Raw genomic sequence first — 115,343 nt, 5'->3', positions numbered from 1 at the left:
GCGGCGGCAGTTGGTGATGGACATCTACGGCTCGACCTACGAACAGATCACAACCGAGGAATTGCGCCGCCGCATTCCTGCGTTGACTGGCGGCGGCCAAGATGCACGGCTGCCTGTGATTTGCGGCATGGTTCATACGGATGCAGGTGTGAACCGGCATGATGCGGTGGCCTGGGGCTATGCCCGCGCGGCTGACGCGCGCGGGGTTGAGATTCATCAGCAAACAGCGGTGCAATCCCTGCTACGCGGGGCGGATGGGGCCATCGAAGGGGTCGAGACCAACCGGGGCACAGTTCGCGCAAAGAAAGTGGTCGTGGCAGTCTCAGGCCATACAACGACGCTGACCGAAACTGCGGACCTCAGACTTCCGCTGCGGACGATGAACCTGACGGCCTTTGTGTCCGAGCCGGTCAAGCCGCTGGTTGATGTGATCGTGAACTGTCCGGACAGCGGGTTCTATTTCAGCCAGTCCGACAAAGGTGAGATGGTCATCGGCGGCGCGCCCGATATGGGGCAGAGCTTCCGTCGAGACATAAAGCAACATGTATTCGAGGATACCGTGACTGCGATGCTGTCGCTTTTCCCCAGTTTCAAGAAGCTCAAACTGATGCGGCAGTGGGGCGGGCATCTGGATATTGCTCATGATGCCTCACCCATCATGGATCAGACGGATGTGCCGGGCCTGTTTGTCACCGCCGGATGGTGGGGCGGGTATAAGGCTATCCCTGCGGGCGGGCTGACACTGGCGCATCTGGTGGCCAAAGGTGAACCGCACCCGCTGATGGCACCCTTCACACTGGGCAGGTTTCGGCATCTGGACTTCGTAATGGAAGCCGGAACCACCACAGCGCGATAGGAAAGGACAGGATCATGATGCTTATAACCTGCCCGTTCTGTGGCAAGCGCAATGAAAGCGAATTTATCCATGGTGGCCCGGTAGGGGCGGTCCGCCCCGATCCCAATGCCGTCAGCGATGAGGAATGGGTCGAGTATCTGACGGTGACGCCGAATCCACTGGGTCCGGTTCAGGAGAAATGGTGGCACGCACGGGGATGCGGTGAATGGTTCACGATCTGGCGTGATACACGGACCCATGACATTGTGGAGGCACCCGATGGCACAACGTAACCGCCGCGCCTCAGGCGGGCGCATTGACCGAAACCGCCCATTGCATTTCACCTTCAATGGCAAGCCATACGAAGGGTTCAAGGGCGATACGTTGGCCTCGGCCCTGCTGGCCAACGGTATTCGTGTCACCGCCCGCAGTTTTAAATATCACCGCCCGCGCGGTATTATGGGCCACGGGGTCGAAGAACCTGCGACGCTGGTGGAACTGGACGGCGAGGATGCCTCGGGCAACCGTCCCGCGACCACGGTGCCGCTTCGGGACGGGCTCAGCGCACGCTCGGTCAATTGCTGGCCATCGCCCGAGTTCGATCTGGGCGGGATCAATCAGTTACTCTCGCGGTTTATCCCCGCAGGGTTTTACTACAAGACGTTCAAATGGCCGAACTGGCATCTGTTCGAACCTTCAATCCGTCGGGCTGCAGGGTTGGCGGCAGCACCTGAAAGCCCCCCGGCTTCAGGCCATTTTGAAGCCCGAAACGCCCATGCCGATGTGCTGATCGCGGGGGCGGGCCCAGCCGGGCTGCAAGCGGCGCTTGAGGCTGGTCGCGCCGGAAAACGCGTGTTTCTGGCCGATGAGGGCACCGAGGCGGGCGGTAGTTTGTTGAACCGCAACCTGTCTATCGGTGGACGTTCGGCCTTGGACTGGGTCGCGGATGCGGTGGCTGAGCTGCGTGGGATGGAGAAAGTCACCCATCTGCAGAATGCAACCGTCTGGGCCTACCGCGAGCATAATCTGATGATCGTGAACGAACGCGAACCCGAACTGGACGGAGTTTTGGAACGCAGCTGGCGCGTGCGAGCGAGGGAAGTTGTAATCGCAAGCGGGGCCACCGAACGTGCCATGGTCTTTGGTGACAATGATCGACCCGGTGTTATGTTGGCCTCTTCGGTACAGGCCTATGTCAACCGCTGGGGCGTTAAGCCCGGGCAGCGTGTGGTGCTGTTTACAAACAACAACAGTGTTTATGCCGTGGCGGCCGATCTGGCAGCAGCCGGTATGCAAGTTGAGGCCATCCTCGACTGTCGCAAAACCGTTCCACCTGAAGCTTTGGAGCTGGTGCCGGATATTCCGGTTCATGCCGCAACCGTTGCTGGTGACGTGCGCGGGCGCAAAAGTGTGCGCGCAGTCAAAGCCGTTCCCGTGACCGGAGGGGCGGGTCGCTGGATCGACTGTGATGTGCTGGGTTGTTCCGGCGGTTGGAACCCGACCGTTCATCTTTGGTCGCAATCCCGCAGCACGTTGCGATTTGATGAGGATCTGGCAGCCTTCGTTCCTGACGAGGCGGTTCAGACTTGTCGCGCTGTGGGCGCAGCGGCTGGTGATCTGACGCTGGATAGGATTGTTGGTGGTGGCGAAGACCTGGCCTACGCGATCGAACCTCTCTGGCGCGTCAACGTGCCGGGACAGCGCGGGAAGGCGTTTTTGGACGTGCAGAACGATGTCTCGGTCAGCGATGTGCATCTGGCCCTGCGCGAAGGCTATGACAATGTGGAACATGTCAAGCGCTACACGACCGGCGGCATGGGGATCGATCAGGGTAAAACCGGCAATATCAACATCATCGGCACTGTTGCGATGCAAAAGAGCGTGCCGCTGCAAGAGGTTGGAACAACCACATTTAGATCCCCCTACACGCCTGTTTCGTTCGGTGCGATTGGCGGGTTACGGGAAGGCTGGCGGCTATTTCCCTATCGCCATACCCCTGTAACCCAATGGAATAAGGACAACGGCGCTGTGATGTATGAAGCCGGCGCGCGCTGGCGGCGTCCGGGCTATTTTCCGAAGCCGGGTGAAGGCCTGCAAGAGGCGGTAAACCGCGAATGCCGCGCTGTTCGTGAAGGCGTCGGCGTCTATGACGGCTCACCTCTTGGCACGTTTGAACTGAAGGGAAGGGACGTTCCGAAATTCCTAGATTTCATCTACTCCAACATTATGTCCACGCTGAAACCGGGTGACGGGCGCTATGGGTTGATGTTGTCTGAAGATGGTTTGATCCTGGACGATGGCGTTGCCTTCCGACTGGATGAGCACCGCTGGATGATTTCAACCTCGACCGGTCACGCGGATGCGGTGAACCAGCATATGGAAAAGCTGCTGCAAACCGAATTCCCCGACTGGCAGGTGCTGATCACTACTGTCACCAGTCAGTGGAATAATGCCACTATCTGTGGTCCCAAGGCGCGTGAAGTTTTGCAGGCGTTGGGCTCGGATATCGACCTGTCGCCCGAGGCGTTCCCTTTCATGTCCTTCCGCGAAGGCACCGTCGCTGGTTTCCCGGCGCGGGTGGTGCGGGTGAGTTTCACCGGTGAACTGTCCTATGAGGTCAACGTAGCCCCGCGCCACATGGCGGCCCTTTGGGACAAGGTGATGGAGGTTGGTGCGCCCTTTGGCATCCTGCCTGTGGGTTCGGAATCCAGCCATGTGCTGCGGGTCGAAAAAGGGTTCCTGTCGTTGGGGCATGAGGTCGACGGTACGGTGGATGCCTATGATCTGGGAATGGGATGGGCGATGTCCAAGAAAAAGCCTGACTATCTGGGCAAACGCTCGGTCCAGCTGCGCAGGTCAGGCGGCGGTACCCGGCGCGAGCTGGTCGGAATTCTGGCGGATGATCCGAACCGGCAAATCCCCGAAGGTGCGCCACTGACGCCCGGAGGTCGGAAAGAAGCCACCGACGGGTTGGTCACTGCCTGTGTATGGAGCGTGATAAACAACCGCTGGGTTGGGCTGGCGTTGCTGGAAGATGGCCACGCGCGGCAGGGCGAAACTGCGCACGTCCGGCTGAAGGATGACGTGATCCCGGTCACGGTCACGAAACCGGTCTTTCACGACCCCGAAGGTAAATTGCTGAGGTCCTGAGATGAGTTATGACGTCACAATTGAACGGTGCGGCCTGAAGGCTCTGTTCGACCTCAAAGGCGCGCCAGAGGCGGTATCGCAATGGGCCGGGGACGCTTTGCCGAGTTTGCCGCTCCGCCCCAACTGCCGAACAGAAAAGGACGGCATCGAACTGTTTCACATCGGTCGTGACCACTGGATCACCCGCGCCTCACTGGCACAGGAAGACGCGATGGAAGCCCGGCTGAAGCCCACGGACTGCCCGCCAGATATCAGTATTGTTAGGGTCTCGGACACGATGACCTTCTTTCGCATAGTCGGCCCAGATGCAGGTCAGGTGATGTCAATTGCTTGCCCGATGGACCTGCATGACAGCGTGTTCCGGACGGATGCGGTTTCCTATACCGAAGTGTTTGGCCTCAAGGCTTTGGTGATGCGGTGTCAGGATGGTATTGAGTTCGCAGTCGAACAGAGTTTTGCGGATATGGTCGAAGACTATCTGATCCGCGCCACGGCTTGAGGGGAAGATCGGCATGGCTCGAACGCACATCCACAAGTACCAGACGCGCTATCACGCGAAAGCAACCTATTCCAAGGCGATCCGCGCCCGGGGTGACTTTGTCTTCATGCAGGGTCAGGTCGGCACGCTGATGGATGGCACACTGGTTGGCGAAAGCGACCCGGGCGCGCAGGCAGATCAGGCCTGCCGCAACATCCAGCGCTGGATGGAAGAGGCCGGGGGAAGCTTGACTGATGTTTGCAAGTTGACAGTCTACGTCACCGATATTTCGTACCGTCCGGCCGTTTACGAGGCGATCAATCGCTGGTTCGAAGGTGTTCATCACTGTTCGACAGGCGTGGTTGTGCAGGGGTTGGCCGATCCGTCGCTTTTGGTCGAGATCGACGCGATGGCTGTAATCGACGATGATGCTGATACCCCGGGCTGAGGAACTCGGGTCTATCTGACATCGTATTGCGTAGAAACGCCGGTCATGACAGTGTCCGGTCGAGCCGGCCCAGTTTTGTCTGCGAATTGTAATGCTTTCGACACTCACCTCGATACTGCCGATCTTTTTGATCATTGCGCTAGGCTTGGCCCTGCGCAAGGGCGGCATTCCCAGTACGGATTTCTGGAACCTGAATGACAAGCTTGTCTATTGGGTTCTGATGCCATGCCTTCTGTTCAGCAAAATTTCTCTGTCGCCGTTGGACAAGTCGGCGCTGGGTCTTTATTCGGTTGCTATTCTGGGCGGGTTCGTTGTGGCGCTTCTGTTTGCGCTTCTTAGTGCCCGTTTGATGGGTTTTGCGCCGCCGCAGGCCACCTCGATCCTGCAAGGCAGCGCGCGACATAACTCATTCATCGGACTTGCGCTGGCTGCGAACTTGTTTGGGCCAGCGGGGTTGGATATCGCGATTCTGGCGACCGCAATTCTCGTGCCCACCACCAATATTGTTATGGTGGTTCTGATGGTTGGTGCGCTCAAAGGCGATCGAACCAACAGCCTGGCCGTTGCAATCCTGCGGGAACTCGCACGCAATCCATACGTGATTTCGATCTTTCTGGCGGTCTGTGCCAACCAGTTGATCGGTGACAGGATAGCGGTCGTGCATGATGTGACGGATGTTCTGGGTGCAGGCGCTTTGCCGATCACATTGCTGGCTGTCGGTGCCAATCTGAGAGTCCGGGCCATGGCCGCAAGTGCGCTGCCCTTAATTCTGGCCTTCACGGGCAAGATGATTGTCTTCCCTCTGGCAGTATTGGTGATCGGATTACTGGTGGGGTTGCCGCGGGAGGTTCTGCAGATCGCCGTCGTCTATTCGGTGGTGCCGACCGGTGCATCTTCGTACACGCTGGCCAAGCACTTGGGTGGAGACGCGCCGCTGATGGCGGCCATTGTCACGTTGCAGACGTTGATAGCAGCCGTCAGCATTCCCGTATCACTTGCTTTGCTGCTGCCCCTAATTCCTTAAGCGGTCATTGCGACAAGTGTTCATGGGCCCAGACCGCGATGTCCAACAGGCGGGCGTCATCACCCTTTCGTCCGATCAATTGAATGCCAAGCGGCAGGCCATTCTGGTCGGTCCCGAATGGCAAAGCGACCGAAGGCACCTGCAACAGGTTCCACATCCGGGAAAACAGCGGATCTCCAGTAGCGTCCAAACCGGCAGGGGCTGGTCCGGGGGCCGACGGGACCAACAGAGCGTCCACATCCCGGAACATCTGATCCAGCATCGCGCCCGCCCGGTCGCGTAGGTCCAGCGCGGCTTGGTATTCTGCGTCGGTAACGGCCAGCCCCGCTGTGACAAGGTCGTGAAATTGCGGGCTGATGGCGGGCATGCCTACAGCGTATTCTGCAGCGCGCTGCCGCGCGACCTCATAGCTCATGACGGTAATCTGAGCCTGCGTAAGTTCGGCAAAAACGGGTGGAAAAGCAATTTCGCCGGTCTCGGCTCTCGTTGCGGCAAGGGCGGCTAACGCACGCGTGCACGTGTCCCGCATCTCGACCGAACCGTCCCGCCAGTGCGGGCCGCGCATTAGGCTGATCCGAGGCAAAGCCTCGTCGAACTCAACTGGCGGTGCCGGGTCAGTTCGGCACATTACCGCATCGGTCAGCACAAAGTCGCGGGGATCACGAGCCAGAAGGCCGAGTGTATCCAGGCTTTGGGACAAGCCCATGACACCCGTCAGAACATACCGTCCGGTGGTTGGCTTGAACCCGCAGACCCCGCAATACGCTGCTGGTCGGATCAGCGAGGCTGCGGTTTGCGAACCAAATGCGAGCGGAGCCATGAAATCGGCCACAGCTGCGGCAGAGCCGGATGACGAGCCACCCGGCGTATGCACGGGATTCGCCGGATTGGCAGTTTTACCGGGTTTGAAGTAGGCGAATTCGGTGGAGATGGTTTTTCCGATTGGGATCGCGCCCGCGTCCAAAAAAGCCTGAACGCACACTGCATTGCGGTCGGGGCTGCGCCCGGCATACAGGTCGCTACCCCATCCAGTCGGCATGTCTTCGGTGTCGATGATATCCTTGATCACAAACGGCACGCCATGTAGCGGCCTACCAACGGGGAGAGTATCGGCGGCCTTTGCACGCTCCATGGCGCGGACCGCATCGAGGGTTTGAAAAGCCCCGATGACGGGTTCACGGTTTGTGATCCGGTCCAAATGGGCCGCCATCACCTCGGAAGGCTTCACCTCACCTGCCCGGATCAATGTGGCAAGTTCATGGGCAGAATGATGGTTCAGCCCAGTCATGCCTCCAGCACTTTCAACGCGTCGGCAAAGGCGGCGACTGGCATGTCGTAGATGCCACCGCCCAAGCGACCGGCCTCGCCCAATCGGTCAAGAATGCCCAGCCCGATCACAGGCCCCAAACCCTGTTCCACGGCACCCCGCGCCGTGCTGCCCAGCCGAACATCCAAGGCCCGGAAATACGGATGCGTTCCGACTGACAGACCTGACATTCGCGCTTGAGCGTCGTCGGGCAGATAGGCACCCAGACCCTTCTTTTGTTCAGGGCTCAGATCTATGGCCATTGCCCCCAGCCCGAATGCCTCGACCACGGCACTGTCGCCGATCGCGCCAAGGGCGCGGACCTGCGGCAAATCCACGTCAAACGCCCCCTTGGGAGGGCTGGCCGGAATTGTGAACCAACGGCCCGGTAGGCCCGAGATCTGGATGCCAACTTCGCGCCCATTGCCGCCTGCAGCGGTGACGAAGCTTGATCCTTCAATGCCCTCCGCCAGTTTCATCATGCATTTGGTCGCCGCCATCCAGAGGTTGAGAAACAGTGAGGGCGAGCTGTCCATAAAGGCCAACACGTCGTCATCCGTGATCCCGCCGGTGGTGCGATCCTTGAGTTCAGCAATCAACGCCTGTGCGGCCACGGGTGTACGGCCATGGCAATCATCCCCGCCCATCAGGCCGATCACGGCCAGCGGGACCAGCGCGATCCCTTCGGCAATCCCTTTCTCCAGAACATCAAGAAACCGGGTGTTGAGCCAGCGAATGTGGTTGAGCACCGCCTCGGACCTCAGCCCTAAACGCATCGCTGGGCGGCTGCCTGCATTGATCGGCGCGTAAACACGTTGTTGGCCACGCCACGCGTCATAGACTGTGTGCAGGGGCATATCCGCCGAGACCACGGCGGCCAGAGGTGTCACGACATCGTGGTCTTGCGCGGGTTTCAGCACGATCTCGCCTGCGTTAATCATCGCCTCGGCCTGATCGAAATTCTGTGCTAGCCCTTGCCAGACTGCAGCGACACAGGCCGAGTTCAGGATCGGCGCGGTGATCTGATCCGGGCTGGCGAAGGCGGGACCGGCATGTAGCAGTACATTTTCGTCCAACCTCAGCGCCTCGGATGCTGTATTGAACCGGTTCCAGACCGGTTGTGTCACCATGGCCTTGTCGAACGCCAGCTGATCAGCCGGATGCAGCATCAAGTATCCTCCGGCGGTATGATCCATGTTTCCGAGAAGTAGAGGAAGGCAGTCGTTGTTTCATACCCAGCCTGCACCCGTGTGCCCAACTTGCCCGGCAATGCGTGACCATTAACGATGATCTGAGCCGAATGTGCTGGCACCAGTAGCGAGAACATGTTCTGCTCCCCCGAAGCTACCTCATGCGGAGACAGCTCCAGCGCGCGAGGCGGCTCGAGCCCTTCCCAGACCAGTTCAACTGTCAGGTTTTCTCCGGCGATGGTTTCGGTATAGCGGTGGTTCATCGGATCGCCCGAGGATCGGACGACCTGCGCGCCTATCTCGGGGAGAGAAGCAAAAGCGGGAGCATTTGCGAAAGCGGCCAGTTTGCTGATGAAATTGGTCTTCAGAAAGGCAGTCAGATCGAGATTATCGCTCAGGATTACGTTCGGTGCCTCCGGGGGGCCGTCCACTTGATCTGGCGTTCCATACAGCAGCAGCACCTGACCCTGACCGACCGGAGACCATGCCACGCGAAAGAACAGCGCCATAGCGGTGAAATTGTTGTTGTCGTCTTTCAGCAGGATGCCGGGGTTCTCGCCTGTCCAGTCGACTGTCCCGGGGGTGATCGGTTCGTTCAACGGCATTACAGATCCTCCTGCGGGGTCACCCAGGTTTCGGAAAAGGCCAGAAAGGCGGTAGACATGGTGCGGCCAAAGAACTGGCGGCTTGCGACCTGACCGGGGAGCGGGGTGCCGTTGATGACGACCTGCGCCGCCTTGGCCTCGAGGAACACTGAATACATCTCATGCTCTTTGGTTGCCGAGTTTTCCTTAGTGACCTCAACCGGCAAGGGTGGACCCATTTCCTGCCAGATCATCTCGACCGTAACGCCCGAGCCTCGCAGGGTCTCGGAATAGCGCGACCTCAAATCGCCGGGGCGTTTTTCGACGCTGTCACAGTCCAGCCAGCTCATCGCATCAAGGCCTGCCTTTCCGATGAAGGTGGGCATCTTGGTGACCCAACCATCCACGATCCAGCGCATCATGCGTTGGTTGTCCGTCATGATCAGATTGGGTGCGTGCGGCCAACCCTGCGCTTGATCCGGCGCGCCCAGGATCAATGCGGCATGGCCCCGACCATAGGGCGACAAAACCACCCGGAAGAACAGCGCCAGAGTGTCATAGTAGTCCTGCGTCGGGTTCTGTTTCAGATAAATGCCGGGGTTTTCGCCGGACCAGTCGACCCGACCCGGATTATGTGGAACACGATTGGTCATGACCAGCTTGCCTCATACTTTTTCAGCGCATCGACGATGAATGTCTTACGGGCCTCGCCCTGCAATTGGTCGCCGGATTTGTAGATCTCAGCTACCTGATGCGAGATTTCCTTGAGCACTGCACCATCGTCGCGGCCGTCCTGAAGCGGGATGCGTAGCATTGTGTCCCCGGCATATGTCGGTATCGCCTGACCGGCAAAGCCACCGGTCGGTTGCGGGGGGGACTGACCGTCTTTCAACGCGCGAATGGCGTTGCGCAGCAAGCGGCGTGCCTTGGCCACGCCCCGATCCGTAAAGCTGAGGTTTTCACGGGCATGGACGTTCCGCGGCCCCTGACTGACCCAGGCGTCATAGTCGCCGGGGTCCCGCTGGCGCATCTCATAGGGTCGATCGGGATCCTGGCCATAGAAATCCGTCATCCCAAAGCCCACTTTGCTTTTGTCCGTTAGGCCCTTTGGATCGTCATTCGCCGCCGCATCCCGGAAGTGGCGCCATGCGATGACCATCGTGTTGGTGTCGTCAATTGGGGTTATCCAACGCGACAGCCCGCAGCGCCCAAAATAGCGCGACCCGTCTGGCACCGGGAAGTGGCCGCCATTTTGCGTAAACGACGGCAGCATATGGTCATGTATGCGCACCCAGACGATATCTTCGACACGTCGGACATTGGTGTAAAAGTCGCCCGTTTGACTATCGTGAAACTCGATCATCGGCATCTCGGCAAAGGCGTCGATGAACTGGCTGCGTACTGCCAGTGTATGTAGGTAGACAACATGGAACGGGTCCCATGCATTTTCCATCACCTGAAGCCAGTTGCACGGGGATTTGATGAGGTAAGGCACCAACTCGTCGCCATCTTCGTCAAATGTGTCCATTACTGGGAACGGGGGTTGCTCGTCAGGGGGGCCCATAAATGCAAAGGCCAAACCCTTGTACTCGATCACCGGATAAGCCCCCAGGCAGGCCTTTTTTTTGACCTGTGAGGCGGGCGGCTCACACGGGGTTTCCAGAATGGTGCCGTCCAAACCGTACTTCCAACCGTGGTATGAGCATCTAATTCCGCCTTCCTCAACGATGCCAAACTCAAGGCTCATGTTGCGGTGGCAGCAATGCAGATGGGTCAGGCCCAGCTTGCCTTCTTTCTTTTCGCGGAACAGAACCAGATCTTCGCCCAGAATACGCAGGCGATAGGGCAGGTCGCCAATCTGATCGGTCATAGCCACCGGCATCCAGAACCGGCGCAGGTATTCGCCGCACGGAGTGCCGGGGCCAACCTCGGTCAGTTCCGGGTCAGGTTGCTGTTGCCAGACTTTTTGTTGGTCGTGACCGCGGAAATTGCCCTTGGGGGCTGAGAAATGATCGTTCATGCCGTCCTCCGTGCGTATCGGTGGTCAGGGAAACGGATCGGACACCGGCGTGGTGCCGGTCCAGATCGATTTGACCTGACAGAAATCCCTTATGGCGTCCGGGCCCAATTCACGCCCGTAGCCCGACAGTTTGACCCCACCAATGGGGCAGGCAGGGTCAACGCTGCGATAATGGTTGATGTAAACAGTGCCCGCCTCGATTGCCTCGGCTACCCGCGCGCCCTTGTCGGCATCGGTGGTCCAGACACCGGCGGCCAGCCCGTAGTCGCTGTCATTGGCCAGCGCGATGGCTTCGTCTTCGGTGGTGAAAGAGGTGATGGCCAGAACCGGTCCGAACACTTCTTCACGCCAGAGCTGCATGCCGGGGGTTACATCGTCGAATACCGTTGGTCCGATATAGAACCCATTTCGGCCTGCCGTTGTGGCGGTGCCGTCCAGTAAGCAAACCGCGCCGTCGGCTTTGGTGCGGTCGATCATTGCCGTAACCTTTCGCAGATGCGGTTCATTGGCCAGCGGTGCGATCTGAGTATCCGGGTCCATCGGATCCCCCATCTGCAATGTGCGGGCGCGGTCGATCAGGCGGGATAACAGCCTGTCCTTCAGCACGGCCTCAACGATCAGCCGCGATCCGGCGACGCAAGTCTGGCCATTTGACAGGAAGATGCCGGACAGAATTCCGTTGACCGCATTGTCCATGTCACAATCGGCAAACACCACCTGCGGAGATTTCCCGCCCAGTTCCAGCACCGCCGGGATTACACCGGCTGAGGCAGCCTCAGCCACTTTTCGTCCTCCAAAGTCCGAACCGGTAAAGGTGACCTTGCGTGTTAGAGGGTGGCGGACCAGTGCTTCGCCGACCTCATGACCGAGTCCGGTGACGACGTTCAGCACCCCGGGCGGTAGTCCCGCCTCATGTGCCAGGCGTGCAAATTCCAAGGTTGATGCCGAAGCCATTTCTGAGGGCTTCACTACAACCGTATTGCCAGCTGCCAGTGCCGGGGCCAGCTTCCATGCAAGGATCATCAGCGGAGAATTCCAGGGCGTGATGGCGACCACGGCGCCATAGGGCTTAAAGTGGCCCACGCTATGCACACCGGGGATGGAATTGGCCTGAGGTTCGGGCCGCAGCTTGCGTGCCTCTGTCGCAAAAAATCGAAACCAGCTGTGCAACCCGGCAAACTGCCCGCGCACCTCAGTAATACGCTTGCCGTTGTCGCGAATTTCGGGTGTGACAAGGTCTTCCCACCGAGTTTCCAGCATGTCAGCTAAACGGTCCAGCATATCCGCCCGTTCTGTCGGCCCGGCTTTGGCCCATGGCCCGCTGCGGAAGGCCTGGTCGGCGTCCCGGATGGCTATGTCGGCGGTCTGTGTGTCGCCACGGGCGATCATGCTCCATACCTGACCGGTGGCGGGGTCGATACTGGGCAGGGTTTCACCGTCCCAATCGACAAAGGCACCGGAAATGAACGGGGAATAGGTTTTCATTCAACGTTCCTCGGACAGCGGTTGAGCCACCAATGCCAACAGATCGCCACGGCGCACCATGCCACGATTGCCATGAGCCAGAACGTGCCCGGCTGTGGGAAATTTAAGTTCGACTACCGAGCGTTCCGGTTCGGCGGGGAAATGCAGCGTGCCTGCCAGATCGCCTCGTTTGACTTGTTGTCCTGCGGTGCAGCGTCGGTCGAACAGCCCATCTGCGGGTGCATGGACTGAATGCAATGGATCGGCGATTTCCACACATTGCGTTGAAACAGGGTCCGGAGCACCGCCGGGCAGGATACCTAAATGCTTCAGACAGCGTTTGAGTCCGGTTTCAGCAAGGTCCGCGGCATGCGGATCGACACCACCCCCGCCGCTGAGTTCAGCTGCGATCATCGGGACCCCAACCCGCGCGGCGGCGGCATTCACACTTCGGTTATCGTTATGTGCGCCCAGCACCCAGATCAGAGGCAACCCGAAAACGCAGGCTAGTTCCATGTTGGAAGCGGTCAGATCCGCGTCATCCCCCCGCGCTGCCAAGGCGCAGGGCTCGAATACAGATGCCTTGCCACCCGAGTGCAGGTCAATGGCGGCATCTACGCGCGGCAGTAGTACAGTTTCAACAAAATGCGCCAGCATCGCTGTCGGGCCGCCATTCGCGGTGCCAGGAAAAGCCCGGTTGAGGTTTTGCCCATCCAATGGCGACACCCGCGATGAGGCGAGAAACGCAGGGGCGTTCAAGGCCGGGATCAGGATCACCTGTCCGGTCAGGTCAGATGGGTTCAGCTGTGCCGCAAGCCGCAGGATCGCGGCAGGTCCTTCGAATTCGTCTCCATGAGTGCCGCCCAAAATTAGAACAGAAGGTCCGGGTTTGCCACGTAAGCTGATGACCGGGATCGGGTGGTATCCCAACGGTACGGCATTGTCGGACCATTTCAGCATCAGATCACCGGACTGTCGACCTGGCGCGTCCAGATCGATGGTCAGGTGAAGCCTGCTGTGTTGGGGCGAAAACGTATCGGTCATCCGGGTTCTTTTGCTGAGTCCCAGTCTTCATAACATAATTTTTTTGAAAGTGAATTGCTTAAAACGCGGCTCTATGTGATATATGGTGAAAATTGCCATTGCCGCCATCTGGTGGTGCCGGAGGAATTGGATGGGCATAACCCTCGCAAAAACAGGAATAGGCAGGATTAAACCTCATATGATTGGAGGGGCGTCTGCTGACGTTCCACCGCCTGCGATTCTTTTGAACTCGAATGAAAGCGTGTTTGGTCCTAGCCCGTCTGCCCGCGCTGCCGCTTGTGCGGCAATCAGCAATGTCGAGCGCTATTTGGAAAACCCTGACGATATTCTGGCCCCGGCGATTGCCGCGCAGTACGGGTTGGATGCGGCCCGGATCACCACAGGACAGGGATCGGACGATCTGCTGGCCCGTCTGGCCCGGGCCTACCTAGGGCAAGGTACCGAGCTGATCCGCAGCGCCAATGGCTATCTCAAGGTGCCCAACTATGCTTTTGCCAACGATGCCGAGGTGGTGTCGGTCGCGGATGACGCATTCAAACCTTCAGTCGACCGGATGATCGATGCGTTGACCGAACGAACCCGGATCGTCTACCTCGCCAATCCGGAGAACCCGGCAGGCACCTATCTGAACAGCGCAGAGCTGCGCTGCCTGCATGCCGCGCTACCGGAAAACGTCCTGCTGATCGTGGACGCTGCCTATGAGGAATATGTCGATGCGGCAGATTATGAGCCCGCGCATAAGCTGGTAGAGGCTGCCAACAACGTGGTCATGTGCCGGACATTTTCCAAGATATTCGGGCTGGCTGGTGCGCGTGTTGGTTGGATGTACGGGTCCAACGATGTGGTGGATAGTGTGCGTCGGATCGGCCTGACTTTCCCGGTGGCGTCCTCTTCGGTCGCAGCGGCTGTCGCGGCGCTGGAAGACACGGCACATACCCGTTTCGTGCGAGAGACTAATTTGAACAACCGAGGCTGGCTTAGCGCCGCGCTAACGGAAATGGGTCTGCATGTTGTCCCAAGTCAGGCCAATTTCGTGCTGGTTCATTTTCCGGACCCTGTGAAATCTGCCGAAGCGGCCGATCTTTTCCTGCGCGGACAGGGGATTTCTGTGCGCCGGTTCGCCTCACCCGCCTATCGTGACCATATTCGCATCACTATCGGCCATAGGCATGAACTGAAGGCGGCACGGGATGGGCTCGCCGCATTTCTGAACGGAGGTGCCTGATGGTTGCGTCCCCCCTACCGACCGAATGTACGCCGCAGGTCAAGCATCCTTCAGGTGCGGCTATCATCGCTGCTATCAAAGCGGCGGGTGTTGGCGAAATCGTGGCATTGCCGGACATCGTTACCAGTGACGGGCTGCTCTGGCCGATCTCGCGAGATCCCGAATTTCGCCTGACCCGGATCTGCAAGGAGGATGAGGGCGTCAGCATCTGCGGGGCGATGTCCTTTAACGGCACGCGCGCGATCCTGATGATGCAGCAAACGGGGCTGATGGATTCATTGAATGCGATCCGGGCCATTGGCGTCGATTATGAACTGCCGGTGGTCATGATGGTTGGCCTGCAGGGTAAAGAGCCACATATTCATCCGGACCAATCTGCCTCTTACGGGGTGCGGATTGTTCGGCCGGTGTTGGATGCGATGGAACTGTCACATTCCCTGATCGAATGGCCGGGGGACGAGGCGCATATCCCGCAGGCGATTGAAGCGGCTTATGCAACTTCGAGACCCCATATATTCCTGATCGGCCGAGCACCGGAGGCATCATGACCATGCACCGCGACGCAGCGCTTAAGGCCCTGATCCCTCATGTCCGTGATGACGATATTGTTGTTGCTGTTTATCAGAGCTGTTTCGACTGGCTTGCCCTGAATCCGCGCGACCTAAATTACGTGGCCGTCGGGGCGATGGGGCAGGCGTCGTCACATGGTCTGGGTCTGGCGCTGGCCAATTCTGACAGGCGGGTCATCGTTCTGGATGGCGATGGCAGCCTGTTGATGAATCTTGGGACATTGGTGACGATTGCCAATGCGGGAGTAACGAACCTCTATCATTTTCTGTCGGCTAACCGGGTCTATGAGGTGAACGGGTCGCATCCCCTGCCTGGTGCGGATAGGGTTGATTTTGCGGCCATGGCCTGGGCTGCCGGGTATGCCAGTGTGCAGCGCTTTACCGAGCTGGATCAGTTTTCAGCTGCGGTGCCTCAGGTTCTGTCATCCACCGGCCCGCAATTCGTCTCGATGGAACTGACGGCAGGTGCCCCTTACCCTCGGGACTACGCCTATATCCACAGCGCGCAGGCGCGAGCCAGTTTTCGCGAGGCGCTTAATCGTCGCTGATCTGCGATTGCACGATCTTCAAAAAGGACTGTCCCACGGCGGACAAGGGCTTGTTCTTGGACCAGAACAGGACTGCTCGAAACGTCAGAGGCGCCGCAAAAGGCAGCGCGACACAATCGGGAATGGTTTTGAGATAATCCAGGCTTGCTCCGACAACAGAAACTCCTAGACCGCGCGCGACCAGACGGCACACTGCGTCGGTAGTGCGGGTCTCATACTGCATCTGACGTGAGATCCCTTTGGCCTCAAAAAACTGGTCAATCTCAAACCGGAAGCGTGAGGACGGCATATATGAGATAAAGCTCTTACCCGCCAGGTCCTGCGCCTGAACTATGGTTTTCTCTGCCAGAGGATGGCCGGTTGGAACGACGCAACAGACGTCGCTGTTCCGGATAACCAGGCTGTCAAAGGACGGGTTGGCGGGTTGGGTTGTCGTGATCCCGAAATCGTAATTCTGCGAAACCATCCATTCGACGGCGTCATCGCTGGGCGCGATTTCCATTCGGGCCATGGCTTTTGGCCAAGTAGCTGAAAACTCCTGAAGCAGATCCGGAGCAAGCTGAGAGGACACCCCCGGCGTGATCACCAGGTTAAGCCGCGCGTGACCGAACTTCCCAATGGCTGTGGCGGAATCCTTTATGTGCTCCATGCCGCTAACGGCCTGCCGAACCTCTTCCACCAGCAAGCGTGCTTCATCCGTGGGTACCAGGACCCGGCCCGAGCGCTGAAACAGCTGAAAACCGACTTCGGCCTCGAAATCCGAGATCAGGCGGCTGACCGCGGGTTGTGAGATGCCCAGCATCGCTGCCGCTTCGGTTACAGTTCCGGTGGAGACGACGGTTCGAAATGCATCAACCTGTTTGAACGTAATTTTCATGGGGGCTCAGTGCCTGATTGGGATATGCGGTTGGATTATTCATAGTTTCACATAATACAAGAATATGAAACGGTCCGGGTAGGTTATACGGCTCGAGGGTGTCAAATCGCGGTCTGAATTTACTGCGGGCGAGTTGATACAGTGATGAATTCGATCTCATCCGACACGATCTTGCAAAACCCGTGACGCAGCTTGGCATCGAAGCTTAGGGTATCGCCAGTTGCCATAACAAAATCCTCGGTGCCACACCTGTATATTGCGTCGCCCATTATCATGTAGAGAAAAACACAGCCTTCGTGCTGGTAACTGGGCAATGTCCCAGATTGGTCCTTTGAAATGGTAATACGGGCAGATTGAAACAGACCTCCCGGTCCGCCATGTTTACCAAGCAACAGGTAGTTATGCACGTGGCCCTGCGTAATACGCCGGGACATGAGACCTTCGCCTGCTTTGACGTGATGTACGTCGGCCGAAACTTCGGTGTCGGCAAACAAGGCCATCAGAGGAACATCCATCGCGTCCGCCAATGCCTGTAGCGTGCCAAGAGACGGAGAGACGCTACCGTTTTCAATACGGCTGATCATCGAGGTCGAAACCTGCGATGTTGTCGCCAGCTCAGAGAGGATCAGATTGCGTTCCTGCCGTAGCCTTTGCAAAGTTTGCCCGACTTCACGCTCGATATCTCTTTGTTTGATCACAGTTTTCAGTGCCGATATTGCTGTAGTTGCATAGAAGATTGTTAGTCTTAGTTGTGTCAGTTTTTAGCATTCAGTCAATTGGTCTTTGTCAGGTTATTGAAGACCGTTCAGCAGAATAGCGATACACCATTCTGAAGTTACCCGACTTGTCCCGCAGAGTTGATCCTCCGTTTCCTAACTATATTGGGCGGACCACTTCATTTGGGGAAGGATCAGACGGCATTGCCAAGTTGATCACATTGTTCATCTCGGATCGCGCGGACCCATGACCATACCGGCCTAGGCGGCTTGATTTTTTGCTGCAAAGTACGGGGCAAAAGGCCGGGCAGCCTTGATTGTCAATAAATTGGTCCATATATTGTGGCATCAGGAGTGATCGATATGGAATTACGTGATCTTGTAGAAGACCGATTGATCTCACCGGATCGTCTGGCCCGGCATCTTAAAACCACCAAGCGCGAGATTGGTGAGACCTTAGGCATTGCTCCGGAATCCTTGTCTCGGCGGCAGCGTGTAGCTTCCGTATCGGTCCAGACATCATTGCGTCATCTAGTTGAGATTTTGAACGCCGTTGCACCGGCTGTTGGAAGCTCGCTTATGGCCTATGCTTGGTATCGATCCGAGCCCATTGTGGGGTTTGGCGGGCGTACGCCTGAGGAAATCGTCAAGGATGGAGAGAACACGGCGTTGAAGTCCCATATTCTGCGGCGTCTAGAAGGTGGTTACGCTTGAAGCATGCCATCCGGGTGCAGCGTACTGTCATCCGTGCCGCCAAACCGCGCTGGTCGTACCTGCCGACATCAGGGGAGGGGGCTGCGCGACGCGGTGGGCGGTTTAACCCGATCGGTGAGCCCGCGCTATATACGTCGCTTTCCCATGAAACAGCCGCGCGCGAGGTGCGTTTTAGCCTGAATCAAGAACCCTATACCTTTTATTTTCTCGCGGTTGATTGCCTTCATATCGCTGATCTGACCAGCCGGGATACCAGACATACATTGGGTATTTCCTGGGAGGATCTCGCCAATGATAACTGGGAGTCCGAGATGCACAGGGAACTGATCCCTTCAACTCATGATGTTGCGGAAAGCCTGAAAGGCGAAGGCTACGCAGGTGTTCTGGTGAACAGTTTCGCATCGGGGGCCACGCCTGATGACATCAATCTGGTTCTTTGGGATTGGGACGCGGTTGATCATTTGCCGTCAAGCAGACCAAATGTGGTGATGGTCCTACACCGGGATGATCTACCGAACAGTGATGTATCCTGGCAGTAGCCCCCTGATCTCGAAAATTCTTCATCGCAAAGCGGATGTTGGCTTTCGAAAAAGGGGCTTTGTCTCTACATCAATTTCGAGCGTCGCTAAGCCTCATAGAATGAATTTGCCGGGAAAAAGTCCGGCTAAGAATCTTCGAATAAGTTCAGCAGAACGTCGTCGCGAAAAAACTTGCATATCGGTAAGATAGTTTACCCACATACCTTCCAATAGGGCCAGCGTTCCGCTGGTGGCATCATTCACCAAGTTCGGATCATGCCGGTTTTGCTGGGCTATCTCCATGAACGCATGCCGCAATGTCTCGACAAGTTTGGGGTCCTGAGTGCTGCTGTAACGGGCAATGCCTGGGTGTGAGCTCGCGATGCCGCGGAATGCATGCCAGATTTTTGTACTTCGTGGATTGAGTAAAGCTTCAGACAGATCGGCCTCAATCACAGCCATCACTCGGTCTTCGGGCGATGCATCCGAGCCGAGATCGGTCAATCTGTCCATCTCGGCATAATATTCGGTACTGAAATGCTGGGCCGCTGCGGTCAGCAAATTGTCCTTACCCCCGAAATGCAAATGGATCATTCCGCGCGACAGACCTGAGCGCTCGCAGATGCGACTGACCGAGGTGTCGGTAACTCCGATATCAGCAATCGTGTCCAAAGTCGCCTTGATCAAAAGCTGCCTATTGGCCTCTGGATCGCGCTTCGAGCTACGCTTTCTTCCTTTTTGATCTTTCACTCTATTCAATGATTCCATCAGCTTAGGGTCTTCTCATATGGGTGGCTCACAGGAAGATTGACACGAAAGGTCTTTCTGGCGCAACATTAAATGGACGATCGTCCATTAGAGACTCGTAAGTACCGAGATGGGAGATAGGGTGATTTTTCGTAGCGAAGCGTCCCGGGGTTATACCCTCAGCGCACCAGCCACGGCATACGTGGGCTTTCTGGTGGCGGCGCCTTTGGTGATCCTGATCGCCTATTCGTTCTGGACCCAAACCTACGTAACGCTCGACAAGACACCGACGTTGAAAAACTATAGCGACGCGCTTGCTGATCCGCTGGTTCGACACTTAATGCTAAGGTCGATCTGGATTGCCGGAGCAGTTACGGTAGTCACTGTCGCATTGGCATATCCAATTGCGTACTTCATCGCGATGAAGGCCCGGAAAAAGACTATCTGGCTTCTGCTCATCACTATTCCGTTTTGGTCCAGCTATCTGCTGCGCGTATTTGCCTGGAAGCTCATCCTTGGGTTCAACGGGGTGATGAATTCTGCACTGCTGATGCTTGGTCTGATCGACGAACCGCTCGACTTCCTGCTGTACAACGAATTTGCTGTCGTGCTGACGCTTGCTCATGCCTGGGCACCTTTTGCGATCCTGCCGATCTATGTCTCGTTGCAGAAGATCGATCCAAGTCTGTTGGAGGCCGCCACAGACCTCGGCAACAGTCCTTTGCAACGCTTCATGCGGGTGACGCTGCCGCTGACGATCCCGGGGATCATTGCGGCTTGCCTGATCATCTTCATTCCGACTGTCGGCGACTACGTGACCCCAGCACTGGTCGGCGGATCGGACGGGAAGATGATTGCCAATCTTATTCAGGTTCAGTTCGGGGCCGCCAACAACTGGCCTCTCGGCGCCACACTTTCGCTGATCGCGATGCTGTCGGTCGGCTTCGTCGCCATCGTGTTTGTCATTACCGCCACGCAGCTTGGGAGGAGGATCAGATGAAGCGCCCCTCGACCCTGACAGCCTATGCTTTTCTGTATTTGGTTTTTCTGTACCTGCCGGTTCTTTTCCTACCTTTGTTCTCGTTCAACAGCGGTACAATTGTTGCCTTTCCGATCAAGGGCTGGACGCTGGACTGGTATCGGAAGTTGGGCGAACAGGATACGTTGATCCAGGCCCTTTGGAATTCGCTTGGTGTTGGCACGGTCGTCGCACTTCTATCCACCGCCATGGGGCTGTTCGCTGCGCGCGCCTTTGTTCGATACCGTTTTCGAGGTCAGCGTGCAGCTGAAGGACTGGTGATGCTGCCTTTGGTTATTCCTGGCATTATCGTGGCCTCTTCAATGCTGGTCCTGTTTCTGTTTCTCGGCCTCAAGCCATCTCTGCTGACCGTTGTTCTGGGCCATACGTTCCTCGCCTTGCCGTTTTCCGTTTCGATCCTGAAGTCTGCCTTTGATGACTTCGACGCGTCGCTGGAAGAGGCATCTTACGATCTGGGCGTCGGCGTGTTCGAAACCTTCCGCCGCGTGACACTGCCGGTCGTTTCCCCCGGTATCATAGCCAGTATGCTGGTCACTTTTACGGTTAGCTTCGATGAGTTCGTCCTGGCCTTTTTCCTGTCCGGCAACCAGCCAACACTGCCGGTCTATATCTGGAGCCAGATCCGTTTCCCCGCCAAGCTTCCAAACGTTTTGGCCTTGGGCTCTATCCTGCTGCTTACCTCGGTTCTGCTTTTGGTACTGGCCGAGTATTTCCGGCGCCGCTCATCCGCATCAGAGGTCCAATGACAGACGGTAACATCATAGAACTCAGGGGCGTCGAAAAGCGCTATGGCACGTTCCTAGCGGCCAGCGGGATTGATCTCGATCTCAAAGAGGGCGAGTTTTTCTCACTCCTCGGCCCCTCGGGATGCGGCAAGACTACGGTATTGCGGATGATCGCGGGCTTCCAGGAACCGACCGCGGGTACCGTGCTGATCGACGGTCAGGATATGGAAGGTGTGCCTGCCAACAACCGTCCAACGAACATGGTCTTTCAGAGCTACGCCATCTTCCCGCACCTGAACGTCGGGAACAACGTGGCCTATGGATTACGGGGCAAGGCGCCCAAGGGTGAGATCGACCAGCGCGTAGCCGAGGCCCTGGAAATGGTCGAGCTGGGCGGTCTTCAGGATCGCGGCGCAAGTGAATTGTCGGGTGGGCAGCGGCAAAGGGTGGCGCTCGCCCGTGCGCTGATCATGCGACCCAAAGTGTTGTTGTTGGACGAGCCCTTGTCAGCACTCGACAAGAAGCTGCGCGAACAGATGCAGTTTGAAATGCGCAACCTGCAGCAATCGCTTGGCATCACCTTTGTGATGGTCACCCATGACCAATATGAGGCGATGACCATGTCCGATCGTATTGGCGTGATGTTCAATGGACGGCTCAAGCAGGTGGACACACCAACCACGCTTTATGCCCGTCCTTGTGATCAGCAAGTGGCCAGTTTCATCGGTGAGATGAACATACTGCCTGCCCAGATGTTGGGAGAAACCGGCGATATATTGTCGATTGATGCGGCTGCTTTCGGGCGGATTGAGATTGAGAGAAACCCCAACGTTGCGACCAGCTCTAAAGACATGAACATCGGTATTCGCCCGGAACAATTGGAAATCGCTGCTGAAAAACCAGAAGACTATCCGTCAACGGTTCAAGGCACTGTCAGCAACGTCGCCTTCTATGGCGAGAACATTCACTACCACATTCAGGTGGCGGGAGCTGAAAAACCAATCTCGGTCTCAGTTCCAAATTATTTTCACACGGTCGATTTCAAACGCGGCGACGCAGTTTGGCTGGGGCTACAGGGGGCAAGCGTGATCGATCTAGGTACAGACACAAAGTAAAATAGTGGGAGGATAAAATGAGACTTCAGGGAATTGCGGCCTTCGCATGTGCGACGGCGATAAGTACGGGAACTGCCATAGCAGGTGGCGCTGATCTGACGGTTTTTGACTGGTCGGGATATGAAGATCCCGGGTTCTTTGCCAGCTACATGGAAAAATACGGGAATGAGGCACCAAGCTATTCCTATTTCGGAAGTCAGGAAGAAGCCTTTACGAAACTAAGTTCGGGTTTCACGGCTGATCTGGCGCATCCTTGTTCTGACGCGGTCCGGAAATGGGTCGCAGCCGACCTGATCCAGCCGCTGGATGAAAGCAAACTGACCAACTGGGCCGATGTTCTGCCCGAGATCAAGGAAGTCGACGCCATCGTCCTAGACGGCAAGCTTTACATGTTGCCGTTCGAGTGGGGGAACACGGGCCTTATCTACCGCACCGACAAAATCTCAGGCGATGATATTTCGCTGCAAATGCTGGCGGACCCGGCCTATGCAGGCAAGATCGCCGTCCCGGATGCCGCGTCATCTGCGTACGCCCTGGCTGCGCTGGCCACTGGAAACGCCGACGATTATACCAATCTGAGCGACGAGCAGTTCAAGGAAGCATCTGATTTCCTGCGCTCGATCCACCCGAACATGCGCTTTTACTGGTCCGATGCGGGTCAATTTGATCAGGCCATGACCAGCGGTGAGATCGAATTGGGTTGGGCCTGGAACCAGTCAGAACTGAACCTGATCTGGAACGAAGTGCCTGCCGCGATGATGCGTGATGTCGATAAGGGCATCGCGACTTGGGCGTGCGGTTACGTGCATCTGAAGTCTTCCACGACTCCGGTCGATCAGGTCTATGATCTGTTGAACGCGCTCACTGACCCTGCCAGCGGTCAGTACATCATCGACAACTGGGGCTACCCACATTCCAACGCAAAAGCGTTCGAAGTTGCCGATCAGGCCAACATCGAAGCCTATGGTTTTGCTGACCCTAAAAGCTTCTTCGAAGGCAGTTTGTTCTTTGATGCGGTGAATCCCGAGCTTGAGGCGAAAATGCTGGCAGAATTTGAACGGATCAAAGCCGGCTTCTAACACAACCACTTTTCCGGGGCCTTACGGCTCCGGATCCCAGATACAGGAAAACGCGTGAACATGTCGAACGCGAACCCATATGCTCTGCTTTTTGAACCGGTTCAGATTGGACCAGTCACAGCCAGAAATCGCTTTTATCAGGTGCCACATTGCACCGGGCTGGGGCATGTCCGACCGCGGGCGGATGCCGCCGTTCGTGGGATGAAAGCCGAAGGTGGGTGGGCGGTGGTTTCCAATCAGGAGACCGAGATTCACCCAACCTCAGACCTGTCTCCTTACGCCGAGGGGCGGCTATGGGACGGGCGCGATGTTCCCGCGTTGCGGCTGATGACGGATGCGGTACATGCGCATGGTGCGCTGGCAGCTATCCAGCTGGTGCACAATGGCAACCATGCGCAGAACCTGCTGACCCGGGCTCCGGTTCTTGCACCTTCCGAGATGTCTGTCGATACGACGCATCCCAAGCAGGCGCAGGCCATGGATAAAGCTGATATTCGCGAGTTCCGCCGCTGGCACCGCGAGGCCGCCCTGCGAGCGAAAGATGCCGGATTTGACATCATTTACGTCTATGCCGGACACAACATGACTTTGGCGCAACATTTCATGCTGCCGCATATGAACCAGCGTAGTGATGAATATGGCGGGTCGCTTGAAAATCGTGTGCGCCTGACACGCGAACTGCTGGAAGACACCCACGAAGCTGTAGGTGACAGCTGCGCTGTGGCGCTCCGTTTTGCCATTGATGAGATGGTGGGCGCTGACGGCATGCAGGCTTCAGAAGAAGGCCGTGCCGTGGTCGAGCTTTTGGCCGATCTTCCTGACCTATGGGATGTGAACGTAGCCGACTGGTCCAATGACAGTGCCACAACTCGCTTTCAACCAGAAGATGGCTATCAGAACGCGTTTCTGTCGCACGTCAAACAGGTAACACGGAAACCCGTGGTTGGTGTTGGTCGCCTGACGTCTCCCGATATGATGCTGTCGATGGTCAAAAAGGGAATTGTCGACCTTATCGGAGCGGCGCGACCTTCCATCGCGGACCCATTCATTCCCAAAAAGATTGAAGAGGGTCGCATTGACGAAATCCGCGAATGCATCGGCTGTAATATCTGCGTCTCATCTGACAATCTGGGCATCCCGATCCGCTGCACTCAAAACCCGACCATGGGTGAGGAATGGCGCCGCGGTTGGCACCCCGAGATCATTGCGCCGAAAAAGAGCAACGCGGATACTTTGGTTATTGGCGGTGGCCCCGCCGGTCTTGAATGCGCCACGCAATTGGCAAGGCGAGGATATCAGGTGACCTTGGCCGAAGCCTCAGCTGATTTTGGTGGACGTGTTGCAATGGAAAGCAAACTTCCCGGCCTCGCGGCTTGGTCCCGCGTCGTCGATTATCGCCTGAATGACCTAAAGCAGCGCGGCAACGTTCAGTTGTTCACTGACAGCAGACTTGATGGCGATCAGGTAGCAGAGCTTGGCGTCGAACACGTCTTTGTGGCCACCGGCAGCCATTGGCGCACCGACGGCATCGGCCGTAGCACGCAGCGCCATATGCCTCAGATCGAGCAGAGCGCCAAAGTGTTGACGCCTGATGACATCATGAACGGCCTTCTGCCCCCGGATGGCCCGGTGATGATCTATGATGATGACCACATCTATCTGGCAGGGGTGATCGCTGATAAACTGGCGACCGCCGGATACCAGGTGGTCTTCGTCACGCCAGAGAGTTTAGTTTCAACTTACGCTGTCAATACTTTGGAGCAGCCTCGCATTCAGGCCCGCCTGATCGAACTTGGTATCGACATTCGCTGCAATCAGGTGCTGACGGCGGTTGAAGGTGACACCGCGCGCATTGGGTGTGCCTTTACCGGTCGCGAAACAGATATTCCTTGTGCCTCGACAATTCTGGTTACCGAACGCCATCGAGAAACAGCGCTTTATGACAGCTTGCGCGGGCTCGGTTTGAAAACCCTCGAACTTATTGGCGATGCCGCGTCTCCGGGGTTGATCGTGGACGCAGTCTTCGCAGGCCACCGCGCGGCACGCGATTTTGAACGCCCAAAGGCAGAAGCGGACAAGGATTGGTTTCGCCGCGAGATAATCGATTTGGAGGAGACGTGATGAACAGCCGACCGTTTGAGTTAGATGCTTTGATGGCCTCGCACCAGTACGGCCACGCGCTGCCGCGTGAATTCTATACCTCGCAAGACATCTATAGCTATGACATTGCCCAGGTCTGGAACCGTAACTGGCTTTGGGCAGGGCATGTCAGCCAAATCCCAAACTCCGGAGACTATTTTCTGTTCGACTATGGCTCGGAGAGCATCATTATTGTTCGCGATCGCGAAGGCGAAGTTCGCGCTCATTTGAACGTCTGTCGCCATCGGGGATCTCGCGTCTGCACTGAACAGTCCGGCAACTCCCGTGTTCTAGTTTGCCCGTATCACGCCTGGACATATGAGCTATCGGGAAAACTTCGTGCAGGCCATAACATGGGGGAACACTTTGACCCCTCCAAATTCGGGCTCTTTCCCGTTCAGGTGAGTGTCTTCAAAGGCTTGATCTTTGTCTGTGCCGATGCAAACACGCCATCGCTAGATCCTGTCCTCAGCCAGCTTTCGCCACTCGTCGAACCCTATGGCTTTGACGATCTGAAAGTGGCGCATACGGCGTCATTTCCGGTTCCAGCGAATTGGAAACTGGCGGTTGAGAACTATCTTGAATGCTACCACTGCGGACCAGCACACAAAGAATACTCTCGCTCTCATAGCCTGAAATCGCCACAAGACATGGCTGGCTTGGTCGAGCCGCTGAATGCAAAGGCTGTAGAAGTCGGGCTGACGCCTGATGAATTGGCGCTTGTTGGCGAGGCTGCGCCCACCCCATTCACCAGCGGGTACTATCGGCGCTACCCGCTTTACCAAGGTTACAAAACCGGCAGCAAATCGGGCGAGGCGCTTGCGCCATTGCTTGGAACGCTGAAAGGCTTCGACGGTGGCGCAACCGACTTTGATATTGGTCCATTGAATTGGTTCCTGATCTATTCGGATCACATGGTGGGTTACCGCTTTGTTCCACGTGGCCTACAGGAAACCGACATTCAGGTGGTCTGGCTGGTTCGCGCTGACGCCGAAGAAGGCCAGGATTACGACAAGGAAGACCTGACCTGGCTTTGGCATGTCACATCTTTGGATGACGAACGCATCATTCGACACAACCAGTCCGGCGTGAATTCTCAATACTTCCAACCGGGCCCCTTGGGCGAAATGGAAACCGCGATCCAGGATTTTTACGATTTCTATTTCGCTATGATCAGCCCGGAACCAGAACAAAGGATGGCCGGTAATGGCTGAGGCAAAATCACGCCGACGCGGTGGTGGTGGGCGCGCCGCGCGCATAAAGGTGCAAGAGGCGACCACGGGCAATGAGGCCGTTCGTGGGGGCTTAAGTGGCGGACGCTACAAACCGCTGACTCAAACTGATATGGAGAACATCCACCAAGCGGCCCTGACCGTTCTGGAAAACACCGGCGTCACCGACCATTTCCCGGAACTGCTTGATCTGGTGCTGCCCAAGGGTGCGGTGATGAATGACCTCAATCGGCTATGCTTCCCGCGCGCCCTGATGGACGACATCCTGGCTGGTGCTGCCAAGGAATTTTACGTCTATGCCCGCGGAGAGCGTGAAGGCAAAGACGACATGCATTGTTCGGCAGAGAGTGTCTATTTCGCCAACTCTGGCACCGCCGTCACAACCTTCGATTCCGAGACCAAAACTTATCGCCCTTCGGTCCTGCGCGATGTTTATGATTTCACTCGTCTGGTGGACTGTTTGGATAACATTCATATGCTGGGCGACACGGTTTTGGCCACCGACGTGACCGATGATTTCGCTCACGACATGAACACCATATATGCGATGCTCGCAGGTAGCCAAAAACCTGCCTGTCTGACCTTTCGCGACCGTAGCCACATCCCACATGCCATTCGCATGTTCGATATGGCGCAAGGTGGCGATGGGGCTTTCATGAAAAAGCCAAGCGTCATATTTGGTGGCTGCCCTATGGTTTCCCCCTTGCGGATCGGCAAGGAGAACATGGAAATCCTGATTGATACTGCCAAACTTGGGCTAACTGTCGATCTGGCAGTGCCTCCTCAGGCAGGGGCCACAGCCCCCGCGACGCTTGCGGGAACACTGGTTCAAACCGTAGCCGAAACACTGGCCTGTGTTGCCATTGTAAACCTCATCACACCGGGCTGTCCGGTCTGCTTTGCTGCCTGGCCCTTCATCACAGACCTGCGCAGCGGATCGTTTACCGGCGGCAGCGGCGAACAGGCACTGATCGGGGCGGCAGCCATTCAGATGGGCAACTTCTATGGCCTTCCCACATCCGTTGGCGCAGGCATGACAGATGCCAAAATACCCGACGCGCAATACGGGTTGGAAAAGGCGCTAACCTTCACGCTTGCCGCCCATGCTGGTGCCAATCGGCTGTGCGAGTTCGGCGGGATGATCGGCAGCCTGATGGGATGCAGTTTTGAAAGCATGGTCATCGATGACGAAGCAGGTGGTATGATCCTGCGATCGTTGCGCGGGATAGAGGTCACAGATGAAACCATGGCGGTGGATGTGATCCACCAGTGTGCCATTGATCCTGGTCACTTCCTCGGAAACCCGCACACGCTGAACTATATGAACACCGAATTTGTCTACCCGCGGCTCATGGATCGTGAGCGTACAGATACATGGGAAAACGAAGGCAAAACTGATCTGCTGGACCGCGCCCGTGACAAGGCCAATTCCATACTCGACAGCCATTTCCCCAACTACTTCGGCGCTTCAGACGCTCAGGTGCGCGAAGAGTTCCCAATTGTGATGAGCGCAGAAAGTATGGCCCGCCGTGGATAACTCTAACGCCAAGCATTGGGACAACGACCATTTCCTGCACCCGTGGGAAGGGATGGCAACCTTGGGCGAAAACGCCCGGACATTTATTGAAGGTGCCAGCGGCATCCATGTGGTGAACGAAAAAGGCGAACGCTTGATCGACGGACCGGGAGGCATGTGGTGCACCCAGATCGGTTATGGGCGAGAGGAGATGGCAGAGGCCATGGCTGAGCAGGCTCGGAACCTTGCTTATTTCTCGCCCTTTAACAACTCCAACTCGACTGCCGCGCGGTTCGCACGCGAAATCGCCAAACGTGCGCCGGGCGACTTGAACAATGTCTTTTTTACCACCGGCGGTTCCACTGCGGTTGATACTGCCATCCGGTTTGTCCATTTCCGCAACAACCTCTTGGGACGCCCCAAGAAAAAGAAAATCATTTCACGGCAAAAAGCTTATCATGGAAGCACTTACCTGGCAGCCAGCGTCAGTGGAAAAGAGCGTGACAGACTTTGGCTCGACAAGGCGGATGACCTCGCACATTTCCTGCCGGACGTGAATCCGCTTTACCGTGCACCTGGTCAAAGCGAAGAGAGCTTTCTGAAAGAGAAAGTTTCGGACTTGGAAAACGCCATTGTGACGCTGGGCCCAGAAAATGTTGCCGCGTTTATCGCCGAACCGGTTCTGGCATCTGGTGGCGTGATCGTGCCGCCAAAAGGATATCACGAAAGCTGCCTAAACATCTGCAGGAAGTATGATATTCTATACATTTCCGACGAAGTAGTGACGGCTTTCGGGCGATTGGGCCATTGGTTTGCTTCGGAGGCAGTTTTTGGCATTCAGCCAGACATAATCACCTGTGCCAAAGGAATGACATCTGGGTATGCACCGATGGGCGCTGCGATTATCTCGGATAGATTGATCGCAGATGTTTCAGGAAAAGACGCAACCTTTTCTAATGGTTATACCTATTCTGGTCACCCAGTCAGCGCAGCCGCTGGTCTGAAAAGTATGGAAATTATTGAACGGGAAAAGCTTCTCGAACACGTTCGAAGGGTCACTCCGATTTTTCAGGATCAGCTACAGCAGTTGGGTCAGATTGACATCGTTACCGATGTGCGCGGCATGGGGTTGATGGGATGCGTTCAATGCTCAGTCGATGGTGATCCCCAGAGCGATCTGGGGTGCGACTACGAGATTGGTAGCCAGATCGATATCGAATGCCAGAAACGTGGGCTATTGGTTCGACCTGTGATCAACATGTGTGTTCTTTCACCGCCCCTTGTCATTAGCGAGAGCGAAGTTGAGCAAATGTTCGATGTCTTGCGAGAAGGGCTTGAAGCGACAAGTAGGTGGCTCGGAGGGGATCGGTGACCAATGAAGAGCGTGCGCTCTTGTTGTGAATACTCGCTGTTCGAGATACCGCTGCAACCTTTGAATTCAGTGTTCAATGTCCGTTTTGGGCCGGGGACGTCGATGGTTCGGGAGCACTTAATCAGCAACCGTCAGAATCTCTTCGAGTGGCTTTTTGATCTTCGCCACAGCAGGTACTTTTGCGTCCTTCGCGGCATGACCAACTGCCACGATCATGATTGGTTTTTCGCTATCCGGTCGATCAAACATCCTATTGAGGAACTTCATCGGGTTCGGGGTATGCGTCAGAGTGACCAAGCCTGCATGATGTAGTGCGGCCAACAGGAAACCACAGGCAATGCCCGTGCTTTCGGGTACGTAGTAGTTCTTGAAACGCGTTCCGTCCTCGAAATGGCCCCAGCGCTGCGCAAAAACGACGATTAACCATGCGGCTTCCTCGAGATGCGGTTTGTTGTCGTTGGTGCCAATTGGTTCCAACGCTTTCAGCCATTCGTCACCCGCTCCACCTTCATAGAACTGGCGCTCTTCCTCCTCGGCGGCTTCGCGGATCTTCTTCTTTAAGGTGGGGGCCGAGATAGCCACAAAATGCCAAGGTTGATGGTTTGCTCCTGAGGGCGCTGTGCCCGCCGTGCGTATGCACTCTTCAATCACCTCGCGAGAAACCGGCTTGCTTGAATAGTCCCTAACCGTATGCCGCCGTTTCATTTGGGCATAGAATGCGCGGGCTTCTTCAAGGCTTTGAACCGCCGAATAATCCAGGTGGTCAGGAAGATCGATGGGTTCGTATTTTATATTGTCGCGTGAAAACATTGATGATCTCTTCTGGATATGCAGTTTGTCTGTTTATGCACCTCGCCCGGGGTTTTGGAAACAGGGCCAACAAGGCGACGTCTGGCACCTTGACGAAGTTGTCGTGAGCATCTCTGGCCGCACAAGGTTCTCAATAACCGCGCTGAAAACAGCCATTTCCCATTCCGAAAACGGGAACGGTCGAAGCAAGGCCATCGATCTCCAGGTGGTTATAAGAGGTTCGCGGCAACCCATTCAGCCGTTCGGAATTGCTTTTGTGTCCCAGCACGTCGTTGCTCAGCCTTAACAATCCGAGTATCAGTATTCCTTGGTGCGCCGCAAATTAACGCGACAACACGCGTTCAGGTTTGCAGCGCGAAGTCTTTTATCTTGATCAATTCCAGTGAATATGTGCGAACGAATGCCGCTAACGTTCACCGCGCCGGTAGGGTGCCATCAACGCCGCGGGTATTTCGGCTCTGCGGGCGACAAGGACGAGCGCGGCGATAGAAAGTACGTAAGGCGCCATCAGGAAGAGCTGGTAGGGTACGCCTTCAATCGCAGTCTGCAGCCGCAGCTGGTATGCATCGAAGAATGCGAACAATACCGCGCCAATTAGCGCCTTGCCGGGTCGCCAGCTGGCGAAGACGACCAGCGCAATGCAAATCCAGCCACGCCCCTGAACCATACCCGGGAAGAAGCTGTTAAACGCCGTTGTCGTCAGGAAAGCCCCGCCCACCGCCATCAAAGCCGATCCGACAACGACTGCGCCGATGCGGATGCGGATGGGATTCAACCCCTGTGCCTCAACCGCATGCGGGTTTTCACCGGTCATACGAATGGCCAGCCCTAGTGGTGTTCGGGCTAGGACATACGCCATTGCAGCCACAGCAAATAGCGCCAGATAAGTCGGCAGGGCCTGGGAAAACAGGATCGGACCGAGAACAGGTATATCGGAAAGCCCCGGAACATTGAGCGGTTGGAAAGGCTCTATCGTTGGGGGCAAGTCACCCACTTCGACAAGTAGCCTGTAGAGGTAGTAGGCCAAAGCGGATGCAAACAGCGTAATACCAAGCCCCGATACATGTTGCGACAGCCCAAGCGGAACCGTCAGCATGGCGTGCAGCAAGCCCATCACAGCGCCGCAAAGGGCGGCAATCATCAGGCCCGCGAGCAAAGGTGCACCCATGTAGACGGCAAGCCAACCGCTCATCGCGCCCATGGTCATAATCCCCTCGATCCCCAGATTGAGCACGCCCGAACGTTCGCAGAGCAATGCGCCAAGGACGCCGAATATGAGTGGCGTAGCAATACGCAACACGGAAGCCCACAGGCTGGTATTCAGCAGCAGATCAATAGCATCACTCATCGGCGCACCCGGTAGGTTGTGAAAAGAAGGGCCACGATCATGGTAAGCAAACAGAGCGCAACAATCACATCAGCGATGAAACTGGGAACACCGGTCGCGCGGCTCATGGCGTCGGCCCCAACGAAGACTGTAGCAACGAAAACAGCGGCAGCAACGACGCCGGCCGGATGCAAAGCGGCGAGCATGGCGACAACGATGCCTGCATAGCCAAAACCGGGGCTCATGGTAGTGGTGACCCCTGCTGTAACACCCATGACTTCGACAGACCCGGCGAGCCCCGCCAGGGCGCCCGAAAGCAGGGCTACGCCCATGATCGTTCGGGGTAGGGATATACCGGCAAAGGCAGCGGCACTGGCGTTCAAACCTGCGGCGCGCGTTTCAGCGCCAAAAACGGTGCGCGCCAGGATCAGCCAAACTGCACCTGCCGCTGCGATGGCAAAAAGCAGCCCGATATGCAGACGTGTGCGCGGGATCAGATCCGGCAGACGAAAATCTCCGTCTACGGGCACTGAAGAGGGCCACCCAAAGGCCAACGGATCGCGCATCGGGCCTTCAATCATGAGGCCCACAAAAAGGATTACGATGAAGTTGAGCAGAAGGGTCGTCACCACCTCATCTACCCCGAAACGCAGGCGTAAATAGGCAGGTCCCGCCAAAAGAGCCGCGCCCGCAGTCATGCCTGCCAGCATCAAAAGTGGAATACCAATCCATCCCGGAACCCCGAGCGAATGCCCGATCCAAGCGGTGACCAGCGCACCAACAAAGAACTGTCCCTCACCTCCGATGTTCCAAAGTCGCGCGCGGAAGGCGACTGCCGCAGCAAGCCCTGTGAAAATGAGCGGTGTGGCGCGGGTCAGCATCTCGGTGATCGAAAGGCGTGAGCCAAGCGCACCGGTCAGCATTTCGCCATACGCCGTGAGCGGGTTTACCCCCGCAGCTGCGATGAGACCCGCAGCGAGAAGTAACGCAGTAAAGATCGCGGCCAGCGGCGCAATGATCACAAGGTGCAGCGGCACATGTGTGCGTCGTTCAAGCCGCATCATCATTTTCCTTCCAGACACCCGCCATCATCAGGCCAAGGCGTTGCGGGTCAGCCTCGTTGGCGGATATGGGCTCCGACAAGCGCCCTTTAACGATGGCCTGTATACGGTCTGACAGGGCCACGGCTTCTTCCAGTTCTTCAGAGATGAGCAAAATTGCTGCGCCTTCGGCCCGTGCTGCCAAAAGCTCGGCATGAACGGCGGCAATTGCCCCTTCATCAAGGCCGCGCGTCGGCTGGTTGGCGACGACAAAGCGCGGTCCGTTGGTCAGGACCCGACCGAGGATAAGCTTTTGCATATTGCCGCCAGACAGCAACCTTGTTCGCGTGTCGGGATTGGCACCACGGATATCAAAACGTTCAATCAGCCCTGACGTGTAATCGCGGGCGGCACGTTGCCGGACAAAGCCGCGGCGCGAAAACTCTGGTGCGCGCAGCCGTTCGAGCACTGCATTTTCCCACAGGCTCAACTCGCCTACTACGCCTTCCGCGTGTCGGTCTTCTGGTACTCTACCAGCCCCCGCACGGATCATGCCGCGCGGCCCCAGATGGCCGATATCTTCGTCCAGAAGTGTCAGCTGCCCCGCGCTTGGGTGAACCAGCCCAGAAAGCAACCCGCCGAGTGAAGCCTGACCATTGCCTGAAACGCCAACGATACCAAGGATTTCACCAGTATGGACGGTGAATGACACGTCATCCAGACGCAACTCACCGTCCTCTTCCACGCGCACATTGTTTGCAATCAGAACTGGCGCGCCAATCTTATGGTCATGGCGTACGGGCCGTTCCACTTTGCGGCCAACCATCAGTTCCGCCAGCTCTCCGGGGTTGGTTTCAGAGGTTTTGCGTTCTGCAACCATCTTGCCGCCGCGTAGCACTGCCACACGGTCAGAGGCAGCCATGACCTCATGCAGTTTGTGGCTGATGAAGATAAGCGAAAGACCCTCCTTCGTCATGTCGCGCAGGGTCTCGAACAGGCGCATCGCCTCGGGCCGGGCCAGAACGGCAGTAGGTTCATCCAGAATTAATATGCGCGCGTCACGGTAGAGCGCTTTAAGAATTTCAACACGCTGGCGTTCTCCTACGGAAAGCGACCGAACCTTGGCCTCGGGGTTCACGGGCAGGCCAAACCGCTCTGCGATCTGCAACAGCTTTTCGCGCGCCTCACCACGAGCGGATCGCGCGCGCGTCAAGGGTTCGGAGCCAAGCATGACGTTTTCAAGAACGGTGAGGTTGCCCGCAAGCGTGAAGTGCTGGTGAACCATTCCCACACCCACCTCGATCGCTGCACGTGGAAGGCCTGGAGGCAGCTCTTTCCCGAACACCCTGACAGTGCCTGCGTCGGCTGCGTAGTGGCCAAACAGGATATTCATCAGCGTCGTCTTGCCTGCGCCGTTTTCACCCAGAAGCGCAAGGATTTCCCCCTCCGCCAGTGTCAGGGTCACATCATCATTTGCGGTAAGCGTTCCAAAACGCTTGGTGATGCCGTGAAGCTCCAGAACCTTGGTCATGCGGGTAGGCCTGCGATTGGGGACGGAAAGGAAAGTGCGGGCGCGCGGGTCTCGATAAGTGCACCGAGTTTTAGCAGTGCGAAATCGGCGCCGGCGGGACCAATCAGTTGCACACCGAGAGGAAGGTCATTTGCCATGCCAAAAGGCAGCGCCAGGGCTGGCAAGCCCGCAACATTGGCAAGTGCCGCGTTTGGGGCAAAAGCTTCCAGCCGCGCCATGTGTTCATCGGGGGAAGTGCCAGACAGATCCAAAGTGCCGACAACGGGCGGAGCAGAGGAGAGGACCGGCATCAGGATGGCATCGGCGGATTTGAAAAGCTTGCGGGAGCGATTTGTCAGGCGTGCCAGCTGTCGCGAGGCCGCAAAAAGCGCGGTGGCAGGTGTCGCACGACCCTCAGTAGCCATGGCGGCTGCGAGCGGTGGAACCTGGTCGTCAGATATCTTGAGTGCGGTCAGCCACTCAGCCAACGAAACAGCCAGTATGGTTCGGGCGATTTCATGAGCCTCAGCCCCAATCCGGTCGGGGGCACGAACATCATGCACTTCACAGCCTGCGTCGCGCAGCGCGTCGGCAGCACCTTCCGCAGCTTTGCGCTGATTAGGTCCACAACGTTCCGGCAATGCCACCGCGACACGGGGACGTTTTGGGAAGTGCACTGGGGCCATAGGTTGGACAACAGCATCAAGGGCGGTCTTCACGTCACGGACCGATCGCGCCAGGATCAACTCAGACGCTATGCCCATCAGGTGATTGGCAAAATCTGGGCCTCCGGGCACCGCACCACGAGACGGCTTGAGCCCGGTCAAACCACAACACGCAGCAGGTACTCTGATGGATCCGGCTGCATCCGTTGCATGAGCAATTGCAACGATACCGGCTGCAACCGCAGCCGCAGCGCCGCCAGATGAACCACCGGGTGTCAACGCGGGATTCCATGGATTTCGGGTCGCAGCCATGCCATCTGGTTCGCATGTCAGGGAAAGGCCGAATGGGGGTGTTGTAGTCAAGCCAAAAGGGATCAAGCCAGTTTGGCGCAAATCCTGTAACAGGCGACTGTCACTTTCAGGTTTACGCGCTTGTGCGCGGATTGCTGCGGATCCTGCCGCAGCAGGTAGCCTTTTTGCGAAACCACCGAGGTCTTTCACCAAAAACGGAACCCCATGAAACGGACCGCGCTGGTCAGATGGCAATGCGTCTGCTGCCCTTGCCCCGGCGCGCGCCATGTCTTCGTCCAGAAATGCCACGGCCCCCAAATCCGCCTGCGCGTGGCTGGCAGAAAGGCTTGCCTCCATCACGTCGAAGGCAGTGATCTGCCCTGACGTAATGGCGGCCGCAAGAGCCGTGGCATCGGTCACGTCAAAGCCCGCGGGATCAGGAGGGCTCGCTTTCGTCGATTGGAACATCCCATTCGCCGGATTGGATCGCGGCCTGTTTAGCCTCCATTGCCGGGATGGCGTCAGCAGGCACTTCATCGGCGACATAGATCAACTCATTGCCACCATGGGCCATGAAGGAATATTCTGTGTAGTTGCGCCCCGTTGGGTTACCGGCCTGAACGTCGGCTACGATGGCCTCGATAGTAGGACCGTAATTCCAGATCGCGTTGGCAAAGACTGTGCCTGGATAGCGAGGCGTATAGTCGATAAGCGAACCGATGGCCTTCACACCCCGCGCTTGGGCGGCATCCGCAGTGCCAATGCGCTCACCAAACAGGACATCTGCGCCCGCGTCGATCTGGGCAATCGCAGCTTCTTGTGCGCGGGCCGGATCAAACCATGCTCCGATAAAGCCGTTGACGAAGGTGGCATCTGGGTTCACTTCGGTCACCCCCATTCGGAAGGCATTGATCAACAGGTTCACTTCAGGGATCGGATAACCGCCGACCGAACCAAAGACATTGCTTTCTGACATTTGGCCCGCAAGCATCCCGGCCAAATAGGCCGCTTCGTGGTTGCGGGTGCCGAAGACGCCGAAATTGTCCCCTTCCGGCCCACCGGAAGAGCCCATGAGGAAAGCGGTATCCGGGTAATCGCCCGCCACTTCGCGTGCTTCGCGTTCCACGGCGTAGGATTCGCCCCAAATGATTTGCGCACCACCTTCGGCATATTCGCGCATCGCGCGGGGATAGTCAGTCGGAGCTACACCTTCCGAGAACTCATACTCGATCAGACCAGCATCGGCGGCTTCCTGCATCGCTACATGGATACGACTGTTCCACGCGTTTTCGACCGGAGACATATGCACGCCAGCGACTCGGGTCGCAGATTGTGCGTTCACGCGACGAACATAAGCCGGCACGGCCAACGCGGCCGCAGCGCCGACCATCAGTTGACGGCGGGTTGTGGTGAGTTTCATTGGTAGATCCTCTTCTGTTGGTGGCAATTGTTCTTGTTCTTAAGCTTCCTGAGTATTGGGCCTGGGCGCGTAATCTGCGGGATCCAGGGTCGTGGGGCGGCCGGGCAACGAAAGCGCCGCCATTCGGGGTTCTGTACGGGCCAACACCTTGCCGTTTTTGATTACGGCAAGGCGGGTGGGTTTCATGCGAACAGCTTCAATCGGATCACGCGCCTGCAGTACAACCATACTGGCAGGGCCGCCTTCGCGGATTGTCGGGTCGGGCAGGCCCATGGCTTTGGCGCCATTTTGGGTTACCGATGTGAATGCCCATTCCATCGCTTCCCGAGATGTCATCGGTACCGCGTGCACACCCATATGAGCCACTTCCAGCATGTCAGCGGACCCGAGCGAATACCACGGGTCCATTGTGCAATCCTGCCCGAAGGCAACGTTTACACCGGCCGCGCGCAGCTCTGGCACTCGGGTCAGACCTCGGCGGCGCGGATAGGTGTCCGAACGCCCTTGCAGCGTGATATTGATCAGAGGGTTGGGTACCACGTTCATAGCGCTTTCTGCGATGAGCGGGATTAGCTTCGATGCATAGTAATTGTCATAAGAATGCATCGCAGTGACGTGGCTTGCAGTTACACGGCCCCCAAGCCCAAGGCGCGTAGTCTCAAAGGCCAACGTTTCTACGTGGCGTGACATAGGATCGTCGCTTTCATCGCAGTGCAGGTCCAGCATCAGGCCGCGGTCCGCCGCTATCTCGGCCAGTCTTGTGACAGATCGAGCCCCTTCCGACATCGTGCGTTCAAAATGCGGGATCCCGCCCACCACGTCGACACCCATATCGAGCGCCTGGATCAGGTTTCTCTCTGCGTTTTCTGATCGGTAAAGGCCATCTTGCGGGAATGCCACCAGTTGCAGGTCGATATAGGGGGCAACCTGTTTACGTACCTCCAAGAGCGCTTCAACGCCCACCAACGGGGCGGATGAAACATCCACATGCGAACGGATAGCCAGCAGCCCCTGCGACACAGCAAGGTCGCAATAGCGCATGGCCCGCTCAATCACCGCTTCTGGTGTCAGCAGGGGCTTCAATTCCCCCCAAAGCGCGATACCCTCCAAAAGCGTGCCCGAGACATTCATGCGCGGCAACCCTAGGCTCAGGGTCGCATCCATATGGAAGTGCGGGTCCGTAAAAGGAGGGGAAACCAAACGCCCAACCGCCTGTATCTCCTCATGCGCCTCAGCCTTGATATCAGGCGCAATTTCCGCAACGCGGTCTGCCTTGATCGCGATATCTACCGGCCCGCTGCCATCTGGCAGGCTGGCCTGTCTGATGATTAAATCGAGCATCCAATTCCCCCAAATTTGACCGCATGGTAAAAAGTATTCTGCAAGAATGCTAATAGTTTTTGTTGCACTTCCGGGTCCAGTGTTTCCGCTAGTCTCAGTGTGTGCCTATATCCAAGGCTTGTGTTGACCTTTCTTGGCAGCTGAAGCTGACACAACGGTCAACTTTCGCTTTTGGGATTTTGCGTTGCAGAACTGCTAAATTTTGCAAAGGTCGGTTCACGCTGGGAATCTGTCCGTTTCAGCAGATTGCCGATCTGGAACCTTGATCCAGCGGATCCGCAGTTTTCTGGCAAGCAGAAAAAATCTTCGCAACGGAATCAAAACACTGGGAACCGGGATTTCGTCAACTTCGGCTTGCAATGTGCAAAACAACCTGCATAAGGATGGCAAATATCAGTGCAGGAAATTTCGTTGCATGTGAAACAAAGCGGACATATAGTTTCTTATGCAACTAGATTCCTTCTTTCCCTATCGCCTCGCCGTGGCGTCCGAAGCGTTCTCACGAAAACTCACGGAAGTATACCAGCGCGAATTCGGGCTATCACGGGAGGAATGGCGCCTGCTTTTTCTACTTGCCAATGCCAAAAGCCTGACCTCTCTAGAACTCTCGCAACGCACCACTCTGGATAAGGTTCAAGTCAGCCGGGCCGCGCAGAGGCTTGACGATAAAGGTTTGATAACCAGAGCAATTTCCGAAGAAGATCGCCGAATTAGGGTTTATCATTGTACGCCGGAAGGCCATCGGCGTTTCGAACAGTTGCTGCCACAAGTCGATGCTTGCGCGCAAGGGATGCTGAATTCCATGTCGGCTGAGGACCGTGCAGCACTGGACCGAGGCGTGACTGCGCTGCTTAAGGCCGCGTCGGAGACATAGGTACATAAGCCAATATGCGCAACTCAAGCCATCTGAAGTGCTGGCTGTCTAGAATAGAATGAGGTCTGCCAGTGTATTTCTCTCAGGAAGCGTCGGGCTGATTTTCAGGTCGGGCGGCGTCGAAAGCGGGCAGGGCGAATGCGCGCTCTTCGATCTCAATTAACCGTTCGAATGGAGCCATATCGACGCCCCAGCGATGTGCATTGTAAAGCTGTGCGACAAGGCAGATATCGGCAAGGTCCGGCTTGTCACCAAAACTGAAGGTGGCGTTAGCTGGCAAAAGCGCTTGGTAGGCATGGAAACCTTCTGTCATCCAATGCCGGAACCACTCGATCCCATCTTCGGCCGTAAGCCCATACCGGGACTTCAGATGCGCGGTGACTCTAAGGTTGTTAACCGGATGTATGTCCATCGCGATGGTATGGGCCGCAGCCTGTACCCGCGCACGCTCGAATGGGTCCTCCGGCAGGAACGAAGGTTCGGGTATGGTGGCGTCGAGATAATCGATGATCGCAAGCGATTGGGTGAATGCACGACCGTCCTCAAGGATCAGCGTAGGGACGCCCTTCCCGGGGTTCAGCGCGACGTAGTCCGGCGCGCGCTGTTCTCCGGCAACAAGGTCGACGGGGATCGTTTCGTAGGAAACACCCTTGAGATTCAATGCGATCCGGACCCGAAAAGAGGTCGTCGAGCGCCAATAGCCGTATAGTTTCATGACTTCCTTGTTTTGTGGTCAACCGTCTCGGATTTTGCCAAAGATAGGTTCCCGCGCCGGAAACCTATCCGGCACGGGATGCCCGTCAGGCAGACTTGTTGAGTTCTTTGGCATGCAGCCAATCGGCATGTTTCGGAGCTTTCTTGGTTTTCGACCACTCGTCCAACATAAGCCATTTCACTTCGTCCATGCGCTCCAGCAGCGCTTCTTCTTCCGGGTCCGGGCAGGCCAGTTCGATACGATGGCCGGAAGGATCAAAGAAGTAGATAGAATGGAAAATCGAATGGTCGGTCACGCCGAGTACTTCGACGCCATTAGCTTCCAGATGGTCCTTGAACTGAAGCAGCGTTTCACGATCCTTCACCTTGAAGGCGATGTGCTGCACCCAGATCGGGGTATTGGGATCCCGGCCCATTTCCGGCTTCGTGGGCAGCTCGAAGAAAGCCAGAACATTCCCATTCCCGGCATCCAAAAACAGATGCATGTAGGGGTCCGGCTCATGCGTAGATGGGACATGATCCTCGGCGATGGCCAGGATAAAGTCCATGTTAAGCATTTTCCCATACCATTCGACCGTCTCTTTTGCGTCTTTGCAGCGGTAAGCGACGTGATGGATCTTCTCGATTTTCATCGATTTCTCCTTTCCGAGGGTGCAGTTTTCAAGACCAAGGCAACGTACGATCGCCTCAGGCGTTCACATCAACCCCACCAGCCAGAGTGACAGGGAGGGTACAAGGATGAGCAGGGTCAGCCGCAGGATGTCCGCGATCCAGAATGGCAGCACGCCGCGAAAGATCGTTCCGAGTGAGACATCTTGCAACACGCCCTTCAGCACGAAGACATTCATACCGACCGGGGGTGTGATCAGGCTGATTTCAGTGGCCACAACAACCACAATGGCGAACCAGATCAGGGCGTTTTCGGGATCGAGCAGGAGTTCATTGGCAAACTCAAGCTCAAACATCAGTGGGTAAAAGACCGGCACTGTTAGCAAGATCATCGACAGGCTTTCAAGCACACAACCAAGAACCATGTAGGTCAGCATTATGAACACGATGACCGCCCAGACCGGCAATTCATTGTCGACAACAAAGCCTGATAGGGCATCCGGAAGTCCGGCGTAGTTTATGAAGTTGGTGAACAGCTCGGCACCTATGATCACCGCAAAGATCATGGCAGTAGCCCGGATCGAATCCAGCGTAGCTGCGAAAAAGCTGCGCCAGGTCATCGTCCTGAGGGCAATGGCGATCAGGATCGAAGCACCTGCACCCATTCCGGCCGCCTCAGTTGGTGTAAAGAATCCACCGTAAATTCCAACCATGATGAAGAGAAAAAGGCCCAGCACACAGATCACGCCTATGACGTCAGCCCGACTCATGGGTTCGGTGTTTTCCTCCTCCGGAGCCAGAGATGGGTTCAACCGTACCGCAACCATGACCGCGCCAAGATAAAACAGCACACCAATGATACCTGGCACAATTCCCGCGATAAAAAGCTTGGCAATGTTGGTTTCGGTCAACAGTCCGTAGATGATCAGGATCACCGACGGCGGGATCAAAATGCCCAGTGTCCCACCCGCGGCGATAGAGCCTGTCGCCAGCCGGTCATCATAGCCAAAACGACGCATTGAAGGCATGGCAACTTTTGACATCGTGGCAGCAGTGGCCAGGGACGAGCCGCACACCGCGGAGAAACCGCCGCAAGAAAAGACCGAAGCCATGGCAAGTCCGCCGCGCAGCCTGCCAAAAAGCCGATCGGCACCGGCGAACAGCCCGTGTGCCACGCCTGAGCCGGCCAACACATTGCCCATGAAGATGAACAGAGGGATGACCGAAAGGGAGTAAGACAAAGAGGTGTCAAACGCCACTTGCCCTGTCATAGCCCAGGCAGGTTCCCAACCACGCATATAGGCAAACCCAAAGCCGCCTACGGCCGCCATTGCGAAGGCGATAGGCACGCGCAGAAGTATAAGTCCCAGAAGGATCGCAAAGCCGATCAGAGATTCAATCATGGAGCGCCCTCTAGGTGATCTTGATCGGTGTCGTGTTCGATGGGCGGTTGTAGTCCACGCAGGAATGCGATGAACGCCGAAACCATGCAGGAGACCCCAGCCAGATAGCCGAATGGCGCCAGTGGAATCTCAAGCGCGTTGGTCACCGCGCCGTCATGGGCGGCTTTGGCCGCATGGGTAAAAAGCCGCCAAGAAAAGGTGGCTAACAGGGCGGCAGAGAACAGGCCCGCAAACGCAGACAAAAGACGTTGCGTCTTGCGTCCAAGCGCCAGATTCAACAGGTCGACCTCGACATGTTCACGGCGCTCTGTCGTCAGTGGCAAGGCAAGGAAAACGAGCGCTGCCAGCAGTATTTCAGTGAGTTCGAAGGCGCCGGAAAGTGGTGCGTTGAACAGGTAGCGCCCAACTACATCCACACAGGTGATGAGGACGAGACTGAACAGGATCAGTGCGGCCCCGACACCCAGAGATCTGTCGAGCAGCAGCCCGATGTCCAGCCCCTCATCAGGGGGCTGGTCGGGGAAACGATGGCGAAGCCGCTCCATGGATCAGAAGTCCACGCCAGCTTGCTTGCGCATTTCTTCCAGTGCCGCCGCGCCGTCGTAGCCGTCTGCTGAGATGGCTTCGGACCACGCTGTTTCGGCATCTGCTGCCTGTGATTTGATCGCATCAACGACTTCGGCTGGCGCTTCGTAGATTTCGATCCCGGCCTTTTCGGCCGCGGCGCTGCCTTTCTCGTCTGCGCCGACCCAAGCTTCGCCAACCAGTGCGGCAAAGGCTTCACCGGAAATCGCCTCGATGGCTGCCTGATCCTCTTCAGAGATCTCGTTCCATTTGTCTTCGTTCATGACCATGAACCAAGTAGTGTTGTAGATGCCGCCGGGGACTTGCATCGTGTACTTGACGTCTTCGGTCAGCTTGAACGCAGCCAGAGCATCGTAGGGGAACGTCACGCCATCGATTACTCCGCGCGAGAGCTTTTCATACACCTCACCCGAAGACATGAAGAGCGTTGTGGAGCCGAGACCGGACATCAGATCCGAGATATAGCCGCCGGGCACGCGGATCTTCAGGCCTGCGAAATCGTCCGTTGTCTCGATCTTGCGGACGTTGTTGTGCAACATACCGGGGCCGTGCACGAATAGCCCCAGAAGCTTGGTGCCCTCATGTTCTTTCTGCGCCTCCAGCGGGCCGGAATAGACATTCCAGAATGCTTTGGAGCCAGCAACGGCATCGTCACCAATGAACGAAAACTGACCGATCCGCGAGCGGGTGAAACGGTCATCTGTGGTAAAGGAATGCAAGCCGTACGTGATGTCAGCGATACCTTCGGCAGCCATGTCGTAATGTGCCGGGGGCGGGCCCATGGGCTTTGCAAGCACACGTACAGTCACGCGGCCATCGGTGACTTCCTCCACTTGCTTGGCCCAGGGTTTGATTGCCTCAACGACGATCGGATGGCGCGGCGGCAGCCAGCTCGAAAGCGCAAGCTTGGTCTCTGCCACGGTAGTCGTTGCGATAGACATTGCAGCGGTTGCAATGCCGGCGAGCAGCAGGGTGTTGCCCTTCAGTTTGATATTCATGGTATCCTCCCTTGGATTATGTGATGTCGGCAGCCCTGAGCGCCTGGCTCAGGACGTCCCGGTCGCCGATGTGGTTGGCCAGGATCAGAATTAACCTCGCGTTGATTATATCGCTCTCGGCCTTGGTCTTGCCCTCATGCGTTGCCAGCAGGTCGGCGTAGAAATCGTCGGTTCCGTCGATATTCGGTGTCAGGGTCAGATCGCTCATTGGCTTACTTCCTTACCGGCCGCACGGCGCAAGGCAGTGCGCATCAGGGTTTCGTTGTATTCCGCTCGGCGGGCGGCGACATGCTGATCTGGGCGGATCAGGTAGACCGCCGAACTGGCTTCGCCGAGATAGCGTTTCCTGAGCTGACCAGTCGGGTCGTCGCGGGTTGAAAGAGCCAGGTGGCGTGCCGTGATGCCGTCCTCTTCCAGAATTTCAGGTGCTTCTGCATCGATTGTCAAAAGGATGAACTCATCACCCAGCTTCGACAACAGGTATTCATCGCCCAACGGGGCATCAGGGCAGGGGGCGCCGGGCTGCGTTCGTTCGGGACCGCCTGCCAGTGCGTCAGCGGAATTGAGTCCCGATCCACTGTACACGCATGGAACCGAGAGCCGACCTGAGTTGACCATCGGTCGTGCGAACTCAAACGTTCCGCTCAGGCTGAGCACGGCATCGCGAAATATCCGGCTGGTTTCTGATTTCGGCGTGATGAAATCGGTGGACCGTGTAGAGTTCATGATGTTTTCGTCCGCGCCATGAACCCGTTCGGTATCGTAGGTGTCAAGCAGGCTCTCCGGCGCTTTGCCTTGAATAACCAACCCCAGTTTCCAACCAAGATTGTCCACGTCCTGCATGCCGGAATTGGCACCACGCGCACCAAAGGGCGAGACTTGGTGCGCCGCATCACCAGCAAAAAACACCCGCCCCGAGCGGAAACTGTCCATCCGCTTGCACTGGAAGGTGTAGATAGAGGACCAGACCATTTCATAGTCCACATCCCCCAGCATCGCATCCAATCGGCGACGGATATTCTCTTCTTTAAGTTCTTCTTTGCGGTCAACATCCCAGCCGATCTGGAAGTCGATCCGCCAGACATCATCAGGTTGCTTGTGCAACAAAGCTGAGGCGCCAGAGCCGTGGGTCGGTTCAAACCAGAACCAGCGCTCGGTGGGGAAGTTCAGATCGCCTTTCAGTTTGATATCAGCAATCAGGAAGCTGTCCTGAAAGACTCGACCGCTGAAATCGAGACCAAGCATCCCGCGCAGTGGTGAATTGGCGCCGTCGCAACCAATAAGCCAGTCCGCTTCAAGCGTGTAAGGTCCATCCGGTGTCATCACCTTCAGGGTGACGTGATCGTCGTGTACTTCGACGCTGTCCACACGGTTCTTGCCACGCAACTGGATCGGGGCACCCTTGTCCTGCAGCTCGCGCAGACGGTCGATCATGTATTGCTCGAAATAAGGCTGCTGCAGATTGATGAAGGCGGGGTATTTATGCCCGTCTTCCGGCAACAGGTTAAATTCGAACACCTTGTCATCGCGATGGAATACCTTCCCGAGATTCCAGACAACGCCTTTTTCGAGCATCGGTTCACCGCAGCCATAGCGGTCGGCCACTTCCAGGCAGCGCTTTGCGAAACAAATCGCCCGACTGCCCATGCCGATCCCCTCATGATCATCAAGCACAACCACCGGAACACCCTGGCGGCCGAGGTCCAGCGCTGTGGCGACACCGATTGGCCCGCCGCCCATGACCACAACCGGGTGACGCACCGGCGCGTCAATATCCTGATCGGGCGATTTCTCGTATGGATAGCTCTTGTATGCGAGCGTGTAACGGTCATCAAACATTGGAAAATCCCCTCCCTTCAGGCGTTCAGCCTTGCAGTTGCTCCCACATTTCCAGATCCCGCTGCGCCGTCCAGATACGTGGCGTGTCGATGCCGCGGGCTTCGTCATAGGCGCGCGCAACATTGAACGGCAGGCAGTGTTCGTAGATAGCGTAGTCAGCGAATTTCGGGTCGCACGCGTCACGTACAGCGTCCCAGGCATCTTTCAGGGTGCCGCCGCTAGCGGCGACACGAGCGGCCGGGCGATAGGTGCTTTGGACAAAATCCCGGGTGGACTCAATTGCTGCTTCAACCATGTCTTTTCCGAGCAGAGCATCACCGCGGCCGGGCGCGATAGCATCGACGTCAAATGCGGCGATATTGTCCAGAGTGCCACCCCAATCGTTGAAATGGCCGTCACCGCAATAGCAGGCCGAGTGGTACTCGACGATGTCACCGGTAAACATGACGTTCTGGTCGGGGACGTGAATGACGATGTCACCGGCAGTATGAGCGCGACCAAGATGCATAAGATCGACGCGTCGATTTCCAAGGTACACGCTCATGCGATCCTTGAAGGTTGTGGTGGGCCAGGTCAGTCCGGGAATGCTTTCATGGCCTTCGAACAGACGTGGAAAACGCTGAAACTCACTGTCCCAATCTTCCTGACCCCGTTCGACAACCTGCGCTCGGGTTGTTTCGGACATGAGAACCTGATCTGCGCCATATGCTGAAGCGCCTAGAACACGAACCGCGTGATAGTGAGTTAGCGCCAGATGCGTGATCGGTTTGTCGGTAACTTCTCTGACCTTCTCAATCACCTTGCCAGCCAGACGTGGCGTGGCCTGCGCCTCGACAATCATGACACTATTGTCGCCGATGATCACGCCGGAATTGGGATCACCTTCAGCAGTAAAGGCCCAAAGCCCTTCACCCACTTCGGTGAAGCTAATCGTCTTTTCACCCAAATCCCCCTGAGATGCGAATGCCTTAGCCATTGTGTTCTCCCGAAGTATGTCGCTCACGTGACTCGTTTTGTTTCATTTGCAACGAATATCGTTACATATGAAACTAAAGTCAATGCCGTTTCGTTTGGAGTTACGTGTTTGAACTATTGTTGCTGAGTGCATTCGAAGATTTTTTCAAAGTTGTTTGCGTGGAAAAATGTTGTCCATTCCAGCTATTATTGCGGCCAATCCTGCCGACCGCCGTAAAGAACTGCTGTTCCATTAAGCGTCTGATGGACCCAATGTGGTGGTTCAAGGCTTAGCGCTGACGGCGATCATGGTTGGGAAGCTTTTGAAAAAGAAACGACATCGGCGACTCCACATTTTTACGCCATGTGAGCCAGAGTCTGTCTCAGTGGGTCACAAGTCTACGCCCACCAGCATCCAGCGCACAGCATTTGGTGCCTTCGAACACGGCGGTGGTCAGGGCGTGGCCATAGCCTGCTCCTGTATCCAGATTGATACGGTTTCCATGATGTTCAGGTGCGGACACGTGGCTGTGGCCATGGACTACCAACCACGGATGTGGATCTGTATGGTTCAGGAATTCCTCACGAATCCATATTAGATCGTCGTGGTCTTGATGATCCAGTTTCACCCCGGGTCGAATACCTGCGTGCACGAACAGCAATGCGTCGTCCTGATGGAACGGCTTTAGCCCGTTCAGAAAATCGATATGAGCCTGAGGGACGGCCTTCTTGGCCTTGGCGTGAACTTGATAGATTCTGTCCACGTTGGTGGCTTCAACCCCATAGGACTGCAGCGTTTCGATCCCGCCGATCCGAGGATGAAGCCAGTGATACCCGACCAGCAGGCGCGCATCATTGCGCGGATAGTCCTCCAGAAACATTGCGCACATCTGGTCATGATTGCCACGTAGAAAGACCCAGTTCTTACCGTCGGCGTTCCCTCGGACCAGCAGATCCAAAACCCCGCAACTTTGCGCACCCCTGTCCGTATAATCGCCAAGAAACACGATCTTGGCGTCTGGCCCTCCATCCCGTTCGATCCGGTCCAGTGCGTCTTCAAGCATCCCCAGTTGGCCATGGATATCGCCAATTACATAAACCGGATCTGACATGAGTGTTCCTTGTCGTCGTCTTCAGGCGGTAGTTGATTTGGGATCAGCCCACCCAGTCAATGCTAATGTCTTCGCGAAAAGCAAACCGTACCAGATGCGCTTCGATGACTTCCTGCCAGCGGGTCAGATCTCCGCGAGGGCCGGTTTCAGCCGTCAGCGAAAGGCTGGATTCACCCGCGACCAAGGTCAGCCGGTTTCCGCCCGGAAATTCCACGCTGCCGTGGTTGTCGTCAAAAGTCACCTGGGCCTTGTGGGACCAGTGCTTGCACAATTGCTGCAGGTACTTGCTGGCCGCTTCCGTTTTGGCAACACCCGAAACGCTTTGGTCAGGTAGCAACGCCAAGGCTTCATCGGCGGCCCGGCGCACCGCCTGCGCGAACAAAGTTACGTCGATGTTTGTGGCCAGGAAGGTCGCCCCCAGATCCAGACATTTACGCTGCATGGCCGGATCAAGTGTCAGTATCCCGGCAAATTTGCCTGCCGCGACGACCCGAGTTATTGCGTCCAAAACGGCCTCGACCACTTCTGTATGACCAACATCACCGATATGGCCCATGTCAGCGGCCAGATCGGAGGGACCGAGAAAGACCCCATCAACGTCAGAGGCAAGAATATCGTCTAGTGCCTCTAACCCGGCGCGGTTTTCCACCTGAACAAGCAGGCAGATCTGTTCATCAGCCGTTTTCAGATAGTCCGGGATCGCCGCAAAGCGCGAAGCCCTGGCCAACGCTGATCCCACGCCCCGAACTCCGTGGGGCGGGTATCGCACCGCCCGTACCAAATCCCGTGCCTGATCTCCGCTTTCGACCATCGGCACCAGAATATTCTGAACGCCGGCATCGAGGTATTGCTTGATCATCCAGGTTTCACCTATCGGCAAGCGTGCGACCGGTTGGCTGCCGCTTCCTTCGATGACCCGCACCTGTTCCAGGATTGAGCGAAGATCGTTTGGGGCGTGTTCCCCGTCAACGAGCAACCAGTCGAACTGGGACGTGGCCGCGATTTCGGCGGCATAGGTGTCGGCCATTCCAATCCAGCAGCCGACCTGCGGCTGACCAGCCTGCAGCGCGGCCTTGAAAGCGTTTAGTGGCGCAGGTATCCCGGCCTCCCTTAGGCAAAGTTGATATCGACCGAGCCAAATGGCCCAAAATCAGCATGGATTTCGGTGCTCGGCGGGCATTCGACGGGTCGAATAAAGCTGCCAGACAAGATCACCTGGCCCGGTTCTAAGCTCTGGTCGTACTGCGCCATGCGACGGGCCAGCCAGACGACGCTTTCGACCGGGTCGTTCAGAACACCCGCGCCAAGACCGGTTTCCTCGATCTCACCATTGCGGAAGGTCAGTGCCCCGACCCAACGCAAATCAAATGCATCTATCGAATGACGTTCGGGGCCCAACACGATGCCGGCATTGGCAGCGTTGTCGCTTATTGTGTCATAGACGGTACGTGTTTGTCCGGTCGCGGGGTCGACACGCTGAATACGCGTGTCGAGGATTTCAATCGAAGGCGCGACGTAATCCGTGGCGGCAATGATGTCGTCACGGGTGACGTTCTCTCCGCCTACCGCAGATTTCATGACAAAAGCAATCTCAGCCTCGATCCGGGGCTGGATGAACCGGCCCGCAGGAACGGTTCCGCCGTGATCGAACTTCATGTCATCGAACAAAATTCCGCTGTCGGGAATGTCGATATTCAGCGCATATTGCATCGCTTTTGAGGTCAGCCCGATTTTCCAGCCGATCACCTTGCGCCCTTCGGCCAATTTCTGTTGATAGATGGCATTCTGCACCTCATAGGCGTCGCTCATCCCCATTTCGGGATGGCGCAGTGTCAGAAGGCCAATCTGTTCGTGCGAACATTCAGCCTGCAACAAGTCGGCTGCGGCACGGGCATGATCTTCGGGGGTCATACCTGTTCGTCCTCGACTGTGTTGCGCAGCGTTCCAATGCCCTCGACTGAGATTTCCACTACGTCACCCGGAGCCAGGTATTTCGGTGGTTCAAACCGCGCGCCCGCACCCGTCGGGGTGCCGGTGACGATGATGTCACCGGGCAGAAGCGTCATGAAGGTCGAAATATATTCGATCTCGCGCCGTATCGGGAACATCATGCGGTTCAGCGTATCGTCCTGGCGCAACTCACCATTCACATGGGTCTGAATTCGAGCATCGTCCAACTGGGCCGCGTCGGTGAATGGCACCAGCCACGGACCGATGGCACCGGAATTGTCCCAGTTCTTTCCCTGTGTGACGTTGAACTTGGCATGGCGGACCCAGTCGCGGATTGTGCCTTCGTTACACAAGGTTAGGGCCGCGATGTGGTCATAGGCATCTTCCTGCGAAATTCGCCGACCGGATTTACCAATCACGATAACGACCTCGCCCTCGTAATCCAGCGTGTGGTTCTCCGGAGGACGGATCAACGGGCGGTCGTGCCCGGTAAAACCGCTGGCAAAGCGCGGAAACAACGACATGTATTTCGGCTGTTCGCTGCCGTCTTTGTATTCCGCGTTGCGGTCGGGAAAGTTCACCCCGACGCAGAGGATGCGGCGGACATCCGGCATCACCATTTCGTAAGTGAATTCCTTGTGGGTCACTTCGCGGCCTGCTGCGGCCTCGGTCAACTTTTCAAACGCGCCCGCGGCGATCACCTCGTAAAGGCTGGCCTGATCGGGAAAGGCGTCGTTTAGCGCAATTGCACCGTCCTTGGTGATCGCGCCGAAAAAAGTTGCTCCGTTAGCGGTGAATGTTGCAAAGCGCATCAGGCCTCCTCGGCGGCGTCAATGCCACCCATGCACAAGTATTTGAGTTCCATGAAGTCATCCAGCCCATGGCGCGACCCCTCGCGCCCCAGACCTGACATCTTAACGCCGCCAAAGGGCGCTTCGGCAGTTGAGATCAGGCCGGTGTTGATCCCGACCATGCCATATTCCAATGCTTCGGACACGCGCCAGACACGCGCCATGTCGCGCGAATAGAAATACGAAGCGAGGCCGAATTCGGTATCATTGGCGGCTACGATAACTTCGCTTTCCCTGTCGAATTTGAACAAAGGCGCGACTGGGCCGAAGGTTTCCTCGGTCGCCACCGCCATGTCTGCGGTCACGCCAGTCAGGATGGTCGGCTCGAAAAAAGTGCCGCCAAGGGCGTGCGGTTTGCCGCCCAGCGTGACTGTTGCACCCTTGGCGGTTGCGTCTTTGATATGCTCAGACACTTTCGCGACTGCGGCTTGATCGATTAGTGGGCCAAAGACGGTGCCCTCGTCAAAGCCGTTTCCAGTCGGTAGTTTTGCGACCTTAGCAGCCAGTTTTTCGGCGAACGTGTCGTAGACCCCAGACTGGACATAGATGCGGTTGGCGCAGACGCAAGTCTGGCCGTTGTTTCGGAACTTGGCGATCACTGCCCCTTCGACTGCCGCGTCCAGATCTGCGTCGTCAAACACGATGAACGGCGCGTTGCCGCCCAATTCCAAACCTAGTTTCTTGATCGTAGGTGCGCATTGCGCATAAAGCATCGCGCCGATTTCGGTGGACCCGGTAAAGGTCAGTTTCTGCACGATTTTGCTCGAGGTCATCTCACCTCCGATGGCGCGCGCTGATCCGGTGATGACCGAGAACAGTCCCGCGGGCAATCCGGCTCGCTCGGCCAGAACTGCCAGCGCGATAGCCGAGAACGGTGTCTGGCCGGCAGGTTTGAGCACCATGGAACAGCCTGCCGCCAGTGCCGGTCCCGCCTTTCGCGTGATCATGGCATTGGGGAAATTCCACGGCGTGATCGCGGCAACAACCCCAATCGGCTGTTTGATTGTGATGATCCGCTTATCCGGCGCGTGGCCCGGGGTGACGTCGCCATAGGCGCGGCGGGCCTCTTCAGCGAACCATTCGATGAAGCTGGCACCATAAGCGATTTCACCCTTGGCCTCAGCCAGCGGCTTGCCCTGCTCGGCGGTCAGGATAGCGCCAAGATCATCCTGGTTTTCGATCATCAGCTCATACCAGCGGCGCAGAATTTGGCTGCGGTCCTTCGCAGTGCGCTTGGCCCAGCCCTTCTGTGCACGGTGCGCTTCGGCGATTGCTTCGGCCGTTTCGGCCGCCCCAAGATTGGGGACTCGTCCGATTAGATCACCGGTTGCCGGGTTGGTCACTTCCAGGGTGGTGGATACCTCAGTGGCACCGACCCATTTGGAGCCAACCCGCGCTGCTTCGATAAGCAACGTGGGGTCGTTGAGACGTAAGTCTGTCATTTGCAGGATTCCCGTGTCTCGGCCTCAGACCGAAAAGCTGATATTTGCCTGACCCGTTCCGGAACTACCGAAATACGGGGTGTAGATGTCGATCTCGCCTTTGTAACTGCCCCATCCCAACGCACCGAACAGCAGCGCAGTGTCGTTCATCGCACACTCGCCCGTACATTTCTTGGCATAGTCAGGCAAAAGGTCCAAGAATTCTTCGAACCGGCCCTGTTCCCACAATTCGAGAACGCGCATATCCATCTGGCGGTTGAACTCGCCATTCACTGCGTTCAGACCCTCGACCGAGCGCTCATTCGGCGTGAAGTCATGACTTAGAGACCCGGAGGCCAGAATAGAAACATTGCGGTTCGAACGCCGGATGCCTTCGGCGATGGCTTCACCCCAAACGCGGTTCTCAGCGATGGACGAGAACTGGTTGACCGCAACTGGCAGCACCCGGGCATTCACATCGTCATTGATAAAATGCATCGGCAAAAGGGTACCGTACTCCATTCCCATGTCGGGATGCGAATGACCCAGTGCCCGTTCCCCACGCTCTCTCAGAACTTCAAGGATGGTTTCACCAAGGTCGTGATCACCGCGATAGTCGAACTCCATATCCGCCAGCATGTGCGGCAGTTCATGGCTAATAAAACGCCCCTTGTGGCGCTCTTTTGTGTTCAGGTGAAAGCCCTGATTGGTGATCCAATGTGTGTCGAATACGATGAAGGTGTCGACCTCGCGGTCAATCGCGTCCTGACGTAGACGTGCGTAACCATCTATCGCAGGTTGCCGGATACCTTTGTATTTCGGCATCGTGTGGGACATCCAGATGCTCGGCACATGTGTGATCTTAGCAGCCTGTACAATCTTTCCCATGACAGTTCCTCCTCACTTAAGGTGGCGTCTGACCGCTTTGGAAGGGAGAGCGGACGACCAGACGTCGTTTGGTCCGACTCTCAAAGAGTTCATGGACCATAGATGCGCGCGCGTATCCTAACATTTAACGAGCGGCACCTTGTCCAGACGTCGCTCGAGAGGCGTTACTTTCCCAACTGCATAATCTTGTGCTGACCAGTGGCAAAGCCCACGTGTTTCTGCTCCATATAGAAGTCAAAGCTCCAATCACCGCCGTCGCGACCGATACCTGACGCCTTTACCCCGCCAAAAGGTGTGGGCAGGTGGCGAACATTTTCCGAATTCACCCAGATCATCCCTGCTTCTAACTTATCGGTAAAGCGCAGGGCGCGTGTAAGGTCGTTGGTCCAGACATAGCCGGTTAACCCATAGGGCGTGTCATTTGCGATCTGCAGCGCTTCTTCTTCGGTCGAGAATGGAATGGAAGTTAGCACAGGGCCAAATATTTCCTCTCGCGCGATGCGCATGTCGTTGTTGGCATTGGTAAACAATGTTGGGCGTACGAAAAATCCCCCATCACCAACCTTGACCCCACCGGCCGCGACGGTCGCACCATCCTCTTTTGCGATGTCAAAGTATGAGGTCACCTTGTTGTAATGCTCCTCAGTGACCAGCGGGCCGATCTCGGTCGCCGGGTCCAGTGGGTGCCCGACCTTGATGTTGTTCACACGCTCAACCAGTTTGGCCTCGAATTCTTCCTTGATAGTGTCCTGCACCAGCAGCCGCGAGGACGAGGTGCAGCGCTCACCGTTGATCGAGTAGATCATGAAAATCACCGCATCCAGAGCCCGGTCCAGATCGGCGTCATCAAACACGATAACGGGGTTCTTACCGCCCAGTTCCAGGTGCATCCGCTTGAGCGTATCGGCGCCCTGCTTTGTGATGATGCTGCCTGTCCGGCTTTCTCCGACAAAAGCGATGGCTTTGATCAAGGGGTGCTCTGTCAACGCCTTACCGGCATCAGGGCCAAACCCGTTCACAGTATTCAGCACGCCCTTGGGCAGCCCTGCCTCTTCAGCGATTTCCACCAACAGGCGGGCGGACAAAGGCGAGTCTTCGGCTGGTTTGTGGACCACGGTGCAGCCCGCAGCCAGAGCGGGCGCGATTTTCCAAGTCGACAGCATGAAAGGCGTGTTCCACGGAGTGATCACACCAACCGGGCCGATAGGTACACGAGTGGTGATATTCATCAACGTCGGCGATTTCAGGTGTTGCCCGTCGCGAGCCTGCACGACTTGATCCGCAAAGTAGCGAAAATTCTCGGCACCTCGCAGCGCGGCCTTGGACATGAACCGCAATGTTTGGCCCGTATCCCAACATTCACACAGCGCAATTTCTTCGGCCCGGGCTTCGATGGCGTCGGCAACGTTTAGCAGGATCCGGCGGCGTTCGATAGCGGGCATGTCGCGCCATTCAGTAAAGGCAGCATGGGCCGCTTTGACCGCCGCGTCGATATCGTCGGACGTACCGTGCGCAATGTCGCAGATTACTGATTTATCCACCGGAGAGGTGGATTGGAAAACGCCCGCTGCGCCATCCCGGTCTTCGCCTGCGATACGGTTCTTGATGCCCGTTTCTTTGAACCGGGCCAGAAAGCCTGCCAGTTTCTCGGTATTCGTATCCAGTACGCTCATGCGTCAGGTCTCCTCCTTTGTCGCAGCCAAATGATTCCGGATTGTGCCGGTCTTGGGCGAAAGGTCTGGGTCGATGTCACGCATCTCTAGTGAAAGCGCGATAGAGTGTTTCGAGAAGGCCTGTTCCAGATACGCCTCAACCGCGTCAAAGATACGCTGTGTTGCGTCCTTCTTAACGTCGTCAGGACGGCCAGCGCGTAGGCGGATTGAGATGTCCACAAAGCCATGCTTGGGGTCTCCATCCGCAATGGCAAAATAGTCAACACGCGTGGCGCGGACGCGAATTCCCGGCATTGGAAAAGCATCAATCCCCGCAGCGGTGTCTCGTATGCATTCGCACAAGCCACCGATGTCGACCCGATCGTCCAGATTGCCGGAGTATTCGACGTGGAAGTGTGGCATGACCTCTCCTTTACTACTTAACATGTTTAGTAAATTGTATCGCAACCGTCAAGAACTTGCTTTGTTAATCTTTGCAATTCCTGAAATGGCGTTCTAGAAGGCTGGAATGAACCGACAAAGCCATACCACGAGAACCTCTCGCGCTCTTCCGATCGCCCTGCTGCGCGCACGCGAAACCGTTATGGCCCCAATTCGGGATATGCTGCAGGGGATACAGCTGACCGAGCAAAAGTGGCGTATCCTTCGTGTTCTGGACGAAATGGGCGAAGTGGAACAAAGCACTATTGCAAATGAGGCCTGCCTTTTGCTTCCCAGCCTGACGCGAATTCTTCGCACGATGGAGACTGATGGGCAGATATCCCGCCGTCAGGGCAGCACAGATAAGCGCCGCACCATGGTGAAGATCACCGATGAGGGGCGTCAAATTCTTGAAGAGAACCTTGCGACCTCGCTGGCGATTCACAATACAATCGAGGCGCAAATGGGACAGGAAAAAATCGACAACCTACTGGATCTACTTGAGGAATTGCAGGCCGTAAAGGTTTGACCCCGACCTTGAAGATCGGGGCCAGCGTGATCACTACAGGCTCGCTAGTCCTGTATCCAGGGCTGACAGGATCTTGGCTACGTCATCAGACGTGATGACCAGCGGCGGAGACAAAATGATGTTGTTTCCAGATACACGAACCATCACGCCATCTTCATAAGTCGCTTTTTGAACCTGCAGTGGAAGATGTTTGGTAATTGGCGCCTTGGTTGCGCGATCCGAAACCAGCTCGAGCGCGCACATTAGACCTTCACCCCCTCGCACGTCACCGACTACGTCGTATTTGTCGGCCAGTTTTTTCAACCCGGCAAACAACTCATCCCCCCTTGCAGCTGCGTTTTCCCAAACTCGCAGGCGGTTGATCTCGGCCAACGTGGCCAAGGCTGCGGCCGCGCCAACCGGGTGCCCGGAATAGGTGTAGCCCTGATCGACAGAAGCTCTGCCGGTAGTGTCGCTTTCGAACACCTCTGCAACCGCGCCAGAGATCATTGCCGCGCCGAATGGGAAATAGCCGTTTGTGATGGCTTTGGCCGTTGTCATGATATCGGGCTGCACCCCCCAATGTCGCGCGCCACTTTCGCTGCCTGTACGCCCAAAGGCAGTAATGATTTCGTCCGAAATCAGCAGAATTCCGTGCTTTGAGCAGACCTCACGCACCATGGGCATAAAGCTCTTGTGCGGCGGGATCACTCCGCCTGCGCCCAAGATTGGCTCCATAATAAATGCGGCGACGGTGTTTGCACCCTGGAATGCGATTTCGGCCTCCAGCGCTTTTACGCAAAGCTGCGCAAGACGCTCGGGGTCCGTCTCATCGAACGGGTTGCGATAGGTCCAGGGCGCGGGCACGTGGAAACAGCCCGGCATCATCGGCTCATAAGCCGCACGGAACTTCTGATTGCCATTGACCGAGGCAGCCGCGAAGTGGGTGCCGTGATACCCCTGTTTCAGGCTGATGAACTTGGTACGGCCAGCCTCGCCTCGAACTTTGTGAAACTGACGTGCAAGTTTCAGCGCGATCTCAACGGAATCCGATCCACCTGAAGTAAAGAATGCACGGGTCAATCCGTCAGGCGCAAAGAACTGCGCCAGCTCATAAGACAATTCGATCGCCTTGTCGTTGCTGGTGCCGCGAAAGGTTGAATAATAGGGTAGCGCGTTCAGTTGATCGGTGATGGCCTGCTTCACCGGATCACAGGAATAGCCCAGATTGACGTTCCATAAGCCACCCACTGCATCCAGCGCCTTGTGACCATCTACATCAATGATGCTGACTCCTTCACCTCCGGTCAGAATGGTCGGCGGGTTTTTCTGGCTGTCTGCCGGGTGCGCCATTGGTTGCCAGAAATGTCGGGCGTTGTTTTCTTTCAGAAAGTTGGAGTCTTTCATGTAGCGTGTCTCCGGAGATTTAGTCCGCCCGTCAATCATGGGTGGAATTCGGTTGGAAAATTTTCGGGCATCTGGCCGCCAAAGTTTGCGGTCAGTTCTTTCGAAAGGGTGTGGAGTGAGGTCAAAATCAACGGCTGCCGCGCGCTGGTTGCACGAATTTCGGGAACGGCAATCGCAATGGTTCCAATCGCGATCTGATCAATACCGAAGATAGGCGCCGCATATCCGAAGACACCATCTTCAAAGCTGCCATTACTATTGGCCCAGCCCGCCTGACCGATTTGTGCAACCCGGTCACGGATAATCTCTGGGTCCGTCATTGTTGCCTCGGTAAATCGGGTGAGTGTGTCGGATTCCAAGCGTTCCAGAAGGAAAGCGGGACCGAAGCTCAGCATGCATAATCCCGAAGCAGTCGCGTTGACCGGAATAATTTCGCTAGGGTCAAGACTTACGCGAACGCTGTGCTGCGTGGTTTCAACCACCAACGCGGTTTGTAGAGTGTCTTTCTCAAGCAGGGTAAGGTGCAGGCTCTCTCCAACCTCATGCATCGCGGCCTGCATTTTCTGGCGTGCACCATCAAGGCCGGGCTTGGCAATTTCGCGCAGGGCGGCCAACCGTAGAGCAGCTGGTCCGATGGCATATGATTTCGTCTGCGGATTCTGCTCGATCAGGCCGAACTCTTCCAGTGCTCGTAAGTGGCGGAGGGCGGTCGCCTTGTTCAAACCAGCCAGGCGCGCAATGTGACTCAGCCCGATTTCCGGCTGAGAGCTTGAAAAGTACTCTAGCATTTTCAAGGCATTAAGTGCGGTGCCCATGTGTTTTGCCTCCTCCCGGTCAGGTAATACTTGACAGAATTAACTTAACAACGCAACATTATTATTGTTAACGCGGTTCATTTATTGAACCACTAACGGGAGGTGTCAATGAAGAAATTTCTAGCAACCGCCGCATTTGTAGCGTCAGCAACCGCTGCACTGGCAGAGTATCCAGAGAAACCGGTAACCTTCGTGGTTCCATGGCCTCCGGGCGATCTTGAGGACGTGCTTACGCGAATGATCGCGGACGAATTTCAAGCCATGTACGACGTCCCGGCCGCGGTCGTGAATAAGCCTGGCGGCGGCGGCGGTCCGTTCCCAGGTGCAGTCGAAGTCGCCACCGCCCCAGCGGACGGATACACTATTGGTTCTTTCGTCATTGGCGTTCCCGTCATTGGACCGGAAATCGGTATCCCTGAACTGAACCCGAACCCGTTTGATCCGATCGGTATTTTTCTGACCTACCCTTTCGTAATCGCATCCAGCAAGGATGCGCCGTTCTCGAACTGGGAAGAACTGGCAGAACACGGCAAAGATAACGATTTGGCGCTTGGTCATTTCGGCTCGGTCTTGCCGCCCACGCAGGTCACCTTTGCTGCTGCTGTAAGCAGCGGATTTGATTTTGCAAGTGAAGCAGCCTTTGACGCGTTGGATTGCAACACGCTGGCATCGGGTGACGTGGACGTCATCAACACCACGTTGCAACTTGTACTACCTTGCCTGGACGACGTGAACATTCTGGCGAGCATTGGTGGCGAGCGGATTTCGCTGATCCCCGATACGCCGACGATCGTCGAGCTCAACCCGGATCTGCCGCTGGCATTGTGGAACGGCCTGTTCGTTCACAAGGATACTCCACCCGAGGCACGCGAAAAAATCACCGCAGCAGCACAAAAGGCGGTGCAGTCGGACAAAGCCAAGCAGCTTGCTGAGGAAACTGGTGCTTTGATCTACTGGCAGGACCCAGACGCATCCAACGCTCAGATTGAGCAAGACAAATCCTCTTTCGCTAAGATTGAAGAAATTCTGGGCGAGTAAGATCCAGATCGGGCGTGGGGCACTGCCTCACGCCTCTTTCAGGTTGGGAGGAAACGATGATTGCAAAGACTTTACAGGACATGTTCAAAAGATATCGCCGACCCGGCGATGTCGTTTTCGCCGTACTGTTTCTGGCATTCGCAGTGTTTCTGTTATCCCAACTGGGTGATCAGACCCAGGTTGTCAAGCGAACCAAATGGTTCGCGCAGCCGGGTCTGTGGCCCACGATTGCAATCTGGTGCATGGTGGTGTTCGGTTTTCTGCATTGGCTCAGCTCGGCCTTATCCGACCGGATCAGCGGCCGTTGGACTGAGGTCGGGTTCTGGGCCCGGTCGTTCGAATATGTCGCCTATTTCCTGATCTATGTGCTGGTGGTTCCGCAGCTGGGATATCTGCCCTCAACCATGTTGTTCGCGGTCTTCCTGACCCTTCGTGTTGGGTTTCGCGGTGCCGGTGCTGTCGGCATAGCCGCGCTGTTCGGCTTTGTGGTCACTATCGTTTTCCGTGGCTTTCTTCAGGTCAAAATCCCTGCCGGAGCGGTCTATGAATACCTTCCGGATTCCGTGCGCGCCTTTGCGCTGACCTATCTGTAAGGGGGCCACTATGGAAACGCTTCTTTCCGGCATTTCTATCCTGCTACAATGGCAGGTCATCGTTGCCCTGCTGATCGGTTCGATCGGTGGCGTCATCATAGGTGCACTGCCCGGTGTGGGTGCGGCGGTGGCCATCGCAATCCTGTTGCCTGCCACCTTTGCGTTCGAGCCCATCGTAGGACTAACCTTGTTATTGGGTATCTATGGCTCGTCCATGTATGGCGGAGCAATTCCCGCGATTCTGATCAACACGCCCGGTACAGCGGTGAACGCGCTGACCACTTATGACGGATATCCCATGACCAAACGGGGGCAGGGCCACCGTGCGCTGTCGCTGGCGTATTCGGCCTCGTTCTTCGGCGGCGTGTTCGCGATCATCTGTCTGATGGTGTTGTCACCGGTTCTGGCCCTTGTCGCCCCACATTTCGGCAGCCGTGAGATTTTCCTGGCCGCGCTATTGGGCATCATTCTGGTTGTGCTGGCCCATCGGGGGCAGATTTTTGCCGCTGGTATGCTGGCGGCCTTCGGCATTTTCCTGAATTCGGTGGGGCTGGAGCCCGTGAAATACACCCGCCGGTTCACCTTTGATCAAAGCTGGCTGGCATCGGGCGTCGATCTTATTGTTGTCGTGCTTGGTCTGTTTGCGATCAGCCAGGCATTTCTGCTGCTATTGGAAAAGAACCACGCGCCAGGCGACACCCATGTAAGTGGCAATATCTTTGCCGGCCTCAAAGAACTTCTGGGCGTGAAACGCGTGGCCACCGTGTCCTCAAGCATCGGTGTTTTCATGGGTATGGTGCCGGGTACGGGCGAGTTTACATCGCAATTTTTGTCCTACACCTATGCCCAAAAGACGTCAAAGAACCCAGAAAAGTTTGGTGATGGCTCACCCGAGGGACTTGTAGCGTCCGAGGCGGCGAACAACGCGGTTCCGGGCGCTGCTATGATTCCTCTGCTGGCTCTGGGCATTCCGGGCGAAGCGCTGACGGCGATGATGCTGTCGGTGTTCTATGTCCACAACGTGATCCCCGGACCGCAGCTGTTCGAAAACCAGATGGATTTCGTATTGGCCCTGTATATGGCGCTGATCCTGCTTAACGTGATCGTTCTTGTGTTCTTGTTGTTTTCGACGAACCTGCTGCTGAAGATTATCCAGATCCCGACCCGGTTCCTTGGTGTCATGATCCTGATTTTGGCATTCGTGGGGGTCTATAGCCTGCGCAACTCGATCACAGATTGTGCCATTGCTGCCGGGTTCGGGGTTTTTGGGCTGATCCTAAAACGGCTGGACCTGCCGATTGTTCCAATCATTTTGGGCATGGTTCTTGGCGGGATTATGGAAACCAAGTTGCGCAGCGCAATGGCACGGGTCAAAACGCCGCTCGACTTCATCGACCGGCCCATCGCGGCCATTCTGTTTGGCCTGATCGTTCTGATCCTGATCTTGCACTGCCGGACGCTGTATTTCGAATTCAAAAACAAATTGCGACCAGAGCCCTCTATGCAGCCTGTGGATTCCGATCATCCGAACCAGCAAGGATAAGAGACCTATGGATCAACTTGCCATCGACGCGCTACGTGGTCAGCCCGTACCGGCCCGGAGCCTTCTGATTGACGGGCGTCACGAGGCCGCTGCTGAAGGTGGGCAACTGGATGTCATTTCACCAATCGACGGTCAGGTTCTAACTCAAATTGCCGAGGGCACGCCCGCAGATATGGAGCGGGCGATTGCGGCGGCCCGCACGGCGTTTGAAGACGGACGCTGGTCGCGCGCTGCACCCGCTGTACGCAAGAAGGTGTTGTTGAACCTGGCAGATCTGATCGAAAGGCATGCACTAGAACTGGCCGTATTGGGCGTTCGGGATAATGGCACTGAGATCAACATGGCCATGAAGGCCGAGCCGATGTCCGCTGCGGGCACGTTTCGTTATTATGGCGAGGCTATCGACAAGGTTTATGGTCAGATCGCGCCGACAGCTGAAAATGTGCTGGGTCTTGTGCATCACGCGCCTGTTGGCGTTGTGGGGGCGATTGTGCCTTGGAACATGCCGATGATGATCGGTGCGTGGAAGATCGCGCCGGCGCTGGCGGCGGGTAACTCGGTGGTGTTGAAACCTGCGGAATCGGCCTCGCTATCACTTTTGCGATTGGCCGAGTTGGCGCTTGAGGCAGGTGTGCCGGACGGTGTCCTGAACGTCGTCACGGGTAAAGGCAGCGTGGTCGGTGAAACACTTGCCCTGTCGATGGATGTAGACATCTTGGTTTTTACCGGTTCGGGCGCGACAGGGCGGCGGCTTCTGGAATATTCCGCGCGCTCGAACTTGAAACGCTGCTACTTGGAGCTTGGCGGAAAGTCCCCCAACATCGTGTTCAACGACGCCCCGGATCTCGCGCAGGCGGCCAAGGTCTCCGCCGCAGGTATTTTCCGAAATTCAGGTCAGATTTGCGTCGCGGGATCGCGCTTGCTGGTGCAGGAGGATATTCACGAAGACTTCGTCGCCGAGATCGTTAAACACGCGCAGGCCTTCCGCGTCGGCGACCCGCTGAATTTGAACACACAGATCGGGGCAGTGCACTCATTGCCGGAATTGGAAAGCAATCTGGATTTCGTCGCCCAAGCCGAAGCGGAAGGTGCTGAGCGCCGTGCCGGCGGTGACCGAATTCTGACGGAAACGGGCGGTTATTTTATGGCACCCACTGTAATGAACGGGGTCAAACCCACCGACAATCTGTTCCGCAATGAGGTCTTTGGTCCGGTTTTGGCCGTGACACCGTTCAGAGACGAAGATGAGGCACTGCGCCTGGCAAATGACAGCGTTTATGGATTGGCTTCGGGCGTGTGGACTGCAAATCTGAGCCGTGCACATCGCATGGTGGCGGGCATCCGCTCTGGTGTTGTTCACGTCAACACTTATGGCGGTGCGGACGCCACTGTGCCTTTGGGCGGAGTAAAGCAGTCGGGCAACGGCCACGACAAGTCTATGCATGCAATGGAAAAGTATTTCGATCTAAAAACAGCCTGGATTCAGCTGTAAGACGATAGCCTGCAAGGAGAAGATTACCATGGGCGAAAAGACTATCTTGTTGATCGGCACCTATGACACCAAAGACCCCGAGATGCGCTACATCGAAGAGTGCATCACGGCGCAGGGTGGCAACGTGCTGACCATGGATGTCTCGGTTCTTGGGGATCCAACCACGCCCACGGACATTTCCAAACATGATGTGGCCGCGGCCGGTGGTATGACTATAGATGAGGTGATCGCGCTCGGTGACGAAAACAAGGCTTTTCGCGTGATGTCGCGGGGCGCAGCAACGCTTGTTGCGCAGGTCTACGCCGAGGGCAAATTTGATGGGATGCTCGCAACTGGTGGCACGATGGGCACCGATCTGGCGCTGGATTGCGCGCAAGCTTTGCCAATGGGTGTGCCGAAATACATTGTCTCCACCGTCAGTTTTTCACCGCTGATTCCGCCACACCGTTTGGCACCGGATATTCAGATGATCCTTTGGGCTGGCGGGCTTTATGGTATGAACTCGGTTTGCCGCTCATCGCTAAGCCAGGCCGCAGGTGCTGTTTTAGGCGCAGCCCGCGCGGTTCAACGCCCTCAGCGCGATCGCCCGATGATCGGGATGACTTCGTTGGGCTCATCCTGCCTGCGTTATATGAAAACTTTGAAACCTGCTTTGGAAGAACGGGGATACGAAGTGGCCGTGTTCCATTCAACGGGCATGGGCGGTATGGCATTTGAGAAGCTTGCGGGTGAGGGCGCGTTCTGTTGTGTAATGGATTTCTGCATGCAGGAATTTGCCAACATGCTCGCAGGTTCGCTGGTGTCCTCGGGGCGTGACCGGCTGACAAATGCCGGACGCGCGGGCGTGCCGCAAATGGTGGCCCCAGGCGCGCTGGATCTTTTGGATTTTGCCGGTTGGCAGGACATTCCCGACCAATATGCCGACCGTCTGTTCCACGAACATAATCGCCTGATCAAAAGTGCGGTGTTCAATGCAAAAGAGCGACGGGCCGCTATTCGGGAAATGGCCGATCGTCTGAAACAAGCCACCGGCCCAACCCATTTTTTCCTGCCCACCGGCGGTGTTGAGGAATGGGATCGCGAAGGTCAGGAAGCGCATGACCGGGAAGCGCTTGCCGAAATGGTTGACGAGGCTCGCAACGTGATGCCAGCGGTTGCATCAACTACGGAAATTGACGCCCATATCAATGACGACGCCTTCTGCGAAGCGGTACTCAAACAGTTCGACAAATGGATGAATGACGGGGTGGTTAAGGCGACATGACCAGAAAAGCCAAAAACATCCTGTTTATCATGTTCGATCAGCTTCGGTACGACTACCTGAGCTGCACCGGACATCCGAGTTTGAACACCCCCCATTTGGATGCGCTTGCTGCCAAGGGAGTGCGGTTTTCCCATTGCTATGTTCAATCGCCCATCTGCGGGGCCTCAAGGATGAGCTTTTACACAGGGCGTTACGTACACAGCCACGGCGCTGCCTGGAATAATTTTCCGCTCAAGGTCGGAGAGGTTACTCTGGGCGATCATCTGCGCGAACGTGGGATGGATAGTTGGTTGATCGGAAAGACGCATATGAGCGTGGATCAGGCAGGGATGGACCGTCTGGGCATTTCGCGCGATGGCGTGATCGGAGCACGTGTCGCGGAATGTGGTTTTGATGTCTTCCTCCGTGATGACGGCTTATGGGGTGAGGGGCCGCAAGGCTTTTATGACAAAAGACGTTCGCCTTATAATGAGTATCTGAAAGGGCAGGGGTATGAGGCTGAAAACCCCTGGCAGCACAATGCCAATGCCGGGGTTAATGAAGATGGTGGTGTCGCTTCGGGTTGGTTTATGCGGCACGCTGATAAGCCTGCAAACATTAAGGAAGAAGATAGCGAAACGCCGTGGCTAACGGGACAGGCGATTGAATTTATTCAAACGCAGGATGCAAATTCCGCTGGGCCATGGATGTGCCACCTGTCCTATATCAAGCCGCATTGGCCTTACATTGTTCCAGCGCCGTATCATGATATGTACACGGCAGTGGATGTTTTGCCGGTGGTTCGCTCGGATGGCGAGTTACATAATCCTCACCCTGTCTATGAACAATTCATGCAGAACGAAATCGGTCAAACCTTTAGCAAGCCGGGTGTGCGTGAAAAGGTGATACCCGCCTATATGGGGCTGATCAAACAGGCTGATGATCAGATGGGTCGCCTGTTCAATTGGCTAGAAGAGAATGGCCACATGGAAGACACGATGATTGTCGTGACTTCCGACCATGGGGACTACCTCGGTGATCATTGGATGGGTGAAAAGGATCTCTTCCATGATCCGTCGGTGCGCGTTCCACTGATCATCTATGACCCGTCACCAGAAGCAGACGCAACACGCGGCACTGTTAGTAGCGCACTGGTCGAAAGTATTGATCTGGCGGCAACATTTGTTGATCTGGCAGGTAGCGATGTCCCGGATCACGTTATCGAAGGCCGCTCGCTACTGCCGTTACTGTATGGCCAAAACCCCAAGGCATGGCGCGAGTATGTGGTTAGCGAATATGATTATTCCGCCACGCCCGAAGCCGCTGCTCTGGGCCTTGACCCCAAACAAGCACGCCTGTTCATGCTGGCGGACAAGGATTGGAAATTCATCTTTGCCGATGGTGGGTTTCGCCCGTTATTGTTCGACCTGAAAAACGACCCTAAAGAGTTGAATGATCTCGGTGCCGACCCGGGCCATGCTGAGGTGATTAACATGTTCATGAAGCGCTTGTCAGAATGGGCGCGCCGTCCATCGCAACGTACAACAGTTTCAAATGAAACGTTGCTGAAGAAGCGAGACGGGAGTGCGGCTGATGTCGGTATTTTTATCGGTGTTTATGATGAGCGTGAATTGCCCTACGACGTAATAGAGAAAACGATCAGGCGTCGGTAAGTCATGCGGGGGATTCGTCATGTTGTGGGTCTTTTGCGGATCTGTCGCAAAGTTGTTTAAGCAGTTGCGATGACACCATTCAACTATCTTCAAGGCAACAACACAAACAACAGCAACGAAAAATGAGAGAAAACGGCCTGGATCCGGGAACATAGTTAATCAGCACCAGGCTCATCAACTTCTTCAGATAAATGGTGGTATGACCCGTAGTTATCTCAAAAAAAACGAACTGTAGGTCATACCGACGTCTATCGGACGGAATTGTCGGGATTTTGCGGAAACGCTGACTTTCGCTGCGCGTGCATTACACTATCAATTTCGAACCTAACGCGGATGTTCACACCGTTTTGAGTTCGTAAGCAAATGAAAGCAATTCGCCGTTGAGTTGAGAAAGAGTATTTTTTTGTCGTAACGGATTTGTTGCGTCTGTTGGTGTTCCGCGGATGTCAAATGACATTCAGGCGCATAAGGCGGCAAAGTTCGCACTTCGCCGCCAAAACCCCACAAATATATTAGTCTACCGCAAGTTCTGTAATTTCACGGCGGAAGGGCAAAGCGTCACCAATACCTTTACCATCGAGTTCCCGTGCATAGCGGTGACCGGCATAGGTTGCCCAAGCGATCGGACCCGGTGCGTTGGCGTCGCCGATCAGTTTGACCGACTTGATGCCTGCATCTGCCCAGTCCGCTTCGCGTGCCTTCAGATCATTGAATACGCCGTTGTTTTCCAGACGGGATGCAACCATCACAACAGCATCTGCCTCGATCTTCCAGGTGCGATCGGTGTAGACACAGTTTGAGACCACATGATCCGGGTGGATTTCAGTGACGCCTTGGTTGAGCACGATCTCGACCCCCGCGTCGACCAGCCTTGGATGAATGGCGATCTGTTCCAACGTGTTGTTGGTCCAGTCACTGACATAAGCCGATGGTGTAACCAGCGTCACTTGCGCGCCGTTCTTGGCCAACAGTTCGGCAAGAACACCACCCATATAATAGTGGTCGTCATCGTACACCACCACGCGGCCGGATGGGATTGTGCCATCCATCAGATCGTCCGGGGTATAGACCCTGGCGCCTTCAGCAATTGGCATCGGCACAACGTGCTGACGCGAGACACCATCGTTGCGCCATGTCGCTCCTGTGGCGATACAGATGTTTTCGAAGCCGAACTCCAGAATGCTTTCAGCATCCAGCTCGCTTTCGCGATAGATTTCCACGTTTGGGCGCTGGCTGAGTTGATAGTCACGATAGTCCACTACCCGACCCCAGGCCGATAGGCCCGGCAACAGACGTTCGCGCGCCACACGGCCTCCGATAACATCGCGGGCCTCGGCCACGGCAACGTCGTAGCCGCGGCGACACAGCGCCCACGCGGCCTCAAGCCCCGCAGGGCCCGAGCCCACGATCAGCACGTTCGAGCTATCACCTTTTTCGTTCATCTTCTCGGGGTGCCAGCCCTTGCGCCATTCCTCCATGAAGGTCGGGTTCTGGGTGCAACGACTGATCGACATGGTCATGTCGCCCGTGATGCAGATGTTGCAGCCGATGCATTCGCGGATGTCATCAATCCGGCCTTCTTCGACCTTTTTGGGCAGGAACGGATCGGCGATGGATGGACGGGCGCAACCGATGAAATCCAGAGTGCCGGACTTGATCATCTTGGCCATAACGTCTGGTGAAGTGAACCGGCCCACGCCGACAATAGGCTTGTCGGTCAGATCGTGAATACCACGCACCAGTTCTTCCTGCGCGGCCTCTTCCTTGAAACGTGAAGGGCCAGAACAGTCTTCCCAAGTTCCTTGCGCCAAATCCCAAAGATCCGGCAGGTCCTTGTTCATCTCAATATAGTCGCGCACCTCGGCATTCGAAAAGCCAAGCTCACCGATGGTTTCATCCAGGCTAACCCGCAACGTGATCGCCATCGTATCACCCACCGCGTCGCGCATATCGGCGATGACCTCCTGACTGAACCGGGCGCGGTTTTCCAGACTGCCGCCATATTCGTCGTTGCGCTGGTTGGTGGCACGGCTGAGGAAATGTTGGAAGATACCAAACCCGTGCGCACCATAAAGACAGATCAAGTCAAATCCTGCGTCCTTTGACCGTTTGGCAGCGTTCACAAACCAACGGCGCAGGTCTTTGATGTCCTGCTTGTCCAGCGCGCGCGCTTGAACCGGGTCGTTTGTGAAAGTCCGAATGGGAAGGGCCGAAGGGGCCAGCGGCACTTCTTTGGTATAGAGGTTCGGCCCGTTGATGCCGGAATATGCCAGCTGAATGCCCGCCAAAGCGCCATGTGTTTTCATCCGTTCCGACATCTTGCGCAGTTGCGGGATGTCCTTGTCCTCCCACAGACGCAGCTCGATAAAGGGTGTGATCTCAGACGTATGGTGCATCTCGCACTGCTCGGTGAAGATCACACCCCAGCCGCCTTCAGCCTTGATCCCACGCATCGCAGCCGCCGCCGAGGGATCACGATATCCGCCGCCGTTACAATGGGGAACTTGATAGAACCGGTTCTTGGCGGTCAGAGGGCCGATCTGCATCGGCTCGAACAGAATATCATAGCGTGGATCGCGCATGGCTGGCTCCTTAAGGCTGGCTGATAGGGTTCACGGAGGGCCGTCAGTCCCAGTAAATCAAGATCTAAAGACCGGCGGCAACTTCTGTGATGGAGTCGCGCAGGATGGCTTCGATGCGATCAATCATGGGCTCGTCCATGATCAATGTCGGGGACAAGATCAGCACGTTACCCAAGGGGCGTGCGATCAGGCCGCGTTTCTGGCAGGCTTGGGCTACTTTCAGCCCCACTTGCGCCTCATCCGGATAACTTTCCTTGCTGGCGCGGTTTTTGACGAATTCGATCCCCATCATGAAATGGCTACCACGCACTTCGCCGACCATTTCGATGTCGGTCAGACCGCGCAAGTTGGATTCGAAACGGGTACCGGTTGTTTGCACCCGCTGCGGGATCTGCTCGCGCTCCATAATCGCGATGTTGGTCAGACCTGCCGCCGCTGCCGCAGGGTGGCCCGAATAGGTCATGCCATGCAGGAACATACCGTCGGGCCCCGAGATCACTTCGTGAATATCATCCGAGACGATCGTGGCCGAAAGCGGTTGATAGCCTGAGGTCAAGCCCTTGGCCGTGGTGATGATGTCTGGCACCATGTCGAACACATCTTCCGAGGCAAAAAAGTGCCCAAGACGGCCAAAGGCGGTGACGACCTCATCGGCGACGTATTTGATATCGTTGGCCTTACAGACCTCCCACGCGCGCTTGTGATAACCTTTAGGTGCGGTCACAACACCGCCTGCGCCCTGGATCGGCTCGGCGATGAACGCACAAATGTTTTCTGCGCCAATCCGCTCAATACTGGCGGTCAGATCGTCGATCAGATCGTTAAGGAACTCACCCTCGGTCATCTCGCCGCATTCGCGCCAGTAGTGGGGTGAGCGCAGGTGATGCACGAGTTCGCTGGCCGCGTGCCAACCTTCGGAATAGCCAGGTGTGGTCATCGCCATCGCCAGATGAGTCGATCCGTGATAGGCGCCGTGCCGCGATAGAACCAGCTTCTTTTCTGGCTTTCCCTTGCGGATATTATAATGGTGCAGCATCCGAATGGCGCTGTCATTTGCGACCGAACCGGAATTGCTGAAATAGACCGAATTCAGATGACCCGGCGCAAGCTGAGCGATCTTCTCGGCCAGCGCCGCCGCTGCCGGGTGTGTAAAGTTGTAGAAGGTCGAGTAATAGTCCAGTGTTTTCAACTGATCCGAGATCGCGGCAATCATCTCGTCATTGCCATGGCCGATATTGACGCACCATAAACCGCCAATTCCGTCGATCAGCTCTGTTCCGTCGCTGTCATAAACGTAGGCGCCCTTTGCCCGCGATATGACGGTGCGAGCGCCCTGCTTCTTTAGCGCGTCCAGATCGGCGAAAGACTGAATCAGGTGCTTATCCTGCGAAAGAATGTCGAGCGTATCTTTAGCCATGATCAACCCCTTTGTTTTCCTGTAGCAGTTCTGCTGATCCGGCGCGTCCCTTGTTCGGGCCATGATCGCGCCGGCGGATACATACCACCTAAATTGAGTATTTACGTTACTTTGGCGATTTCAGGGGGTATATACCCCCAAGGGGGTACCCGAATATGTCACAAATTTCGGCACCAGACGCCTTGTCGACCGCAATTATGGCAATCGGATCAGAACGCTTCGGTGATGCATTGCACCGTTGGCTGGATGCGACATGCTCATTCGATAACTTCGCGATCATCGCCTTTTTTAAGGATCGTGCGCCCCAGGTTCTGATGACCCACGCTCGCGACAGTCGTGTTTTTGAGCGCATCGACAGCCACTATGTCAAAGGAGCCTATCTGCTGGATCCGTTCTTTGGCCTACATCAAAGCCGCGCTGCAGACGGTCTTTATCGTTTAACCGATGTCGCCCCTGATCAGTTTCAGCGCAACGAGTACTTCAAATCCTACTACGCCAACACAACGCTGACAGATGAGCTTGCTTATTTCGCCTGCCTTACCCCGATCAGTTCAATCACAGTCTGTATCGGCAGGGACGCAACCACCGCATCGCGGTTCTCGTCCAGAGACTACAGCGCGGCTAAACACATCGCGCCAGTGGTTAGTGCGCTGGTCAGAATGAACTGGCCAGACATCAAGCCCCCGATTGAAGGTGAGCCGGAAGATACCGTTGAACAACTGCGCCGGCGCATGTCCGCCGAGCAGGACATCAGCCTAAGCCCAAGACAGGCCCAGGTGGCGCTGTTGATCCTGCAAGGACATTCGTCGATTTCTATTGGCCTGACACTTGGCATTAGCCCCCAGACCGTAAAGGTCTTGCGCAAGCAACTTTACCGGAAATGCCAGATCTCTTCGCAGGGGGAACTGTATTACCTGATCGCGCCTTATCTGTCGGAGAATAGGCAACTGCTTGGGAGCTCAACATAAAACCCGACAAGTTAGCCAAAGCCTAATTAAGAGTAAGTTAGACAGTTATTTCACCTGTTTCGAACTTGTGAAACCTTAACCTGGAAACGTGCATAGCGTGCTGGAGTGGCACAGAATGCGGCAATCCAAAGCGGCCGTTACCCAGGTATCGGCTAGCTCACCGGTTAGGTGCTGATGTCCGAATTCTGAAAGTGCAAGGCGTTCGGTCCATTGTGATCGCTCGTCCTCCAAGACCGGCATGTAATGAGCGATGGCAATGACCTCTCAGGGTCAATTCGAGATGCAGTTATAGGGAACCGACACATGTCCATTGAGAAAACGGATACGCTGGTTGTTGGCGGCGGACAGGCTGGTATCGCGCTGAGCGAGCACTTGGCAAACAACTATGTGCCCCACATCATTCTGGAAAAGAACCGCACTGCAGAAGCATGGCGTACCGGTCGTTGGGACGCATTGGTTGCCAATGGCCCGGCATGGCATGACCGTTTTCCCAGCCTGCAGTTCAACGGCGACGACCCCGATGCGTTCGTGCCTAAGGACCGGGTTGCCAAATATCTTGTCGAATACGCCGAAATGGTCAAAGCCCCCATTCGCGAAGGTGTAGAGGCGCTGAAAGCAGAACGTCTGCCGGGTGAAGGAGGCTTCAAGGTTGAAACCTCTGCCGGCGAGATTCATGCCAAACGCATTGTGGCCGCCACGGGCGCGTTCCAGCAACCGGTCATTCCGCCGATCGTGCCGGCAACGGCTGGTGTCGAGCAAATCCACTCCTTCTACTACAAGAACCCCGACCAACTGCCAGAAGGTGCCGTGATGGTGGTCGGTGCCGGGTCGTCCGGCGCGCAGATCGCGGACGAGTTGAACCGCGCAGGCCGCAAGGTCTTTTTGTCGGTTGGTCCGCATGACCGCCCGCCTCGCCGATACCGCGGTCGCGACAATGTCTGGTGGCTGGGCGTGCTGGGACTTTGGGATATCGCTGCGCAAAAACCCGGAACCGAGCATGTCACCATCTCAGTTAGCGGGGCCCATGGTGGGCATACGATGGATTTCCGCCGGCTTGGAAATGAGGGGGTCACCCTTACTGGTATGACCAAAAACTTCGAGAACGGCGTTCTCAGCTTCGCGGATGATCTGCAGCGCAACGTAGCCGCAGGCGACGCCAATTATCTAGAGATGCTTGATCTTGCTGACGCCTATGTGGAACGCACCGGAATTGATCTGCCGGAAGAGTCTGAGGCGCGCGAACCCTTTGAAGACCCGAACTGTTTGACCAATCCGCTTGGGTCAGTCGACTTTACCAAAGAAGGTATTTCCACGATCATCTGGGCCACGGGCTTCCGTCAGGATTTCAGTTGGATCAAGGCGGACGCATTTGACGCCAAAGGCGCGCCGATCCACCAGCGCGGCGTTTCGGTCGAACCTGACATATACTTCCTTGGCCTGCCTTGGCAGTCACGTCGTGGCTCCACCTTCATTTGGGGCGTTTGGCACGATGCGAAATACATAGCCGATCAGATTGCGATCCAGCGCGCCTATGCCGATTACGATGGTCAGGCGGCTATCATCGCCCCAGCAGCCGCAGAATAAGACAACAGGACACCGAAATGGCGCACACACGCATTCGCAAATTCAACACCAAAGAAACCTACCCCGAGCAAAACCTCGATAACGACCTGTGTCAGGCCGTCGTCACGCAAGGTGGAAAAACCGTCTACCTGCGTGGCCAGTGTCCGCAGAACCTGGATGATGCGGTCAATATCGACAGCCACGATCCGGTCGAGCAGACCCACAAGGTCATGCAGAACATCAAGCAGCTGATCGAAGAGGCCGGCGGTTCAATGGAACATCTGGTCAAGGTCGTCGTCTACATCACTGATGTCCGCCACCGCGAGGCCGTCTATCGCACCATGGGCGAGTATATCAAAGGGGTCTACCCTTGCTCGACGGGGCTGGTGGTTCAGGCACTCGCACGCCCGGACTGGTTGGTTGAGATTGACGGCACCGCAGTCATTCCCGACTGATCTTGCCGATCATTTGAGGATACCGGGCTGCGCACTTACGCTCTCACCCCGCGCAGCCCGGTCTTTGTCGTTAAGGAGGTCTATATGACTTTTTCACTGGTCGCCCGTTGTGCCGATACCGGCATGTTCGGGTTGGCGATTTCGTCGTCTTCACCCGCCGTGGCCGCCCGCTGTTCGTTTGCCCGCGCCAGTGTCGGTGCTGTCGCATCGCAGAACGTAACCGACCCCAGCCTTGGCCCGCTGACGCTGGATCTGATGGAACAAGGTAAAACCGCGCCTGAGGCCATCGCCGAGATGACGGCCCGCATGAAATTCATTGAGTACCGTCAGGTTCTGGCCGTGGACACCGCTGGACGCACGGCGATCCATTCCGGTCCCAACAGCCTTGGCATCTGGACACAAGCGCAGGCCGAAAACGTCGCCTCGGGTGGCAATCTTCTGGACAACGACGGCGTCCCGCAGGCCATCGTCGACGGGTTTCTGTCGGCCTCGGGTCATATCGGAGACCGCCTGATCGCAGCCATGCGCGCCGGTCTGGACGCGGGGGGCGAGGCCGGTCCGGTACATTCAGCAGGCATGAAGATCGTCGACAAGGTCAGCTGGCCGGTAGCCGATCTACGATGCGACTGGACCGAGGGTTGCCCGATTGAGGCCATCGCAACCGCCTGGGACATCTATAAACCGCAGCTGGACGCCTATATTCAGCGCGCGCTCGACCCGAGAGAAGCGCCTTCTTATGGCGTACCCGGCGACGAATAATCAGCGAGAGAGACATCATGTTGGATTATACGCACGAAGATTGGAAAAGTCGCGCCGCCGGTCTGTCATTTCGTGGGCAGGCTTTCATTGACGGCAAGTTTGTCGATGCCACATCGGGCAAGACCTTTGATAGCATAAATCCCGCCACAGGCGCAGTGCTGACTCAGGTTGCCGAATGCGATGAGGAAGACATCAACCGTGCCGTCGCCGCAGGCCGCGCCGCATTCGAGGATGGCCGCTGGTCGCGCATGGCCCCCGGTGACCGCAAGGCGGTGATGCTGAAACTGGTCGACCTGATCCGCGACAATCTGGAAGAGATGGCGCTACTGGACAGTCTCGACATGGGCAAATTAGTGACGGATGCTGCCACTATCGATGCCCCCGGTTCGGCGCATTTCTTCCAGTGGTATGCCGAGACTATCGACAAGGTCTATGACGAAGTCGCCCCAACCGGGCCTGGCGATTTGGCGCTGGTCAAACGTGTTCCTCTGGGCGTGATCGGAGCAGTGACACCGTGGAACTTCCCGCTGGACATGGCCACATGGAAAGCCGCCGCGGCGCTTGCGGCCGGCAACTCGGTTGTGCTGAAACCGGCCGAACAGTCGCCCCTGTCAGCGCTGAGACTGGCGGAACTGGCGGCTGAGGCTGGCGTTCCGGATGGTGTATTCAACGTCGTGCCTGGCTTTGGCGTGACTGCGGGCAAAGCGCTGGGTCTGCATATGGATGTGGACTGCCTTGCCTTCACCGGGTCGACCGCAATCGGCAAGATGTTCATGCAGTATTCGGGCGAGTCGAATCTGAAACAGGTCTGGCCGGAAACAGGTGGCAAAAGCCCCAATCTGATCTTTGCCGATTGCGAGGATCTGGACTCGGCCGCTGACATGGCCGCCTTTGGCATCTTCTTCAATCAGGGCGAGGTCTGCTCGGCCAATTCGCGGCTATACGTGGAACGCTCGGTCAAGGATGCGTTTGTCGAAAAGCTGATCGCCCGTGCGCAGGCGATGCAACCCGGTGACCCGCTGGACCCGGCGTCGAAAATGGGTGCCATCGTTGATGAAAAGCAGACACAGGGGATCATGCGCTTTGTCGAGGAAGGCAAGAAAACCGCCAACCTTGTGACTGGGGGCGAACGGATCACATTGGATGGCAAGGGCTGCTTTGTCCAACCGACCATCTTCGACGACGTAGACCATGACAACCCGCTGGCGCGCGATGAGATCTTTGGCCCCGTCCTGTCAGTCATTCCCTTCGACACCGAAGACCAGGCCGTGACGATGGCCAATGACTCGGTCTATGGGCTGGCAGCGTCAGTCTGGACCGATAACCTGTCCCGCGCTTGCCGGGTGTCAGACAAGCTGATGGCAGGGACCGTTTCGGTGAATACGGTAGACGCGCTGTCTGCAATGACGCCGTTTGGAGGCATGAAGCAGTCAGGCTTTGGGCGCGATTTGTCATTGCACTCGCTTGAAAAGTATACTGCTTTGAAAACGACTTGGATCAAGTACAAGGCTTGATCCGCAAGACCGCGGAGATGCGCCTTTGCCTTTCAGATACACGCTGCGACAGCTTGAGTATTTTGTGGCCGTCGGAAAGGCAGGCAGCATCGCAGCCGCCAGCGACAAGCTGAACGTCTCGTCGCCGTCGATCTCGGCGGCGATCACCCAGTTGGAAGTGGAATTCGGCGTCGCCCTTTTTGTGCGCGAACACGCGCGTGGTCTGTCGCTGACCAAGGCCGGGCACAAAATCATGGAACGTACCGAGTTCGTTCTGCGCGAGGCCGAGTTGCTGGCCACACTGGCCGGGGAAATCACCGGGAAGGTACAGGGTATCCTGTCCGTCGGGTGTCTGGTTACATTTGCTCAGATTGTTCTACCGGGGTTGCGACGCGACTTTGAGGACACCTATCCCGATGTACGTATCGAACAGCGTGAACTGAATCAGGCCGTTATTTTCAGCCAGTTGCGCCGGGCTGAACTGGACATCGCCCTGACTTACGATCTGGACATTCCCGCCGATCTCGAATTCCGGCCACTCCATGAACTGCCACCTTATGTCGTTCTGAGCGAAGGTCATCCGCTGGCAAATCACAGCGAGCTGACGATCCCCGACCTGCAGGACAGCCCAATGGTCTTGCTGGACCTGCCATTCAGTGGTGAGTATTTTCTGTCCTTTTTCCGCGAAGCCAATATCAAACCGAATATCGCGGAGCGCACCGCAGATATGTCGGTCATGCGATCTTTGGTGGCGAACGGGTTCGGTTTTTCGATTGCCAATATCCGCCCCCTCAACGTTTTGTCGCCGGATGGCAAAAAGCTGATCTTTGTGCCCTTGGCCGGGGAAATGCGCCCAATGCGTCTTGGCTTGCTGCGCGCGCGGGCCGAGAATGAAACAAACACATCAAGAGCATTCATTGATCATTGTGCTCATGCCGTAGATTCAGGATCGCTTCCTGGTCTTTTTGCGCAGGACGAAGGGTGATTGCGTGACTTAGAGATCTCCTAACCTCTGCTTCGCCATTCCCAGATTTAAGTATTTTGCCCGTCGTATAGGCTTGGAGAGAATGACCCTCTCACAGCCAAGACCAAAGCGGCTGTCAAACCAAAAAACAGGTTCAATCCTATGACCTCTACCCTGGATATTCTCGACAGGCTTGTTGGCTTCGATACGGTCAGCAAAAACTCGAACCTTGAGCTTGCCGCTTATGTCGAAGAGTTTTTGGAGGCGCGCGGATTCACCGTTCATCGCATCACCGACCCTGGCGGCGACAAGACCGGGCTTTATGCCGAAAAAGGACCTGCGGGTGATGGCGTACTACTATCCGCGCATACTGATGTTGTCCCGGTCGAAGGCCAAAGTTGGACCAAGGACCCATTCCGCCTGACCCGTGAAGGCAATCGCGTCTATGGGCGTGGCACCACGGATATGAAGGGGTACGTGGCTTCTGTCATGGCGCTGGCGGATCGTGCCGCCGGGGCTGATCTGCGCGAACCTCTCAAGATCGCGCTTTCTTATGATGAAGAGGTCGGCTGTGTCGGCATCCAGCACATGCTGGACCGGCTCGCCCCTATGCTGGGCCAGCCACGCGCCTGTTTTGTGGGTGAACCGACCGAGATGCAGGTGGCCGTCGGCCACAAGGGAAAAGCCGCGCTGCGTGCCGTCTGCCACGGCCAAAGCGGGCATTCAGCTCTGGCCCCGAAATTCGTCAACGCGCTGCTCCTGGCAACTGATTTTGTAGGTGAACTGCGCGCGTTGCAAGAAACCTATGCCAAAAGCGGCAACAGCGACCCGGCCTATTCGGTGCCCTACACCACGTTCCATGTGGGCATGATGTCTGGCGGCAAGGCGTTGAATATTGTGCCGGATCGCGCTGAACTGACATTTGAATACCGTCATGTCGCCTCGGATCATGGCAAAGACATCTTGTCACAAATTCTGGAGGCGGCCATCAGGGTCGGTGCACAGTATCAGGACCTGTGTCCCGAGGCGCGTATCGAGGTTGAACAGTATAACGCCTATCCCGGACTGGAGGTCGCCCAGACCGAAGGCGTCATTGCCTATGCGCAGAAACTGGCGCAAAGCAACGTCACCACAAAGGTGGCCTTCGGTACAGAGGCCGGGTTCTTCAGCGAACTGGGCGTGCCGACTGTTGTTTGCGGGCCCGGATCAATGGAACGTCAGGGCCACAAACCGGATGAGTACCTGGAGATCAGTCAACTGAACGCTTGCGACGCAATGATGGATCGCATCCTCGAAGATATCAGGCGGTGAACAACAAGGGGTTTGCCACAAACCAAAATGCCCCCGGCGGAAACCAGGGGCATTCAAGATAAGTATGTGACCTGAATTACTTCTTCAGATTGGTCCAGATTTGGTCGTACACCGCCTGAGTTTCCTCATCGCAAACTTCGATAAAGACACCCGGTCCGGCATTGGCATGTGGATTCTTTTCAGGCTGCGCTGCCAGCGCTGGGTCCAGAAAGCTTTCCACCCCGTTCACGCCCGCGTTGTATTGCGCGAAGTTGGTCACGGCAGCGATGTTCTCAGGTTCCAGCAGGAAATCCATGAAGATCAGCGCGTTGCCGCGGTTGGGCGCATCTTTCAGCAGAACCACGTTATCCATCCACGCAATGTAACCTTGTGTCGGATAGGCGTATTCGACGTTGGCGCCTTCTTCGCGCGCCTTGGCAGAGAAACCGTCATAGATTTGACCTACAGCCGCATCGCCCGAAACCAGTACCTCTTTCGCGGTGTCTGAGTTGAACGAGGCCCAATGCTGTTTGGCTTCTTGCAGCATGGCGTTCAGCGCCTTCAGCTGTTCACGATCTGTGGAGCACTGCGGAATGCCCATGTGCAACGCGGCCATGGCCATCACTTCGCCCTGACTGTCCAGCATGTTGATGCGACCCTGCAATTCAGCCGGCGGGTTGAACAATATGTCGGTGGTTTGAATGTCCCCGTCATAAGCATCGCGGTTAACTGCAAAGCTGGTCGAGCCCCACTGATACGGAATCGAAGATTGGCGGTCGGGGTCAAAGCTGGGATCGGCCCAATCGGGGGCGATGTTGCCTTTGTTCTTCAGCTCACCATCGGCGATCGTGTCCAGCATGCCTTCACCCGCCATGATCGAGACCATGTAATCACCAGGCACAGAAACGTCATAAGTGCCGATGCCACCAGCCTTGAGCGAAGCCAACATGGACTCGTTCGAGTCGTATGTGTCCATGGTGACAGTGATGCCGGTTTCTTCGGTGAACTTATCCAGCAGCTCTTGCGGGATGTATTCGAACCAGTGGTACAGAACCAGTTCGCCCTCGGCTGCTGCGGCATTTGCGCCAATGGCCAAGGCAAGAGCAGCGACGCCGCTTTTCATCATATGTTTCATGTGACTCTCCATCTGTTGGTTATTTTGTGTTGTCAGACTTGCTGACGAAATAGCTGATCGTGACCATGACGATGGACACACTCAGCAACATGGTCGAAATCGCCATGATATTCGGTTTGATCCCCTGCTTGACCGAGCCAAAGATCGCGGTAGGAAGCGTTTCGACGCCCGCACCCTTCACGAAATTGGTGATGATGAAATCATCCAGGCTGACGATGAACGCCAGCAGGAAGCCCGAGATGATGCCGGGCATCATCAATGGCAAAAGGATTTTGGTGAATGCCTGCCGTTTCGTGGCATAGAGATCCAGTGCCGCTTGTTCATAGCTGTCTTCGATCCCCTGCATGCGGGCTGAGATCGGCAGGTAGGCAAAGGGAATGCAGAACGCGATATGGGCCAGCAGGATCGTCAGAAGCCCGCGTTCGAAACCGATCGAATTGAAGAAGATCAAGGTCGCAACCGCCAGCACGATTTCCGGCACCATCAGCGGCAGGCTGATCAACCCGAAAGACACAGTGCGAAAACGGAACTTACCCCCGCGCACCATCCCCGTCGCCGCCAGGGTCGCGATGGTCGTTGCCGTAGTTGCCGCGATGATTGCGATGATGAAGCTGTTCTTCGCTGCCGTTTTGAACTTGCCGCTTTCTGGGCCGGTAAACACATCTGCATACCAGCGCAGCGATACACCTTCCCAGTTGGTCAGCGATTGTGAAGCGTTGAAGCTGTAGATCGTGACCACGACCAGCGGCGCATAAAGGATGACCAGACACAGCAGTGTAATACCCTTGAATCCGCGATATGACTTGATGTCGAATTGCTTGCTTGCCATTGGTCAGCCCCCCGCCTTGTCGGCTTTGGCTTGTTGCCGGGCCGAGAACATCAGAATGATCAACACCATCGTCAGCAGGACCATCGATGCCGCCGCACCAAACGGCCAGTTGCCAGCATTGCCCTTGAACTGTTCTTCGATCAATGAACCGATCATGAAGTTCTTGGCACCACCTAGCAGGTCAGGTGCAAGGAACGATCCCATCGAAGGGACAAAGACCAGAATACAGCCCGCAAACACGCCAGGTTTGACCGCAGGAAGCAAGATCCGTCGCAGCGTCGTCCATTTCGATGCGTAAAGGTCCGCCGCTGCCTCGGACAGGGCAAAGTTGTAGCGTTCGACCGCCGCATAAATCGGCAACACCATGAAGGGCAGGTACGAATAGAACAGGCCCAGCTGCACCGCGAAGTTCGTATTTACAATGTGCAGGGGGCTGTCGATCAGGCCGATATTCATCAGAAAATCATTGAGCGGCCCCTGATCCCGCAGCAGGAATTTCATCGACACGGTCCGGATCAGCAGGTTCACCCAATACGGGATGGTGATCAGGAATACCCAGACCGGGCGCATGTTCTCGGACCGGGTCGCAATGAAATAGGCGGTCGGAAACCCGATCGCGAGGCTCAGCAGCGTCGCCGCCGCCGCCTGCCAGATCGAGCGCCAGAAAATAGTGATATAGGTCCACTCAATCTTGGGGGGCTCGTCCCCGAACAAGCCGCGATCAAAGAAGAATTGATCGTAGGCAGCCAGAGAGAATTCCCAGATCACACCCCCGCGGAATTCTTTCGTCAGGAAAGAGTAGATCAGCATCATGAGAACTGGGGCCAGCACCAGAATGGACAGCGTCACCCATGCGGGCAACAACAGCCATGTACGGGCCTCTTTATAGGTGTCTGTCGTTGCGCTGCCGCCGCTTGCTGCACCCGCCGCCATCAGTCCACCAGGAGGCGCGCGGCCCCCAGCTCCATGTTGACGAACATTTCGGCACCCGGCTCGAAGATACGCTTGTTGCCACGATCCGAATTCGAAGTGCGCACCACGAAATCGGGACCCTCGTCCAGATGCACTATTGTGGTGATGTCGGTGCCGACAAAGATGTTGTCTTTCACGCGCCCGTGCAGGCCTTCGGTCTCAACCGGCACTGCGGACATATACAGACGTTCGGGGCGGATCGACATGTGGACCTTGGACCCAACGCCAACCCCGTCGACGGCGTTGCAAGTCAACTCATGCCCACCGCCCAGATGACAGGTTGCGCGGCCGTTATCAATACCATCGACGGAGACCTCCAAAAGGTTTGTTTCGCCGATAAAATCCGCCACGAACATGTTGTGCGGACGCTCATAGATATCGGTCGGTGCACCCAGCTGCTGCAACTCGCCTGCCGACATGACCGCGATCCTGTCAGACATTGTCAGGGCCTCTTCCTGATCGTGGGTGACAAAGATAAAGGTGATCCCGGTTTCGCGCTGCAGGTGCTTCAGCTCCAGTTGCATCGCCTTGCGCAGTTTTAGGTCCAGCGCAGATAATGGTTCATCCAGCAATAGAACCTTGGGTTGCGGTGCCAGGGCCCGGGCAAGCGCAACACGCTGCTGCTGACCACCCGACAACTGGCTGGGCTTACGTGCCGAGAATTGGGAAAGCTGCACCAGCTCCAGCATCTCACCTGATTTCTTTCGTGCCTCGGATTTCGACTTGCCCCGCATTTCCAATCCGAACGCCACGTTGTCCAGAATGGTCATATGCGGAAACAGCGCATAGTTCTGGAAAACTGTATTAACTGGGCGTTTGTTGGGCGGCAGGTTCTCTATCTCATCACCATAGAGGTAGATGGCACCTTCGGTTACGGCCTCGAAACCGGCGATCATTCGCAGCAGAGTTGTCTTGCCGCACCCGGACGGGCCAAGGAGTGTAAAGAACTCATTGTCCATGATCGACAGCGAGATCGTCTTGAGCGCCGTAAAATCGCCGTAGCGTTTTACTGCATCCCGCACGTCGATCGCGATATTTACCTTGTCAGACAATTGCGCCTCCCCGAGCATTGCGAAATTCCACTCAGGTATATACGTGCAGCGCGATCCTTCTAATAACTGACTTCCTCACCAAACATTAGGATTAGCCTAATGTTTAATTTTTGCGCTTATTAATCAGTAAATTATGGTGCATCTTTGCGCTTTATTAACGCCAAGAAAACGGCGAAACGTAGTTCCTTGCTGTTTACCTACGCCTTTGGGAGGACCAGTTAAAAAAAACTGGTTGGCATTCTTACTTCCATCGAAGCTGTCACTGTGTTGTTTCTTGTTAGCGTGTTACTCTTCTTATTGGCGGAAAATTTCCCAAACCCAAGTGTAGGGTATTTCGACCAGACTGACTCGGGAGCTTCCAGAACATTTTGCATTTAGCTTAGTGGACCGAACCACTGCCCCCGCTGCAAAATCATGCACTGCGACAGGATGTGTCGCAAACTTCTAAAGCGGTCTGAGGCGGCGACTTACTAGTCGCACATATTCTGCGATCTCTGCAAATAGCAGAAATCCAGACGTCACTGTGTTCTGGAATTGCCTCTTCCGGAGCATATTGGAGACCTCGATGACTTCCAAAGTAACCGGGGTGAATTTAAACAATTTGAACCCGCACATGTGCCGAATACGACGTTTTATGAACCGATGTTCCTGTTCGATCAGGTTAGCCGTCACCTCAATTGATGTCCTGGGTGCTAAAGGTTCAAATTTCTAGGACTGATGAAAACGATCAGCTTTGACTACGCCGTTCCCTTCGGCCGCCATGCTATCAGTCAATTCGTCACATATCCGGTGATACAGGCCCTATAACCGCGCTTGAATAAACTGGTCTGAATTCGCGCAAGGCCAAAGCTCATCTACCATTTTGCTGAGATGTTCATCACCTAGAAGACCATCAAGAAGCAGATTCAATACATGTTCGGCGCAGACGTCTTGACCCTCAATAGTTATCAATGTGCCTAACTTCGCCTTCCCACGCTCGTTCAGGCGGTCAAAAAACAAAAGAAGAAGATCGTTTTTGTTTCCTGCAAGGTGAGGGATTAACGAACGGAGTAGCCCATCGTCGGTTTCTACTGTGGATAGGGTTGGTTGAGCCAATTCCTCTCGGGCCCCAATGCGTTCCAGAGCGTCCAAAATTTGCGTAATACATTCTTTATAGTTCTTGGGACGTACCAAAAATGTTTCGCGATGTACGACGACTGGTTCAGTGAAGTCGCGATGCAGCGACAGGCAGTTTGCCAGATGTCCTTTGGATCGTCAGTTGGATTAACACAGAAGTGGTAGGGGCAATGCTGGGCTCGCTCCGAGGCCAGCTGCGAGCCCGGAAGCAACTGACGCCGCAGGTTGCCGAATGTCGGCTATTGGCGAGCCGAACATCTTCTTATCGTTCCAAGACGCTTCCAGATGTTCTGGCTGACCTTCCATCCCGCGACTACTGAGCCAGGCATTTTCTTCTTGCTGCCGAACAAGCCATGCTTCGATCTGTTGAGCTGGGTTTTCGGATAGGCCATCTAACTGCTCCCGCTTCGTGCGCATATGAGCTGAACCTGCAATGAAGGACGCCAGCGTTGTTTATTCAAGCACTGTGAATTGTTTGGGTTGATCGGTCAGCTTATGGTCTGGCGCATCATCCCAGATAGAAACTTCGGCAATCAGGGCTGACTTTGGGCTCAGTAAGATCGGTGCACCTGGCGGGGCCAGCATGCAGCCGCCAACAATGACTGCGATATGATAAAACTTGCTGCCGCCATACAGACCAAACCGTTCGTCAATTGCCTGATTGAGGTTTCGCGTCAGTTCTTGTTAGGGTGCCCGGTGAGAGAGAAATGCTGCCGGCGTCATCGGCTACCACCACGCTATGCCCAAGCTTGAAGTCGTCAAGAACTTCGGGCGCACCCCGCCAATTGGTCCACGCTGCGCGCCGCGAGAAGAAATTGAGCGGCCACCCTTTGTAACTATTTCATCCTTTTGTCAGCGCCTCAGTCCTGCAAAAGCAGGTTTTGCCTAATCGACTCCACTTCTTCATCACTAATGCCTAGAATATCGCGGCGATAAGTGTCAAAAGAACCATGAGCATCCTTGACCGCCTGAAGGGAGGCTTTGATTTGTTCCGGATGCGCTCCGAAGGCCGGACGCAGCGAGTGTGGGCCCTTGCCAACCAGTTGCTCGAGCTCGTCGTAGGTGAAGGCATTGGTGGTCAGGTAGTCGCGCACGGCATCCTCTTCGGAATAGCCTAAAGTCAACATGGTGACGGCCGCCATGTATCCCGTACGGTCCTTTCCGCCTGCGCAGTGAAATAGCATCGGAAAGTTGTTCGCATCGGTGAGCAGATGCAGGAACCGGGACACTTGCGGATCAAACTTGGTCGCAAAATCCCGGTAACGGTCAATCCTGATCTGGCGCAAGTCGACATCGTGATCCGCAAGCAACTGGTTGATCTCATCGAACTTGCCTTCAAACCACATAGGGCGGATTTGAGACGCGATCTCGATGGGCATGATCTTGGCGATGTCGGCTGGATCTGAGCCAATGGGCAGATTGACGTTGAAATCCACCGAAGGAATCTGCGCGTTTGGGTGCGTTTCCAGTTCTTCCGGGGTGCGCAAATCAACAATGGTCTCGATAGCGAGGCCATTCAGCTCGGCAATGGCGGCATCGGAAAGGCCGTCCAACTGATCCGAGCGAAAGAGCACACCGGGCTTGATCCCCGCATCAGGTGTCGTGAGTTCACGAAAATTCTCAAGCCCGTCGATCGGATGACTAACTGTCACGTCTTTGCACTCCGATGGCAGATCAATGTCCAAAGCAGTACTGCAGGCTGTTGTTTGCGCGGTCGCTGTGCCGACAGTGAATGTGCACGCAATTACCGCTGCCAAGCTCAATGGGGAGTGCGCTTTCATACCGTGTGTCCTCAAAGCAGAAATCTCTTGATCAGACGCTCTTTAATCAGAGGAAGGATAGATATAGAAAGTTAAAGTCCATACGATTTTCCGATGGAGTTACGAATGCCCGAGATCGAGCAGTTACGCGCTTTTGTCACCGCAGTTGAGTGTGGTTCGTTCTCTGCCGCTGCGCGAAAACTGGGCAAAGCACAATCTGCCGTCAGCGCGACGATCTCCAATCTGGAAATCGATCTGGATCTGTCGCTATTCCACAGAGATGGCTATCGCCCCGTGTTAACGGATGCCGGTGAGTCATTACTGAAGCACGCAAGGTCGGTATTGAGCAGCATGGACATGCTCCGAGGGCAAGCCGAAGCGCTGAGCGGATCTATTGAGCCCAGGTTTTCCTTCTTTGTCGAAGATGGGTTGTTGGTGGATCGTGTTCGAAGCCTGTTAACTGGCACAGCCGATAAGTTCCCAAGCTTAGAACTCCGTGTGGAGCAGCTTTCGAGGCCTTCTGTTCTCAAGGCAGTTCAATCAGGTGATGCGGACGCTGCTTTTGTATGTGAGGCACCCAAGGAGGCTCAAAGCTACAGATGCCTCGGCGTCGGGTTTCAGAGGGTCGTGCCCGTGTGTCACGCTGACCACCCGCTGGCTAAACTGGCGACCGTGGGGCGGAAAGACCTGTCGCAATACCGTCAAGCAGTGGAACCGAGTTCCGTCGCTTCAATCGCTGGAGACCGCATTTTCAGCCCGGACATTTGGATCTAAAGTACCCCGATCACCAGAAAGGCGCTTGTGATAGGTGGCTTGGGCTGGGCAGAGTTGCCGGTCGTTTCGGTGGAGCGAGAAATCTTAGGCGGCGAGTTAAAGGTTTTGGAGTACGAATTCGCACAGGACGCGATCCTGAGGACGGTGGATTTCCTCACAATAAACGCGACCGACCAAGGGCCTGTGATGAGGTGGTTGACGAGTGAAATCACAACCTGGGATCAGCGCGCCTGGATTGGCGATCATCAGGTTGGCAGGCGTTAGCATAGCCGACATTCGGGCAAACGCAGCGAATTCACTGTTTGTCGGCTTAAAAAACACTGTCTTTTAAGCCAAAAATACGGCGATCATTACGGTTGGCCAGTAACCAAAAAGTTCTGAGAACCACCTTGAGCACCGCATCATGCAAGGGTGGATTTACTTTGGAACGTGATGCACTCTGGAAACCCACGCCCGGGTAGGAGTAACCAGAATGCCCCAATACAACGATTTGTTCGAACTCTCAGTCGAGGACATCGATCTGATTGAAGTATCCCTGCGGCGCGCACTAACCTCATTGTCGGTTGGAGCCCCTGGTGAAAGCGAAGACGAAAAGAAAGAACGGAATGACAGCTTGCACCGAATTCAGGATCTGCTTGGGCGGCTGCACGATCAGAAGATTTTCTATCGGCCTAAGTCGGGTGTGTATGTCGGCGGTTGACTAGTAGTCCAAACAGATCTGACGGGCTAACGCGAGCTGGGCAATCCAAGAGTTCGGAACCCGTCCGCGCGGGCCACGCGTCGATCCGACAACATCCGCTGTGAGCCCATCATGCTGGCGTACGGTCCGGTCAGGTGACGAACAAGGAGTCGCAGTTCAGGTATCGCTCATACGAAATTGTCCCTCCATCTCAGCAATTTCTTGAGCCTCATGAGGTTGTGCCCGAGGACTCTGGCCGGGGAAAAAAGACCGTTTTTGTCCGCTGACTTTGAGTTCGACCGGCCCCCGTTTTCGCGCTCGCGGCGAATGTCTCCTCCGACGGGTCGCGTCGCGGCGGAGGTGACCAAGGTCGAACGGCAGGAATGGGCCGCTCCGATTGATTGTTGCCTTGGATAAACTGGTGTTGATGAATTGGTCTGTCGCTTAGCATGTTCCCTAAGGAAGCAAGAGCGTATAGGTCGGAGGCCATTGAATGGCAAAAATCAGAGTAAATATTGTTGGTGCCGGTCGCGTGGGGCAAACCATCCTCGGCCTTTTGCGACACTCATCCAAGTATTCGGTTCAGGACATACTGAGTTCTCGATTTAGATCAGCGCAAAACGCAGCCCAAATTGCGGGAATGGGCAGAGCGGTGGAGAAATATGCAGACTTAGCGCCGGCCGACCTGTGGATTTTGGCGGTGCCGGATTCTCAGATTTCAATTGCAGCAACCGAACTCGCAAAAGTTGTTGGTCAACACGATGTCAATGAACCGCCTCCAGTTGCGTTTCACTGCAGTGGTTTTTTCCCGGCAGACGAAATGGCGCCGCTTCAGAAGCTAGCCTGGCGACTGGCCAGCGTGCACCCGGTACTTACGTTCGCAGAGCCGGCAACCGCGATCCAGCAATTCGAGGGAACACTTTGTGGCATTGAGGGCGAAGTTTCTGCCTTGGATTTTATCAAAGACTTTCTGACCGAGATTGGTGGAATCCCATTTCATATCAATTCCGATAGCAAAAGCCTCTATCATGCGGCCGCCGTGATTTCGAATAACTTCACTGTGGTTTTGCAGGCGATCGCGCGTGAAGCCTGGGGGACCGCGGGAGTGCCTGATGACATTGCAAAGCAACTGAACACCACGCTGCTTCATGCCACCTGTGAGAATGTTGCCGCCTATGGACCACTGGGAGCGCTTACGGGACCCGCATCACGAGGCGACACCTTTGTCGTCTCGCAACAAGCGAAAGATGTAGCCGCTTGGCACCCTGCTGCAGGAATTATCTACAAAGAGCTGAGCTTGCTCGCTCAGAAATTGAAGGCCGACGGTAAGACACAGGATTGGTTGGGTCCCGAAGCGTAGCCTGACCTAAAATTCAACTGAGGTTGTGCGAATTCTTGGAGCCTCTTATCTCGCGCTTGCGGCGAACGGCAGGTTCGATGGGTGCACTGGGATATCTTAATCTTGGATCATGAGTCCGGAATCGGCCGCCTGGCGAAACGCTTTGCCCCGGCTACGCAAATCACCACTAAGATCGTTACCCCGATCATGGACGGCGCAACGGGCTCCGCGAGCAAAAGAGCCGCGAGGATCAGGCCGAAGAACGGCTGGAGAAGTTGAAGCTGTCCGACACCTGCTGTGCCGCCTAGTGCTAAACCGCGATACCAGAAGATAAAACCGACCAGCATCGAAAAGATAGAGACGTAGCCTAGACTGAGCCAGACCGGCAGGGTCAGCCCGTTTGATGTAGGGGGCCATGTCAAAATCGCGAAAGCCGCCATAAAAGGTAAGGATAGGACCAGCGCCCAGGAAATCACCTGCCATCCACCCAAGCGACGCGATATCTGTGCACCCTCCGCATAGCCCAACCCGCAAGCGAGGACGGCAGCGACCATGAAGAGGTCCCCGACGAGTGATACTTCAGCGCTTTGGCTGAGGGCGAAGCCGACGACGGCCGAGCTGCCAAGGATCGAGAATACCCAGAACAACGCGGTCGGGCGTTCTCCGCCGCGCAGAACGCCGAATGTCGCGGTGGCTAGCGGCAGGAGGCCAATGAAAACGATGGAATGTGCAGCGGAGATGTGCTGTAGCGCCAGCGCTGTTAAAAGCGGAAAGCCGATCACTACACCCAAGGCTACAACCACAAGAGAAAACAGGTTCTCACGCGAAGGTAGCTTTTCTTTGAAAAAGGCCAGCAGGGAAAGCGCAAGTACAGCCGCAAGAACCGCTCGGGCGGATGTCAGGAAGAACGGGTCTAGGCCACTGACCGCCACCCTCGTTGCGGGAAGTGACCCACTGAAGATCAATACACCGAGCAGTCCGCTGCCCCAACCAGAAAACGAGGAGTTCATAAATTAACGGTCCTTTTTGAACCTTGTAGCTGGAGTGGCGCGACAAACGCAGGTACAAAGCAATACAATTGGAAAAAACTGTACTGCTGTATGGCCCCATACAGAGGAGATCGAGTATGGCCGTTGCGACCCGTAGAGCTCTTGTGATGGAACATATCACGCGTCTTATTCGATCGCGGGCACTTGGTGCGGGTGACAAACTTCCCTCAGTCCGGGGCCTTGCGACTCGCTTGGGCGTGTCACCTTCGACAGTGGTAGAGGCCTATGATGTCTTGGCCGCTGAAGGAGTTATCTTTGCTCGTCGCGGCTCAGGTTTTTTTGTGTCAGACCGCGTACAACCGTTCGAGGTTTCGCAAACTGGACCGCTGCTTGAGCGCGAGATTGATCCGCTTTGGGTCGCGCGACAATCGATAGACGCCAGCCAGGACATGGCAAAGCCTGGATGTGGCTGGATGCCTGCCGATTGGATGCCTGTCGAGTCGCTACGGCGAGCAATGCGCCGTGTGGCACGTGGAGGCGACAATGTGCTTACAGATTACAGCTGTGCACAGGGTCATTCCGGTCTGCGCCAGCATGTGGCTCGAATGCTGTGCGACCAGAACATAGAGGTAGATCCCAATACCGTTTTGCTCACCAATTCTGGATCGCAGGCGCTGGACTTGATTTGCAGATTGCTACTCAAGCCTGGCGATACTGTGTTGGTGGATGATCCATGTTATTTCAACTTTCAGGCCCTTCTGAGAGCACACCAGATTACCATTGTCAGTGTCCCCTACACGCCTAACGGCCCCGACCTTGCCCAATTTGAAAACATGCTTAGGAAAGAGCGGCCGCGGCTCTATCTGACCAATTCGGCATTGCACAACCCAACAGGTGTGACACTAACTGCGGCGACTGCGCATCGTGTACTGACTCTGGCCGAAGCGTATGAGTTGCAAATCGTGGAAGATGCCATTTTCTCTGAGTTCGAACCTGATCTTTCGCCAAGACTGGCTTCCCTGGATGGGCTTAACCGCGTTCTCACTATTGGAAGCTTTTCCAAAACCCTGTCGGCATCGTTGCGATGTGGATTTATTGCAGCGCGTCCTGACTGGATTGTCTCCCTGACCGAACTTCAGGTTGCGATCAGCTTCGGAGGTCCAAGCCCTATGGTGACAGAATTGCTACATTCGGCGCTCACTGACGGTAGCTATCGCAAACACATGGAGGCGCTCAGGGCTAAACTGGATCGCGCCCGTACCCGCGCAACCGACGAGTTAGAAGCGTTAGGCATTAGGCCTTTTGTGAAACCCAGAGGTGGATTTTATCTTTGGTGCGAGCTGCCAGACGGACAGGATGCTGCAGCGATAGCGCGAAAAGCTCTCAAGAAAGGTGTCGTTCTGGCGCCCGGAAATGTCTTTAGCCCAACTCAATCCAAGAACTCGTTTCTACGTTTCAACGTAAGCCAGATGACCAGAAAGACCCATGCGGAACTACTTCGCGATCTGATGAGTGAGGCACAATAGGACTGCCTACTTCTAGAAAAGGTAATAATCTTCCCCTCAAAGTGAAAGTCCGGTTAGGGCCGTCTGCGAACTCCAGCGGCAATGAGGCAGTGAGCTATAACGCTTCCTAGCTGGAAACGATGTTTGGTTAAACAACCACCGTGGCCAGTTCGTACTGGAATGGCTCCGATAGCCAAGACACGAGCTTCATTCGTTAACTTTTGGCTTCCAATTGGCTTGTTTCATAGCTTCACCTAATTCCACTCCGTATGCCCGGTCCGCGAACAGTCTCTGAAATAAAATATCCACCCGACTGTCAGGCCACTCACGCGAGAGTTTATCCGCCAAGGCCTGAGCTTCACTTTCGTTACCCAGCATCTGGTGAGCCGCCAAAAGATAAGCCACAGACACAGGGCCGACGGGGCCGCCCTTTTCGGTCACCTGCTCAAAGGCGGAAACGGCACCTTCGAAATCCTTCAGGTGAAACTTTGCAGACCCCATCGCGTTCTGAAACACATAACCCCGGTCCAAATCTATTTTCGACAGCGCATCTTCGCTGATCATCACGACTTCTTCGAACTCACCTGCGTACAACAAGATCAGTGAGACGAACTCCAGCACATGCACGTCGTTTGGTGCTAAACGCTGTGCCCTGTACGAGAACTCCGTAGCTTCAGGCCAATTTCCCTTGGTAAATTCGACCCAGGCCTTTGCAGATTGGCTCCACCCCGTTTCGGGTGCCAATTCAATGGCCCTGCTGGCCTGTGTGTCCGCGTAACGCAGCATGTCCCCGGTCGGATCGGCGTCCGGTGAAACCAACGCTATCATTGCTGCAACCTGCGCGGCTCCTGCGTGGCCTCCGAAATAGCTGTCGTCGTTTTCGATTGCCCCTTTGAATATTGTCAGGGCTCCGTTCAGCCGCGCGGGCTCCAACGCCGGAAAAATCAAATCGCGGCCTGAGTTGGCCAGGTTGACGGCCTGAAGCCGCATGGGGGATGCATCAAAAATGGCGCTGCGCTCATCTTGGCTCAGGCCATCGACTGGCAGGTTGACTGGAACCCCACGATTTGTCGACATTAACGCAATTGCAGCAGCAACACAGATAAAAATGAAAACCCCTGTAATCCCAACGAACGGGCGAAGCCAAGTGTGCCTCTTAGTTTCCCTCTCGGAAACTTCAGGCTGATCCGTCCCGGGCGACCTAATCGAGATCTCAGGTGCGTATCCGCCTTTTGGCAGATCGAAAACAGTGACTTCTTCGCGGCCATCTTCGACATAATAGTCGGCCAGCTTGCGACGCAGGCGACCAGCGTCCACCCGCACCACATTTTCTCTGCGTGCCATCTCGGACATGGTCCCGCCATAGACATCCATGGCGATTGTTTTGGCACGTATTTCGTCGGCCCTGCCGTTAAGGGATTCCTCGACCACATAGACAAGAAAGTCCTGCAATCGCTGTGAACTTGCGAAAGTCGAGGATCTGACAAGTCGTTGAAGTGCGGCCCGTACATCCTCAGCGTCAGGCGCAATGCCCTCATTCAGAGGAGGTGACTTGTCTCTAAATACTTCCATATTTTCAGCGAGTTACATCCATTACTATACCGTATTATGCCCCGATATACCTATTGTTAAAAGTGAATTCGTCCAACACTCCAGTAAATCTTCTGATCCATCGAGCGAGTCATTGAAATTGAAAGGCATCGACCTTGATACCCTTTTTCCCGACCACCGCGCCGCAATTGCTGACTTACGGCGCGCGGACACGGTGTTCGATGAGATCTGCCAAGACTACCAGCTTCTCAGCGACGAGTATCTCTCCATGAATGCTGAGCCGGGAAGCCAATCGTACCAAATTGGATGTGACATCCGCGAGACCCTGGATGGTCTTAGGGATGAAATCGCCCAGTCGCTGCGGCGCGCAGGAAAAATGTAATTCGAAAATGGGGAAGGGATACCAATGAGATCGATAGTGAAACAGGCCTCGGCCATGGTGATGATGGCTGGTGCGAGCTTTGCTCAGGATGCGCCCATCATTCATGATGGAGAATTCCACTTTCTCCGCGCGCAATTTGGCGAACAATGGGACGCTCAGGATACGGAGATCGAAGCGAAGCTTTCCGAGATCCGTGGCGCCAATGGCGGCAAACCACCTAATATTCTTTACATTCTGATTGACGATGTCAGTTTCGGTCAGATGGGCAACCGGACGATGAACTACGTCACCGGTTTCGATACGCCCAACATCAACGATTTTGCCACTGAAGGCATGTCCTTGATGAGGATGTATACCGAGCCATCCTGCACGCCGACACGAACGGCGATGTTGACCGGTCGTCATCCGGTGCGCGCGGGCGTGGAGGAGGTAAAGGTTGCTCTGGTCGGTGAAGGCCTGGCGTCCGAAGAGGTGACGATTGCCGAAATCCTGAAGGAAGAAGGGTACAACACCGCCCATGTCGGGAAATGGCATCAGGGCGATATTGAACAATCCTACCCGCACAATCAGGGGTTTGACTGGGCGGCCTTTCCCTTGCATCAGCAGGTTCAGCTAAGCTTGATGACACGAGATGCGATGGTTGCCAACAACATGCTTGGCTTCCATGCGTCGGGTCAGTCCAACCAGTTTCAATTGGACCAGCGGTTCAAACCCTACGGGCTGGTAACTGGCGTAGAAGGTGAAGCGGGCGGCCTTGCTCGCGAAGTAGACATAGCGCCGGGCGAAGAATGGACACAGGCGAAATACGAAGAAATGAACCTGCGCTATCAGCGTCAGGCATTGGAGGAATTGGAGAAGCTGGCTTCGCAGGACGACCCGTTTTTCATGCAGTACTGGCCGCTCTACCCGCTGAACTTTGCCTACCCTGATGAGGCCGTTTCCCGCAATGGTGGCTTCCATGCCGACAAATTACAGGTTCTGGACGGCTGGATCGGCGAAGTTCTGGCCAAGCTCGATGAAACTGGCAAGGCAGACAGCACCGTCGTCATGATCATGGCTGACAATGGCTTGATGTATCACTACGAGGGGACATCAGGTCTAAACCAGCTGATTTATCGCGGCGGCAAGACCCAGCACCTGGAAGGCGGCGTGCGGACGGATGCCTTCATCCGGTGGCCCGGAGTAATCGAACCGGGAAGCGCAGCTGGTGATATCGTGCATGTCTCGGATCTGTTCACTACCTTTGCCCGGATTGCAGGGGCAACCGACCGCATTCCGCGCGACCGTGTGATTGACGGGATTGACCAGACCGCGCTGCTGCTTGAGGGCGAAGGCAACTCGCGCCGAGACTACGTCTATGTGTACGAGGGGCCGGTCTTGCGCTCAGTGGTCAAACAGGAGTTTAAAATGCACCTGCCTGCCCCCGGCCAGCCGGGCGCAGCGGCACCTGTTTTCAATGTCTACCGCGACCCGCGTGAAGAACATCCCCTTGTTGGGTACTCTTTGTGGTCAGGGGCGTCCTTTCAGGACATGGTCAAGCGCCATCAAAAAACCATTGCCAAACACCCGCATCTGCCACTTGGAAAGGGTGTTCCTTACGAAGGTATCGAGAACCTTCGCCCTGAAAGCGAACTGACAAGAGAAGTCTTTTCCAGTTGGCAATAACGAACTTGGGACGGTGGCGGCAAAGCCACCGTCTCACCAATCGCACTAAGTTTTTAGGTACACGATGGCCCGCCATTTCGTTGTTCATTCATATCTGGCGTCCGCGTTGCTGATGTCAGGTATTGCTGTCGGAGCTGAGGAAAACGCGTCGAACCCATTGGCTGCTGTCAACAACACGGACATTCGTTATCAGTATTTTGATCTTGAAGGTGGGGCAGACCGTCAGGATGTGTTCATTGATGGCGCATATATGCTGCGCCCTGATCTGAAGCTGAAATATGAGCTCCACTACAATTCGACAAATGCGACTGGCGCACGGTTCAGCGGGTTTGAAAAGACCAGTTTGAAGCTGATCTATTTCCCGTCACAGAAACCCCTGAATGACACCTGGACCGTCAAATCCGCGCTTGGGTTGGAGTGGACCCTTGATTTTGGCGACCCCGATGAAGGCATTGGCACCGGGTCGGATCAGATCGCCCCGTTTGGTGGTTTTGCCTTTGCCAACACAAACACCGGGCTGACGCTGATCCCTTTGGTCCAGCATTTCGCGTCGTACAATGGCCCGACTGATGTCAGCCAAACTGCAATGCGCCTGATTGCGCTTCAACCGTTTGGCGATGGGTATTGGGTCAAAGCAGATATCAAAGCGCCCTATGATTGGGAAAACAACGCCTGGCCTGCAACCGCTGAGTTTCAGATTGGCAAAAATCTTAGCCCCGGTATTGCCCTCTATGCAGATGTGCTGATCGGGATCGGAGCAGATCGTCCTTATGATCAAGGCGTCGGAATCGGTCTCAGATTCAACTACTAAGTTTCAGGAACCCCAAAGACAAAGCTACGTCTTACCGCATAATTTTCAGCGTGATTGCGCTTGCGACGTGCCTTCTAACGCTGCCGACACTTTCCTGTGCTCAATCACTGACCGCGCCGGACCAGGACGAATCCAGCTGGGGTCATGGTGCTGCGTTCTATCTATTCACACCCTTGCGAACCACAGGGACATCCACCGTGGCTGGTCAAGCCGCTGATCTAGATCTTGGCGACGTGCTGGACTTGCTCGATTTCGCAGCGGCTGGCCGGTATGAGGCATGGAATGGAGATTTTGGAATAATCGTCGACGCCAACTAAGTTGGCATCGAACAGGATACGACGCTGCCTGGCTCGATGGGTGCCGAGCTGAACGTAAACGTGCGTCAAAATGGTCTGGCGTGCTAGGTGCTTACCGTATCGTTGACGGAGCATTCGGTGCAAAAAACCAGCGGTATGCAATCGATATTCAGGCGGGACAGAGGTACAACTCCATCAGTTAGGAAACAGACATCTCCACTCCGACGCCTGGCAATCCGCCTGTATTGGGCGCCGATCAGGATTGGATAGAACCCGTAATCGGCAAGCGCGGGATGTGGCGACTGAGCCAAAACTGGCCCGGAATTGCTTCGTTGCTGGCGGAAATGACCTTCAAATCGGTGCGAGTGTTGGTTTTGATTTCCAACCCTGAGAGACAACCGCCCTCACATTTGGATGCCGCTATTTCAGCGTCGACTACAGCGACATGCTGAGTTCAGGAGAATTCGCCTATGACGCCGACCGGCACGGGCCTTACTTTGGCATCAAGTATTTCTTCTAAGGGCAGCTCTATTGCGTTCCCGGCTTCCGGCGTGCACGTAACTTTGCACTTGCAGTGAATGACGGCGAAGCAGGCTGCGACCGCAGCATTTGATTGGTCGGTGAAAGGCAGGTTTGGACCGCGAGCCTTCAATTCGACTGAAATTCGCCGAGCTATGTTATTTTCGAAAACAAATTTTGAAACTACGAGCGGCCAGCGGAAGAATTCGCTGGCCGTTCTACTGAGTTGAGCAAGGGCGCAAAGCCAGCCCTTACCCTGTCTGGGCGTGGTTGCCAAAATACATGAACTCTTTGTCCATTCCTGCAACGTCCGCCGCGTTCAGCGACAGATTGGCGCCGTCCAACATCTTGTAGCTGGGTTGGGACTTCACCCACTCATCCGCGTCCTGCAAGGTGGTCAGGGTATAGCTGGTGGTCTCGCTCAGATAATGTGTCGGAATGATAACTTTGGGATTCAGGCGCGACACGATATCATCGCCCTGACCATAACTGAGGATGTGTTGCGATCCGTCCACCGGCAGAGTGAGGATGTCGATTTCCCCGATGGCATCCCAGAATTCCTGCGGCGGGTTGTGCCTATTGTCGCCCCAGATCAGGGTTCGCAACCCACCGGCCTCGATCACATAGACCACCATGTCCATATGGCTAACATTATTGGGCGGGCAGGCTTCAACGCCGAATTCAGCCAAGGCGTTTGTCCAATTGTACCAACCCGGAGCCTGGCACGCGTGTTTGTCGGCAAACCCCGTGATTTTGATATCGGCAAACTCAAAGTTTCCAACCATCCGGTCCAGCACCATAGTTGAGACCGGGCGGTGAATGGCATCGTGGTCAAAATGCGTGTGGGTGGACATGCAGATGTCCACTGGCACCTCGGGGAATTCATTCTTGAACCACAGCCCCCAGGCACCGGACGGGTCATCGCGCCATGGGTCGAACAACACCGTCGCCCCGCTCGGCGAGGTGAATTTCAGCGCGCAATGGCCGTAGAAGTCGATCCCCAGATCGCCATCGACAGCAGTGCCCGTGGTTTTCTGCAATTCGATAACACCATTGTTGTTCCCCGGCTGGGTCCAGTCGGTCGATTGCGCCTGAGCCGATGTGCTGGACAACAAAGACGCAGCACCACCCACTCCTGCTGCTCCGGCGGCCATGAAAAAAGAACGTCGAGAAAGGCCTGGCGTCAGATCGTCTTTCTTGCCATTCACCAACGTCGGTTCCAGCTTTAGGTCTTCTCGTTCCATTATGTGTTTCCCTGTAGTTGCCCGGCACCCGGATTGGCACCATGGACAAAAGGGTAACAACGGTAGTCGGTCAGATGAGTGTGAGAAAACCAAGAGTAAATAATGGGGATCATCCCCATGATTATTACAGGGACCGCAGCTTGCTACGCAGGTTCTGACCCGTTTTCCGCAAGCCCAGTTTCTTGCGTATGTTGTTGCGATGAAACTCGATTGTGCTCGGCTCACGCGACAATACCTGAGCAATATCTTTTGTGGTCTGGCCGCGCATAATCATTTGGGCGATGTCCTGTTCGGACGGGGTCAGCTGTTCGAACACATCCCGCTTTTCGTCGGACATCGAGGCAGTGATGGATCTTAAATTCTCTTCCAGAATATCAAGATAGACCAGCGCCGCATCGTTTCCTATGACCCGGCTGCGCAGCTTGGCAAAAGTCGGCGCGACAACTCCTTTGATCTGTCGCATGATGTTCTGGTCGTAGTCATCGCGCGACCGCTCAACGCTTTGCAGCAAAACGCGCAGGGCGATGTTTGCCTCTTCCAACTCGGCGGTGCGTTCTTCGACACGTGTTTCCAGTTGATCCAGACTTTCCTGAAGTTGTCGTTCAAGCTGAACGCGTCGGTCCGCTTCGACAAGCAGTTTAAGGTCCGCTTCGATCACGCGAGCAAACTCTTTCAGCCCTTCGCGGAACATCAGAGCACGTCGGTTCAGTTTCGAGTCCAAAACGCAAATTGTCCCAAATACAGACCCGTCCGGCCAGTAGAGCGGGAAGCCGACATAGAAACTCATACCGTGTTCCATGTCGTCATTGTCCGCCCATCGGGGATCGTACTGCGCGTCTTCCACCACCAATTCGCCCTGTTCCAGAACGCCATGGCAGTAGAGTTTTTCGTTCAATCTGAAACACAGCCCGACGTCATAAGGGTGGTCCGCAGTATCGTTCCTGACGAAGACTGAGTGTTCGGGGGTGTGGGTGCGCATCACCAGACTGGCAGGCACATCCGCCAATCTAGCGATGAGGTTAACAATTCTCTGCCAGTTATTGATCGTTTCTTTCGGAATATTCAACATTGGCTGAACAGCGCCCCCTGTACTTGCCGCCTTGGCACCACCATCACCAATCCCAAGCAACAGAACAATTAGAATAGGCCGATTGCCCTTCGATCAAGCCCCTTGGCTTCAGCAAGGCGTGCGCTTGCCGCACAGTCCGGTGTCCGCCGGTTGAATGATAGATATGTGCCGTGAACGATGGTTCGATGCCAAAAAAGAGCATAATCTGTCGCCGATCGTTTCCCTTGCCCTTGCCAGACACAAGGCAACAGAATTTCGGAGATCACCGTGGCTACTTTTTCGATCACGTGCAGCGAAAGCCTGCGATACGGGTTGCGATTGCAGCATCAAAACAATGGGTTGGATGCCGGCTCTGGGCCGTCCTTGCAGGTGAACATAGGTTGGTATCGTACGAATACTGGGGTCGATCTAATGGTGACAAAGCTGGTCGCCGATTAAAAGCGTACTCTGTTTGGCGCCAGGCCCGACGGAGTCTGTATACCGAAGCGCGATTTTTATTAGCGTCAGCCAAAGCTCAAACACCGCTCAGGAACTTACGAACAGTGAAAGTAATGAGGTTGGCTACTATCTGCTCGCTCGTGTTGATACCGGCAAAATTTGTGTCCGCAGACCTGCTGGCAACAGACAGCTATGTGAAATACCTGTCGCGTAGCGACATGACTGACAATCAAAACCTATTACTGGCTGAGTGCATGGTTGCATTGCTCTCACCCGAAGCCAGAGCTGAACTCCAGTCATCAAAGTCTAAAAGAGCTGCAGAGTTGGCTTTTCTGGCAGACGGTAAAAATACGTCTCAAGGGGTCTGTATCGTTCGGGCACTCACTGAAGCGAAGTAGCAACATAATCGGGCGCTAACTGCCGCTTCAGCTTTGCAGTGGCGCAACGTGTTGAGCTGAAAGCCCACCCGGCGGCCCCGACGGTTTTGGACTTCGCCTGCAAGTCACGGTGGTTTTACCCAAAAACTTGCGCATGATTGCAGTGCGTAATTGACGGGTGCTTGCCAATTTGTTCGGTTGATCTGAACTGACTTTGCTTCACGTTGAAAATGACCCGACCTGCGGCGCCAATCGGGTTTTTGGTGTCCGCATAAGATCAACGCCTATTCTGTTAAGGCTAGTACTGCTGTGTGCTCAACAGTGGCGATACCGAAGATCTGACTACCAGATCATGACACTAGCCGTGTACTGAATTCGCTTTTACTCACCCAGATTGGGAACTAGAGATATCCTGTCATTTCTCGTTCGCGATGCGCTCCAATTCATCGGCAACAGCCAATGGTGCGGTCACTATCGCCTCGTGACAGGCGGCAATTTCGGAAATGGGCCAGCCATATTGCCTCGCGCGGTCGAGCGATCCGTTTGCAGGCATATAGGGCGGATCAGACAAGTGAATATAGTGGGGGTTCAACCCTTTTCCTGCAGGCTTTTGCATGGCCAATGACGTCTTTAACGTTGCCAAAGGATGTGGGGTCAAGCGCGGCTTCAGGAAAGCGATGTCCGCCGCCTTAGTCACACCCAGAATTTCCGGGTCAACCGGGGGCAAACTAAGGCCGTTGCTGAACTGATTGGCCAGATCCTGGCGGGCCTGGGCAATTTCGGAATCCAGCAAATCGAACCAGCTCTCGCCCGGCTGCAATATTGCTGCATCAAGATAGATCACCTTTGAAATCCTTTCAGCCACCTTATCGCCGGTTCCGCAAATCGTGGCACCGCCAAAACTGTGACCGACCAGAACCAGGTCGTGGAGGTCTTCAAACAAGATATGCTGTTCGATGTCGCGCGCAAAAGTCTCCAAGGTAATCTCTGCGTTGATCAAATGTGACCGATCCCCGACACCGGTATTGGTCGGCGTGTGAACCTGATGGCCCCGTGTCCGGAGGATGTCGGCGACCCGAGACCAACACCAACCGCCATGCCAGAGGCCATGCACAAGAACAAAAATCGATTGAGGCATCCGGTCCCCGATCCTTAAATTGGCTGCAACATTGTGGCACTCTAGCTGAGCTGAACGAGGCGTCAAAAGTTTCTGCAATACCAATCAATTTTTGAGACACGGTGACAATGAAATTTAATATTTAATTCACTAGGTATTTCTTGTTGGCAGGTCGAAACGGCACTAGCGACGAGAGGTAGCTGACCCCAATACTCTGTCTGCTTGGTGGGTTGTGTTAAACATTGGTGATGATTGGCAAGTGCAATGCCACTGGGTGATCGCCAACCAACAGCGCAGCCCGGCCGAGAGCTTGTCAACGCCCGACCCCTAAGTATTGATCGCTGTAGTGCGACAGAGAGAATGTGGCATTGGCCGCAGTGTCGATGAATGCGTTGGGTCAAAAATGCTTGACGTTTGGGTCAGAATTGAAGGATGCGCTTCACTGATTTACTAAGGCTTTGGGCATCGAGTGAGATCAAAGATCTGTAACGTTCCACAACTGTCAAGGGGGTCGGAACGGCCAAGTCCGGGAGGGACCCACGCGTGCCTCACGCGGGGTAGGAACTGGGATTTTGTCGAGAAGAAGACGCGCGTTCCGCGCGGCGCTGGCCCGTTGACCGGCGCGGGGGATCTCGTTCCGGAGCCTGGCCGCCGGGCAGTCCTCTTTCCAAAGACGCCCGTTTTGCGGATCGGGATGATTGCGGTGGCCTGCTGTTCGATGATGGCCGCGTAGCATCGTCGGGTGTCATATGCGCCATCGGCAGTCACCGTGCCGATCTGCTGGTCTTCCGGGACTTGGTTGAGCAGGTCCGGCAGGACCGGGCTACCGCTGTCGCGGCTCGAAGTGAATTCAGCCGCGCGGATGTCTGACGTCCCCTTTGTCCATAGCCAGATGCACTTTGCGCCGCTGGTGCGGCGTTACGCGCCATGCTTGGGCGTTTGCCATTCGCCATTGCCGAGGAACGTCATCCCCCTGCCGTCGACCAAGAGGTTCAAGGGGCCGTCGGCATGGGATCTGAACGGTGCGTGTCTTTTGCCTGCGGCAGAGGGTCGAGTAGTCTAGCTCCAGCCAATCCAGCGCTGCCAACTCCAGCAGGCTGGCAACCACACCTGCAGTCTGCCGCAGAGGCAACTTGAACAGCTTTCGGGCCGCGCCAGCCAGGTCATCCCCGATCAATCCAAATCAACAACGAGGCACGCATTCTCGGAACAGCATTGTAGTTGGCCCAGTTCTTCGTGCGATGGCGAGTGGGAGTCGGCTTCGGCATTCCGCCCTCCTAATCCCATGGATTCACATTGTGAATTCTCCTTAGTCGAGTTCTGCAACAACGCCGTTCAGCAGCTTGAACAGGCGTGCCAATCTCAATGGAAATCTCATACCCGCTGTCATCGGCATCCACGGCGGCCACACCGTTCGGGCTTATCTGGCTGTCGAAATACCCATCGCGCAGCTGACCGTCGATATAAAACTGACTGTCCGCAACCAAAAGTGCACTGAGGGTAGCATCGTAGCCGACGGCCGAGATATCGGCGCTGGCCAAGCGGTTACCGACACCTGATGACAGATGGTCGATGCCAAATTCCAGCCCGCCAAACACCTGTCCGCCTGCAACCTCTCCCTTAGGGAAACTGTGTCATATCGACGTTCATCGCTGTTTGTCAAAACACTGCGATCACTGACATTTTTTGTACCAGCGTGGTTATGTGCTTGCGAAACTGCGGAGCGAACATCCTGTGCTTATCCGCGCTGGTCATGGCCTCGAAACGGACCGGCCATGGACATTCCAGCACACATAGCAATAGCGAATGCAGTGACAAATGCAATCATTACGTTTTTCATCATTTCGCACCTTCCAGCTAAGCGTGTTCATTTCGCTGTGTGTGCAATAAACATGGTATTCTGCGGCTCAGGTTTATTGCGCGGGCACGTCAAGGTTTTGAGGGAAGGCATCAAATTGGCACCCGCCTACAGTGCAATATCTGGTGGGGCGTTCACTGCCAGGTAGGCATTGGCTTCGAGGCAACCGCTCGCCAATTTGATTGGGCATAAATCAACACGCGCAACCGCGAAAAACACGCTGTACCAGCCGAAAGTTTGGACTGGGTCGAGGTCGATTTCCTTGCCCTCTTACCGTATGGACAATGTGCTGAACCGGCCTCATAGAGAGACCGGTTCAGCCGGGATCCTGGTACTAGCTGTCCGGGCCCGGCGATAAATAGCGGCATGTCGCGTTTCCTCTAGGAAGACCCGCCTAGGTCCGCAATGTGCTACGGGTGGTGCATCCAGGTTGGGTTATCATCGAGGCCGCCACCCGACGTATTTCCTATAATCCAAGTGTAACTACCACCGTCTGCAATACCGATGGCTACGACATTGGGCAATTCCGAGCTCCAGTTCGTTCCATATGTACTCTGCTGCTGGGTCGAGGAGAGATTGGTTTGACCCAGATCCTGCTTTGATGTCACAGCGAAGCGACCGTCAGCCATGCTATTGCTTTGTTGGGTTTTGGCCATCCGGTCAGAGTGGCTGATTGCTTGCGAAATCGTTGAGCGAACATCATGTACATTCCCGCCCCGACCGTGGTCACGCAACGGACCGGCCATGGACATTCCAGCACTCAGAACAATGGCGAGTGCAGTGACGGATGTGATCAGTGTCTTTTCCATTTCTTGGTCCCTTTCGGTTTGGCGCTGTTGATGCGCTGTGTGTGAGACCAATTTGGCAATCCGCAGATCAGATTTATTGTGCGGGCACGTCAAGGTTTTGAGAAAAGACATCAAGTTTCCGCCCGTCGGCGGCACCTCCCGCAGTACGGCAGCCTTTGTCCGGTGAAATTTGGCTTCGCTACGGCCCTCCGCGAAACTGAATAGGTGGAAATCGACAAAGCTCGAACAGCCGACATTTGGGCAAAAAGCAGCATCAGGCACAAAGGGCTCCTTACGGACCTCGGTGCCATCGCGGCAAAGCCCTCTGCCTCGCTAAAAACTGACACGAGGACGGCCCAAACCTGCCGCTGCGCTGCTGCTTCCTCAAAACAGTCCTTCGGAACCCTTGTCTTTTGCCTCCTCTTCATAACGCTTACGTTCTGCATCCGCCGTGTTACGCCACTCTGCACGAAGTAGGTCCATTCGCCGAGGAATGCTGTCATTGAGGACCTCCGCCTCAATGATCCGTTCTGTCCGAAAGTACCGAAAGCCTTCTCGCATCTCGCACCATGCAGCGATGATGCGGCTGGTGTCCCGATAACCCAGCAGTATGGGCCAGATCACACGACGGGTCTGTTGGCTTGAGTGCTCCAAATATTTAAGGGCTATCTTTTGGCGGCGCCAAATAGCTAGGCGAATGGCCGCGGCTCCCAGTACTTCATCCGGCTGAAGAAACGACGTCCGGTACTTGTCAGGTGCGACAGTTTCCAGCTTGGTGATCAGCTTCTCTGCCGCCCAACATCAAGCAGGGAAATTTACTGAAGCCGCCATTCGTGTGTCTGCAACGAATCGGCGCTTGGTCCGCAGAGTGCTAGTAGACCACCTCCAGATATAGCGCTCAGGTCGAAAATTCGGTTTGACGGACGCACCACGGCATTTGCGCTGCTCGCTGAACGGCAGGTATGGGCCGTGAGTGAAGCGTCGTATAGGCAGACTAAACTCCTTGCGCGCTAGAACGGCTTGCCAAGACCCATTCGACCTGCAAAAACTAAGATGTTCAGTTGTCTAACTGGCAGCGAAAGCTGAGGAAATCCGACAGATTCAGAGCGTTCAAACGGTGGACACATTTAACAAATTTGGACATCTTAGTACGCCGCCTGCCGGACCTTTTCGATTTATTGCGTTGGACGTCGAAACGGCGAGCAATTCTATCGGTAGCATATGCCAGATTGGGCTTTGTTTTGTTAGCGACACTGGTTCCATGCAAACCTATTCTGTACTGATTGACCCCGAGGGACCATTCGAGGTTTTCAATACTGAGCTTCACGGGATTTCTGCCGAAACCGTGATTGGGGCTGGAACATTCCCAACGGTTTACGCATCCTTGTTTGAAGTCCTGAACACCCACAATCTTGTGCAACACAGTACGTTTGATGAAAAGGCGATGACGGCTGCTTGTACCCGGTATGGGCTGCCAATGATCTCGTCGCATTGGACGAATAGCGTGTCGATTGCCCGTCGGGCATGGCCGTCCTTGAAGGGCGCCGGCGGGCACGGGTTGGCAAATCTTAAGAAATACCTCGGCCTTGAGTTTCATCACCATGATGCAGGTGAAGACGCCCGTGCTTCGGCTTCTGTGATCTTAAAAGCAGAGGAGGCTTTGGGGACGCCGTTGTCTTACCTCAGGACAAACCGCCAGTTGAACTTCCAATTCGGAAATCCATCCGAGAGATAAGCGGCCAAGGTCTTCTAGGTCCTGCTGAACGGCGAACCAACCGTGCGATGTTATGCAGTGTCCGAAGTCCGGCTCTGCTGAAGCAGTCATCCCAATTTTTGCAGTGTTCGAATGTCTAGAATGGGTCAAGTCGTTTTGACCATTGAGCGTGGTTTCATCACCAGTTTCCTGCAACACAACAAAACAATTGCGAGTTACGAGCAGGTAGGATTGCGCATGATAGCAAGCTGGTTTTCTCACTTATTTTTAGCCACCCACACGTTTGGTTTTATGGTGTAAAAACTCGTCGCGCCTGGGCACGCACTGCTTAAGACGTAACCTAGGCGCGACTCAAATCCATTCAATTGTTTTTTTACCTAACTATTTTTGCGACCGTACCCAGATGCATCTTGGCTAAGTTGGAAGCTGTCGAGCAGGGGAAGAAATGCTGCCAACGACGCGCTATGTGAAGAGTGGAGGCGTGCATGTCGCCAATCAGTTTTTTGGTGATGGGTCAAAGAGCTGTGTTTTTGTTCCCGGATTTATCTCTCAAATCGAAAACTATTGGGACTAACCCAGATGTGCCTGGTGGTTAGAAGGCGTTGCCAGGTTGTAAAAATGGGTTTGCGGTTGTAGCGCGATGCCATGTTGGATCAGTCTGATCTGTCCCGCCTCAGGGGTTTCCGTTTCCCGCGTTCGGTCATCGGCTACGTCCGGCGGACAAATGGCACCTCGTCGAAGTCGTAGTGCCTATCAATGGTCGAAAACATTGGCTGTGGCGCACGGTCGATGGCAACGGCGACGCACTTGATATCCTTGTTCAGCCGTGTCGCAACAAGGCCGCCGCGATGCGCTTATTCAGGAAGCCGTTCAAGACCTGGGCAACCGCGCGTGACCATCACGGACAGACTACGTTCTTGCCGCGCTGCGATGGCAGAAGCGGCCCCGGAGACTGATCATCGCCTGAACAATCGCGTTGAGGCTTTGCACGGACATACGAGGCGGTGACAGAAGGTTATGGGCCAGTTCAAGTCACCCTCTCAGGCGCAACCGTTCTTGTCGGTCTACGATCAAACCGCCGCCCTATTCCGACCCAAACGCAACCGTCTTTCAGCCTGTTCTTATCGCTATTCACGAGCGGATGCCGTCAATCTGTGGACTCAGTACAGCGGCCAACAGGCCGCCTAAACCATCTCGGCATGGCAACTCTCAGTCAAATGAAAACAACCTGACAATGCCCAAGTCCCAAAGAGGTAACACTTTGTTCTGGTGAAAGTCTGCTTCCTCAAATTTTATTGTTGTTGAAGTCAGAGAGGCATGAACAAAGACCCGCAATCGCAGCCGGAATGTCATCCTCATGGGTGCAGCCAAAACCCAATAATAACCCATTCAAGTCCTGCCGCTGCATGCAATAATATGAGAGCGCATAGGCCGCCACGCCGTGCGCATCCAACACATCCAGCATTTTCGTATCCGGCAGGCTGGCTGGCAGGTCTGCAATCACTCTCAGCCCGCTAGTGTTCTTGTGCAAGGTTACAAGCGGGTTGGCAATGCGAGCAAAGCTGTCAATCATCGCCTTGCGGCGACGTGTATAGGCACTGTGCATGCGTCGGATATGAGTGTTCAGATGTCCCTGCTCAATAAACTCTGCCAACACCGCCTGCAGCCATGTGTTGGGGCCGCGGTCAGTGACGGCGCTGAGCGCCATCAGCGGTCTGGCCAGCGCCCGGGGTGCAATGATGAAGCCAAGCCGCAGCGACGGGAAGAGCGCGTTGTTGAAGCTGGAGACGTAGATGGTACGCGCATGGTGGTCGTCGCAGTAGATCGCCGGGTCAGGGCGTCCGCCGAACATAAATTCATTGTCCAGATCGTCCTCGATGAGCCAGGCATCATTGCGGCGGGTCCAGTCCATCCATTCTAACCGCTGGGCTATCGGCATCACGGCGCCCAGAGGATACTGGCAGGAGGGTGTCAGATAGGCCAGACGTGCCCCATCAGAATCCGAGCCGTCAGGCGGAACGGCGGCGCCGGTATCCGTCACCGGGACAGGAACGACGGCTCCGCCTTGAGCCAGAAAGCTTGCCCGTACCACCGGGCTGGATGGATCCTCCATCAACACTTTGTCGCCAGGGTTTAGCAGCAGAGCAGCAATCAGATTCAGCGACTGCTGGGAGCCGGTAGTGACAATGACCTGACTCGGGCTGCATTTCAGGCCTCGCCGGTTCAGTACGTAGTCACAGATTGCCTCACGAAGGGGCACAAAGCCGCCGGGCTGGCCATAGGCCATCATCGTACTGTCGAGCCGGTTGCGGATTCGGTTTTCGATCCGGCCCCAGATCTTGTGTGGGAACAGATCTATGGCAGGAATGTTGGCCAGGAAGGGGCGTACCATGACCGGATCAAAGTAAGATGAATCCAGGCCCTCTGTTACCGCCTGCCCGCGCTTCGATAGCCTTGGTGGAAGGGTGGTTTCCGGCACGCTCCTGACGCTGGGGTTTAGGCCTGGAAACTCCGGGTTGACGAAAGTTCCGGAACCGGTTTGGCTTTGCAAGTAACCCTCGCTGGCTAATTGCTCAAATGCGGCAACAAGGGTGCTGCGGGCTATTCCGTGATGTTCTTTTAGCCAGCGGGTTGAGGGCAGTTTCTGCCCAGGTTTTATTTCCCCGTTCTGGATCATCCGGCGCAGGTGCTGAACCAGTTGCAGATAGAGTGGTGTGCCAACCTCGCGATCCAATTTCAAAAATGGCAGCGGAGCAAAATGCTTGGTTTGCCCTGGCACGTGCGAACTCCAAATTGGTTTGCAACATTTAACCCAAATGGACGTAGTAAATAAAGCCACTTTCTGTCAACAAATCTCTGAATGCCCTGACTTGGGCATATGAACAACAAGAAGGCTGTATGGCCCTGCTGGGGCCGGTTCCGCCAGCAGGGGAAAACATGTCTGACATCATCAATCACTATGTGAAACAGGCGGCCAAAGGCTTCATAAGCCGCCGAGAATTCATCGGCCGCCTTGGCGCGCTGGGTGTGGCCGCTGCCAGCGCTAACAGCCTTCTGGCCTCTGCAGTGCGCGCCGAAGGTCCGAAAAAGGGTGGTATGATCCGTGCGGGCCTGCAAGGCGGCGCCAGCACCGATAGCCTGGATCCGGCACTGTCAGCCAGTTCCGTGACAGCCAATGTGCTCACGGCCTTTGGCGATTTGTTAGTGGAAGTCAGCCCTCAGGGTGAGATTGTTCCCCGCCTGGCGGAGTCGGTTGAGGCGTCCGATGACGCAAAGACCTGGAACTTCAAGATTCGCAAGGGTGTGGAATTTCACAACGGCAAAACGTTGACGCCGGACGACGTACTTAAGACCATGCAGCGCCACTCAAACGAAGAGGCACAATCTGGTGCGCTGGGTATCATGCATGGCATCGAGTCGATGAAGGTGGATGGCGATTATTTTAGCGTTTCCCTGGATACACCAAATGCAGACCTTCCATACCTGATGGCGGACTACCACCTGGTGGTTCAGCCGGATGGTGGTATGGCGCTCCCAGCTGCAGGCATTGGCAGCGGGCCCTACACGGTCGAGGTCAACGAAGCCGGCACCCGCTACGCATTCAAAAAATTCGCCAATTATTGGGACGAGGGCCGAGGCCACGCCGATGAGATCGAGATCCTGGTGTTGAACGATGACACCGCCCGCGCGGCAGCGCTGCAGAGCGGTCAGGTCCATTTCATCAACCGGGTGTCGCCCAAGATCGCCAAGTTGCTGGGTCGCGCGCCTGGCCTGCGGATCGAAACCATATCGGGCCGCGGCCATTATGTCTTTGTCATGCACACCGACACGCCGCCGTTTGCCAACAACGACCTACGAATGGCGCTGAAACTGGCGGTCGATCGGCAGGAGATGGTCGACAAGGTGCTGCGCGGTTTTGGCAGCGTAGGCAATGACATGCCGATCAACGCTGCTTATCCGCTGTTTTCCGGCGATATCGAGCAGCGCAGCTTTGATCCGGATCAAGCCCGCCATTACTACCAAAAATCCGGTCACGATGGACCGATTGTGCTGAAAGTGTCGGACGCCGCTTTCCCCAGCGCGGTGGATGCCGCTGCGCTGTATCAGCAAAGTGCGGCCAAGGCAGGTATCCCGCTTGAGATCCAGCGTGTGCCTAGCGATGGCTACTGGTCCGAAGTCTGGAACAAAGAGCCATTCTGCGCGTCCTATTGGGCAGGCCGTCCGGTGCAGGATCAGATGTACTCCACTGCCTATAAATCGGATGCCGACTGGAACGACACTCGCTTCAAGCGCGAAGACTTCGACGCACTGCTGTTGCAGGCCAAGGCAGAGCTTGATCCGATCAGGCGCACATCGCTCTACCACGAGATGGGTCTGATGGTGCGCGACGAAGGCGGCGCTATAATCCCGATGTTCAATGATTTTATCGATGGGGTCAGCGAACAGATCGGTGGTTGGGAAGGCGATCCGGGTGGTGGCACCATGTTCGACGGCGCTCTGGTCAAGACTTGGCTGCTGTAGTCAAAGCTCTCGTAGACAGCGGCGGGTGGCCCCAAAGCAATCCGTCGCGGTACTGGGAAGTCCCATGAAATTGGTCACCTACAACATCCGCTACGCTTTGGGTATGGACGGGGTTTATGACTGTGCTCGCGTCGCCGATGAAGTGCGCGGCGCCGATGTCATCGCCTTGCAAGAGGTCGAGCGCAACTGGCGCCGCAGCGGCATGAAAGACCAGCCGACACTATTGGCGGGCTTCCTGCCCGACTACCATTGGAGCTATTTCCCGGCGTTCGACATGGACGCCAGCAGCGTTGGTACAGACGGCAGTGTTGAAAACCGCCGTCGCCAGTTCGGCGTGATGTTGCTGTCTAAATACCGTATCCTGGAGGTGCGCCGCCACCTGTTACCCAAGATTGCCACCGCTTGCAGCCTTGGGATGGAGACTGGCGCGCTGGAATGTATCCTGGACACCCCGGGCGGTCCGCTGCGAGTCTATTCTCTGCATTTATCGTCTGCGTCCCGGCGAGAAAAGTTGCTGCAGGTGCAGTACCTGATTTCCCTGCATCAGGGTGCGCAAGCTCGTGGCGGATCTTGGACCGGATCGGCACCGAAGCATGACCCTATCGAGTTGGCAAATTTTCACGCCATGGATTGGTCTCAGGGTGAACATGAGCCGAAAGTGCCCCACAGTACAATTATGTTGGGCGATTTCAATTTAGTTCCTGACAGTCCGGAATACACTGCTTTGACCGGTGAACCTGACATAGCGACCGGTCACAACCTACACTGGGACAGCTTTGCGGACAGCTGGGTCGTTGCAAAGAACAGATCCGATGGCGACGGGTTTACGTGGTGGCCCGACCCGCCTGATCGCGCACCTGCACAGCCTTTGCGGCTGGATTACTGTCTGATCACTCCCGAATTGGTCCAATCAGTAGAGAGGGCATGGGTGGATTGCAGCGCAACTGGTTCCGATCACCGCCCTTATTGGGTCGATATGCGCATTGAATGGTAGCATTCTGCTAACTTTCTGATGGATTCCATATCCAAAACTTGCCAGATGAGATCCCTGCTGGCTTGTGTCGCAAAGTTTTTGATAGACCAGCGTCGACGTTATGGCAGGCGAAGTTATCCTGTAATCCCAGCAGACATCCGAAAGCTCGAGTTCGTTGCGCTAGAGAATTGCTGTTCCCGGATCATGTTGACGACTTGGATCCTAACAAGCGTGGCCGTATTGAATTTGAACGACTTAAACCCACACTTGTGCCGAACCCACCGCTGAAGCAAAGGCCTTGAACCCTAACATCGGTCGAGTGTGTCTCTTGATGAGGCGATAGTCCTGTTCCACGATGTTATTTAGATACTTCCGCCTGACCATCGCGATAGAAATCGCGTGCCTCGGCGTGACGGGCGTAGCGGGTGTACAGCCCTTCTTTCAGCATGTCATCCAGCGCGACGTCCAGCGCGTGAACGACCGCCACGGGCATGGATGTCAGGCTTGGATGCCAATTTCTTGAGGCGTCGTATTGATCCCGCCATCGGATTACATCCGTGAAGCCGTCGCGCGGAGACTGTTTCGCTTTGATCAGGTTCCAGGCTTCATCTCAAACGGCGATCATCCCGACCCCCGGTACAGAGCCCAACCCTTTCTGCGAGGCGGCCGTCATCACCGACACCCCCCAGCCATCCAAATGCGCGGGATATGTGCAAAGTGCGCTGACACTATCGACCATAATAGGAACGCCCGCCTCTGAGGCGACTTTGGCGAGGGCATCGACCGGTTGCTGCAATCCGGTCGAAGTTTCAAAATGGGTAAAACAGAGGAGGTCGTATTTCTGCTGTGACAGCGCTGCACGCACGTAGGCCTATGAAAAATCGGGAACAACATACAGGCCCTGGGGGCCATGCTGTGCCGCCACCACAGTTGCAGCCACTTCCATGGGGCCAGGCGTAAAATCCCGAACGTGCGCCATCAGTAGGTCGCTCTTCCACCTGAGAGATCAAAGACTGCGCCGGTGTTGAATGTGCAATCTTCGGAACTTAGCCACATCACCATGCGCGCTGCTTCTTCAACCCAGCCGAGGCGTTTCATGGGGGATTTGTCGATCATGATTTGCACGAAATCTGGCGTCATCTGATCCAGGATCGCCGTTTTGATGGCGGCGGGTGCGATGCAATTGACGCGAATATCAGTCTGCGCCAGTTCCTTAGCAATCGACTTGGTGAAACCGATGACGCCTGCCTTGGACGCCGAATAGGCCGAGGCGTTAGGGGTGCCTTCTTTGCCTGCAAGCGAGGCCATGTTGACGATCCGACCAAAGCCAGCCTTTTGCATCACGGGAACGATGGCTTGAGCCAAGTAAAAAGTCCCGATCAGGTTGACCTCAATTACGCGGGCCCAGACCGCCGGATCGTTTTCCGCGACCGGAAGTGTTGGGCCGGCGAAACCCGCATTGTGAGACAGAAAATCTATGCCACCGAAGGCTTTTCTGGTCTCTGCAACTGCTGAGGCAATCTGGTTTGGTTGGCTGATATCCACTTTGCAAGCGATTGCACCCGCGGGGGCGTCATTTGGTCCTGAAAGATCCCAGATCGCCACGTTGGCGCCGGCAGCCGCATAGTGGCTTGCGATTTCGGCTCCGATCCCGGCTGCCCCGCCGGTGATAACGGCGGTACGGCCTGCGAAGTCATAGGTTACATTGCTCATGATGTCTTACCGGATAAAATTTTTCACGTAGTCAGCGCCAAGGCCAACCTCTTCGAAATGCGCACGGCACATATCGATCTTAGTGAACACATCCTCATAGCCCAGGTGATTTCCGTCGGGATCGCAGTAGTACATCACCCCGTTGACCTGAAAATAGGTGATCATTTCCTGGACATCATCGGGCACAACAAGTGTGTGGGTCTCTCCGGGCGGCTCGAATACATAGCTGCCTTCTTCGGCAAACCAATCATGCTCAAGATAGTGCCAGCGCCCCTTCAGCACGAAACCATGCACCGGGCAGGCATGGCGGTGGCGCGACAAAACACCGGACTTGGTGACTTTCAGCAGGTTCATCCAGCAGCCTTGCGAGACATTCAGGCAGAGCGGGCGAAAAAACACGTGCTCAGCCTGTTGCACCCACATGCGCGGATCATCTTCGGCCAGCGCGTCAGGGATCACAATCTCGGGCAAGGCATCCTGCGGCATCGGATGCTTGTATGGCACGCGAGGATTTTCGTCAGTTTCGGTCAGTGGCATTTCGGCTCCTACCCATTGCGATCAGTTTTGCAATTCCACAATATGGACAACATGCTCAACATATGGAATATACACCATCAAGAAACCCCGTCAATCGGAGAGGTAGGAATGGCAAAACAGGTCCAGGGAACCCAAAGCTTTGCGCGCAGCATCGGACTGTTGCAGCATATTTGCGACTGTAAAAACCCGCCAACTCTGGCCGAACTTCTGGATGAATGCGCCTTTACGCGCCCAACGCTGTACCGCCTACTAAATGGCTTGGAGTCAGAAGGGCTGATCGTGCAGTTAAAGGACAAAAGCTACAAACCCGGCCCGCGCCTGATCAATCTTGCCCGTTCTGCGCTTGCCAAGTCTGACATTCGTGACAGGGCGCGGGATGCCTTGGGTCGCGTCCGGGATCAGACGGGCGAAACCGTACATCTCGCCGTGCCAAGCGGTGACGGGCTTGTTTATATCGACAAGATCGAAAGCCTTGAGACGGTGCGCATGAACTCGACCATAGGAACGTTTGTCCCGCTTCACTCCAGCGGAGTCGGCAAAGCCTACCTTTCGGCTTTGCCTGAAGAAAAGCTGGCCGCTTTTCTGGAAAATGCGACTCTGGAATCGATCACCCCGTTCACAACCACGGATCCAATCCAATTGCGCGCGCAGATCAATCAATGCCGCGCGCAGGGGTTCGTTTTTGACAATCAGGAGAACGAAACCGGCATTGCATGTTTTGGAGCGCCCATCCTGGATGAAAATGCCCAGCCTATTGCTGCGGTCAGCGTATCCGTGCCGTTGTTTCGGTTGAAAGACGAAACGTCTCGATACTCAAGCGCCTTACTGGACTGCGTTCGAGAGTTGTCCGACGGTGAGTTTCAAAGCTGAATCTAAATCTTGCACCCAAGATTTCACCAACGGGGCCAATAGCAGCACTGCGATAAACAGCTGTTTGGTTTCGCAATCTTTGAGTTTGACAGCCCTCTGATCTTGTCGGTGTAGCGAATGGCGGCAGAGCGGGGTGCACCTGCAGCATCTCGGTTGGCTGCTGGATGTCGGCTGTGGGTCGAGATACGACGTGTTCGACTTAGCCTTTGAACCAAATCGGAGAGTCGCCCTCTGACCAAGTTGCGTATTTACTCATCACAAGCAAAAATATCTCACTGTCCAGGAATTGATCCAGCCACGCTGTTAGATTCGGCCACTCCTGAACGTCAAACCATGCCCGATCTATATGCGCAAACTGGCGCACAAACGGTAGAAGCGCCAGGTCGGCAAGGGTGGGGCGATCTCCGAAAAGCCAGGCCTTCCCGACTAACCGCTCGTCGAGGCTGAGCAAGTAGCTTGCCGCTTTCCTGCGTTCCTCATTGGCGTCTAAATCCGGATACCGTGTGGTGTATTTTGTGTGATCTAAAGCCGCCTTGAATGGACCATCATTTACCGTAATCAGACCCCAACCTTCTTGAGGCATGTCTAAAAGCCGCTGTGGATCATTTTGTTGGAGCGCCCAAACCATGATTTCCAGACTTTCATCTATAACTTTGTCTGGAAGTCGAAGCGTGGGCACTGTTCCGGATGGGGATGTTTTTAAGAAGGCCTCTGGCTTGTCCCGTAAGAGAATTTCGCGCAGCTCGACTGTAACTCGTGAACTCGCCAATGCGAGGCGGGCCCTTATCGCGTACGGGCAGCGACGGAATGTCCATAAGATAGGGTGGTGAGCCATATGAGGATCTATCTCCAATCTACCAGCTTGGTCAAACCTCACATCGTTTCCCAATAGGTACTCCTGCTTAAACGCAATCATATTGTGAATTGGATGTCATGTGACACTAAATGCCGTGATCCAGTGATTTTATAATTGGGAACAAGTCAACGCATCTAACCGCTGACTGTGTCATGCCTTTGGCGTGGTAAAATTCGCGCGGGGCGCGCGGCTCACCGTGACTCTAATCGTTGCGATAGCAGACCGCCTTGCGGTCTGCGGCGCTTGTTTTCCCGGGCGCCAGGGAGTCAAATCTCTCGTATCTGAACCGGTCCAGGGCAAGGCGCGAAGAGAGAGCCGCACCGTTGGTCCGGCTCCAATTTCTCATTTCAATTCGCCTCAAGCAGAAACCATGAAAATCCTGGTTCCTCCCGCGCGCAGAGTGCGTGCCCCTCCCAAATTCCCCCAATTTCAGTCTGACGCCCAGTCCTCAGATCAGAAACGGGTCTTTTCCATCGGCCCCGCTCCTTTCCAGGGAAAAAACGCGCAAAAGGTGCCGGTTTCGATGTCTCACGGCCAATGGGCGTTCGGGCGAAACCCACACCTTTGGTCCATTGGACCACACTCAAACGATGGCGGACAAGCCGGGTGCATATCGGCCAACGTATCGTCGAAGGAGGGCTTTATCATGAATGCACAAATCGCAGAAACCACCATGTCACAAACGCAGATTAGCGCCCAGCCTGTGGAACAGAATGATGGATTCCGCAAGCGTGAACCTGCAGGTAGCAGCGGTCATTGGGTCTTTACCACGGCAATCGATAACGAAGGGCCAGAGTCTTTAAGGCCAGTCTTGAGGCCGTCCAAGCATATGACGGGTTGACCGAGGACAATGATCCTTATGGCACCCATGAAAGGTTCTGTTGCGAAGTTTCTTACAGCTCGGAGAAATGCATCCGACCTGCGGTGTCAGGCCGCCAGTTCTTCGACTTGTTGAAAGGGGCAAAGTCCAGGTGTGAATTGGCCTTTTCGGATCATGTGCGCGACTTCGATGCCTGCCAGAGTGGCTGAAGCTGAAGCAAAGGACTTGAAGACGAGCATCGGGCGGGTTCGTCCTTTGATAAATCGATCATTCTGTTCCACAATGCCATTCAAATATTTCCGCCTGATCATCTCAATTAGCATCGGGCATCCAAAGCCCTTTAGCATCTTGTTTATGGCCTTGATGCCAGCTGTTTTAGCTCCGCTTTTGTCAACGACTCGAAAGAGATAAACACACGCGCCTTTCACCTTGGTGTAAGCCTCGTCCATCCGCCAGGAGTGGTTACACGGTCCCTTACTTCTGCGCGCTAGTTCGGCGATGGCACCAGCGTGTTTTGTCACCTAGCGGTTCAGCGTCGTATGACCTACTGCAACGCCACGCTCGGCCATGATTTCTTCAAGATCACGGCAGGACACGCCATATCTGACATAATAGAACACAGCAAAGAGGATCACATCCTTGGGATATTGCGCGCCTTTGAAAGAGAGAATGAACTGACTTTCGACTGGCTGGGATCGAAAGCCATCCACGCTCTAAAGCTAAGCGCGTCAACAGCCAAAAGTTTGCAATAGAGCCCTACCCGCCGGTGCTGGCTTATGAATACGAAGTGATAGCCGAAACCTCCTCGAAAAGGAAAATTACGGGTGCGCAAGGGTCGAAAGATCTGAAAACTCAGGACACCGCACCGGTATTTCCAAGTTGTTTGTCATCGCTTGCAAAGAGTGTCGGATGGTACAGTCAGGTGGTCAGCGTTTGGACTTGACCCTTCCTGAGATCGGGCGCATCCGCTGGGGCATAGCGACGGATACTGCGGCGACCCCATAGGTTCCCGGCAACAATCAAGATGGTGACCGTCCCTGTGCAGCTTGAACTCCAAGCATCATGATCGCAATTGTCTCCGGCGTTTAACCTAACAATATCAATGGTCAAAAAACAACTTGCGCTGGTTCGGAATCAACTTAAACAGAAAATATGAAATGCCAACAAAATCCCACTCTGCTTGAACTAGGAAACAACCCTGTTATCGCGAAGGGAAACAGGCAATTCGTATATGAACACCCATTTGACAAGGGGTTGCTGTTAAAGGTTCCGCAACCTCACACGATGGATGCAGGTTCGAGGCTTGTAACCGACAAGTGGTATGACCGACTGTTTCGCAGAGCTACCGCTTTTAAGGGTTTCATGCGTGAGTTTGACGAAGCCTTTTTTCTGATGATCCGCCATCAGGAAAGTCCGGAAGGGATGCCCGTTTGCAGGGTGTTTGGCACCGCACCGACAGACAAAGGTTTGGCGCTTGTCTATGAACGCATTTCTGATCCGGATGGACAGCTTTCCCCAAGTCTGGGTCAGTTGATTGCCAAAGATCGTCTCACCCCTCAGCATTTGAGCGATCTCAATAGTCACTTCGACCAACTGTCAGATGAACGCGTCATCATAAGCAACAAGAACACTGGCAATCTTGTCTATCAGACATGGCCCGACGGATCCGGGCGATGGGTTTGGATTGACAGCTTTGGGTCTAAACAAGTCATTCCTCTGCGAAGATGGGTTCGTAGTTACAATGACCGTAAGCTCGGCCAGGTTCGAAAAAAGTTCTTTGAATTGATAGACGCGGCAAAGGGCTAGTCGTCTGACAAGCCCTGTTGATTAGGTCCAGCAGGTCCTTGTTGGTTAGGCCGGGAAGGCGCCTATTCAGCTGGTGGCTTAGGCAGCGAAGCCAAATCGACGCCTGTTGATTGCCGTAGAGCGGGTGTCATTAGCCTAGACCAAATGCCTGGCCCATGCGCGTCCGGCGGCGCTCGATGGATTTGCGGAATGCTAAGTCAGAAACCAACGTCAACGGAAACAGCACTCTTTCGCCCAAGCCATCGATAACGACCAGTTTTCCATTGCGCTCTTGCGCCCGTACAATGTTTTCAAAACTCAGGTCGCCCACGATAATCCGGCCACGTTCAAGGTCGTCCATGAGTTCCATGAATTCACTGTGCAGCTGTTTGCGCTCTGATATGTCATCGCCCAATGCGGCCCGTTCCGATTCCAGCGTTGGCGCCAAATCGCCATCAGGACCGGTCATCTTTTCGACCACCAGCGCTGGTCCTTGAGATGTTGGAGCATACCCCATAAAATCCGCAAGGCGTTCAATCTCGGGGCAGCCTCGTGTCAACGCGGCTAAGTATTCGTTTGCTTCCCGGTTCCACTGACGGAGGTTGCCATAGCGCCTCTCGGCATATCGAGGAATTACGTGGTTACGCACCGGTTCATCCACCCGGACTTTCAACAGCGCGCGCTCAATAAACGGATGTTGATAAATTTCGTAGTTGCGGCTTCTTCGCAATGGCCGAATTTTACTTAAGTCTATCATGTTGTTTTGCCGATCCTAATAAAGAAGATTACCGATTACAGCCATCCTCTCAAACCAAGGTCTCCAATTAGTCCTTTTCATGTTTGAGGACAACCAGATGCCGAAACCAGACATTTAGTATCGGCATCTTGCGGAACGTATCGATAGTGAAGCGGTACTGTTCTTAAGCCCAGTTTGTGCAGATGTTTAACGCGCCTCCGTACCCCATCATTCTGCCCTAAAAGCCCGAGCATCAGCATTTGTTGATAAGGGTGAAGCCAATATGACAACGCCATGTCCACTGCTAATTCACTGCAGCGTTGATTGGTGTTGTTATGAGTGATGGAGTGATTTGGCTGATTGTTCTGCCCCATTTTGTGA

General features: G+C 55.6%; 105 protein-coding genes and 5 pseudogenes (1 of these 110 running past the window's edge). 49 read left to right on the top strand and 61 right to left on the bottom strand.

Translation table 11 applies throughout. From position 1 onward, the window contains the following. The 6 genes from AC2FID_RS16680 to AC2FID_RS16655 form a co-directional block, all read left to right on the top strand. Window positions 1-856, top strand: the 3' portion of a protein-coding gene (locus tag AC2FID_RS16680; protein WP_282154146.1) for an FAD-dependent oxidoreductase. The gene continues 395 nt to the left of window position 1, outside the view; 856 of the gene's 1,251 nt are visible here — the last part of the coding sequence; its start codon lies off the left edge, out of view; the stop codon is at window positions 854-856. A 14-nt stretch (window positions 857-870) separates the two neighbouring features. Beyond that, the gene (locus tag AC2FID_RS16675) at window positions 871-1,128 is read left to right on the top strand and encodes a sarcosine oxidase subunit delta (RefSeq protein WP_282121036.1); all 258 of its coding nucleotides are present in this window, start codon (window positions 871-873) and stop codon (window positions 1,126-1,128) included. Further along, window positions 1,115-3,985 (top strand): 2Fe-2S iron-sulfur cluster-binding protein, encoded by a 2,871-nt coding sequence (locus AC2FID_RS16670; protein ID WP_496837797.1) that lies wholly within the window; start codon window positions 1,115-1,117, stop codon window positions 3,983-3,985. Before AC2FID_RS16675 ends, AC2FID_RS16670 begins: the two co-directional genes overlap by 14 nt. A gap of 1 nt (window position 3,986) precedes the next feature. Continuing rightward, on the top strand, window positions 3,987-4,484 hold the full coding sequence (locus AC2FID_RS16665) for a sarcosine oxidase subunit gamma (RefSeq protein ID WP_496837795.1): 498 nt from the start codon (window positions 3,987-3,989) through the stop codon (window positions 4,482-4,484). Between the two features lie 13 nt (window positions 4,485-4,497). Further along, entirely contained in the window at window positions 4,498-4,911 is a 414-nt protein-coding gene (locus tag AC2FID_RS16660; RefSeq protein ID WP_496706678.1) for a RidA family protein, read from the top strand. A 91-nt stretch (window positions 4,912-5,002) separates the two neighbouring features. After that, on the top strand, window positions 5,003-5,935 hold the full coding sequence (locus AC2FID_RS16655; protein WP_282121032.1) for an AEC family transporter: 933 nt from the start codon (window positions 5,003-5,005) through the stop codon (window positions 5,933-5,935). 4 nt (window positions 5,936-5,939) lie between these two features. On the opposite strand, the gene AC2FID_RS16650 is transcribed toward AC2FID_RS16655, so the two are convergent. The 7 genes from AC2FID_RS16650 to AC2FID_RS16620 are packed head-to-tail and all read right to left on the bottom strand — an operon-like array spanning window position 5,940 to window position 13,543. Then, on the bottom strand, window positions 5,940-7,223 hold the full coding sequence (locus AC2FID_RS16650) for an amidase (protein ID WP_496837792.1): 1,284 nt from the start codon (window positions 7,221-7,223) through the stop codon (window positions 5,940-5,942). Next, window positions 7,220-8,410, bottom strand: a complete 1,191-nt coding sequence (locus AC2FID_RS16645; RefSeq protein WP_496837791.1) for a YlbE family protein — start codon at window positions 8,408-8,410, stop codon at window positions 7,220-7,222. The genes AC2FID_RS16650 and AC2FID_RS16645 overlap by 4 nt, the downstream gene beginning before the upstream one ends. After that, window positions 8,410-9,036, bottom strand: coding sequence for a hypothetical protein (locus AC2FID_RS16640; RefSeq protein ID WP_496837789.1), 627 nt, complete (start codon window positions 9,034-9,036; stop codon window positions 8,410-8,412). Before AC2FID_RS16640 ends, AC2FID_RS16645 begins: the two co-directional genes overlap by 1 nt. After that, window positions 9,036-9,668, bottom strand: coding sequence for a hypothetical protein (locus tag AC2FID_RS16635; RefSeq protein ID WP_496837788.1), 633 nt, complete (start codon window positions 9,666-9,668; stop codon window positions 9,036-9,038). Before AC2FID_RS16635 ends, AC2FID_RS16640 begins: the two co-directional genes overlap by 1 nt. Next, window positions 9,665-11,035 carry a Rieske 2Fe-2S domain-containing protein gene (locus AC2FID_RS16630; RefSeq protein ID WP_496837787.1) on the bottom strand — a complete coding sequence of 457 codons (1,371 nt, stop codon included), beginning with the start codon at window positions 11,033-11,035 and terminating at the stop codon, window positions 9,665-9,667. The genes AC2FID_RS16635 and AC2FID_RS16630 overlap by 4 nt, the downstream gene beginning before the upstream one ends. Before the next feature lie 24 nt (window positions 11,036-11,059). After that, window positions 11,060-12,520, bottom strand: coding sequence for an aldehyde dehydrogenase (locus AC2FID_RS16625; RefSeq protein ID WP_496837785.1), 1,461 nt, complete (start codon window positions 12,518-12,520; stop codon window positions 11,060-11,062). Further along, window positions 12,521-13,543, bottom strand: a complete 1,023-nt coding sequence (locus tag AC2FID_RS16620; RefSeq protein ID WP_496837784.1) for a succinylglutamate desuccinylase/aspartoacylase family protein — start codon at window positions 13,541-13,543, stop codon at window positions 12,521-12,523. A gap of 130 nt (window positions 13,544-13,673) precedes the next feature. Between AC2FID_RS16620 and AC2FID_RS16615 the strand changes: the two genes are divergently transcribed. The 3 genes from AC2FID_RS16615 to AC2FID_RS16605 are packed head-to-tail and all read left to right on the top strand — an operon-like array spanning window position 13,674 to window position 15,885. After that, window positions 13,674-14,768 (top strand): pyridoxal phosphate-dependent aminotransferase, encoded by a 1,095-nt coding sequence (locus tag AC2FID_RS16615; protein ID WP_496837782.1) that lies wholly within the window; start codon window positions 13,674-13,676, stop codon window positions 14,766-14,768. Further along, window positions 14,768-15,316 (top strand): decarboxylase, encoded by a 549-nt coding sequence (locus AC2FID_RS16610; protein WP_496761144.1) that lies wholly within the window; start codon window positions 14,768-14,770, stop codon window positions 15,314-15,316. The genes AC2FID_RS16615 and AC2FID_RS16610 overlap by 1 nt, the downstream gene beginning before the upstream one ends. Continuing rightward, window positions 15,313-15,885: a thiamine pyrophosphate-dependent enzyme gene (locus tag AC2FID_RS16605; protein ID WP_496761143.1), complete on the top strand. Its 573-nt coding sequence runs from the start codon at window positions 15,313-15,315 to the stop codon at window positions 15,883-15,885. The genes AC2FID_RS16610 and AC2FID_RS16605 overlap by 4 nt, the downstream gene beginning before the upstream one ends. Here AC2FID_RS16605 and AC2FID_RS16600 read toward each other — a convergent pair. Further along, window positions 15,872-16,762 (bottom strand): LysR substrate-binding domain-containing protein, encoded by an 891-nt coding sequence (locus AC2FID_RS16600; RefSeq protein ID WP_282170347.1) that lies wholly within the window; start codon window positions 16,760-16,762, stop codon window positions 15,872-15,874. The two genes, AC2FID_RS16605 and AC2FID_RS16600, sit on opposite strands and share 14 nt — an antisense overlap. Before the next feature lie 119 nt (window positions 16,763-16,881). After that, window positions 16,882-17,460: a helix-turn-helix domain-containing protein gene (locus AC2FID_RS16595; RefSeq protein ID WP_496741038.1), complete on the bottom strand. Its 579-nt coding sequence runs from the start codon at window positions 17,458-17,460 to the stop codon at window positions 16,882-16,884. A 381-nt stretch (window positions 17,461-17,841) separates the two neighbouring features. Here AC2FID_RS16595 and AC2FID_RS16590 point away from each other — a divergent pair, with 381 nt between their 5' ends. Next, window positions 17,842-18,192: a hypothetical protein gene (locus AC2FID_RS16590; protein ID WP_282170348.1), complete on the top strand. Its 351-nt coding sequence runs from the start codon at window positions 17,842-17,844 to the stop codon at window positions 18,190-18,192. Then, the gene (locus tag AC2FID_RS16585) at window positions 18,189-18,731 is read left to right on the top strand and encodes an RES family NAD+ phosphorylase (protein ID WP_496837779.1); all 543 of its coding nucleotides are present in this window, start codon (window positions 18,189-18,191) and stop codon (window positions 18,729-18,731) included. The genes AC2FID_RS16590 and AC2FID_RS16585 overlap by 4 nt, the downstream gene beginning before the upstream one ends. A 93-nt stretch (window positions 18,732-18,824) precedes the next feature. On the opposite strand, the gene AC2FID_RS16580 is transcribed toward AC2FID_RS16585, so the two are convergent. Then, window positions 18,825-19,478 carry a TetR family transcriptional regulator C-terminal domain-containing protein gene (locus AC2FID_RS16580; RefSeq protein WP_496837778.1) on the bottom strand — a complete coding sequence of 218 codons (654 nt, stop codon included), beginning with the start codon at window positions 19,476-19,478 and terminating at the stop codon, window positions 18,825-18,827. Between the two features lie 109 nt (window positions 19,479-19,587). On the opposite strand from AC2FID_RS16580, the gene AC2FID_RS16575 reads away from it, so the two are divergent. The 8 genes from AC2FID_RS16575 to AC2FID_RS16540 are packed head-to-tail and all read left to right on the top strand — an operon-like array spanning window position 19,588 to window position 29,674. Continuing rightward, window positions 19,588-20,457 (top strand): ABC transporter permease, encoded by an 870-nt coding sequence (locus AC2FID_RS16575; RefSeq protein ID WP_109310913.1) that lies wholly within the window; start codon window positions 19,588-19,590, stop codon window positions 20,455-20,457. Next, window positions 20,454-21,242 carry an ABC transporter permease gene (locus tag AC2FID_RS16570; protein ID WP_496837775.1) on the top strand — a complete coding sequence of 263 codons (789 nt, stop codon included), beginning with the start codon at window positions 20,454-20,456 and terminating at the stop codon, window positions 21,240-21,242. The genes AC2FID_RS16575 and AC2FID_RS16570 overlap by 4 nt, the downstream gene beginning before the upstream one ends. Next, window positions 21,239-22,336: an ABC transporter ATP-binding protein gene (locus AC2FID_RS16565; RefSeq protein ID WP_496837773.1), complete on the top strand. Its 1,098-nt coding sequence runs from the start codon at window positions 21,239-21,241 to the stop codon at window positions 22,334-22,336. Before AC2FID_RS16570 ends, AC2FID_RS16565 begins: the two co-directional genes overlap by 4 nt. A gap of 17 nt (window positions 22,337-22,353) precedes the next feature. After that, entirely contained in the window at window positions 22,354-23,415 is a 1,062-nt protein-coding gene (locus AC2FID_RS16560) for an extracellular solute-binding protein (protein ID WP_058278606.1), read from the top strand. A 60-nt stretch (window positions 23,416-23,475) separates the two neighbouring features. Further along, a complete protein-coding gene (locus AC2FID_RS16555; RefSeq protein WP_496837771.1) occupies window positions 23,476-25,536 on the top strand; it encodes an oxidoreductase in 2,061 nt (686 codons plus the stop codon). Next, on the top strand, window positions 25,536-26,768 hold the full coding sequence (locus tag AC2FID_RS16550; protein WP_496837769.1) for an aromatic ring-hydroxylating oxygenase subunit alpha: 1,233 nt from the start codon (window positions 25,536-25,538) through the stop codon (window positions 26,766-26,768). Before AC2FID_RS16555 ends, AC2FID_RS16550 begins: the two co-directional genes overlap by 1 nt. Then, complete coding sequence (locus AC2FID_RS16545; protein WP_496756705.1) at window positions 26,761-28,323, top strand: trimethylamine methyltransferase family protein; 1,563 nt, start codon at window positions 26,761-26,763, stop codon at window positions 28,321-28,323. The genes AC2FID_RS16550 and AC2FID_RS16545 overlap by 8 nt, the downstream gene beginning before the upstream one ends. Continuing rightward, window positions 28,316-29,674, top strand: a complete 1,359-nt coding sequence (locus tag AC2FID_RS16540; protein ID WP_496837767.1) for an aminotransferase — start codon at window positions 28,316-28,318, stop codon at window positions 29,672-29,674. The genes AC2FID_RS16545 and AC2FID_RS16540 overlap by 8 nt, the downstream gene beginning before the upstream one ends. A 117-nt stretch (window positions 29,675-29,791) precedes the next feature. Here the strand turns inward: AC2FID_RS16540 and AC2FID_RS16535 are convergent, their stop codons facing one another. After that, the gene (locus tag AC2FID_RS16535; RefSeq protein ID WP_496837765.1) at window positions 29,792-30,484 is read right to left on the bottom strand and encodes a nitroreductase family protein; all 693 of its coding nucleotides are present in this window, start codon (window positions 30,482-30,484) and stop codon (window positions 29,792-29,794) included. A 114-nt stretch (window positions 30,485-30,598) separates the two neighbouring features. Between AC2FID_RS16535 and AC2FID_RS16530 the strand changes: the two are divergent. Further along, window positions 30,599-30,778 (top strand): annotated as a pseudogene (locus tag AC2FID_RS16530) (IS6 family transposase); the annotation flags it as partial. A gap of 112 nt (window positions 30,779-30,890) precedes the next feature. Here AC2FID_RS16530 and AC2FID_RS16525 read toward each other — a convergent pair. From AC2FID_RS16525 to AC2FID_RS16500, 6 genes are read right to left on the bottom strand one after another with little or no spacing between them, the layout of a single operon-like run. Next, window positions 30,891-31,832 (bottom strand): ABC transporter permease, encoded by a 942-nt coding sequence (locus AC2FID_RS16525; protein ID WP_496837764.1) that lies wholly within the window; start codon window positions 31,830-31,832, stop codon window positions 30,891-30,893. Continuing rightward, entirely contained in the window at window positions 31,829-32,872 is a 1,044-nt protein-coding gene (locus AC2FID_RS16520) for an ABC transporter permease (protein WP_496781035.1), read from the bottom strand. The genes AC2FID_RS16525 and AC2FID_RS16520 overlap by 4 nt, the downstream gene beginning before the upstream one ends. Beyond that, window positions 32,862-34,382 carry an ABC transporter ATP-binding protein gene (locus AC2FID_RS16515; RefSeq protein WP_496837762.1) on the bottom strand — a complete coding sequence of 507 codons (1,521 nt, stop codon included), beginning with the start codon at window positions 34,380-34,382 and terminating at the stop codon, window positions 32,862-32,864. Before AC2FID_RS16515 ends, AC2FID_RS16520 begins: the two co-directional genes overlap by 11 nt. Then, window positions 34,379-35,785: an amidase gene (locus AC2FID_RS16510; RefSeq protein WP_496837760.1), complete on the bottom strand. Its 1,407-nt coding sequence runs from the start codon at window positions 35,783-35,785 to the stop codon at window positions 34,379-34,381. Before AC2FID_RS16510 ends, AC2FID_RS16515 begins: the two co-directional genes overlap by 4 nt. Further along, window positions 35,754-36,737 carry a BMP family protein gene (locus AC2FID_RS16505; protein WP_282170363.1) on the bottom strand — a complete coding sequence of 328 codons (984 nt, stop codon included), beginning with the start codon at window positions 36,735-36,737 and terminating at the stop codon, window positions 35,754-35,756. The genes AC2FID_RS16510 and AC2FID_RS16505 overlap by 32 nt, the downstream gene beginning before the upstream one ends. 39 nt (window positions 36,738-36,776) lie before the next feature. Continuing rightward, entirely contained in the window at window positions 36,777-38,078 is a 1,302-nt protein-coding gene (locus AC2FID_RS16500; protein ID WP_496837758.1) for an amidohydrolase family protein, read from the bottom strand. A 445-nt stretch (window positions 38,079-38,523) separates the two neighbouring features. Between AC2FID_RS16500 and AC2FID_RS16495 the strand changes: the two genes are divergently transcribed. Beyond that, complete coding sequence (locus AC2FID_RS16495) at window positions 38,524-38,952, top strand: MarR family winged helix-turn-helix transcriptional regulator (protein ID WP_058278632.1); 429 nt, start codon at window positions 38,524-38,526, stop codon at window positions 38,950-38,952. Between the two features lie 82 nt (window positions 38,953-39,034). Here the strand turns inward: AC2FID_RS16495 and maiA are convergent, their stop codons facing one another. The 16 genes from maiA to AC2FID_RS16415 form a co-directional block, all read right to left on the bottom strand. Beyond that, window positions 39,035-39,667, bottom strand: coding sequence for a maleylacetoacetate isomerase (gene maiA / locus AC2FID_RS16490; RefSeq protein WP_496837756.1), 633 nt, complete (start codon window positions 39,665-39,667; stop codon window positions 39,035-39,037). Window positions 39,668-39,752: 85 nt separating this feature from the next. Further along, on the bottom strand, window positions 39,753-40,298 hold the full coding sequence (locus AC2FID_RS16485; RefSeq protein WP_058274548.1) for a VOC family protein: 546 nt from the start codon (window positions 40,296-40,298) through the stop codon (window positions 39,753-39,755). Window positions 40,299-40,361: 63 nt separating this feature from the next. Then, the gene (locus AC2FID_RS16480) at window positions 40,362-41,678 is read right to left on the bottom strand and encodes a TRAP transporter large permease (RefSeq protein WP_058278629.1); all 1,317 of its coding nucleotides are present in this window, start codon (window positions 41,676-41,678) and stop codon (window positions 40,362-40,364) included. After that, entirely contained in the window at window positions 41,675-42,223 is a 549-nt protein-coding gene (locus tag AC2FID_RS16475) for a TRAP transporter small permease (RefSeq protein ID WP_082637164.1), read from the bottom strand. Before AC2FID_RS16475 ends, AC2FID_RS16480 begins: the two co-directional genes overlap by 4 nt. Window positions 42,224-42,226: 3 nt before the next feature. Further along, window positions 42,227-43,261 carry a TRAP transporter substrate-binding protein gene (locus tag AC2FID_RS16470; protein WP_282121001.1) on the bottom strand — a complete coding sequence of 345 codons (1,035 nt, stop codon included), beginning with the start codon at window positions 43,259-43,261 and terminating at the stop codon, window positions 42,227-42,229. A gap of 16 nt (window positions 43,262-43,277) precedes the next feature. Continuing rightward, window positions 43,278-43,469, bottom strand: coding sequence for a DUF2783 domain-containing protein (locus AC2FID_RS16465; RefSeq protein ID WP_496837753.1), 192 nt, complete (start codon window positions 43,467-43,469; stop codon window positions 43,278-43,280). Next, the gene (locus AC2FID_RS16460; RefSeq protein WP_496837751.1) at window positions 43,466-45,100 is read right to left on the bottom strand and encodes an FAD-dependent oxidoreductase; all 1,635 of its coding nucleotides are present in this window, start codon (window positions 45,098-45,100) and stop codon (window positions 43,466-43,468) included. The genes AC2FID_RS16465 and AC2FID_RS16460 overlap by 4 nt, the downstream gene beginning before the upstream one ends. A 25-nt stretch (window positions 45,101-45,125) precedes the next feature. Continuing rightward, window positions 45,126-46,076, bottom strand: a complete 951-nt coding sequence (locus tag AC2FID_RS16455; protein ID WP_496837749.1) for an MBL fold metallo-hydrolase — start codon at window positions 46,074-46,076, stop codon at window positions 45,126-45,128. A gap of 361 nt (window positions 46,077-46,437) precedes the next feature. Continuing rightward, on the bottom strand, window positions 46,438-47,166 hold the full coding sequence (locus AC2FID_RS16450; RefSeq protein ID WP_496761134.1) for a metallophosphoesterase family protein: 729 nt from the start codon (window positions 47,164-47,166) through the stop codon (window positions 46,438-46,440). 43 nt (window positions 47,167-47,209) lie between these two features. After that, window positions 47,210-48,232: an aldolase/citrate lyase family protein gene (locus AC2FID_RS16445; protein ID WP_496761166.1), complete on the bottom strand. Its 1,023-nt coding sequence runs from the start codon at window positions 48,230-48,232 to the stop codon at window positions 47,210-47,212. A 44-nt stretch (window positions 48,233-48,276) separates the two neighbouring features. Further along, window positions 48,277-49,077 (bottom strand): 2-oxo-hept-4-ene-1,7-dioate hydratase, encoded by an 801-nt coding sequence (gene hpaH / locus AC2FID_RS16440; RefSeq protein ID WP_472724813.1) that lies wholly within the window; start codon window positions 49,075-49,077, stop codon window positions 48,277-48,279. Further along, window positions 49,074-49,928, bottom strand: coding sequence for a fumarylacetoacetate hydrolase family protein (locus tag AC2FID_RS16435; protein WP_496837747.1), 855 nt, complete (start codon window positions 49,926-49,928; stop codon window positions 49,074-49,076). Before AC2FID_RS16435 ends, hpaH begins: the two co-directional genes overlap by 4 nt. Beyond that, window positions 49,928-51,409: an NAD-dependent succinate-semialdehyde dehydrogenase gene (locus AC2FID_RS16430; protein ID WP_496837745.1), complete on the bottom strand. Its 1,482-nt coding sequence runs from the start codon at window positions 51,407-51,409 to the stop codon at window positions 49,928-49,930. Before AC2FID_RS16430 ends, AC2FID_RS16435 begins: the two co-directional genes overlap by 1 nt. Before the next feature lie 24 nt (window positions 51,410-51,433). Beyond that, window positions 51,434-52,276, bottom strand: coding sequence for a 3,4-dihydroxyphenylacetate 2,3-dioxygenase (gene hpaD / locus AC2FID_RS16425; protein ID WP_109310904.1), 843 nt, complete (start codon window positions 52,274-52,276; stop codon window positions 51,434-51,436). 164 nt (window positions 52,277-52,440) lie between these two features. After that, window positions 52,441-53,949, bottom strand: a complete 1,509-nt coding sequence (hpaE, locus tag AC2FID_RS16420; protein WP_496837743.1) for a 5-carboxymethyl-2-hydroxymuconate semialdehyde dehydrogenase — start codon at window positions 53,947-53,949, stop codon at window positions 52,441-52,443. Window positions 53,950-53,952: 3 nt separating this feature from the next. Continuing rightward, a complete protein-coding gene (locus AC2FID_RS16415; protein WP_496837741.1) occupies window positions 53,953-54,351 on the bottom strand; it encodes a 5-carboxymethyl-2-hydroxymuconate Delta-isomerase in 399 nt (132 codons plus the stop codon). 106 nt (window positions 54,352-54,457) lie between these two features. Here AC2FID_RS16415 and hpaR point away from each other — a divergent pair, with 106 nt between their 5' ends. Then, window positions 54,458-54,898 (top strand): homoprotocatechuate degradation operon regulator HpaR, encoded by a 441-nt coding sequence (gene hpaR, locus AC2FID_RS16410; RefSeq protein ID WP_058281156.1) that lies wholly within the window; start codon window positions 54,458-54,460, stop codon window positions 54,896-54,898. A 33-nt stretch (window positions 54,899-54,931) separates the two neighbouring features. Here hpaR and AC2FID_RS16405 read toward each other — a convergent pair whose 3' ends face one another. Together AC2FID_RS16405 and AC2FID_RS16400 are read right to left on the bottom strand one after the other, a co-directional pair. Next, window positions 54,932-56,284, bottom strand: a complete 1,353-nt coding sequence (locus AC2FID_RS16405) for an aminotransferase class III-fold pyridoxal phosphate-dependent enzyme (protein WP_282170374.1) — start codon at window positions 56,282-56,284, stop codon at window positions 54,932-54,934. 35 nt (window positions 56,285-56,319) lie between these two features. Continuing rightward, on the bottom strand, window positions 56,320-57,099 hold the full coding sequence (locus AC2FID_RS16400) for an IclR family transcriptional regulator (RefSeq protein ID WP_496837738.1): 780 nt from the start codon (window positions 57,097-57,099) through the stop codon (window positions 56,320-56,322). Window positions 57,100-57,207: 108 nt separating this feature from the next. Here AC2FID_RS16400 and AC2FID_RS16395 point away from each other — a divergent pair, with 108 nt between their 5' ends. Genes AC2FID_RS16395 through AC2FID_RS16370 form a run of 6 tightly spaced genes read left to right on the top strand, consistent with a single transcriptional unit; the run spans window position 57,208 to window position 64,681 of the window. Then, on the top strand, window positions 57,208-58,137 hold the full coding sequence (locus AC2FID_RS16395; protein ID WP_058274540.1) for a tripartite tricarboxylate transporter substrate binding protein: 930 nt from the start codon (window positions 57,208-57,210) through the stop codon (window positions 58,135-58,137). A 56-nt stretch (window positions 58,138-58,193) separates the two neighbouring features. Next, the gene (locus tag AC2FID_RS16390; RefSeq protein WP_282170376.1) at window positions 58,194-58,730 is read left to right on the top strand and encodes a tripartite tricarboxylate transporter TctB family protein; all 537 of its coding nucleotides are present in this window, start codon (window positions 58,194-58,196) and stop codon (window positions 58,728-58,730) included. Between the two features lie 10 nt (window positions 58,731-58,740). Next, window positions 58,741-60,273: a tripartite tricarboxylate transporter permease gene (locus tag AC2FID_RS16385; protein ID WP_282170377.1), complete on the top strand. Its 1,533-nt coding sequence runs from the start codon at window positions 58,741-58,743 to the stop codon at window positions 60,271-60,273. Between the two features lie 7 nt (window positions 60,274-60,280). Continuing rightward, a complete protein-coding gene (locus AC2FID_RS16380; protein WP_496837736.1) occupies window positions 60,281-61,765 on the top strand; it encodes an aldehyde dehydrogenase in 1,485 nt (494 codons plus the stop codon). Between the two features lie 28 nt (window positions 61,766-61,793). Further along, entirely contained in the window at window positions 61,794-63,029 is a 1,236-nt protein-coding gene (locus AC2FID_RS16375; protein WP_496699064.1) for a Tm-1-like ATP-binding domain-containing protein, read from the top strand. After that, window positions 63,026-64,681, top strand: coding sequence for a sulfatase-like hydrolase/transferase (locus AC2FID_RS16370; RefSeq protein ID WP_496756652.1), 1,656 nt, complete (start codon window positions 63,026-63,028; stop codon window positions 64,679-64,681). The genes AC2FID_RS16375 and AC2FID_RS16370 overlap by 4 nt, the downstream gene beginning before the upstream one ends. 512 nt (window positions 64,682-65,193) lie before the next feature. Here AC2FID_RS16370 and AC2FID_RS16365 read toward each other — a convergent pair. Next, window positions 65,194-67,263 carry an oxidoreductase gene (locus AC2FID_RS16365; RefSeq protein ID WP_496837734.1) on the bottom strand — a complete coding sequence of 690 codons (2,070 nt, stop codon included), beginning with the start codon at window positions 67,261-67,263 and terminating at the stop codon, window positions 65,194-65,196. Window positions 67,264-67,327: 64 nt separating this feature from the next. After that, on the bottom strand, window positions 67,328-68,680 hold the full coding sequence (locus AC2FID_RS16360) for an aminotransferase class III-fold pyridoxal phosphate-dependent enzyme (RefSeq protein ID WP_496837732.1): 1,353 nt from the start codon (window positions 68,678-68,680) through the stop codon (window positions 67,328-67,330). Between the two features lie 155 nt (window positions 68,681-68,835). Here AC2FID_RS16360 and AC2FID_RS16355 point away from each other — a divergent pair, with 155 nt between their 5' ends. The 7 genes from AC2FID_RS16355 (at window position 68,836) to argE (ending at window position 76,193) form a co-directional block, all read left to right on the top strand. Beyond that, window positions 68,836-69,648 (top strand): helix-turn-helix transcriptional regulator, encoded by an 813-nt coding sequence (locus AC2FID_RS16355; RefSeq protein WP_496837730.1) that lies wholly within the window; start codon window positions 68,836-68,838, stop codon window positions 69,646-69,648. Window positions 69,649-69,951: 303 nt separating this feature from the next. Beyond that, window positions 69,952-71,232, top strand: coding sequence for a flavin-containing monooxygenase (locus AC2FID_RS16350; protein ID WP_496837728.1), 1,281 nt, complete (start codon window positions 69,952-69,954; stop codon window positions 71,230-71,232). Window positions 71,233-71,249: 17 nt separating this feature from the next. Continuing rightward, window positions 71,250-71,666, top strand: coding sequence for a RidA family protein (locus AC2FID_RS16345; RefSeq protein WP_282120982.1), 417 nt, complete (start codon window positions 71,250-71,252; stop codon window positions 71,664-71,666). Between the two features lie 84 nt (window positions 71,667-71,750). Further along, a complete protein-coding gene (locus tag AC2FID_RS16340; RefSeq protein ID WP_282153277.1) occupies window positions 71,751-72,425 on the top strand; it encodes a DUF1028 domain-containing protein in 675 nt (224 codons plus the stop codon). A 17-nt stretch (window positions 72,426-72,442) separates the two neighbouring features. After that, complete coding sequence (locus tag AC2FID_RS16335) at window positions 72,443-73,939, top strand: aldehyde dehydrogenase (protein ID WP_496699054.1); 1,497 nt, start codon at window positions 72,443-72,445, stop codon at window positions 73,937-73,939. A gap of 25 nt (window positions 73,940-73,964) precedes the next feature. Then, complete coding sequence (locus AC2FID_RS16330) at window positions 73,965-74,903, top strand: LysR substrate-binding domain-containing protein (protein ID WP_496837726.1); 939 nt, start codon at window positions 73,965-73,967, stop codon at window positions 74,901-74,903. A 141-nt stretch (window positions 74,904-75,044) separates the two neighbouring features. Then, window positions 75,045-76,193, top strand: a complete 1,149-nt coding sequence (argE, locus tag AC2FID_RS16325; protein WP_496837724.1) for an acetylornithine deacetylase — start codon at window positions 75,045-75,047, stop codon at window positions 76,191-76,193. Between the two features lie 76 nt (window positions 76,194-76,269). On the opposite strand, the gene AC2FID_RS16320 is transcribed toward argE, so the two are convergent. The 5 genes from AC2FID_RS16320 to AC2FID_RS16300 all read right to left on the bottom strand — a co-directional run bounded on the left by AC2FID_RS16320 (window position 76,270) and on the right by AC2FID_RS16300 (window position 82,961). Beyond that, the gene (locus AC2FID_RS16320; protein WP_282120978.1) at window positions 76,270-77,307 is read right to left on the bottom strand and encodes an extracellular solute-binding protein; all 1,038 of its coding nucleotides are present in this window, start codon (window positions 77,305-77,307) and stop codon (window positions 76,270-76,272) included. A 19-nt stretch (window positions 77,308-77,326) separates the two neighbouring features. Continuing rightward, a complete protein-coding gene (locus tag AC2FID_RS16315) occupies window positions 77,327-78,136 on the bottom strand; it encodes an ABC transporter permease (protein ID WP_496837722.1) in 810 nt (269 codons plus the stop codon). A gap of 3 nt (window positions 78,137-78,139) precedes the next feature. Then, window positions 78,140-79,069, bottom strand: a complete 930-nt coding sequence (locus AC2FID_RS16310) for an ABC transporter permease (RefSeq protein ID WP_108862424.1) — start codon at window positions 79,067-79,069, stop codon at window positions 78,140-78,142. Beyond that, the gene (locus AC2FID_RS16305) at window positions 79,069-80,178 is read right to left on the bottom strand and encodes an ABC transporter ATP-binding protein (RefSeq protein ID WP_496837720.1); all 1,110 of its coding nucleotides are present in this window, start codon (window positions 80,176-80,178) and stop codon (window positions 79,069-79,071) included. The genes AC2FID_RS16310 and AC2FID_RS16305 overlap by 1 nt, the downstream gene beginning before the upstream one ends. A gap of 1,958 nt (window positions 80,179-82,136) precedes the next feature. Further along, the gene (locus tag AC2FID_RS16300) at window positions 82,137-82,961 is read right to left on the bottom strand and encodes a tyrosine-protein phosphatase (RefSeq protein WP_496837719.1); all 825 of its coding nucleotides are present in this window, start codon (window positions 82,959-82,961) and stop codon (window positions 82,137-82,139) included. Between the two features lie 201 nt (window positions 82,962-83,162). On the opposite strand from AC2FID_RS16300, the gene AC2FID_RS16295 reads away from it, so the two are divergent. The 3 genes from AC2FID_RS16295 to AC2FID_RS16285 all read left to right on the top strand — a co-directional run bounded on the left by AC2FID_RS16295 (window position 83,163) and on the right by AC2FID_RS16285 (window position 85,849). Beyond that, window positions 83,163-83,810 carry a LysR family transcriptional regulator gene (locus tag AC2FID_RS16295; RefSeq protein WP_496837717.1) on the top strand — a complete coding sequence of 216 codons (648 nt, stop codon included), beginning with the start codon at window positions 83,163-83,165 and terminating at the stop codon, window positions 83,808-83,810. Window positions 83,811-84,282: 472 nt separating this feature from the next. Beyond that, a complete protein-coding gene (locus AC2FID_RS16290) occupies window positions 84,283-84,510 on the top strand; it encodes a hypothetical protein (RefSeq protein WP_282170395.1) in 228 nt (75 codons plus the stop codon). Window positions 84,511-84,982: 472 nt separating this feature from the next. Further along, window positions 84,983-85,849, top strand: a complete 867-nt coding sequence (locus tag AC2FID_RS16285; protein ID WP_496837716.1) for a Rossmann-like and DUF2520 domain-containing protein — start codon at window positions 84,983-84,985, stop codon at window positions 85,847-85,849. Between the two features lie 107 nt (window positions 85,850-85,956). On the opposite strand, the gene AC2FID_RS16280 is transcribed toward AC2FID_RS16285, so the two are convergent. Then, a complete protein-coding gene (locus AC2FID_RS16280; RefSeq protein WP_496756634.1) occupies window positions 85,957-86,838 on the bottom strand; it encodes a DMT family transporter in 882 nt (293 codons plus the stop codon). 116 nt (window positions 86,839-86,954) lie between these two features. On the opposite strand from AC2FID_RS16280, the gene AC2FID_RS16275 reads away from it, so the two are divergent. Beyond that, window positions 86,955-88,343 carry an aminotransferase-like domain-containing protein gene (locus AC2FID_RS16275; RefSeq protein WP_496837892.1) on the top strand — a complete coding sequence of 463 codons (1,389 nt, stop codon included), beginning with the start codon at window positions 86,955-86,957 and terminating at the stop codon, window positions 88,341-88,343. 186 nt (window positions 88,344-88,529) lie between these two features. Here AC2FID_RS16275 and AC2FID_RS16270 read toward each other — a convergent pair whose 3' ends face one another. Continuing rightward, complete coding sequence (locus tag AC2FID_RS16270; RefSeq protein WP_496837713.1) at window positions 88,530-89,894, bottom strand: tetratricopeptide repeat protein; 1,365 nt, start codon at window positions 89,892-89,894, stop codon at window positions 88,530-88,532. A gap of 112 nt (window positions 89,895-90,006) precedes the next feature. On the opposite strand from AC2FID_RS16270, the gene AC2FID_RS16265 reads away from it, so the two are divergent. The 3 genes from AC2FID_RS16265 (at window position 90,007) to AC2FID_RS16255 (ending at window position 92,731) form a co-directional block, all read left to right on the top strand. Then, window positions 90,007-90,255 carry a hypothetical protein gene (locus AC2FID_RS16265; RefSeq protein WP_496837712.1) on the top strand — a complete coding sequence of 83 codons (249 nt, stop codon included), beginning with the start codon at window positions 90,007-90,009 and terminating at the stop codon, window positions 90,253-90,255. A 24-nt stretch (window positions 90,256-90,279) separates the two neighbouring features. Then, entirely contained in the window at window positions 90,280-91,920 is a 1,641-nt protein-coding gene (locus AC2FID_RS16260) for a sulfatase-like hydrolase/transferase (RefSeq protein ID WP_496837711.1), read from the top strand. A gap of 64 nt (window positions 91,921-91,984) precedes the next feature. After that, entirely contained in the window at window positions 91,985-92,731 is a 747-nt protein-coding gene (locus AC2FID_RS16255) for a hypothetical protein (protein WP_496837709.1), read from the top strand. Window positions 92,732-93,797: 1,066 nt separating this feature from the next. On the opposite strand, the gene AC2FID_RS16250 is transcribed toward AC2FID_RS16255, so the two are convergent. Further along, the gene (locus tag AC2FID_RS16250; RefSeq protein WP_282170410.1) at window positions 93,798-94,790 is read right to left on the bottom strand and encodes an MBL fold metallo-hydrolase; all 993 of its coding nucleotides are present in this window, start codon (window positions 94,788-94,790) and stop codon (window positions 93,798-93,800) included. Between the two features lie 124 nt (window positions 94,791-94,914). After that, the gene (locus AC2FID_RS16245; RefSeq protein ID WP_496837707.1) at window positions 94,915-95,859 is read right to left on the bottom strand and encodes a LuxR C-terminal-related transcriptional regulator; all 945 of its coding nucleotides are present in this window, start codon (window positions 95,857-95,859) and stop codon (window positions 94,915-94,917) included. A 267-nt stretch (window positions 95,860-96,126) separates the two neighbouring features. Here AC2FID_RS16245 and AC2FID_RS16240 point away from each other — a divergent pair, with 267 nt between their 5' ends. Continuing rightward, complete coding sequence (locus tag AC2FID_RS16240) at window positions 96,127-96,297, top strand: hypothetical protein (RefSeq protein WP_496837705.1); 171 nt, start codon at window positions 96,127-96,129, stop codon at window positions 96,295-96,297. 792 nt (window positions 96,298-97,089) lie between these two features. On the opposite strand, the gene AC2FID_RS16235 is transcribed toward AC2FID_RS16240, so the two are convergent. The 5 genes and pseudogenes from AC2FID_RS16235 to AC2FID_RS16215 form a co-directional block, all read right to left on the bottom strand. Continuing rightward, on the bottom strand, window positions 97,090-97,812 hold the full coding sequence (locus AC2FID_RS16235; protein WP_282170413.1) for an alpha/beta hydrolase family protein: 723 nt from the start codon (window positions 97,810-97,812) through the stop codon (window positions 97,090-97,092). A gap of 598 nt (window positions 97,813-98,410) precedes the next feature. Then, a pseudogene (locus AC2FID_RS16230) lies at window positions 98,411-99,059 on the bottom strand (IS5 family transposase); the annotation flags it as partial. A gap of 9 nt (window positions 99,060-99,068) precedes the next feature. Continuing rightward, on the bottom strand, window positions 99,069-99,389 hold the full coding sequence (locus AC2FID_RS16225; RefSeq protein WP_496837703.1) for an autotransporter outer membrane beta-barrel domain-containing protein: 321 nt from the start codon (window positions 99,387-99,389) through the stop codon (window positions 99,069-99,071). 670 nt (window positions 99,390-100,059) lie between these two features. Then, a complete protein-coding gene (locus AC2FID_RS16220; RefSeq protein ID WP_496837701.1) occupies window positions 100,060-100,458 on the bottom strand; it encodes a hypothetical protein in 399 nt (132 codons plus the stop codon). Window positions 100,459-100,821: 363 nt separating this feature from the next. Beyond that, window positions 100,822-101,136 (bottom strand): helix-turn-helix transcriptional regulator, encoded by a 315-nt coding sequence (locus tag AC2FID_RS16215; protein ID WP_496837890.1) that lies wholly within the window; start codon window positions 101,134-101,136, stop codon window positions 100,822-100,824. Window positions 101,137-101,554: 418 nt separating this feature from the next. Here AC2FID_RS16215 and AC2FID_RS16210 point away from each other — a divergent pair, with 418 nt between their 5' ends. Both AC2FID_RS16210 and AC2FID_RS16205 read left to right on the top strand, forming a co-directional pair. Beyond that, complete coding sequence (locus AC2FID_RS16210) at window positions 101,555-102,172, top strand: 3'-5' exonuclease (protein ID WP_496756612.1); 618 nt, start codon at window positions 101,555-101,557, stop codon at window positions 102,170-102,172. 692 nt (window positions 102,173-102,864) lie between these two features. Beyond that, a pseudogene (locus AC2FID_RS16205) lies at window positions 102,865-103,339 on the top strand (IS6 family transposase); the annotation flags it as partial. 97 nt (window positions 103,340-103,436) lie between these two features. On the opposite strand, the gene pdxR reads toward AC2FID_RS16205, so the two are convergent. After that, window positions 103,437-104,930 carry a MocR-like pyridoxine biosynthesis transcription factor PdxR gene (gene pdxR, locus AC2FID_RS16200; RefSeq protein WP_496837699.1) on the bottom strand — a complete coding sequence of 498 codons (1,494 nt, stop codon included), beginning with the start codon at window positions 104,928-104,930 and terminating at the stop codon, window positions 103,437-103,439. 158 nt (window positions 104,931-105,088) lie between these two features. On the opposite strand from pdxR, the gene AC2FID_RS16195 reads away from it, so the two are divergent. Both AC2FID_RS16195 and AC2FID_RS16190 read left to right on the top strand, forming a co-directional pair. After that, the gene (locus tag AC2FID_RS16195; protein WP_496837698.1) at window positions 105,089-106,672 is read left to right on the top strand and encodes an ABC transporter substrate-binding protein; all 1,584 of its coding nucleotides are present in this window, start codon (window positions 105,089-105,091) and stop codon (window positions 106,670-106,672) included. Window positions 106,673-106,736: 64 nt separating this feature from the next. Then, entirely contained in the window at window positions 106,737-107,666 is a 930-nt protein-coding gene (locus tag AC2FID_RS16190; protein WP_496837696.1) for an endonuclease/exonuclease/phosphatase family protein, read from the top strand. Between the two features lie 258 nt (window positions 107,667-107,924). Here the strand turns inward: AC2FID_RS16190 and AC2FID_RS16185 are convergent. The 5 genes and pseudogenes from AC2FID_RS16185 to AC2FID_RS16165 all read right to left on the bottom strand — a co-directional run. Beyond that, window positions 107,925-108,020, bottom strand: a pseudogene (locus tag AC2FID_RS16185) (IS6 family transposase); the annotation flags it as partial. Next, on the bottom strand, window positions 108,004-108,138 hold the full coding sequence (locus AC2FID_RS16180) for a hypothetical protein (RefSeq protein WP_282170421.1): 135 nt from the start codon (window positions 108,136-108,138) through the stop codon (window positions 108,004-108,006). The pseudogene AC2FID_RS16185 and the gene AC2FID_RS16180, both read right to left, overlap by 17 nt. A gap of 117 nt (window positions 108,139-108,255) precedes the next feature. Further along, on the bottom strand, window positions 108,256-108,510 hold the full coding sequence (locus AC2FID_RS16175) for an aminotransferase class V-fold PLP-dependent enzyme (RefSeq protein WP_496837694.1): 255 nt from the start codon (window positions 108,508-108,510) through the stop codon (window positions 108,256-108,258). A gap of 113 nt (window positions 108,511-108,623) precedes the next feature. Then, complete coding sequence (locus AC2FID_RS16170; protein WP_496837692.1) at window positions 108,624-109,358, bottom strand: SDR family NAD(P)-dependent oxidoreductase; 735 nt, start codon at window positions 109,356-109,358, stop codon at window positions 108,624-108,626. A gap of 6 nt (window positions 109,359-109,364) precedes the next feature. Next, window positions 109,365-109,895, bottom strand: coding sequence for a 2,4'-dihydroxyacetophenone dioxygenase family protein (locus AC2FID_RS16165; protein ID WP_496837690.1), 531 nt, complete (start codon window positions 109,893-109,895; stop codon window positions 109,365-109,367). Between the two features lie 108 nt (window positions 109,896-110,003). Here AC2FID_RS16165 and AC2FID_RS16160 point away from each other — a divergent pair, with 108 nt between their 5' ends. Further along, entirely contained in the window at window positions 110,004-110,765 is a 762-nt protein-coding gene (locus tag AC2FID_RS16160; RefSeq protein ID WP_496761127.1) for an IclR family transcriptional regulator, read from the top strand. A gap of 199 nt (window positions 110,766-110,964) precedes the next feature. On the opposite strand, the gene AC2FID_RS16155 is transcribed toward AC2FID_RS16160, so the two are convergent. Then, entirely contained in the window at window positions 110,965-111,654 is a 690-nt protein-coding gene (locus tag AC2FID_RS16155; RefSeq protein ID WP_496761126.1) for a glutathione S-transferase, read from the bottom strand. A gap of 894 nt (window positions 111,655-112,548) precedes the next feature. Next, window positions 112,549-113,112 (bottom strand): annotated as a pseudogene (locus tag AC2FID_RS16150) (IS6 family transposase). A gap of 481 nt (window positions 113,113-113,593) precedes the next feature. On the opposite strand from AC2FID_RS16150, the gene AC2FID_RS16145 reads away from it, so the two are divergent. Beyond that, window positions 113,594-114,247, top strand: coding sequence for a YrbL family protein (locus AC2FID_RS16145; RefSeq protein WP_282121618.1), 654 nt, complete (start codon window positions 113,594-113,596; stop codon window positions 114,245-114,247). A 130-nt stretch (window positions 114,248-114,377) separates the two neighbouring features. Here AC2FID_RS16145 and AC2FID_RS16140 read toward each other — a convergent pair whose 3' ends face one another. Together AC2FID_RS16140 and AC2FID_RS16135 are read right to left on the bottom strand one after the other, a co-directional pair. Beyond that, window positions 114,378-114,983: a YrbL family protein gene (locus AC2FID_RS16140; RefSeq protein ID WP_282121617.1), complete on the bottom strand. Its 606-nt coding sequence runs from the start codon at window positions 114,981-114,983 to the stop codon at window positions 114,378-114,380. 77 nt (window positions 114,984-115,060) lie between these two features. Next, a partial coding sequence (locus AC2FID_RS16135; RefSeq protein ID WP_496837688.1) for a hypothetical protein occupies window positions 115,061-115,343 on the bottom strand: 283 nt, incomplete at its 5' end.

It is taken from the genome of Ruegeria sp. CDSC068 (assembly GCF_059610545.1).
The sequence above is the reverse complement of the archived record's forward strand: the minus strand, read 5'-3'. Positions and strand labels throughout refer to the sequence as shown.

Bases quoted from the DNA above. Each gene is read 5' to 3' on its own strand.
- AC2FID_RS16675 (WP_282121036.1), top strand. From the start codon at position 871: ATGATGCTTATAACCTGCCCGTTCTGTGGCAAGCGCAATGAAAGCGAA.
- AC2FID_RS16670 (WP_496837797.1), top strand. From the start codon at position 1,115: ATGGCACAACGTAACCGCCGCGCCTCAGGCGGGCGCATTGACCGAAAC.
- AC2FID_RS16665 (WP_496837795.1), top strand. From the start codon at position 3,987: ATGAGTTATGACGTCACAATTGAACGGTGCGGCCTGAAGGCTCTGTTC.
- AC2FID_RS16660 (WP_496706678.1), top strand. From the start codon at position 4,498: ATGGCTCGAACGCACATCCACAAGTACCAGACGCGCTATCACGCGAAA.
- AC2FID_RS16655 (WP_282121032.1), top strand. From the start codon at position 5,003: ATGCTTTCGACACTCACCTCGATACTGCCGATCTTTTTGATCATTGCG.
- AC2FID_RS16650 (WP_496837792.1), bottom strand. From the start codon at position 7,223: ATGACTGGGCTGAACCATCATTCTGCCCATGAACTTGCCACATTGATC.
- AC2FID_RS16645 (WP_496837791.1), bottom strand. From the start codon at position 8,410: ATGCTGCATCCGGCTGATCAGCTGGCGTTCGACAAGGCCATGGTGACA.
- AC2FID_RS16640 (WP_496837789.1), bottom strand. From the start codon at position 9,036: ATGCCGTTGAACGAACCGATCACCCCCGGGACAGTCGACTGGACAGGC.
- AC2FID_RS16635 (WP_496837788.1), bottom strand. From the start codon at position 9,668: ATGACCAATCGTGTTCCACATAATCCGGGTCGGGTCGACTGGTCCGGC.
- AC2FID_RS16630 (WP_496837787.1), bottom strand. From the start codon at position 11,035: ATGAACGATCATTTCTCAGCCCCCAAGGGCAATTTCCGCGGTCACGAC.
- AC2FID_RS16625 (WP_496837785.1), bottom strand. From the start codon at position 12,520: ATGAAAACCTATTCCCCGTTCATTTCCGGTGCCTTTGTCGATTGGGAC.
- AC2FID_RS16620 (WP_496837784.1), bottom strand. From the start codon at position 13,543: ATGACCGATACGTTTTCGCCCCAACACAGCAGGCTTCACCTGACCATC.
- AC2FID_RS16615 (WP_496837782.1), top strand. From the start codon at position 13,674: ATGGGCATAACCCTCGCAAAAACAGGAATAGGCAGGATTAAACCTCAT.
- AC2FID_RS16610 (WP_496761144.1), top strand. From the start codon at position 14,768: ATGGTTGCGTCCCCCCTACCGACCGAATGTACGCCGCAGGTCAAGCAT.
- AC2FID_RS16605 (WP_496761143.1), top strand. From the start codon at position 15,313: ATGACCATGCACCGCGACGCAGCGCTTAAGGCCCTGATCCCTCATGTC.
- AC2FID_RS16600 (WP_282170347.1), bottom strand. From the start codon at position 16,762: ATGAAAATTACGTTCAAACAGGTTGATGCATTTCGAACCGTCGTCTCC.
- AC2FID_RS16590 (WP_282170348.1), top strand. From the start codon at position 17,842: ATGGAATTACGTGATCTTGTAGAAGACCGATTGATCTCACCGGATCGT.
- AC2FID_RS16580 (WP_496837778.1), bottom strand. From the start codon at position 19,478: ATGGAATCATTGAATAGAGTGAAAGATCAAAAAGGAAGAAAGCGTAGC.
- AC2FID_RS16575 (WP_109310913.1), top strand. From the start codon at position 19,588: ATGGGAGATAGGGTGATTTTTCGTAGCGAAGCGTCCCGGGGTTATACC.
- AC2FID_RS16570 (WP_496837775.1), top strand. From the start codon at position 20,454: ATGAAGCGCCCCTCGACCCTGACAGCCTATGCTTTTCTGTATTTGGTT.
- AC2FID_RS16565 (WP_496837773.1), top strand. From the start codon at position 21,239: ATGACAGACGGTAACATCATAGAACTCAGGGGCGTCGAAAAGCGCTAT.
- AC2FID_RS16560 (WP_058278606.1), top strand. From the start codon at position 22,354: ATGAGACTTCAGGGAATTGCGGCCTTCGCATGTGCGACGGCGATAAGT.
- AC2FID_RS16555 (WP_496837771.1), top strand. From the start codon at position 23,476: ATGTCGAACGCGAACCCATATGCTCTGCTTTTTGAACCGGTTCAGATT.
- AC2FID_RS16550 (WP_496837769.1), top strand. From the start codon at position 25,536: ATGAACAGCCGACCGTTTGAGTTAGATGCTTTGATGGCCTCGCACCAG.
- AC2FID_RS16545 (WP_496756705.1), top strand. From the start codon at position 26,761: ATGGCTGAGGCAAAATCACGCCGACGCGGTGGTGGTGGGCGCGCCGCG.
- AC2FID_RS16535 (WP_496837765.1), bottom strand. From the start codon at position 30,484: ATGTTTTCACGCGACAATATAAAATACGAACCCATCGATCTTCCTGAC.
- AC2FID_RS16525 (WP_496837764.1), bottom strand. From the start codon at position 31,832: ATGAGTGATGCTATTGATCTGCTGCTGAATACCAGCCTGTGGGCTTCC.
- AC2FID_RS16520 (WP_496781035.1), bottom strand. From the start codon at position 32,872: ATGCGGCTTGAACGACGCACACATGTGCCGCTGCACCTTGTGATCATT.
- AC2FID_RS16515 (WP_496837762.1), bottom strand. From the start codon at position 34,382: ATGACCAAGGTTCTGGAGCTTCACGGCATCACCAAGCGTTTTGGAACG.
- AC2FID_RS16510 (WP_496837760.1), bottom strand. From the start codon at position 35,785: ATGTTCCAATCGACGAAAGCGAGCCCTCCTGATCCCGCGGGCTTTGAC.
- AC2FID_RS16505 (WP_282170363.1), bottom strand. From the start codon at position 36,737: ATGAAACTCACCACAACCCGCCGTCAACTGATGGTCGGCGCTGCGGCC.
- AC2FID_RS16500 (WP_496837758.1), bottom strand. From the start codon at position 38,078: ATGCTCGATTTAATCATCAGACAGGCCAGCCTGCCAGATGGCAGCGGG.
- AC2FID_RS16495 (WP_058278632.1), top strand. From the start codon at position 38,524: ATGCAACTAGATTCCTTCTTTCCCTATCGCCTCGCCGTGGCGTCCGAA.
- maiA (WP_496837756.1), bottom strand. From the start codon at position 39,667: ATGAAACTATACGGCTATTGGCGCTCGACGACCTCTTTTCGGGTCCGG.
- AC2FID_RS16485 (WP_058274548.1), bottom strand. From the start codon at position 40,298: ATGAAAATCGAGAAGATCCATCACGTCGCTTACCGCTGCAAAGACGCA.
- AC2FID_RS16480 (WP_058278629.1), bottom strand. From the start codon at position 41,678: ATGATTGAATCTCTGATCGGCTTTGCGATCCTTCTGGGACTTATACTT.
- AC2FID_RS16475 (WP_082637164.1), bottom strand. From the start codon at position 42,223: ATGGAGCGGCTTCGCCATCGTTTCCCCGACCAGCCCCCTGATGAGGGG.
- AC2FID_RS16470 (WP_282121001.1), bottom strand. From the start codon at position 43,261: ATGAATATCAAACTGAAGGGCAACACCCTGCTGCTCGCCGGCATTGCA.
- AC2FID_RS16465 (WP_496837753.1), bottom strand. From the start codon at position 43,469: ATGAGCGATCTGACCCTGACACCGAATATCGACGGAACCGACGATTTC.
- AC2FID_RS16460 (WP_496837751.1), bottom strand. From the start codon at position 45,100: ATGTTTGATGACCGTTACACGCTCGCATACAAGAGCTATCCATACGAG.
- AC2FID_RS16455 (WP_496837749.1), bottom strand. From the start codon at position 46,076: ATGGCTAAGGCATTCGCATCTCAGGGGGATTTGGGTGAAAAGACGATT.
- AC2FID_RS16450 (WP_496761134.1), bottom strand. From the start codon at position 47,166: ATGTCAGATCCGGTTTATGTAATTGGCGATATCCATGGCCAACTGGGG.
- hpaH (WP_472724813.1), bottom strand. From the start codon at position 49,077: ATGACCCCCGAAGATCATGCCCGTGCCGCAGCCGACTTGTTGCAGGCT.
- AC2FID_RS16435 (WP_496837747.1), bottom strand. From the start codon at position 49,928: ATGCGCTTTGCAACATTCACCGCTAACGGAGCAACTTTTTTCGGCGCG.
- AC2FID_RS16430 (WP_496837745.1), bottom strand. From the start codon at position 51,409: ATGACAGACTTACGTCTCAACGACCCCACGTTGCTTATCGAAGCAGCG.
- hpaD (WP_109310904.1), bottom strand. From the start codon at position 52,276: ATGGGAAAGATTGTACAGGCTGCTAAGATCACACATGTGCCGAGCATC.
- hpaE (WP_496837743.1), bottom strand. From the start codon at position 53,949: ATGAGCGTACTGGATACGAATACCGAGAAACTGGCAGGCTTTCTGGCC.
- AC2FID_RS16415 (WP_496837741.1), bottom strand. From the start codon at position 54,351: ATGCCACACTTCCACGTCGAATACTCCGGCAATCTGGACGATCGGGTC.
- hpaR (WP_058281156.1), top strand. From the start codon at position 54,458: ATGAACCGACAAAGCCATACCACGAGAACCTCTCGCGCTCTTCCGATC.
- AC2FID_RS16405 (WP_282170374.1), bottom strand. From the start codon at position 56,284: ATGAAAGACTCCAACTTTCTGAAAGAAAACAACGCCCGACATTTCTGG.
- AC2FID_RS16400 (WP_496837738.1), bottom strand. From the start codon at position 57,099: ATGGGCACCGCACTTAATGCCTTGAAAATGCTAGAGTACTTTTCAAGC.
- AC2FID_RS16395 (WP_058274540.1), top strand. From the start codon at position 57,208: ATGAAGAAATTTCTAGCAACCGCCGCATTTGTAGCGTCAGCAACCGCT.
- AC2FID_RS16390 (WP_282170376.1), top strand. From the start codon at position 58,194: ATGATTGCAAAGACTTTACAGGACATGTTCAAAAGATATCGCCGACCC.
- AC2FID_RS16385 (WP_282170377.1), top strand. From the start codon at position 58,741: ATGGAAACGCTTCTTTCCGGCATTTCTATCCTGCTACAATGGCAGGTC.
- AC2FID_RS16380 (WP_496837736.1), top strand. From the start codon at position 60,281: ATGGATCAACTTGCCATCGACGCGCTACGTGGTCAGCCCGTACCGGCC.
- AC2FID_RS16375 (WP_496699064.1), top strand. From the start codon at position 61,794: ATGGGCGAAAAGACTATCTTGTTGATCGGCACCTATGACACCAAAGAC.
- AC2FID_RS16370 (WP_496756652.1), top strand. From the start codon at position 63,026: ATGACCAGAAAAGCCAAAAACATCCTGTTTATCATGTTCGATCAGCTT.
- AC2FID_RS16365 (WP_496837734.1), bottom strand. From the start codon at position 67,263: ATGCGCGATCCACGCTATGATATTCTGTTCGAGCCGATGCAGATCGGC.
- AC2FID_RS16360 (WP_496837732.1), bottom strand. From the start codon at position 68,680: ATGGCTAAAGATACGCTCGACATTCTTTCGCAGGATAAGCACCTGATT.
- AC2FID_RS16355 (WP_496837730.1), top strand. From the start codon at position 68,836: ATGTCACAAATTTCGGCACCAGACGCCTTGTCGACCGCAATTATGGCA.
- AC2FID_RS16350 (WP_496837728.1), top strand. From the start codon at position 69,952: ATGTCCATTGAGAAAACGGATACGCTGGTTGTTGGCGGCGGACAGGCT.
- AC2FID_RS16345 (WP_282120982.1), top strand. From the start codon at position 71,250: ATGGCGCACACACGCATTCGCAAATTCAACACCAAAGAAACCTACCCC.
- AC2FID_RS16340 (WP_282153277.1), top strand. From the start codon at position 71,751: ATGACTTTTTCACTGGTCGCCCGTTGTGCCGATACCGGCATGTTCGGG.
- AC2FID_RS16335 (WP_496699054.1), top strand. From the start codon at position 72,443: ATGTTGGATTATACGCACGAAGATTGGAAAAGTCGCGCCGCCGGTCTG.
- argE (WP_496837724.1), top strand. From the start codon at position 75,045: ATGACCTCTACCCTGGATATTCTCGACAGGCTTGTTGGCTTCGATACG.
- AC2FID_RS16320 (WP_282120978.1), bottom strand. From the start codon at position 77,307: ATGAAACATATGATGAAAAGCGGCGTCGCTGCTCTTGCCTTGGCCATT.
- AC2FID_RS16315 (WP_496837722.1), bottom strand. From the start codon at position 78,136: ATGGCAAGCAAGCAATTCGACATCAAGTCATATCGCGGATTCAAGGGT.
- AC2FID_RS16310 (WP_108862424.1), bottom strand. From the start codon at position 79,069: ATGGCGGCGGGTGCAGCAAGCGGCGGCAGCGCAACGACAGACACCTAT.
- AC2FID_RS16305 (WP_496837720.1), bottom strand. From the start codon at position 80,178: ATGCTCGGGGAGGCGCAATTGTCTGACAAGGTAAATATCGCGATCGAC.
- AC2FID_RS16295 (WP_496837717.1), top strand. From the start codon at position 83,163: ATGCCCGAGATCGAGCAGTTACGCGCTTTTGTCACCGCAGTTGAGTGT.
- AC2FID_RS16290 (WP_282170395.1), top strand. From the start codon at position 84,283: ATGCCCCAATACAACGATTTGTTCGAACTCTCAGTCGAGGACATCGAT.
- AC2FID_RS16285 (WP_496837716.1), top strand. From the start codon at position 84,983: ATGGCAAAAATCAGAGTAAATATTGTTGGTGCCGGTCGCGTGGGGCAA.
- AC2FID_RS16280 (WP_496756634.1), bottom strand. From the start codon at position 86,838: ATGAACTCCTCGTTTTCTGGTTGGGGCAGCGGACTGCTCGGTGTATTG.
- AC2FID_RS16275 (WP_496837892.1), top strand. From the start codon at position 86,955: ATGGCCGTTGCGACCCGTAGAGCTCTTGTGATGGAACATATCACGCGT.
- AC2FID_RS16270 (WP_496837713.1), bottom strand. From the start codon at position 89,894: ATGGAAGTATTTAGAGACAAGTCACCTCCTCTGAATGAGGGCATTGCG.
- AC2FID_RS16260 (WP_496837711.1), top strand. From the start codon at position 90,280: ATGAGATCGATAGTGAAACAGGCCTCGGCCATGGTGATGATGGCTGGT.
- AC2FID_RS16255 (WP_496837709.1), top strand. From the start codon at position 91,985: ATGGCCCGCCATTTCGTTGTTCATTCATATCTGGCGTCCGCGTTGCTG.
- AC2FID_RS16250 (WP_282170410.1), bottom strand. From the start codon at position 94,790: ATGGAACGAGAAGACCTAAAGCTGGAACCGACGTTGGTGAATGGCAAG.
- AC2FID_RS16245 (WP_496837707.1), bottom strand. From the start codon at position 95,859: ATGTTGAATATTCCGAAAGAAACGATCAATAACTGGCAGAGAATTGTT.
- AC2FID_RS16235 (WP_282170413.1), bottom strand. From the start codon at position 97,812: ATGCCTCAATCGATTTTTGTTCTTGTGCATGGCCTCTGGCATGGCGGT.
- AC2FID_RS16220 (WP_496837701.1), bottom strand. From the start codon at position 100,458: ATGGAAAAGACACTGATCACATCCGTCACTGCACTCGCCATTGTTCTG.
- AC2FID_RS16195 (WP_496837698.1), top strand. From the start codon at position 105,089: ATGTCTGACATCATCAATCACTATGTGAAACAGGCGGCCAAAGGCTTC.
- AC2FID_RS16190 (WP_496837696.1), top strand. From the start codon at position 106,737: ATGAAATTGGTCACCTACAACATCCGCTACGCTTTGGGTATGGACGGG.
- AC2FID_RS16180 (WP_282170421.1), bottom strand. From the start codon at position 108,138: ATGCCCGTGGCGGTCGTTCACGCGCTGGACGTCGCGCTGGATGACATG.
- AC2FID_RS16170 (WP_496837692.1), bottom strand. From the start codon at position 109,358: ATGAGCAATGTAACCTATGACTTCGCAGGCCGTACCGCCGTTATCACC.
- AC2FID_RS16165 (WP_496837690.1), bottom strand. From the start codon at position 109,895: ATGCCACTGACCGAAACTGACGAAAATCCTCGCGTGCCATACAAGCAT.
- AC2FID_RS16160 (WP_496761127.1), top strand. From the start codon at position 110,004: ATGGCAAAACAGGTCCAGGGAACCCAAAGCTTTGCGCGCAGCATCGGA.
- AC2FID_RS16145 (WP_282121618.1), top strand. From the start codon at position 113,594: ATGAAATGCCAACAAAATCCCACTCTGCTTGAACTAGGAAACAACCCT.
- AC2FID_RS16140 (WP_282121617.1), bottom strand. From the start codon at position 114,983: ATGATAGACTTAAGTAAAATTCGGCCATTGCGAAGAAGCCGCAACTAC.